Origin of the sequence: Klebsiella sp. MISC125, from assembly GCF_051131775.1 — a bacterium.
GTDB lineage: Bacteria > Pseudomonadota > Gammaproteobacteria > Enterobacterales > Enterobacteriaceae > Klebsiella.
Genome location: NZ_CP180448.1, coordinates 4,815,430 through 4,930,772, shown reverse-complemented (window position 1 = coordinate 4,930,772; position 115,343 = coordinate 4,815,430). Strand labels below are relative to the sequence as shown.

The 115,343-nt window shown below is 51.8% G+C and carries 101 protein-coding genes, 1 tRNA gene and 2 pseudogenes (1 of these 104 running past the window's edge); 55 read left to right on the top strand and 49 right to left on the bottom strand.

Features of this window, described 5'->3' with window-relative positions; all coding sequences use genetic code 11:
• Positions 1–216 precede the first annotated feature (216 nt).
• On the top strand, positions 217–426 hold the full coding sequence (locus ACMYSL_RS23140; RefSeq protein ID WP_434664222.1) for a hypothetical protein: 210 nt from the start codon (positions 217–219) through the stop codon (positions 424–426).
• Between the two features lie 42 nt (positions 427–468).
• Here ACMYSL_RS23140 and foxA read toward each other — a convergent pair whose 3' ends face one another.
• The 5 genes from foxA to uxuA form a co-directional block, all read right to left on the bottom strand.
• The gene (gene foxA / locus ACMYSL_RS23135; RefSeq protein WP_434660049.1) at positions 469–2,577 is read right to left on the bottom strand and encodes a ferrioxamine B receptor FoxA; all 2,109 of its coding nucleotides are present in this window, start codon (positions 2,575–2,577) and stop codon (positions 469–471) included.
• Between the two features lie 121 nt (positions 2,578–2,698).
• Positions 2,699–3,691 (bottom strand): helix-turn-helix transcriptional regulator, encoded by a 993-nt coding sequence (locus ACMYSL_RS23130; RefSeq protein ID WP_434660048.1) that lies wholly within the window; start codon positions 3,689–3,691, stop codon positions 2,699–2,701.
• 166 nt (positions 3,692–3,857) lie between these two features.
• Entirely contained in the window at positions 3,858–4,634 is a 777-nt protein-coding gene (gene uxuR / locus ACMYSL_RS23125) for a Uxu operon transcriptional regulator (RefSeq protein ID WP_181483446.1), read from the bottom strand.
• A gap of 134 nt (positions 4,635–4,768) precedes the next feature.
• Complete coding sequence (locus ACMYSL_RS23120; protein ID WP_434660047.1) at positions 4,769–6,244, bottom strand: fructuronate reductase; 1,476 nt, start codon at positions 6,242–6,244, stop codon at positions 4,769–4,771.
• Positions 6,245–6,319: 75 nt separating this feature from the next.
• Positions 6,320–7,504, bottom strand: coding sequence for a mannonate dehydratase (gene uxuA, locus ACMYSL_RS23115; RefSeq protein ID WP_434660046.1), 1,185 nt, complete (start codon positions 7,502–7,504; stop codon positions 6,320–6,322).
• Between the two features lie 527 nt (positions 7,505–8,031).
• On the opposite strand from uxuA, the gene ACMYSL_RS23110 reads away from it, so the two are divergent.
• Positions 8,032–8,964, top strand: a complete 933-nt coding sequence (locus ACMYSL_RS23110; protein WP_434660045.1) for an ROK family protein — start codon at positions 8,032–8,034, stop codon at positions 8,962–8,964.
• A gap of 100 nt (positions 8,965–9,064) precedes the next feature.
• A complete protein-coding gene (locus ACMYSL_RS23105; protein ID WP_112214025.1) occupies positions 9,065–10,039 on the top strand; it encodes a LacI family DNA-binding transcriptional regulator in 975 nt (324 codons plus the stop codon).
• A gap of 83 nt (positions 10,040–10,122) precedes the next feature.
• On the opposite strand, the gene ACMYSL_RS23100 is transcribed toward ACMYSL_RS23105, so the two are convergent.
• Positions 10,123–11,451, bottom strand: a complete 1,329-nt coding sequence (locus ACMYSL_RS23100; protein WP_434660044.1) for an aminotransferase class V-fold PLP-dependent enzyme — start codon at positions 11,449–11,451, stop codon at positions 10,123–10,125.
• Positions 11,452–11,479: 28 nt separating this feature from the next.
• Positions 11,480–13,054, bottom strand: a complete 1,575-nt coding sequence (locus ACMYSL_RS23095) for an aminoacyl-histidine dipeptidase (RefSeq protein WP_434660043.1) — start codon at positions 13,052–13,054, stop codon at positions 11,480–11,482.
• Between the two features lie 684 nt (positions 13,055–13,738).
• On the opposite strand from ACMYSL_RS23095, the gene ACMYSL_RS23090 reads away from it, so the two are divergent.
• The 3 genes and pseudogenes from ACMYSL_RS23090 to ACMYSL_RS23080 all read left to right on the top strand — a co-directional run bounded on the left by ACMYSL_RS23090 (position 13,739) and on the right by ACMYSL_RS23080 (position 16,204).
• Entirely contained in the window at positions 13,739–13,996 is a 258-nt protein-coding gene (locus ACMYSL_RS23090) for a YjhX family toxin (RefSeq protein ID WP_110273875.1), read from the top strand.
• 10 nt (positions 13,997–14,006) lie between these two features.
• Positions 14,007–14,551: pseudogene (locus ACMYSL_RS23085) on the top strand (GNAT family N-acetyltransferase); the annotation flags it as partial.
• A 24-nt stretch (positions 14,552–14,575) separates the two neighbouring features.
• Positions 14,576–16,204 carry a methyltransferase domain-containing protein gene (locus tag ACMYSL_RS23080; protein ID WP_434664220.1) on the top strand — a complete coding sequence of 543 codons (1,629 nt, stop codon included), beginning with the start codon at positions 14,576–14,578 and terminating at the stop codon, positions 16,202–16,204.
• Positions 16,205–16,494: 290 nt separating this feature from the next.
• Here ACMYSL_RS23080 and ACMYSL_RS23075 read toward each other — a convergent pair whose 3' ends face one another.
• Together ACMYSL_RS23075 and ACMYSL_RS23070 are read right to left on the bottom strand one after the other, a co-directional pair.
• Positions 16,495–17,172, bottom strand: a complete 678-nt coding sequence (locus ACMYSL_RS23075) for a helix-turn-helix transcriptional regulator (RefSeq protein ID WP_139541196.1) — start codon at positions 17,170–17,172, stop codon at positions 16,495–16,497.
• Positions 17,173–17,799: 627 nt separating this feature from the next.
• Complete coding sequence (locus ACMYSL_RS23070) at positions 17,800–18,567, bottom strand: winged helix-turn-helix domain-containing protein (protein WP_434660042.1); 768 nt, start codon at positions 18,565–18,567, stop codon at positions 17,800–17,802.
• Between the two features lie 371 nt (positions 18,568–18,938).
• Here ACMYSL_RS23070 and fimA point away from each other — a divergent pair, with 371 nt between their 5' ends.
• From fimA to ACMYSL_RS23030, 8 genes are all read left to right on the top strand, one after another.
• A complete protein-coding gene (gene fimA / locus ACMYSL_RS23065) occupies positions 18,939–19,487 on the top strand; it encodes a type 1 fimbrial major subunit FimA (protein ID WP_004099233.1) in 549 nt (182 codons plus the stop codon).
• 79 nt (positions 19,488–19,566) lie between these two features.
• A complete protein-coding gene (locus ACMYSL_RS23060) occupies positions 19,567–20,103 on the top strand; it encodes a fimbrial protein (protein ID WP_139541199.1) in 537 nt (178 codons plus the stop codon).
• A 100-nt stretch (positions 20,104–20,203) separates the two neighbouring features.
• Complete coding sequence (locus ACMYSL_RS23055; RefSeq protein WP_235891804.1) at positions 20,204–20,860, top strand: fimbria/pilus periplasmic chaperone; 657 nt, start codon at positions 20,204–20,206, stop codon at positions 20,858–20,860.
• Positions 20,861–20,948: 88 nt separating this feature from the next.
• Positions 20,949–23,576, top strand: coding sequence for a fimbrial biogenesis usher protein (locus tag ACMYSL_RS23050; RefSeq protein ID WP_182236554.1), 2,628 nt, complete (start codon positions 20,949–20,951; stop codon positions 23,574–23,576).
• A gap of 9 nt (positions 23,577–23,585) precedes the next feature.
• A complete protein-coding gene (locus tag ACMYSL_RS23045) occupies positions 23,586–24,128 on the top strand; it encodes a fimbrial protein (protein WP_371336521.1) in 543 nt (180 codons plus the stop codon).
• Positions 24,129–24,140: 12 nt separating this feature from the next.
• Positions 24,141–24,647 carry a fimbrial protein gene (locus ACMYSL_RS23040; RefSeq protein WP_139541202.1) on the top strand — a complete coding sequence of 169 codons (507 nt, stop codon included), beginning with the start codon at positions 24,141–24,143 and terminating at the stop codon, positions 24,645–24,647.
• Positions 24,648–24,672: 25 nt separating this feature from the next.
• Positions 24,673–25,608, top strand: coding sequence for a fimbrial protein (locus ACMYSL_RS23035; RefSeq protein ID WP_434664217.1), 936 nt, complete (start codon positions 24,673–24,675; stop codon positions 25,606–25,608).
• Positions 25,601–27,064: an EAL domain-containing protein gene (locus ACMYSL_RS23030; RefSeq protein WP_434660041.1), complete on the top strand. Its 1,464-nt coding sequence runs from the start codon at positions 25,601–25,603 to the stop codon at positions 27,062–27,064. Before ACMYSL_RS23035 ends, ACMYSL_RS23030 begins: the two co-directional genes overlap by 8 nt.
• A 320-nt stretch (positions 27,065–27,384) precedes the next feature.
• Here the strand turns inward: ACMYSL_RS23030 and ACMYSL_RS23025 are convergent, their stop codons facing one another.
• The 6 genes from ACMYSL_RS23025 to ACMYSL_RS23000 all read right to left on the bottom strand — a co-directional run bounded on the left by ACMYSL_RS23025 (position 27,385) and on the right by ACMYSL_RS23000 (position 34,336).
• Entirely contained in the window at positions 27,385–27,777 is a 393-nt protein-coding gene (locus tag ACMYSL_RS23025; RefSeq protein ID WP_434660040.1) for a DUF1090 domain-containing protein, read from the bottom strand.
• A 640-nt stretch (positions 27,778–28,417) separates the two neighbouring features.
• Positions 28,418–29,149 carry a fimbrial biogenesis chaperone gene (locus ACMYSL_RS23020; protein ID WP_434660039.1) on the bottom strand — a complete coding sequence of 244 codons (732 nt, stop codon included), beginning with the start codon at positions 29,147–29,149 and terminating at the stop codon, positions 28,418–28,420.
• Positions 29,149–30,495: a fimbrial protein gene (locus tag ACMYSL_RS23015; protein ID WP_139541208.1), complete on the bottom strand. Its 1,347-nt coding sequence runs from the start codon at positions 30,493–30,495 to the stop codon at positions 29,149–29,151. Before ACMYSL_RS23015 ends, ACMYSL_RS23020 begins: the two co-directional genes overlap by 1 nt.
• Positions 30,495–33,035 (bottom strand): fimbria/pilus outer membrane usher protein, encoded by a 2,541-nt coding sequence (locus ACMYSL_RS23010; protein ID WP_434660038.1) that lies wholly within the window; start codon positions 33,033–33,035, stop codon positions 30,495–30,497. The genes ACMYSL_RS23015 and ACMYSL_RS23010 overlap by 1 nt, the downstream gene beginning before the upstream one ends.
• Positions 33,036–33,045: 10 nt before the next feature.
• Positions 33,046–33,690, bottom strand: a complete 645-nt coding sequence (locus tag ACMYSL_RS23005) for a fimbrial biogenesis chaperone (RefSeq protein ID WP_180349661.1) — start codon at positions 33,688–33,690, stop codon at positions 33,046–33,048.
• A 109-nt stretch (positions 33,691–33,799) separates the two neighbouring features.
• Complete coding sequence (locus ACMYSL_RS23000; protein WP_182236565.1) at positions 33,800–34,336, bottom strand: fimbrial protein; 537 nt, start codon at positions 34,334–34,336, stop codon at positions 33,800–33,802.
• A 1,092-nt stretch (positions 34,337–35,428) separates the two neighbouring features.
• On the opposite strand from ACMYSL_RS23000, the gene ACMYSL_RS22995 reads away from it, so the two are divergent.
• Positions 35,429–36,820: an EAL domain-containing protein gene (locus tag ACMYSL_RS22995; protein ID WP_434660037.1), complete on the top strand. Its 1,392-nt coding sequence runs from the start codon at positions 35,429–35,431 to the stop codon at positions 36,818–36,820.
• 334 nt (positions 36,821–37,154) lie between these two features.
• Here the strand turns inward: ACMYSL_RS22995 and ACMYSL_RS22990 are convergent.
• The 3 genes from ACMYSL_RS22990 to proB form a co-directional block, all read right to left on the bottom strand.
• A tRNA-Thr gene (locus tag ACMYSL_RS22990) sits at positions 37,155–37,230 on the bottom strand.
• Between the two features lie 112 nt (positions 37,231–37,342).
• Positions 37,343–38,596 (bottom strand): glutamate-5-semialdehyde dehydrogenase, encoded by a 1,254-nt coding sequence (gene proA, locus ACMYSL_RS22985; protein WP_434660036.1) that lies wholly within the window; start codon positions 38,594–38,596, stop codon positions 37,343–37,345.
• Between the two features lie 10 nt (positions 38,597–38,606).
• Positions 38,607–39,710 carry a glutamate 5-kinase gene (gene proB, locus ACMYSL_RS22980; RefSeq protein ID WP_304256423.1) on the bottom strand — a complete coding sequence of 368 codons (1,104 nt, stop codon included), beginning with the start codon at positions 39,708–39,710 and terminating at the stop codon, positions 38,607–38,609.
• Between the two features lie 290 nt (positions 39,711–40,000).
• Here proB and phoE point away from each other — a divergent pair, with 290 nt between their 5' ends.
• Positions 40,001–41,056 carry a phosphoporin PhoE gene (gene phoE / locus ACMYSL_RS22975; protein WP_434660035.1) on the top strand — a complete coding sequence of 352 codons (1,056 nt, stop codon included), beginning with the start codon at positions 40,001–40,003 and terminating at the stop codon, positions 41,054–41,056.
• A gap of 62 nt (positions 41,057–41,118) precedes the next feature.
• Here phoE and ACMYSL_RS22970 read toward each other — a convergent pair whose 3' ends face one another.
• Complete coding sequence (locus ACMYSL_RS22970) at positions 41,119–41,679, bottom strand: C40 family peptidase (RefSeq protein ID WP_182236579.1); 561 nt, start codon at positions 41,677–41,679, stop codon at positions 41,119–41,121.
• Positions 41,680–42,878: 1,199 nt separating this feature from the next.
• On the opposite strand from ACMYSL_RS22970, the gene ACMYSL_RS22965 reads away from it, so the two are divergent.
• The 3 genes from ACMYSL_RS22965 to ACMYSL_RS22955 all read left to right on the top strand — a co-directional run bounded on the left by ACMYSL_RS22965 (position 42,879) and on the right by ACMYSL_RS22955 (position 45,300).
• Positions 42,879–43,313 (top strand): hypothetical protein, encoded by a 435-nt coding sequence (locus tag ACMYSL_RS22965; RefSeq protein WP_434660034.1) that lies wholly within the window; start codon positions 42,879–42,881, stop codon positions 43,311–43,313.
• Positions 43,314–43,673: 360 nt separating this feature from the next.
• On the top strand, positions 43,674–44,543 hold the full coding sequence (locus ACMYSL_RS22960) for a DMT family transporter (protein ID WP_182236581.1): 870 nt from the start codon (positions 43,674–43,676) through the stop codon (positions 44,541–44,543).
• 94 nt (positions 44,544–44,637) lie between these two features.
• Positions 44,638–45,300: an HAD family hydrolase gene (locus tag ACMYSL_RS22955; protein ID WP_434660033.1), complete on the top strand. Its 663-nt coding sequence runs from the start codon at positions 44,638–44,640 to the stop codon at positions 45,298–45,300.
• 97 nt (positions 45,301–45,397) lie between these two features.
• Here ACMYSL_RS22955 and phnE (ACMYSL_RS22950) read toward each other — a convergent pair whose 3' ends face one another.
• From phnE (ACMYSL_RS22950) to phnC, 4 genes are all read right to left on the bottom strand, one after another.
• Positions 45,398–46,279, bottom strand: a complete 882-nt coding sequence (gene phnE, locus ACMYSL_RS22950) for a phosphonate ABC transporter, permease protein PhnE (RefSeq protein ID WP_434660032.1) — start codon at positions 46,277–46,279, stop codon at positions 45,398–45,400.
• Complete coding sequence (gene phnE, locus ACMYSL_RS22945) at positions 46,276–47,148, bottom strand: phosphonate ABC transporter, permease protein PhnE (RefSeq protein WP_434660031.1); 873 nt, start codon at positions 47,146–47,148, stop codon at positions 46,276–46,278. Before phnE (ACMYSL_RS22945) ends, phnE (ACMYSL_RS22950) begins: the two co-directional genes overlap by 4 nt.
• Positions 47,149–47,216: 68 nt before the next feature.
• Complete coding sequence (phnD, locus tag ACMYSL_RS22940; RefSeq protein WP_182236589.1) at positions 47,217–48,158, bottom strand: phosphonate ABC transporter substrate-binding protein; 942 nt, start codon at positions 48,156–48,158, stop codon at positions 47,217–47,219.
• Positions 48,159–48,181: 23 nt separating this feature from the next.
• Positions 48,182–49,024 carry a phosphonate ABC transporter ATP-binding protein gene (phnC, locus tag ACMYSL_RS22935; RefSeq protein ID WP_434660030.1) on the bottom strand — a complete coding sequence of 281 codons (843 nt, stop codon included), beginning with the start codon at positions 49,022–49,024 and terminating at the stop codon, positions 48,182–48,184.
• A 1,049-nt stretch (positions 49,025–50,073) separates the two neighbouring features.
• On the opposite strand from phnC, the gene ecpR (ACMYSL_RS22930) reads away from it, so the two are divergent.
• The 13 genes from ecpR (ACMYSL_RS22930) (at position 50,074) to ecpA (ACMYSL_RS22870) (ending at position 65,394) form a co-directional block, all read left to right on the top strand.
• Positions 50,074–50,616: an ECP biosynthesis operon DNA-binding transcriptional regulator EcpR gene (gene ecpR, locus ACMYSL_RS22930; protein ID WP_181483427.1), complete on the top strand. Its 543-nt coding sequence runs from the start codon at positions 50,074–50,076 to the stop codon at positions 50,614–50,616.
• A gap of 160 nt (positions 50,617–50,776) precedes the next feature.
• Positions 50,777–51,364, top strand: a complete 588-nt coding sequence (gene ecpA, locus ACMYSL_RS22925) for a common pilus major fimbrillin subunit EcpA (protein WP_434660029.1) — start codon at positions 50,777–50,779, stop codon at positions 51,362–51,364.
• Positions 51,365–51,424: 60 nt separating this feature from the next.
• The gene (locus tag ACMYSL_RS22920) at positions 51,425–52,093 is read left to right on the top strand and encodes a hypothetical protein (RefSeq protein WP_434660028.1); all 669 of its coding nucleotides are present in this window, start codon (positions 51,425–51,427) and stop codon (positions 52,091–52,093) included.
• A 25-nt stretch (positions 52,094–52,118) separates the two neighbouring features.
• Positions 52,119–54,644 carry a CS1-pili formation C-terminal domain-containing protein gene (locus tag ACMYSL_RS22915; protein ID WP_434660027.1) on the top strand — a complete coding sequence of 842 codons (2,526 nt, stop codon included), beginning with the start codon at positions 52,119–52,121 and terminating at the stop codon, positions 54,642–54,644.
• 19 nt (positions 54,645–54,663) lie between these two features.
• On the top strand, positions 54,664–56,277 hold the full coding sequence (gene ecpD, locus ACMYSL_RS22910; RefSeq protein ID WP_434664215.1) for a fimbrial adhesin EcpD: 1,614 nt from the start codon (positions 54,664–54,666) through the stop codon (positions 56,275–56,277).
• On the top strand, positions 56,246–56,950 hold the full coding sequence (locus ACMYSL_RS22905; protein ID WP_434660026.1) for a fimbrial biogenesis chaperone: 705 nt from the start codon (positions 56,246–56,248) through the stop codon (positions 56,948–56,950). The genes ecpD (ACMYSL_RS22910) and ACMYSL_RS22905 overlap by 32 nt, the downstream gene beginning before the upstream one ends.
• A gap of 689 nt (positions 56,951–57,639) precedes the next feature.
• Positions 57,640–58,182: an ECP biosynthesis operon DNA-binding transcriptional regulator EcpR gene (gene ecpR / locus ACMYSL_RS22900; protein WP_434660025.1), complete on the top strand. Its 543-nt coding sequence runs from the start codon at positions 57,640–57,642 to the stop codon at positions 58,180–58,182.
• A gap of 105 nt (positions 58,183–58,287) precedes the next feature.
• Positions 58,288–58,890 carry a common pilus major fimbrillin subunit EcpA gene (gene ecpA / locus ACMYSL_RS22895; protein ID WP_434660024.1) on the top strand — a complete coding sequence of 201 codons (603 nt, stop codon included), beginning with the start codon at positions 58,288–58,290 and terminating at the stop codon, positions 58,888–58,890.
• 55 nt (positions 58,891–58,945) lie between these two features.
• Positions 58,946–59,614 carry a hypothetical protein gene (locus ACMYSL_RS22890; RefSeq protein ID WP_434660023.1) on the top strand — a complete coding sequence of 223 codons (669 nt, stop codon included), beginning with the start codon at positions 58,946–58,948 and terminating at the stop codon, positions 59,612–59,614.
• A 25-nt stretch (positions 59,615–59,639) separates the two neighbouring features.
• On the top strand, positions 59,640–62,165 hold the full coding sequence (locus tag ACMYSL_RS22885; RefSeq protein WP_434660022.1) for a CS1-pili formation C-terminal domain-containing protein: 2,526 nt from the start codon (positions 59,640–59,642) through the stop codon (positions 62,163–62,165).
• A gap of 16 nt (positions 62,166–62,181) precedes the next feature.
• The gene (gene ecpD, locus ACMYSL_RS22880) at positions 62,182–63,798 is read left to right on the top strand and encodes a fimbrial adhesin EcpD (RefSeq protein WP_434664212.1); all 1,617 of its coding nucleotides are present in this window, start codon (positions 62,182–62,184) and stop codon (positions 63,796–63,798) included.
• A complete protein-coding gene (locus ACMYSL_RS22875) occupies positions 63,767–64,471 on the top strand; it encodes a hypothetical protein (protein WP_434660021.1) in 705 nt (234 codons plus the stop codon). Before ecpD (ACMYSL_RS22880) ends, ACMYSL_RS22875 begins: the two co-directional genes overlap by 32 nt.
• 305 nt (positions 64,472–64,776) lie before the next feature.
• On the top strand, positions 64,777–65,394 hold the full coding sequence (gene ecpA / locus ACMYSL_RS22870; protein ID WP_434660020.1) for a common pilus major fimbrillin subunit EcpA: 618 nt from the start codon (positions 64,777–64,779) through the stop codon (positions 65,392–65,394).
• Between the two features lie 177 nt (positions 65,395–65,571).
• On the opposite strand, the gene ACMYSL_RS22865 is transcribed toward ecpA (ACMYSL_RS22870), so the two are convergent.
• The 4 genes from ACMYSL_RS22865 to ACMYSL_RS22850 are packed head-to-tail and all read right to left on the bottom strand — an operon-like array spanning position 65,572 to position 68,636.
• Positions 65,572–66,255, bottom strand: a complete 684-nt coding sequence (locus ACMYSL_RS22865) for an amino acid ABC transporter permease (RefSeq protein WP_434660019.1) — start codon at positions 66,253–66,255, stop codon at positions 65,572–65,574.
• Positions 66,245–66,997: an amino acid ABC transporter permease gene (locus ACMYSL_RS22860; protein WP_434660018.1), complete on the bottom strand. Its 753-nt coding sequence runs from the start codon at positions 66,995–66,997 to the stop codon at positions 66,245–66,247. The genes ACMYSL_RS22865 and ACMYSL_RS22860 overlap by 11 nt, the downstream gene beginning before the upstream one ends.
• Entirely contained in the window at positions 66,994–67,812 is an 819-nt protein-coding gene (locus ACMYSL_RS22855) for an amino acid ABC transporter ATP-binding protein (protein WP_434660017.1), read from the bottom strand. The genes ACMYSL_RS22860 and ACMYSL_RS22855 overlap by 4 nt, the downstream gene beginning before the upstream one ends.
• A 14-nt stretch (positions 67,813–67,826) precedes the next feature.
• Positions 67,827–68,636: an ABC transporter substrate-binding protein gene (locus ACMYSL_RS22850; RefSeq protein WP_434660016.1), complete on the bottom strand. Its 810-nt coding sequence runs from the start codon at positions 68,634–68,636 to the stop codon at positions 67,827–67,829.
• Between the two features lie 710 nt (positions 68,637–69,346).
• Here ACMYSL_RS22850 and ACMYSL_RS22845 point away from each other — a divergent pair.
• Complete coding sequence (locus tag ACMYSL_RS22845) at positions 69,347–69,523, top strand: hypothetical protein (RefSeq protein ID WP_110273846.1); 177 nt, start codon at positions 69,347–69,349, stop codon at positions 69,521–69,523.
• A 119-nt stretch (positions 69,524–69,642) separates the two neighbouring features.
• On the opposite strand, the gene ACMYSL_RS22840 is transcribed toward ACMYSL_RS22845, so the two are convergent.
• From ACMYSL_RS22840 to ACMYSL_RS22820, 5 genes are all read right to left on the bottom strand, one after another.
• Positions 69,643–70,338, bottom strand: coding sequence for an ABC transporter ATP-binding protein (locus ACMYSL_RS22840; protein WP_182236609.1), 696 nt, complete (start codon positions 70,336–70,338; stop codon positions 69,643–69,645).
• Entirely contained in the window at positions 70,331–71,113 is a 783-nt protein-coding gene (locus tag ACMYSL_RS22835) for an ABC transporter ATP-binding protein (protein WP_434660015.1), read from the bottom strand. The genes ACMYSL_RS22840 and ACMYSL_RS22835 overlap by 8 nt, the downstream gene beginning before the upstream one ends.
• Positions 71,100–72,149 carry a branched-chain amino acid ABC transporter permease gene (locus tag ACMYSL_RS22830; RefSeq protein ID WP_434660014.1) on the bottom strand — a complete coding sequence of 350 codons (1,050 nt, stop codon included), beginning with the start codon at positions 72,147–72,149 and terminating at the stop codon, positions 71,100–71,102. The genes ACMYSL_RS22835 and ACMYSL_RS22830 overlap by 14 nt, the downstream gene beginning before the upstream one ends.
• Positions 72,149–73,048 carry a branched-chain amino acid ABC transporter permease gene (locus ACMYSL_RS22825; protein ID WP_112214060.1) on the bottom strand — a complete coding sequence of 300 codons (900 nt, stop codon included), beginning with the start codon at positions 73,046–73,048 and terminating at the stop codon, positions 72,149–72,151. Before ACMYSL_RS22825 ends, ACMYSL_RS22830 begins: the two co-directional genes overlap by 1 nt.
• A 73-nt stretch (positions 73,049–73,121) precedes the next feature.
• Entirely contained in the window at positions 73,122–74,228 is a 1,107-nt protein-coding gene (locus ACMYSL_RS22820) for an ABC transporter substrate-binding protein (protein WP_287860292.1), read from the bottom strand.
• On the opposite strand from ACMYSL_RS22820, the pseudogene ACMYSL_RS22815 reads away from it, so the two are divergent.
• Positions 74,221–74,368, top strand: a pseudogene (locus tag ACMYSL_RS22815) (hypothetical protein). The gene ACMYSL_RS22820 and the pseudogene ACMYSL_RS22815 sit on opposite strands and share 8 nt — an antisense overlap.
• 260 nt (positions 74,369–74,628) lie before the next feature.
• Here ACMYSL_RS22815 and eutC read toward each other — a convergent pair.
• From eutC to ACMYSL_RS22795, 4 genes are all read right to left on the bottom strand, one after another.
• Complete coding sequence (gene eutC / locus ACMYSL_RS22810; protein WP_434660013.1) at positions 74,629–75,405, bottom strand: ethanolamine ammonia-lyase subunit EutC; 777 nt, start codon at positions 75,403–75,405, stop codon at positions 74,629–74,631.
• Complete coding sequence (locus ACMYSL_RS22805; protein ID WP_434660012.1) at positions 75,402–76,790, bottom strand: ethanolamine ammonia-lyase subunit EutB; 1,389 nt, start codon at positions 76,788–76,790, stop codon at positions 75,402–75,404. Before ACMYSL_RS22805 ends, eutC begins: the two co-directional genes overlap by 4 nt.
• Positions 76,791–76,801: 11 nt before the next feature.
• Positions 76,802–78,181, bottom strand: coding sequence for an ethanolamine permease (gene eat, locus ACMYSL_RS22800; RefSeq protein WP_434660011.1), 1,380 nt, complete (start codon positions 78,179–78,181; stop codon positions 76,802–76,804).
• 368 nt (positions 78,182–78,549) lie between these two features.
• On the bottom strand, positions 78,550–79,932 hold the full coding sequence (locus ACMYSL_RS22795) for a glycoside hydrolase family 28 protein (RefSeq protein WP_434660010.1): 1,383 nt from the start codon (positions 79,930–79,932) through the stop codon (positions 78,550–78,552).
• A 353-nt stretch (positions 79,933–80,285) separates the two neighbouring features.
• Here ACMYSL_RS22795 and mmuP point away from each other — a divergent pair, with 353 nt between their 5' ends.
• Together mmuP and mmuM are read left to right on the top strand one after the other, a co-directional pair.
• Positions 80,286–81,692 carry an S-methylmethionine permease gene (gene mmuP / locus ACMYSL_RS22790; protein ID WP_182236627.1) on the top strand — a complete coding sequence of 469 codons (1,407 nt, stop codon included), beginning with the start codon at positions 80,286–80,288 and terminating at the stop codon, positions 81,690–81,692.
• The gene (gene mmuM, locus ACMYSL_RS22785) at positions 81,679–82,611 is read left to right on the top strand and encodes a homocysteine S-methyltransferase (protein ID WP_434660009.1); all 933 of its coding nucleotides are present in this window, start codon (positions 81,679–81,681) and stop codon (positions 82,609–82,611) included. Before mmuP ends, mmuM begins: the two co-directional genes overlap by 14 nt.
• A gap of 89 nt (positions 82,612–82,700) precedes the next feature.
• Here the strand turns inward: mmuM and fbpC are convergent, their stop codons facing one another.
• The 6 genes from fbpC to ACMYSL_RS22755 all read right to left on the bottom strand — a co-directional run bounded on the left by fbpC (position 82,701) and on the right by ACMYSL_RS22755 (position 90,483).
• Positions 82,701–83,747: a ferric ABC transporter ATP-binding protein gene (gene fbpC, locus ACMYSL_RS22780; protein WP_434660008.1), complete on the bottom strand. Its 1,047-nt coding sequence runs from the start codon at positions 83,745–83,747 to the stop codon at positions 82,701–82,703.
• 11 nt (positions 83,748–83,758) lie between these two features.
• Complete coding sequence (locus tag ACMYSL_RS22775) at positions 83,759–85,837, bottom strand: ABC transporter permease (protein WP_434660007.1); 2,079 nt, start codon at positions 85,835–85,837, stop codon at positions 83,759–83,761.
• A 70-nt stretch (positions 85,838–85,907) separates the two neighbouring features.
• On the bottom strand, positions 85,908–86,939 hold the full coding sequence (locus ACMYSL_RS22770) for an ABC transporter substrate-binding protein (protein ID WP_434660006.1): 1,032 nt from the start codon (positions 86,937–86,939) through the stop codon (positions 85,908–85,910).
• Positions 86,939–88,228 (bottom strand): MFS transporter family glucose-6-phosphate receptor UhpC, encoded by a 1,290-nt coding sequence (uhpC, locus tag ACMYSL_RS22765; RefSeq protein WP_182236637.1) that lies wholly within the window; start codon positions 88,226–88,228, stop codon positions 86,939–86,941. The genes ACMYSL_RS22770 and uhpC overlap by 1 nt, the downstream gene beginning before the upstream one ends.
• A gap of 84 nt (positions 88,229–88,312) precedes the next feature.
• Positions 88,313–89,854: an MASE1 domain-containing sensor histidine kinase gene (locus ACMYSL_RS22760; protein ID WP_304256487.1), complete on the bottom strand. Its 1,542-nt coding sequence runs from the start codon at positions 89,852–89,854 to the stop codon at positions 88,313–88,315.
• Complete coding sequence (locus tag ACMYSL_RS22755) at positions 89,854–90,483, bottom strand: response regulator transcription factor (RefSeq protein WP_182236641.1); 630 nt, start codon at positions 90,481–90,483, stop codon at positions 89,854–89,856. Before ACMYSL_RS22755 ends, ACMYSL_RS22760 begins: the two co-directional genes overlap by 1 nt.
• A 378-nt stretch (positions 90,484–90,861) precedes the next feature.
• On the opposite strand from ACMYSL_RS22755, the gene tauA reads away from it, so the two are divergent.
• Genes tauA through tauD form a run of 4 tightly spaced genes read left to right on the top strand, consistent with a single transcriptional unit; the run spans position 90,862 to position 94,274 of the window.
• On the top strand, positions 90,862–91,824 hold the full coding sequence (gene tauA, locus ACMYSL_RS22750; RefSeq protein WP_434660005.1) for a taurine ABC transporter substrate-binding protein: 963 nt from the start codon (positions 90,862–90,864) through the stop codon (positions 91,822–91,824).
• Between the two features lie 10 nt (positions 91,825–91,834).
• A complete protein-coding gene (tauB, locus tag ACMYSL_RS22745) occupies positions 91,835–92,602 on the top strand; it encodes a taurine ABC transporter ATP-binding subunit (RefSeq protein WP_434664210.1) in 768 nt (255 codons plus the stop codon).
• Complete coding sequence (gene tauC / locus ACMYSL_RS22740) at positions 92,599–93,426, top strand: taurine ABC transporter permease TauC (protein ID WP_434660004.1); 828 nt, start codon at positions 92,599–92,601, stop codon at positions 93,424–93,426. Before tauB ends, tauC begins: the two co-directional genes overlap by 4 nt.
• Positions 93,423–94,274 (top strand): taurine dioxygenase, encoded by an 852-nt coding sequence (gene tauD / locus ACMYSL_RS22735; RefSeq protein WP_434660003.1) that lies wholly within the window; start codon positions 93,423–93,425, stop codon positions 94,272–94,274. Before tauC ends, tauD begins: the two co-directional genes overlap by 4 nt.
• A gap of 171 nt (positions 94,275–94,445) precedes the next feature.
• Here the strand turns inward: tauD and ACMYSL_RS22730 are convergent, their stop codons facing one another.
• On the bottom strand, positions 94,446–96,164 hold the full coding sequence (locus ACMYSL_RS22730) for a lysophospholipid acyltransferase family protein (RefSeq protein ID WP_434660002.1): 1,719 nt from the start codon (positions 96,162–96,164) through the stop codon (positions 94,446–94,448).
• Between the two features lie 259 nt (positions 96,165–96,423).
• Between ACMYSL_RS22730 and ACMYSL_RS22725 the strand changes: the two genes are divergently transcribed.
• Positions 96,424–96,915: an REP-associated tyrosine transposase gene (locus ACMYSL_RS22725; protein WP_434660001.1), complete on the top strand. Its 492-nt coding sequence runs from the start codon at positions 96,424–96,426 to the stop codon at positions 96,913–96,915.
• Between the two features lie 85 nt (positions 96,916–97,000).
• On the opposite strand, the gene hemB is transcribed toward ACMYSL_RS22725, so the two are convergent.
• Positions 97,001–97,975 (bottom strand): porphobilinogen synthase, encoded by a 975-nt coding sequence (gene hemB, locus ACMYSL_RS22720; protein ID WP_181483396.1) that lies wholly within the window; start codon positions 97,973–97,975, stop codon positions 97,001–97,003.
• Positions 97,976–98,081: 106 nt separating this feature from the next.
• Complete coding sequence (ampH, locus tag ACMYSL_RS22715) at positions 98,082–99,242, bottom strand: D-alanyl-D-alanine-carboxypeptidase/endopeptidase AmpH (protein ID WP_434660000.1); 1,161 nt, start codon at positions 99,240–99,242, stop codon at positions 98,082–98,084.
• Between the two features lie 222 nt (positions 99,243–99,464).
• Here ampH and ACMYSL_RS22710 point away from each other — a divergent pair, with 222 nt between their 5' ends.
• The 3 genes from ACMYSL_RS22710 to ACMYSL_RS22700 all read left to right on the top strand — a co-directional run bounded on the left by ACMYSL_RS22710 (position 99,465) and on the right by ACMYSL_RS22700 (position 102,442).
• Positions 99,465–99,977 (top strand): cysteine hydrolase family protein, encoded by a 513-nt coding sequence (locus tag ACMYSL_RS22710; protein WP_167492891.1) that lies wholly within the window; start codon positions 99,465–99,467, stop codon positions 99,975–99,977.
• A gap of 119 nt (positions 99,978–100,096) precedes the next feature.
• Positions 100,097–101,317 carry a peptide antibiotic transporter SbmA gene (sbmA, locus tag ACMYSL_RS22705; protein WP_181486482.1) on the top strand — a complete coding sequence of 407 codons (1,221 nt, stop codon included), beginning with the start codon at positions 100,097–100,099 and terminating at the stop codon, positions 101,315–101,317.
• 18 nt (positions 101,318–101,335) lie between these two features.
• On the top strand, positions 101,336–102,442 hold the full coding sequence (locus tag ACMYSL_RS22700) for a DUF1615 domain-containing protein (protein ID WP_434659999.1): 1,107 nt from the start codon (positions 101,336–101,338) through the stop codon (positions 102,440–102,442).
• Here ACMYSL_RS22700 and ACMYSL_RS22695 read toward each other — a convergent pair.
• Entirely contained in the window at positions 102,439–102,741 is a 303-nt protein-coding gene (locus tag ACMYSL_RS22695; RefSeq protein WP_112214084.1) for a DUF2755 family protein, read from the bottom strand. The two genes, ACMYSL_RS22700 and ACMYSL_RS22695, sit on opposite strands and share 4 nt — an antisense overlap.
• Positions 102,742–103,121: 380 nt before the next feature.
• Here ACMYSL_RS22695 and ACMYSL_RS22690 point away from each other — a divergent pair, with 380 nt between their 5' ends.
• Entirely contained in the window at positions 103,122–103,325 is a 204-nt protein-coding gene (locus ACMYSL_RS22690; protein WP_110273818.1) for a DUF2754 family protein, read from the top strand.
• 151 nt (positions 103,326–103,476) lie between these two features.
• Here the strand turns inward: ACMYSL_RS22690 and ddlA are convergent, their stop codons facing one another.
• Positions 103,477–104,574 (bottom strand): D-alanine--D-alanine ligase, encoded by a 1,098-nt coding sequence (gene ddlA, locus ACMYSL_RS22685; protein WP_434659998.1) that lies wholly within the window; start codon positions 104,572–104,574, stop codon positions 103,477–103,479.
• A gap of 99 nt (positions 104,575–104,673) precedes the next feature.
• Between ddlA and ACMYSL_RS22680 the strand changes: the two genes are divergently transcribed.
• From ACMYSL_RS22680 to psiF, 8 genes are all read left to right on the top strand, one after another.
• Positions 104,674–105,357 carry an extensin-like domain-containing protein gene (locus ACMYSL_RS22680; protein ID WP_434659997.1) on the top strand — a complete coding sequence of 228 codons (684 nt, stop codon included), beginning with the start codon at positions 104,674–104,676 and terminating at the stop codon, positions 105,355–105,357.
• 169 nt (positions 105,358–105,526) lie between these two features.
• Positions 105,527–106,726: a multidrug efflux MFS transporter gene (locus tag ACMYSL_RS22675; RefSeq protein ID WP_110273816.1), complete on the top strand. Its 1,200-nt coding sequence runs from the start codon at positions 105,527–105,529 to the stop codon at positions 106,724–106,726.
• Positions 106,727–106,903: 177 nt separating this feature from the next.
• Positions 106,904–107,668: a gluconate 5-dehydrogenase gene (gene idnO, locus ACMYSL_RS22670; protein ID WP_061155606.1), complete on the top strand. Its 765-nt coding sequence runs from the start codon at positions 106,904–106,906 to the stop codon at positions 107,666–107,668.
• 96 nt (positions 107,669–107,764) lie between these two features.
• On the top strand, positions 107,765–109,054 hold the full coding sequence (locus ACMYSL_RS22665; RefSeq protein WP_110273813.1) for an MFS transporter: 1,290 nt from the start codon (positions 107,765–107,767) through the stop codon (positions 109,052–109,054).
• Between the two features lie 66 nt (positions 109,055–109,120).
• Positions 109,121–110,113 carry a DNA-binding transcriptional regulator IdnR gene (idnR, locus tag ACMYSL_RS22660; RefSeq protein WP_061155604.1) on the top strand — a complete coding sequence of 331 codons (993 nt, stop codon included), beginning with the start codon at positions 109,121–109,123 and terminating at the stop codon, positions 110,111–110,113.
• 228 nt (positions 110,114–110,341) lie between these two features.
• Positions 110,342–110,602: an anti-adapter protein IraP gene (iraP, locus tag ACMYSL_RS22655; protein WP_181483389.1), complete on the top strand. Its 261-nt coding sequence runs from the start codon at positions 110,342–110,344 to the stop codon at positions 110,600–110,602.
• Positions 110,603–110,691: 89 nt separating this feature from the next.
• Positions 110,692–112,122 (top strand): alkaline phosphatase, encoded by a 1,431-nt coding sequence (gene phoA, locus ACMYSL_RS22650; protein WP_434659996.1) that lies wholly within the window; start codon positions 110,692–110,694, stop codon positions 112,120–112,122.
• Positions 112,123–112,213: 91 nt separating this feature from the next.
• Positions 112,214–112,534, top strand: a complete 321-nt coding sequence (gene psiF / locus ACMYSL_RS22645) for a phosphate starvation-inducible protein PsiF (RefSeq protein WP_110273810.1) — start codon at positions 112,214–112,216, stop codon at positions 112,532–112,534.
• Positions 112,535–112,580: 46 nt separating this feature from the next.
• Here psiF and proC read toward each other — a convergent pair whose 3' ends face one another.
• Positions 112,581–113,390 (bottom strand): pyrroline-5-carboxylate reductase, encoded by an 810-nt coding sequence (gene proC, locus ACMYSL_RS22640; protein WP_112214092.1) that lies wholly within the window; start codon positions 113,388–113,390, stop codon positions 112,581–112,583.
• A gap of 159 nt (positions 113,391–113,549) precedes the next feature.
• Between proC and ACMYSL_RS22635 the strand changes: the two genes are divergently transcribed.
• Positions 113,550–114,008, top strand: a complete 459-nt coding sequence (locus tag ACMYSL_RS22635; protein WP_110273808.1) for a YaiI/YqxD family protein — start codon at positions 113,550–113,552, stop codon at positions 114,006–114,008.
• Here the strand turns inward: ACMYSL_RS22635 and ACMYSL_RS22630 are convergent.
• Positions 114,005–114,703 (bottom strand): DUF2076 domain-containing protein, encoded by a 699-nt coding sequence (locus ACMYSL_RS22630; protein ID WP_182236661.1) that lies wholly within the window; start codon positions 114,701–114,703, stop codon positions 114,005–114,007. The genes ACMYSL_RS22635 and ACMYSL_RS22630 overlap by 4 nt on opposite strands.
• 335 nt (positions 114,704–115,038) lie before the next feature.
• Here ACMYSL_RS22630 and aroL point away from each other — a divergent pair, with 335 nt between their 5' ends.
• A protein-coding gene (gene aroL / locus ACMYSL_RS22625; protein ID WP_182236664.1) for a shikimate kinase AroL crosses the window boundary here: on the top strand, positions 115,039–115,343 show its 5' portion. It continues 223 nt past the right edge of the window; only the first 305 of its 528 coding nucleotides appear in the window; the start codon lies at positions 115,039–115,041; its stop codon lies off the right edge, out of view.

Genomic DNA, 115,343 nt, shown 5'->3' with positions numbered 1-115,343 from the left:
ATTTGGCTGCATCTATCCCTGTTTAGTGTAGACGAACGCGCTCAGGGAGCAGGGCACAGTACGGTTTGATACAGTAATAACCAGCAATAATTTACGGTTATTTGAACTGGTAGGACGTTATTGTGCAAAAAATGCTGTATTTTTTATGCTCAATTTGCAAGGAAGGAGTGCTCTATGTCACAGCAAGAACAATTTTGTCAGGCCTGCGGAATGCCGATGTCTGCCGAGGATGCGAAAGGTGCAAGTGATGATTATTGTGCCTGGTGTTGCGATAGCGAAGGGCAGCTTAAATCTTGGGAAGATGCTGTTTCCGGGCTGGCCGAGTTTCTTGATTCCTGGCAGAAGGTGGGGCCTGCGGAATCCCGCAAGCGGGCTATGCGCTATTTGACAGCAATGCCCGCATGGGCCCATAAAGCAGAAGATTAACCAGATGCCCGGCGAGAAAAACACCGGGCATTTTTCGCTGAATCAGAACTTCCAGGAGACGCTGCCGACGATGCTGCGCTCTGCGCCGAAGTAGCAGTAGGAGAGCGAGTTACAGGCCGCGATATAGCTCTTATCCGTCAGGTTATTGACGTTCAGCTGCGCGCTGAGGCCTTTAATCCCTACCTTCGACAGGTCATAACCAACCGTCATATCTACTAGAGTATAGGACGGCAGGGTATGCGTATTCAGGCGATCGCTGGTGATCCCATTAACATAGCGCACGCCGGAACCGAGCGTCAGGCCATCAAGCGGGCCGCTTTTCACATCGTAGCTCAGCCAGGCGCTGGCCTGGTTGCGCGGGGCGTAAACGGCGCGCTTGCCTTGCTCTTCCGGACTGCTTTTCTTATAACGGATGTCGGTGTAGGTATAGGCGGCCTGCAGACGGAAGCTGTCCGTTAGCTGGCTGATGGCTTCCAGCTCCACCCCTTTCGACTCAATTTCGCCAATCGAACGATACGGATCGGTCGGCTCTTCTTTGGTGGCGATATTGGTCTGGTTGATGCGGAATACCGAGGCGCTGAACTGGCTGTTCATCCCTTCCGGTTCATACTTCAGTCCGGCTTCCCACTGCTTGCCTTTCATCGGATCCAGTATGTTGCCGTTTTCATCGGCGAAGCTGGTCGGCGTAAAAGCGGTGGAGTAGCTGATGTACGGTGCAAAACCACTATCGAACAGATACATCAGCGCGGCGCGGCTACTGAAGTTGTTCTTATCCAGATCGCTACGAGAATTGTTGAGCTTGTCGATATTAGAAACGCTCACCTGATCGTAGCGCCCGCCGAGCGTGAAGCGCCAGCGGTCCCAGGACATCTGATCCTGCAAATAGTAACCGGTCTGGCGCAGCTTATGTTTTTCACGACTGTACATGGTGATGTAATCCGGCTTCGCGCCGTAGACCGGGTTAAAAGCGTTGATGGCCGGGAATGCACCGTAATAACCGGTGGTGTCGTTGCTACGATCCTGGTAGTCAATGCCCATCAGCAGGCGATGGTTCACCGCCCAGGTATCGACGCTGCCATCAAGCTGGTTATCCAGCGTAATAGCGTTCATCTTCTCGTCTGAGCCGGAATAACCTCGGTTCAGATCGGTTTCATTCAACCAGCCCGCAGCATAGACCTGATTTAGCTCGACTTTAGTATGCAGATAACGCAGCTTTTGCCGTACCGACCAGCCGCTATCAAACATATGCTCGAAGTTATAGCCGACCATATTTTCGCGGCGGTCATACTTGTCATAATCATCTTCACCTTCGAAGAAGGTGTTGGCGATTTTCTTGCCGTCATGCGGGACCACGGTGCCTTCATAGGGAAGGCCTGAGTGGCTGCCGCCCTCCGGGTCGCGATGCAGGTAGGCCATTAAATCAAGACGCGTCTGGTCGGTGATGCGCCAGGTCAGGCTGGGCATAATCGCGTAGCGTTGCTCTTTTAAGGTGTCAAACTGGGAGTCTGCATAGCGGGTCATCCCGCTTAACCGCGCCGCCACCCGGTCGTTATCGTCCAGCGCGCCAGTGACATCAAACGCTGCCCCGCGCTGATTGTTATTACCGCCGAACAGTTTGATTTCTCCGCCGGGATCGAATGAAGGTTTACGCGAGGTGAGGGCGACGATACCGCCAGGTGAGGAGCGACCATAAAGCACCGAGGCCGGGCCGCGCACCACTTCGATATTTTCCAGGAACCACGGATCGACCACCAGGGAGCTGTGCGAGTTGGTGTCGCCCATCATCTTCAGGCCATCGAGATAGACGTTATCCAGGCTGCCGTCAGAGAAGCCGCGCAGGACGATATAGTCAAAGCGGTTGGAAGCGCCAATCTGGTTGCTGTAAACCCCCGGGGTATAGCTCACGGCCTGACGTACGCTGATCGCTCCCTGCTCTTCAAACTGCTCGCGAGTGATGATGGAGACCGACTGCGGGGTCTCAATATCCGGGGTGGCAATTTTGGTCGCGCCGCTCTGCATCTGCGAAGTGACCACGATGGTTTCGTTTTTAGCGGTTTCCTGAGCCAGCAGCGGGAAGGCGACGCTGCCGGTCACCCATCCTACCAATAGCGCCAGGCGAGTTTTCGCAAACATGAACATCTCCAAAGACATTTCTAATTGTTAATAAGAATTATTACCTTTTTGATGCTTTATATAGCTATGCGGAATGCCAGGATGCGTATGCGCGCTGCCAAAGCGTCTAAGTATTCTTCGCGGAAATGTGAAAAATGCATTACCCCGTCTTTTGTACGTCACAGGGCGAGATGCCGTAGCGCCGACGAAAGGCGGTAGAGAAGTTGGTGGCGTGCTGATAACCCGACATCCATGCCGCCTGCTGCACGCTATATCCTTCAAGCAAATAGCCTCTTGCCCGCTCAAGGCGGCAGTCGCGCAGATAGTCGAAGACTGAACAGCCGTAGGCGTGACGAAACTTGCTGCGTAAGCTGCTGGAGCTCATCGCCGCCCGCTGGGCCAGCTCATTGAGGGTGTAGTCGTTCTCCGGAGATTGCTCCAGCAGGCGGCGAACTCTCTCCAGCCGCTGCTGCTCGCCACCTGCCGGGATGACATGTTTTGCGCTTTCATCCTGGCACACGCTCAGACCATGGCCGAACAGCTGTAAAATGAGCCCTTCCAGCATCAGCTGGCGGGAAACGCCCCCGAGCGTGCTCTGCTGCGCATATTGCAAGCCGCTCAGCAGAAAGCCCGGTATCTGCCAGATAAGCGTTGGCGTCTGGCATCTTTCCCATTCGCGCATCAATGAATCGAGCAGGCCATCGCGCCATGCGCCATCAGGATACAACCCCAGAGATAGCGTCCGTAGCCTGCTGTCGGCATCGTGGCGGGCGCTCATCGCCTGGTGTTCGCTAAGCCGCGAGGTGAACGCCATCCCGGAGCGTACGAGATGCTGTTCTCCGTTCAGGGTCAGGTCGACGCAGCCCTCCAGCACCACCAGCATATATAGCGGACTGCTATGGCGGGAGGTCGTCTCATAAGGTTGCAGCACATGAACATCAGAATGGGTAACGCACATTCCGCACGGCAGCGTCATCTCTTCCACTTCCCCTCGCAGCACGAGGCTGGCGTGCGGCGCCTGCGGTTTTTGCTGCTGCTGCGGGAAACGGTAGTCGATACCGTAACGTTCGCCAAAGTCCATAAACTCGCTGACGGAGAAGGTTTTTCTCAGCACCGGGCGGGCAGGTTCATTCTGCGGAGTCATATTGTTCATGCGGTTTTTGGCACTGAGGCAGGGTGTCATTGGGTGGAGCAACTTTATCACTGCGTGCGCAGTGCGACAATAATGATGAGAATCATTATCAATATTTGTTTTACGTATTGTCGTTACGGGAAGGGGGGACCGCACGGGGAGTCTACCCGCACGGTTTGATAAGGGGTCAGGCGTCGACGTTGTCCAGCGGCCAGGAGTCAAACAGGTAGCCGTCGAAGAAAATATCATCGACGTTGGAGAACTCCAGCAGGCGACGTTTGACGTTTTCCAGATGCTGCCACATGGCGAGCTTTGCCGCGCGGGCGTCTTTTTTGATTAATGCTGCAAGGATCCGTTTATGATCGACGAGCCACTCCTGACGATAGTGGGTGTCCCCGAGGTGGCGATGCAGCTGGATCCACATGGGATTGTTTTCCCGCCACTGCCATGACTGACGAAATAGCTCCACCAGCATACTGTTATGTGTGGCTTCGGCGATCGCCAAATGGAACTGCATATCGCCGCTTTCTGAACTCTCCGGCGCGCTGCTGGCCAACTCTTGCTCCTCCAGCTGTAAAGCCTGGCGCATTTTGCTGATATCTTCCCGAGTTGCCTGCAGGGCGGCAAATTCAGCGATATTGCTTTCCAGTAGCTGGCGCGCTTGCAGCAGTTCAAACGGACCGGCATCATCGCAATGGCTGGCGTCGGCGCTCTCAGCAACCCCTTCTTCGGCGCTATTGTCGAGCACGTAGATCCCGGCACCGCGGCGGACTTCTACCAGTCCTTTAATTTCCAGCATGATCAGCGCTTCACGCACCACCGTGCGGGTCACGTCTAACATCTCGGCGATCTCTCGCTCCGGCGGTAAACGATCTCCAGGGTTGTACGGCGTTTGTACGATCAGATCGCGAATCATCGCGCCGACTTCCTGATAGGGTCTGTGCTGAGAAGTTTGTGATTTCATGGTGTTATGCAGTGGCATGCGATGGTGTGGTGGCTGACTATAGCATTTGAGTGACGGGTTAGCATCTCTCACGCCTTAGATACGCAAAACAGGTCAACCAAATTTTCATTGAGTTGACCTGCGGTTTAGAGAGATTAGACGGCGGTTCTTAATGCCGCGACGCACTCACGCGCGCCCCATTTACACAGCTTGTGATAAGCCTGCGTAACGGCTTCGACGAAGTCACCGTTCTCCGGCAGATCCTGGGCAAAAATCCCGCTTAAGGCCAGCAGGGCGGTGACGCGCTCGGCGCCCTGGTAACGCGAGTTAATTTGCTGAATATCGGTCAGTAAAGGGTCCACTACATCGATAGGTTGCCCTTGCTCATCAACCCCCTGGGTGTAGCGCATCCAGCCCGCCACGCCGAGCGCAAGATGACGCCAGTCGCTACCGTTGCGCAAATGCAGGCGTACCGGATCCAGCAGGCGCTGCGGTAGCTTCTGGCTACCGTCCATCGCAATCTGCCAGGTACGGTGGCGCAGAGAAGGGTTACTGAACCGGGCGATCAGCAGCGTGGCATAAGCCTGTAGATCGGTGCCTTCCGGCATGGATAGCGTTGGGGCCTGTTCCTGCATCATCAGGGCAAAGGCTGCTTTTTGATACGCCGGGTTGCCCATGGTGTCGGCGATGGTTTCATAGCCGCCGAGATAGCCAAGATACGCAAGGAATGAGTGGCTACCGTTGAGCATCCGCAGCTTCATCATTTCAAACGGCACCACGTCTGCCACAAACTGCGCCCCAACAAGGTCCCACTCAGGGCGGCCGTTGACGAAGTTGTCTTCGATTACCCACTGGCGGAACGGTTCACAGGCAATAGTGCACGGATCGTAGACCCCAAGCTGGTCGGCAATCTCCTGCAACGTTTCAGGGGTTGCCGCGGGCACGATGCGGTCAACCATAGTGCATGGGAAGGTGGCATGAGCTGCAATCCACGCCGCCAGCTCTGGGTCTCTGGCCTGCGCCAGGCCCAGCACCGCGACTTTCGCCACATGGCCATTCTCCCGCACGTTGTCGCAGGACATCACCGTAAACGCCGCCAGCCCTTGTTCGCGACGCAGGCGCAGGGCTTCGACGATGTAGCCAATGGCGGATTTCGGTGTGGCCGGGTTGGCGAGGTCGTGCTGAATTAGCGGGTTGTTGAGATCCAGCTGACCGCTGGCGGCATCGGTGCAGTAACCTTTTTCTGTCACCGTTAGTGAGACGATCGCCGTTTGCGGGCGCGCCATCGCGTTCAGAATACCGTCGCAGCCGTCAATCTCCGGGTGCAGCGCTTCTTTCATCGAACCGATAATCTTTAGCTCAGTGCGCTCGGCGCCTTTTTCCGCCACGGTATACAGCAACTGTTGGTTTTTCAGATTCTCAATCAGCAGGCGGTCGTTGCCCGGCATCAGATTGACTTCGCAGATGCCCCAGTCGCTATCGCTGGTTTCCAGCAGATGGTGGGTGTAAAGCGCCTGATGTGCGCGGTGAAACGCGCCGCAGCCCAGATGAACGATACGGGATTGCAGGCGAGAACGATCCCACGCAGGGCGTGTAACCGGCAGGTTGCTGTCGGCAAGGGTTGCAGTCATAGCAAACTCCAGAGTGGGTCGCAAAACGCGACCGAAGGGGGAGAAGGGCGGGACGCTCGGCCCCGCCAGTCAGGATCAGCGGCTAAAGAAGGCGCGCTGAATTGCCAGCTCGACGCCGCGGACTTCAGCCAGCCCTTTCAGGCGACCAATCGCGGAGTAGCCAGGGTTGGTTTTCTTTTTCAGGTCGTCAAGCATCTGGTGGCCGTGGTCAGGGCGCATCGGGATGAGATCCTCTTTGCCTTCCGCTTTACGACGATGCTCTTCTTCAACGATGGCTTTCACCACTTCATACATGTCGACGTCGCCGTGCAGATGCGCCGCTTCATGGAAGGTTTTCGGGTTATCTTCGCGCAGGGTGGAGCGCAGATGGGTGAAGTAAATGCGCGGGCCGAACTGCTTAATCATATCAACCAGGTCGTTGTCGGCGCGCACGCCGTAGGAGCCGGTACACATGGTGAAGCCGTTCGCCATGCTGTTGACCGTATCGACCATCCACTGCATATCTTCTACGGTAGAGACGATGCGCGGCAGGCCGAGAATCGGGCGCGGCGGATCGTCCGGATGCACTGCCATGCGGACGCCAGCCTCTTCGGCAACGGGAATAATTGCCTTCAGGAAGACGGCAAAATTCTCGCGCAGCGCGGCTTTATCGATATCTTTATAGGTTGCAAGGTGCTGACGGAACTGGTCGAGGGTATAACCCTCTTCGGCACCCGGCAGGCCCGCGATGATATTTCGGATCAGGCGCGCTTTATCTTCATCGCTCATGGTGGCGAAGCGCTGGTTTGCCTGGGCGATTTCTTCGGCGGTGTAATCCGCTTGTGCGCCCGGACGCTTGAGGATATGCAGCTCGAAGGCGGCAAACTCAATTTGATCGAAACGCAGCGCTTTGGATCCATCCGGCAGGACGTATTCCAGGTCGGTACGGGTCCAGTCGAGAACCGGCATAAAGTTGTAGCACACGGTACGAATGCCGCACTGAGCCAGGTTGCGCAGGCTCTGCTGATAGTTGGCTATCCACTGTGCATAGTTGCCTGAGTGGGTTTTGATCTCTTCGTGAATTGGTACGCTTTCGACCACCGACCAGACCAGGCCTGCCTCTTCTACGATGGCTTTGCGCTTGAGGATCTCTTCAACCGACCACACTTCGCCGTTCGGAATATGGTGTAGAGCGGTGACAACGCCAGTCGCCCCCGCCTGACGGACGTCAGCTAAAGTGACCGGATCGTTAGGGCCATACCAGCGCCATGTCTGTTCCATGCTTAACCTCTTTCACGTTGTTGACCCGCTTCAGGCCACTGCTTTGGTTGGATTGTCGGTTCCCTGAAACCACATGAAAACCGGGGAGATCGGACGATATGGCGCATAAATTCCTCTAATTTGTCATACATGTCAACCGTAAAAGCAAAATTGGTTAACCAAATCACATAGGAGCAGGTTTTAAGGCGTGTTAACGGGAAGACAGGGCGGCGAGTGACAATTTTTCTTTGCGTAAATGTCTCTGACAGGGGTCAGGCGAGTGGTGATGGTTTACCAATTTAGTCACGTCTCAACCACATAATGGAGTTCGGTGGATACTGTTGGCCCAAGGGAAGTGTCACCGATAAAAGCAGCAAGTTGATATGTTTCTTTTTGTTTAGTAAACAATGTATTTTTATATTTTTGTTTATGTGATCTTTATCACTAATGCGTATTAACAAGCTTCAAATAACGGATTTTTCACATAGGATAATGGGCATTAATAATTGTTTAGTAAACGGCGAATGAACGCTTGCTGAGGTGATAGAATGTTAAGTATGGGACTGGATATTGGCGGGACGAAAACAGAAGCAGTTATCCTCGATGCTCAGGGTAATGTCTTGTTATCAAAGCGAAGAAGTACGGTGAAATCTGACTATCAGGGATTTCTGACATCGCTGGTTGATTTTATTCAGGACGTTAAGTCTTCTTTTTCTGTCCCGATCAGCGTCAGTTTATGCCTGCCGGGAACAGAAGATGTTGATACCCGGCTCATCAAAAACTCCAATATCGTGGTCCTTAACCAACGACCGCTGATTCAGGATCTGGAACAGGCGTTGGGTCATCCCGTCGCGTGGGACAATGACGCCAACTGCTTTACATTATCAGAGTCGACGGATGGTGCGGGCGCACAGGCGGGGATTGTGTTTGGCGCGATTCTGGGAACCGGCTGCGGCGGCGGGCTTTCAATGAATAAAATGCTCTGGCGAGGACGCAACGGTAACGCCGGAGAGTGGGGGCATAATCCGCTTCCTCACTATGATCCGCTGCGGGATGGTGCTGGCGTAAAATGCTATTGCGGGCAGCTAAACTGCACGGAGTCTTTTATTTCGGGATCGGGGCTGGCACGGCAATATAATCTGATTGACGGCAATACCCTGGATGCAAAAGCCATTTTTTCGCTTATTGATCAATGCGATCCTGATGCAACCGCTTTGTTCCGGCTATTTAAAGATCAGCTGGCGAGGGCGTTAGCATCGGTTATCAATATCTACGATCCTGATATTGTGGTGGTTGGTGGCGGGCTTTCGCGCATTCCGGAGATATTTACTGACCTGACTCAGGCTGTGGAAAAATATATTTTCAATACGCAATGCACCACGCCAATTGTCCCGGCGATGCATGGTGATAGCAGCGGCGTTCGCGGCGCGGCATGGCTGGGACGCGATGCGGCATTGAGGGCAAGCGTCAGTACAGAATAGTTTTCAATGATACGAGCTCTTGCTAACTCATTCATTCTCCTGAACAAAAATGCAACATGAAGTATGATAGCGGTAACCGTAAATAAGGGGTAGGTCAGGCATGTTGAAGACAGTCAGGGTGAGGGATATCGCGCAGAAAGCGGGTGTATCGGTAGGGGCGGTGTCGCGGGCGTTGAACCATCGGCCCGGGCTGAGCGAAGAAACCCGGCTGCGGGTGATGCAGATAGCGCAGGAGATGGGATATGACTTCTCCAGGCTTCGCGATGAGAAAATTAAAAAAATTCTCTTCATACTCCATCGCCAGCATAACACCGCCAGTGCGATGAACTTCTACTCGCCTGTCCTGTTGGCCGTTGAAGATGCCTGCCGGGAATGCAACATTGCGCTCAGCTTTTTGGCGATGGGGCCGACGGATAATGTGACCCAACAGGTACGGCAGCATTCCCCCGATGCTCTCCTGTGCGTTGGCTTTATAGAGCCGGAGCTGATGGCGGAATTAAGAAAATTACCGCAGCCGATGGTGTTGGTTGATCACGCGATCCCCGGCATGGTCAGTATCAATCCTGATAATTACCAGGGTGGGATAGTGCTGACGCAGCATCTGATTGAAAAGGGGTATCATCGCATCGCCTTTCTGGCCAGCAGCCTTGCACATTACAGTATTCGCCAGCGTGAGAAAGGATACCGACAGGCGCTGTTTGAGGCTGGCATGCTGATGTCTCCTCAATATGAAGTGACGGCACCCGCGCTGACGGAACTTACACCCTCTTTGGAATATGCGCTGGATGAACTGATGGCGCTACCCGAACCCCCTGATGCCCTGTTTTGTTACAACGATGCGGCGGCTATCGTGGCGATGAATTATTGCCATCAAAATGGGATAAGGGTGCCAGAGGATCTGGCTATCGTCGGCTTCGATGATATTGATTTGTCCAGCCACCTGACGCCCGCGCTGACCACGATAGCCATTGATAAAGAGTCATTAGGCAAGCGGGCCGTGGAAGAGCTTATTTGCCGCTCGAGTGCAGATAATATTTTACTGCCCGTGCAGCTCAGGCTGAGAAATAGCGCGTAAAGGCTAAATTTGTTCGTGGAGAGAATGTCTGTCCGATAGCCTTATTGGCTATCGGACGTTTATTAAACTAATAAACTAATCAACTATCCACGATCGTTTGGTTGAGTTGATATATCCGTATTTTGTACCGCATAGGATGTTTTATCGTTGAGAATAAGGTGTAGCGTTTCGATCAGCGCATCGACATCGGCGTCGGTGTTATATATTCCAAAGCTGATACGAACCATGCCTTCTGGCGGGAAGCATCCATCAACGGTATTTTCCCGCTCAGCCTCGTGCTCGGCCAGGCGGCGAACGTAAGGATGGGCGCAGAATGCCGCATGACGAACAGCAATCCCTCTGCGTTCGGCGAGTTTATTCGCGACGGTCTCATTAGTGATATCTTGCAGATTAAATACGATAATACCTACCCGGTCCGAAACCTGATCGTTGTCACCGTAAAGGATAACGCCCGGTATCGTTTTTAATCCCGCTAACGTTTTTTTAATCAACCGTTGCTCATGCTCTTTGATGGCGTTAAAGTCAGCTGTGCAAAGGATCTCGATTGCCTTAAGCATCCCGACGACTCCCAGATAATTAGGGGAGCCAGCTTCATAACGATCGGGTAAGTCGTTATAAATGACCTTATCATCCATTACCGTCTTAACCATACCGCCGCCATAGAATACGGGTAAGCGTTCGCTTAATGTTTCTTCTAAGCCGACAACCGCACCGCCGCCGTAGGGGGAATACATTTTATGGGCTGAAAAAACAAAGTAATCAATATGTTCTTCAGGAGTGTTCCCCAGCATGCTAAATGCACGATGTGCGACAATCTGGGCACCATCGACAATAATTTGAGCGCCATACTTATGCGCTATTTTGGCAATGCGGTGGACATCATTAACATAGCCGGTGACATTAGATGCGGCGGTGACGGAAACGTAGCGAACTTTTCCGTTTTGGTCGCTCAGTATTCGCTCCAGATCTTCAATAATAAGCCGACCATTACTGTCGACCTCCGCGTATAAAGTTGTCACGCGTTCACGCCAGGGCAAATCATTGGCATGATGCTCCATTCGGGTGGTCAGAACGATATCTTCCGGGCTCTCAATTAATGCCGAAGCCAGTTTGTTCATCCCATCTGTTGTGCTGTTAACATAAAAGACGGTATATCGATCGCTCTTTGCACCGACAAAATCCTTAACAATATCTCGTCCAGCACTATATATTTTGGAAGAGTGTTCAGATTTCTGCCCCTTTCCGCGCCCGATAGAACCATAGAACAGAAGCTGCCGGTTAATTTCTTCGGCGACTAGCTTAAACGCGGGTGTTGTTGCCGCATTATCTAAATTAATAGCGGGAACTTGTCTTTTATCATCAAGCTCAACCAGTGAATCCAGACCGATAATTTCCAGAACAGTATTCATCATCAAATATCCTTTTATATGATCGCTTTGGTTAGCGAATACACTGGCAAACATGTGTATGGGGATGTGCTCTGTCTTCAGCACAGAAATTATTCATTTCCCGGACAGGCGCAGCCTCGTCCATTTGATTCAATACCTGAAGTAACAGCTCCACGACTTTTTCAGTACTCTCAATATCCAGCCTTTCTTCTGGCGTATGCGCGCCAGTGATGGTTGGGCCGCAAGCTATCATTTCCATCCACGGGAATTTTTCGGTGAAATAACCACACTCCAGACCAGCATGAATAGACTCGAGCGTTGGCTCGGCTGAAAAAGCGGTTTGGTAAGCATGGACAAAACGGGCAATGATCTCTGACTCGCGTTTAGGTTCCCAATCCGGGTAGTCGCCTGTGGCGGTGAATTCAGCGCCGAGAAGGGTTGCGAGCTGCCGCATTTGTTCGAGTACATACAGCTTTTTCGTTCTGAAGAAGCTACGGATCAGCGAACAGAGGCGAATGCCGTCCGGCTTCAGGCTAACAATACCCAGGTTACAGGAGGTTTCCACCAGGCTTGGTTCATTGCAGTGCATGGCCTGAATATCATTGGGGATGATAAGGATGGCAGCAATAAATTTATTCAGCGATTGCTGTGACAACACTTGTGTATGCGATTCCGCCACTGTTTCCGCTGTTAGATTAATGGCGTTTTCAGTACCCGCATATTCATGCTGAAATATCGCCTCCTGACTCTTAATCAACGCTCTGACCGAGTCGGCATGCCGAGGCTCGACGCTGATAAGCGCGCAGGCTTCCCGGGTAATGACGTTGCGCTTATCGCCGCCTTCAAAGGCAATAAGGCTAAATGGATACACGTCCTGAACGGCGCGTAATGTCCGGGCCATTAGCTTGTGCGCATTGGCGTGTTTTCTATGGATTTCCACTCCCGAGTGCCCGCCAAGCAGGCCGGAAAGCGTGATTTTTATTTGTGCGGCATTTTCAGCGATAGGTTCGTACGTGGCGGGTAGCGCAAAGTTAGCATCAATACCGCCTGCGCAGCCGTAATACAGCGTACTTGCGTGTTCAGTATCAATGTTGATAAGGCGCTTTGCTGTTACCAGTTTGTCAGTTACCGCCATCGCTCCGGACATACCGTCTTCTTCATCAGATGTGAAGAGCGCTTCGATAGGGGGATGCGCAAGAACGTGGCTGTCTAAAATAGCCAGTATGCACGCGACGCCAATACCATCATCGGCACCGAGCGTGGTGCCTTTGGCGGTCATATATTTGCCGTCACTGATAATTTCGATGGGGTCGGTCAAAAAATTATGCTGCGACTCTTTGGTTTTCTGGCAAACCATATCAATATGCGCCTGCAAGATGACTGGGGCTACGGATTCATAGCCTGGCGTTGCGGGTTTGCAGATAACGACGTTATAGACGGATTGCCCCGTTTCAGAAGCTTCTGTGCGCCTGATTTCAAGATTTCGTTTTAGTGCAAAATCGACAATCCAGTCGGCGATGGCTTTTTCATTATGCGAACCCCGAGGGATTTTACTGATTTCTTTGAAATAATGAAAAACTTGTTCATTCGTTTCCTGTACCAGCTGTCGGGTGATTTCGATAGACATATTTCTTTTCCTTAATCGATATAATCTTGTAGGGTAGCTTGACTCAAAAAACATTCTGGGTTTCAGTTGTGCGATAAAATAAATAACATCAGTCATCGGTGATGATGTCATGTGTAATTGACTGGTATTGGTTTTGTTGATTTATTTCTTTTGGTTTGATGTGATAAATATAAAATAAATAATTTCCTGGGAGGGGAGGTAAACTGAGTTGTTCATAATATTATCCTTGCAGGAATATATGCAGTGCATTTGATCGTTTAACCTTTGAAACGATAATGGAACGATTTTCTAATTCATTTATTGACTTGCATCATGTTATTAACGTATTATTTACATATATACACAAGTGTTTATTATTTGTTTTATGAATGATTTTTTGTTAACAAATTCGCCCGGGCGGTGAAAGCCGATACCTGGAGAAAAGAGTTTTGTACTAACCATTTCCCCTTTTCAGATCACATTTTCCAGTTTTGATTATTCCCATCCATGCTCTCTCTGTTATCATTCACATTGAATATACCTTTCAACTCTCACCGAGGCTTTGATGCTGGAGAATGTAATCATTAGATAATCAGCTTCCCGACCTTCTCAGGCCGGACTGGTTATCGCTGCGCTTAAACTTTACGCGAACACTTTTGGGTGTTGGCTCGTTTTTACGCATGATGATTAACAGGTTTCTTCAGTATGAATCTATCCCGTCAGGAACAACGTACCTTACACGTTCTCGCTAAAGGTGGTCGGATCGCGCACGTTCGCGATACTTCAGGCCGCGTGACCTCTGTTGAATGCTACAGCCGCGAAGGGCTTCTGCTCACCGACTGTACGCTCGCCGTTTTCAAAAAACTCAAAACCAAAAAGCTGATTAAGTCCGTCAATGGGCAGCCCTACCGCATCAATACCACCGGACTGAACAACGTCCGCGCCCAGCTGGATAATCGCTAAGGAGCATCTGATGACAAACCACAACTTCACTTTTCATATCACTACCGAAGGTGACGCCGGTGATATTTGCGAGGTCGAAACCCGAGCGTTCGGCTTTAGCAAAGAGGCCGACTTAGTTGCCGATTTGCTCAACGATGAGAGCGCTTGCCCGAGGTTATCTCTGCTGGCCAGACATAATGGAAAAGCGGTTGGGCATATTTTGTTTACCCGGGCGACATTCAAAGGAGAGTCTGACTCCCCGGTGATGCATATCCTTGCTCCCCTGGCGGTAATACCAGAATACCAGGACATGGGGGTTGGCGGATGGCTTATCCAAAGCGGTATTGAGCATCTGAAGGCGATGGGGAGCCTGGCGGTATTCGTTCTGGGACATGCCACTTATTACCCGCGGCATGGCTTTGAACCTTGCGCCGGAGATAAAAGCTATCCGGCCCCTTATCCCATCCCGGAGGAACATAAAGCCTGCTGGATGCTGCAACTGCTTTCGGCCCAACCGCTGGAGAGAACGGGTCAGATACAGTGCGCTCGCGCGTTGATGAAACCCGAGCATTGGCGCGAGTAATCAAAAAGGAAATGATAATGACTATTGGCTCGATTATTACCGGTTCCGGACACGTGGCGTTGTTATCCGGGGAGCGCAAAATCCCCTGGGATGAACCGGCTTTTAGCCAGCGTATGCTGGAGAACCATCTTTCACAGGGCCACGACTGGGCCAGCCGCAGGCAGGTGGTTATTGAACAGCAGGTGGCGTGGATTGCCGGGCAGTTACCTGCAGGCGCTCGCATTCTGGATCTTGGCTGCGGGCCGGGTTTTTACACCCGTCTGCTGGCTGAACGCGGTTTTTGCTGTACGGGCGTGGATTTTTCTCCGGCCTCGATCGCCTGGGCCCGGCAGCAGGCGCAGACCGCCGAGCTGAATATTGATTATCAGCAGCAGGATGTACGCGCCTACGAGCCGGGAGAACAGTTTGATTTCATCATGATGACCTTTGGTGAACTGAACGTGTTCAGCGCGGCAGATGCCCGCTCGCTGATTAACCGCTGTGCGCAGTGGCTGACCCCGGGGGGAAAACTGCTTATTGAGGTTCATACTTTTGATGAAGTTAAACGTCAGGGAATGGCGGAACCCGGTTGGCAGCGCTGTCCGCAGGGGCTGTTTCTTGCCACGCCGCATCTGCTGCTGACGGAGCACGCCTGGGAGTCGGCAGCGCAAACCAGCTCAACGCTGTTTATGGCAATCGAAGAGAACGGCAACGTGACGCGCTTCGGCAGCCAAATGACGGCCTGGCAGGATGAAGAGTACCTCGACCTGCTGCGCACGGCAGGTTTTACCACGATTATCCGCCCGGATAGGGCGGAATGGCCGGTCAGCGAGACCTTTGAAGGCAAGCTATATGCGCTGCTGGCGGAAAAAAATGAACCCAATTCTCTTACTTCAAACTCAATGAAAGGAATTCCAACATTGGATATCCCACGTATTTTTACCATCAGTGAAAGTGCTCACCGCATCCATAATCCATTTACGCCGGAAAAATATGCCACGCTGGGCCGCGTGTTACGTATGAAGCCAGGGGCCCGGATACTCGACCTCGGCAGCGGTTCGGGAGAAATGCTCTGTACCTGGGCTCGCGACCACGGTATTAGCGGTATGGGTGTCGATATGAGCGCGCTATTTAGCCAGCAGGCCAAACAGCGGGCGCAAGAACTTGGCGTTGCCGACAGCGTTGATTTTATCCATCAGGATGCTGCCGGTTATGTCGCCGATGAAAAATGCGATATCGCAGCCTGCGTGGGCGCCACCTGGATTGGCGGCGGCGTGGCCGGAACTATTGAACTGTTGAGTAAAAGCCTCAACCCTGGCGGCATGCTGCTGATCGGCGAGCCGTACTGGCTTCAGGTTCCGGCAACGGAAGAGATTGCGCAAGCTTGTGGCGTCTCTTCGCTTTCGGACTTTCTCACTCTTCCCGAACTGGTTTCCTCTTTCGAAAAGCTTGGCTACGATCTTGTGGAGATGGTGCTGGCCGATCAAGAGGGCTGGGATCGCTACGAAGCGGCTAAGTGGCTCACCCTGCGCCGCTGGTTAGAGGAAAATCCGCACGATAACTTTGCGCCAGAAGCCCGGGCTGAGCTGACGATAGCGCCAAAACGCCATGTAACGTATACACGTGAATATTTTGGCTGGGGCGTGTTTGCACTGATCAAGCGTTAGGATGAAATACCCGGCATAGCGGAAGGCTATGCCGGGTTCAGAATATCTCAAATCCGTAGAAGGCGAGTAAAAGTTAATCGTCTTCTGATTCTGGTAGGTTAACCTATTCAGTTTTATGGGGCCATGTAGAACCCGGAATATGAGCCGTTTAAAAATATTCCAATGGAATTTTATTCAAGTAAATACAATGTGGTTATGATTTTCATCATATGGAATACAATGAGGCGCTTGATATATGGGCGATAAAGTACAGGCTTAAGCTTACATTCTCTATATAAATTTACTTGATATTAATTGATATTATTATATTTAGATCTATTTTCTAATATACACGATGGTATATATGAGTCCCAACCATTGCATTGTATAAATTTTTTAAGTTGTCTGGTGTTTAGACAATCGGTTTTTTCCAGACATCGTGATATTCTTTTTTCAATTGCCTTTAGTGACACATTTTCTATGCTGGCGATTTCTTTTTGCGTCTTATTACAACTGAGTAAAAATATAGTTCTCCATTCAACATCGCTAAATAATGATGTCGGTGAGGATGATGTAACCATCAACTCGTTGAGTGAAAATTCGTTGTTGCTAAACACATGTGAATGAACATCATTTATAAATGCCGGTGTTATTTGTAGTAAAACCAGATTTACTTTGTCTGTTTCCACTGATAATGGGTGGAAATGAAAAAGAGATATATTCCAGTTCCCCTCCACGACATAAGCTTCTGCTTTGACAATTCTTTTCTTTAGTTCAATAGCCTGAGATACCGAACTTAATAAATTGATGCCATTTGATTCATTAAGATATGAAAACATATCATGTTTGGTAATGTTTATATTCTCAATGTTAAAGAGTCCTTTAAAAGCTTCATTATAAGAACTTAATGTAGTCTTTCCACTTACATCAACAACTGCCCACGGATCGCTACTATTATTCAGCAAGTCAGATAATTTGAAACGATGCATAGTATAGCCTCATCAATCTGGATTTTGGTGAAGCAAACCTACAACGTTCAAATCATAAAATTAACACTTAACGCTAAATATATAAATTATACAGAATTAATGACTGATTATTATAAATAAAGTAGATTTAAATGTCGAAAAAACACTATGTGTTACAGCTTGGTACGTCATGATTTTAACCTACTACAAATAAACAGAGGCGAGAAGTTATTGATGAATAGCATCTGTTGTTTGTCGATTTGCTCAATTTTTATAAGAAAAACATTTCCGGGTGAAGATAAAAAAAGTGGTTGAAAATCTCCAGGGATGGCGTCCCTCGAGTTCATTGTTTTGATTAAGTTAAATCTAAATATAGAAGTGGCTTTATTATATCTGAATAAATAAATTTGAGATATGTCAAGAATTTTTGCTTTCGAGTGTATCTTTCCATTTATTGCAAAGGAGACTTCATCAGATGATACTGGAGAAACATGTATAAATAATTTGCCGATATAATCGTCATTGTATACGTTTAAAATACCACTACACTCAGGGATCTCTCTTTTGTGAAAATAAAGATAGGCCGATAAGATAAAAAATAAAGTTGCTAGTGATGTAAGTGCTACACTAATTTTATGATATTTAAGTCTAATTTTTTTGAACATAGAAATTATTGCAATTTGTTGTTGGTTGTTTAGTGTGGTTATTATTACAAATATAATAAAAAGATGTTCTGGTGCCCCATTGTACAACGGGGCTTAAAGCATAATTATCATAATAATAAATAATGTGTGGAGTAGTGCAAATTTTATGAAGGTTAATTTTGCTAATGCTTAAGAGGTATGATACATCAATATCATCCTCATCGACTTCATAGTATGAGCTAATAAATTCAATTTTGCAACTTCCAACTAATCCAATAGTGGTTGTATTGGTATTGTTAAGATAATAATTGTTCTTATAAAAATATACGGAGGATATGATTGAACATAGCAAAAGAAAACCAGAAGAAAACAAAAAAATTAATGATGTAGACGATTTTTTTTCTAATTTTATATCTGATGTAGCGCTATTTTTTAATGAATTTGCTTTATTTATTTCCGTTACATCAGCATTGAAGATAATGCCTTCTCTGACTTTAGTTTCAATGATGCTCTCAATACCATAGTTAAAGAAAGATTTCCTCAAAAATGAAATAACATTGTTTAAGTTATGCATCGACGGTGTCAACCCGTGTTTGCCCCAGACTTCATCCAGAATCAACTCCTTGGATACTAGAATATTTTTGTTTTCCACTAAAAAAAACAAAGTGCGATTTTGCACTGGTGAAAGGGACATTTTCTCAATTAAATCGTAAGCATGTTCCAATGAAGCATCTTCTGGATTGTAAATTAATGACGAGTTAATTATAAACACTTCGCTTCCTTATGACGACTATAAAGAAAGATGGCATGCTGTGAAAAATAAAATCAGATACCGATTTAACAATGCTGATTATCACATGTCCATACAGCACTTTCAATGTCTCAAAAATAATAAATTGTAAATTAACTCTATAAAGGCAGGTGTGGAAAAAGTAGGGTTTTACCCCATTTAAATAAAGGGGTTTTATGAACATAATTCTTAACGCTGGCCGTATGACTGGTGAGTATAGGGAGGAGTAGAATATCTATCAAGGTTATCACTCAAATTAATCTCGTTAATACCTTAGTTAGAAATAACGATCTACCGCTTTTTCAATCAATATCGAATTAACTATTCGTAAACAGAAAAACCAAGGAAATTTTATGAAATTCAAATCACTGGCATTAGTTATGACTTCTGCACTGGCTCTGACTTCTGCTGCAGCATTCGCGGCGACCACCACCGTGAACGGCGGCACAGTACACTTCAAAGGTGAACTGGTTAACGCCGCCTGCGCGGTTGATGCGGGTTCTGTGGATCAGACTGTTCAACTGGGTCAGTACCGTACTGCCAAACTTGCTGCTGCCGGTGACGTTAGCCAGAACGTCGGCTTCAACATCCAGCTGAATGACTGTGACACTACCGTAGCGACAACTGCAAAAGTGGCATTTGCTGGTGTAGCGGCTAACGCAGCTAACCCAACCGTGCTTTCTGTTGCTTCTTCTGCAGCAGGCGGCGCCACTAACGTGGGTATCCAGATCCTGGACTCCAAAAGCGTACCGCTGGGTCTTGATGGCGCAACCTTCAGCACCGCTGTGACTCTGAAAGACGGTGTGAATATTCTGCCGTTCCAGGCGCGTTACTACGCTCTGGGTGCAACCACTGCGGGTGTCGCTAACGCCGATGCCACTTTTGCTGTTCAGTACGAATAATTACCACACCACGGTAATGACAGGATGTCATACAGGGCCACGGAAGGCCTGTCCTTAAACGGAATGACAGGGTGAGATAATGCGTTCGCTGATAGTGAGTCTGCTGTTTCTTCTGCCTCCGGCGCTGGAAGCCGGCGAACACTGGGAGACCATGCTACCCGGAGGAGCCATGAGATTTCAGGGGGAGCTGCTCGCGGAAGCCTGCAGCGTGGAAATTTCTGACCGTTCCCTCACCGTGAATATGGGGCAAATCCGGACAAATATGCTGCATGCTCCGGGTGAAGATACCGACCCGGTTGAGTTTGATATTCATCTTCGGGACTGTAACCGGAACGTCAGCCAGTATGTCGGGGTGGCTTTCAACGGTGTTGCTGACGGTAAAAACCCTGATGTTATTTCGGTCGGTGAAGGTCCTGGCATTGCACAGGATATTGGTGTGGCTATTTTTGATGCCTCCAATACGCTTATTCCGCTCAACAGCCCGCCAAGGCGTGTTGCGTCTGTTGTGAACGGAGAAACCATATTGCATTTTGTCGCGAAGTATCGGGCAACAGGACATCATGTTATGGGAGGAAAAGCGGATGCACAGGCGTGGTTTTCTCTGACATACGAATAACAAAAATAGCATGTACTGCAAGTTTATATATTTTTAGCCATAAAGAGGGTCTGAGGTGAAGAAGAAAACTGGAATATCCCGCAGGTTGCTGGCTGGAGTGATGCTGCTGACTTGTGCAGGCCTCTCATTGCAAGCAGAAGCGGCTGTGGCACTTGGCGCCACCAGAGTCATATATCCTGCAGGTCAGAAACAGGTTCAGCTCGCAGTAACAAATAACGATGAAAAGAGCACATTCCTGATTCAGTCCTGGGTGGAAAATTCAGCGGGGCAGAAAGATGGCCGTTTTGTTATTACGCCACCTCTGTTTTCAATGCAGGGGAAAAAAGAAAATACTCTTCGGATTATCGATGCGACAAGTAATCAGCTTCCACGCGACAGGGAAAGTTTATTCTGGCTGAGTGTGAAAGCTATCCCGGCAATGGATAAATCAAAGACGAATGATAATGTCCTGCAGTTGGCTATTATCAGTCGGATCAAACTTTATTACCGCCCCTCCGGTCTTTCAGTCGCGCCAGAAAAAGTGGCGGAGTCCCTGCGCTTCAGACGCCAGGCAGGAAAGTTGACCATCAGTAACCCCACGCCTTATTACGCCACAGTGACGGAATTGAATGCCGGTACGCGCAAACTGAATAATGCACTGGTTCCACCTCTGAGCGAGGCTTCAGTGGATCTGCCTGCGGATGCCGGCAGTCAGATTACTTACAGGACGATTAATGACTACGGTGCGCTCACGCCCAAAATGACTGCCCAGAACTAGTAAGGGCACAAGTCTGTTCTGCATCACGGATTAACTACGGATCCTCTGTCAGCTGATTACCGGCGAATATATTCGAGCCGGAGGGAATATGTCACATCTGATATCTGAAAAAGGGTTAAAAACCCCGGGAAAAAGGACGCTCTCCGGATATAAATCTGGCTGCTGTTTTACCTTTATTCCACTTGCCTTACTGATTGCGGCAAATATTCCGTCAGCCCGGGGCGAGCTTTATTTTAATCCCCGGTTTCTGGCTGATGACCCGGCCGCAGTGGCGGATCTTTCAGCTTTTGAAAAAGGTCAGGAGGCTCCTGCAGGAACCTACCGGGTAGATATCTATCTCAATGATGGCTACATGACTACGCGTGATATCCGGTTTATGGCCAGTGAGAAGGACCACAGTTTGTCTCCCTGCCTGACCCGGGGGCAACTTAGTGGAATGGGGGTCAACACCCTGTCCATTCCCGGCATGTCTGTGCTGGCAGCAGATGCCTGTACTCCGCTTTCCACTTTGATACCAGATGCTACCGTTCGCTTTGATGTTGGACTGCAGCGCCTGTATATGACCATTCCGCAGGTATACATGGATAGCCGGGCTCGCGGCTATATATCACCTGAATTATGGGATCCGGGCATTAATGCCGGGATACTGAATTATAGCCTGACGGGAAATAATGCTCGCAGCAAAAACGGCGTCACCAGTAATTATACTTATCTGAATCTGCAGAGCGGTCTGAATTTTGGAGCCTGGCGCCTGCGAGATAACACCACATGGAGCTATAGTTCTGGCACGGTTCATGAGAATCGTTGGGAGCATGTTAATACTTATGCTGAGCGTGACATCGTGGCGTTACGTTCACGCCTTACGCTCGGCGACCGGTATACTGACGGCGATATCTTTGACAGCATAAACTTCCGCGGCGCACGGGTTGCCTCGGACGATAATATGTTGCCGGACAGCCAGAAAGGTTTTGCCCCTGTTATCCGGGGTATCGCCCGCGGCACGGCGTCAGTGTCAATTAAACAGAACGGGTATGAAATTTACCGGAGTACCGTTCCACCCGGTCCCTTTGTGATTAATGACCTGTATGCGAATGGCAGCAGCGGTGACCTGCAGGTCACCGTGAAAGAAGCGGACGGCACCACACAAGTTTTCAGTGTGCCTTACTCTTCAGTGCCATTGCTCCAGCGTGAAGGCCATACCCGCTATGCGCTGACCGCAGGGGATTATCGCTCCGGTAACCGACTGCAGGAGCATCCGGGTTTTTTCCAGGGAACCGCAATGCGGGGTCTGGCAGGCGGATGGACCGTGTATGGCGGAACGCAACTGGCTGCCCGCTACCGGGCATTTAACGTCGGTGTCGGGAAAAATATGGGGGTGCTGGGGGCGGTGTCGCTTGACATCACTCAGGCAAATTCGCAGCTTCCTGATGATACTGACCACCAGGGACAATCTCTGCGTTTTTTGTATAACAAGTCGCTGAATGAACTGGGCACAAATATTCAACTGGTGGGGTACCGGTATTCCACGGAAGGATTTTTTACCCTTGCAGACACGGCATACAAACGGATGTCCGGCTATAACGTTGTCACGCAGGATGGGATTATTCAGGTCAAACCCAAATTTACTGACTACTACAACCTGTCCTATAACAAGCGAGGGAAAGTCCAGCTCAGCGTGACCCAGCAGTTGGGAAGACAGTCCACTCTTTATATTAACGGTAGTCATCAGACGTACTGGGATACGAATAAATCAGACCAGCAATTACAGATTGGCCTGAATACTGTGGTGCAGGATATCACTTGGGGGCTCAGCTACAGCCTGAATAAAAATGCCTGGCAGGATAACAATGACCAGATGCTGGCGCTGAATGTCAATATTCCTTTCAGTCATTGGATGCGTTCCGATAGTCAGTCAGTCTGGCGACACGCCAGCGCCAGTTATAACGCGTCACATGACCTGCGCGGACGGGCAACCAATACAGCCGGACTCTACGGTACGTTACTGGAAGATAACAACCTGAGCTACAGCGTTCAGACCGGCTATGCCGGGGGCGGCCAGGGGACATCCGCGGCAACCGGGTATGCCGCGCTGAACTATCGCGGTGCCTATGGCAATACAAATGTGGGCTATAGCCATACCGATGGTTATCGCCAGCTTTATTACGGCCTCAGCGGTGGTGTCCTGGCTCATGCTAACGGGCTCACGCTCAGCCAGCCAATGAACGATACCGTTGTTCTGGTCAAAGCACCGGGCGCCGGTAATGTGAACATTCAGAACCAGACCGGGGTAAAAACGGACTGGCGTGGTTATGCCGTACTGCCCTATGCCTCAGATTACCGCGAAAACCGTGTTGCACTGGATACCAACACGCTCGCCGATAATGTTGATTTAGATGAAGCCGTGGTGAGCGTTGTTCCGACGCACGGGGCGGTTGTACGCGCCAGTTTTGAGCCCAGAGTGGGGCTGAAGGTACTGATGACTCTGTTGTTTAAAGGTAAACCGGTCCCCTTTGGTGCGGTTGTGACATCCGAAAAAAATAACAGCGGAAGTATCGTTGCTGATGGTGGTCAGGTTTATCTCACCGGTTTACCGCTTACCGGCCGACTCCTGGCAAGCTGGGGGGATACACCGGATGCACAGTGTCGCGTGGACTATACATTGCCTGAGGAAAGCCGGAACAAGGCGCTCAGTGAATATCGTGCGGAATGCCGCTGAGGAGATAATATGGCTGGTAAATTTAACCGGTTGTCTGCCGTTGTGCTGATATTAATGACGATGATCCCGGGCACTCTTCTGGCGGCAGACAGCACTATAACTATCAAGGGTAATATAAAAGATAATACCTGTGCTGTTGCTCCTTCATCCCAGTATATAACTGTTGACTTAATGAATAATGCGGTAAAGCAACTTTATGCTGTTGGAAAAGTTACTACACCGGAAATTCCTTTCAGTATTGAACTGGCTCCATGTGGCGCATCCGTTATTGCCGTTAAGGTCGGTTTTGTTGGAATAGCTAATGCATATAATTCCAGCTTGCTGGCGATAGATGCCGGAGGCACGGCGGCTTCAGGTGTTGGAATTCAAATCCTGGACAGTGATAAAAATCAGATTGCAATAAATGCGGAGAGCAGCGCCCTAAGCTGGACCCCGCTAACGGCAAGTACATCGAATACGCTTAATTTTTATGCGCGATTAAAGGCGTCAAATATGCCTGTCGTTGCAGGATTAACGAACAGTACAGCAACATTTACTCTGGAGTACCAGTAAACTGAGGTAATTATGCAGAGTGTGAAAATATACAATAATCTTTTAGTTGCATTTCTTTTTACATTCGTTAGCCCTGTATTTTCTGCTGATGTAACTATTACGGTCAACGGTAGCGTCGTGGCTAAACCCTGCACGGTGTCAACATCGGATGTCACTGTCTATTTAGGGGACTTGTATACGTTTAATTTATTATCAGCAGGTTCGTCTTCAGCGTGGCATGAAGTTTCACTTAACCTGACAAATTGCCCTGTTGGAACATCCGCAGTAACCGCAACTTTTTCAGGTAATGCTGATGCTACGGGATATTATAAAAATTTGGGGACCGCGACCAATATCCAGCTACAGCTGCAAGATTCTTCAGGTAATGATTTGAATAATGGTACGAAAACACAAGTGTCAGTTGATGATTCAACTTTATCTGCCAGCTTTCCTCTGCAGGTGAGGGCTCTATCCGTGAATGGTGGAGCTACGCAGGGAAGTATTGAATCTGTAATCAGTGTGACTTATACATATCAGTGAGGGGAAAATGCATTTAATATATTTCATGAGAGTCTTTATTATTGCATCAGTAGCCCAGCTGACATGGATTAATTATGCCAGCGCATTTACCTGTTATGATGCTACAGGAAATACACTTAACAGTGGTGCAGTGACGGCTACAGCGAATGTGTATGTAAACCTTCAGCCGAGTGTAGCGGTAGGGCAAAACTTGGTTGTCGACCTTTCGTCTTCTATTTTTTGTCGTAATGATAATCCGAATACACGAAATGATAATGTCAGCATGCTGAAGGGATCGGCATATGGTGGAGTATTAACAAACTTTACCGGTACCATGAGATATTATGGTTCGAGCTATCCTTTTCCTCTAAATTCAGCTACCGGTACACATAATTTTACATCGGGAAGTTATACTCCGTGGAACACTCAGCTTTACTTGACACCTCTGACCTCAGCCGCCTCGGCTGCTGGAGGGATAGCGATCGAAAGCGGGACGATGTTTGCCTCTCTTGTCATGTATCAAGTAGGCTCTGATAAAACCAATGGTGGCAATGTCAGAACAGCAACTTTTACCTGGAATCTGTACGCCAATAACAGCGTTGTAGTTCCAACGGGCGGCTGCGATGTATCAGCACGCAACGTTGCAGTGACTCTCCCTGAGTATCCTGGAAGTGCGGTTGCTGTACCTCTGACAGTTCACTGTGGTTCTAACCAGAGTCTTTCTTTTTATCTATCTGGCAATACCGCAACCAGCAACGATATATTTCTCAATACCTATTCTGGAACCAGTACTGCTTCTGGGGTTGGTATACAATTGCTACGCAATGGAAGCGCCATACCAGCAAACCAAAACATCTCTTTGGGGACTGTTGGCACCTCATCGGTAAGTTTGGGACTGACGGCAAATTATGCTCGTACATCTGGTCAGGTTACAGCCGGTGGTGTTCAGTCAATTATTGGCGTAAATTTTGTTTATGATTAAGCAAACAAAAGTAGAATATTCGGTTGCTTATATTGTTTCCCCTTGCGCTATGGCGGCGGCTGGCCTGAAGGAATTGATAAATAATCAAGGGGTTGCGACTAAAATTATATTACTTAACGATGCGAGTATTGATACTACCCATTCTGAGGATGATGATGTAATTGATACTTCTGGTTTGTATGTATTTTATATACCTAAGGAATCTTTTTATTTCCTTTTGATGTTGATCTACATAGCTGAGAGAATAAAAAAAGTTCATCCAGATACTGATTTCGTTTTCATTAGTGGTGTGTCGTGTTCCTGGCTTCATCAAAATATACTGCAAATGGCTGGTGGGGAAAAATTTGTTTTTAGTGCGAAGATTATCTCCTCAAAATTGAGTGTAAAACGTCTGGAACAATATTTTACTCGAGTGAGAGAGAACCTACCTTTCACCTCAAGAGAACGTTTCACTGTTAACAAAAGAGGAATGAGTAATGAAGGACTAACCCCACGCGAAACTGAAGTCCTTCTTGACCTGTTCAGCGGTACTGATACCGCGCTTGTTGAAAGAAACAGAAATGTAGCATCTAAAACTTTATACAATCAGAGAAAATCAGGGCTTAGGAAAATGGTCGAGAATTCTGCTGAACTTGCCGGGAAACTTCCGGGGGCATCAAAAAGATGGAAGGCAAGATTGGCTCAAACGGAAATGTCTTCTTATGAAAAAGACTTCGTAACCGGTATTGAGATGCAGGAGGTTTATCAGGTTTATCAACCAATTATAAATACCTTACGGGAAATTTGTGGCTTCGAAATACTCACTCGCTGGCGTCAAAAAGGATATGTAATCCCCCCGAATGAATTTATTCCAGATCTTAAGTCTGAAAGCGTCCTGTTGCTACTTACTGCTATGAGCCTCAAAAATGCCATCGATGGAATAAACAGGTATGAGGGAAAGTATTTTTTCTCTATTAATATACATCCAGATTTAATTGATTGCCCAGGTCTGGTTAAAATGTGTATAGAAGCTTGTCGTCAGCTAAAAGATACTCGATGGAAAAGTCAGCTTGTACTTGAGTTTTCTGAAAAATCAGATTTTTATATATCACGTGATGTAGTGAATAATCTTAATATACTAAGTGGAATGGGCATGATTCTTTTTTTAGATGACTGTTTTTCCGAAGGGAGTGTTTTTTTTCCTGTCAGAAAATTCTCTTTTAAAGGGTATAAACTGGATAAAAGTATCATTGATGATGTTTTAACGAGTAAAGATGATATAGCATTAATTACATCTCTATCAGGATATTGCTCGATGACAGGAAGGCAATGCATTGCTGAAGGTGTGGAAGATGTTTTTACTTTCGAAAAGTTGAAGCGGCTTGGTGTCGAACTTTTTCAGGGGTATTTCTTTCATCAGCCAGCGAGCGAAGAGGAATTGGCTGCTCTTGTATTGAAATCTAACCAGTTTAAATAATATTATAATGGACAGAATTCATTTATAATAAATGTTGACATAATTTAAAATGATAAAATTAACGGACTACTCAGGTAAAGTTGTGATAGTCAGAATAACTGAAATAAGAATGGTTCACAGCCATGGCGACAAATCACTTGTTTTTATAAAAGATATTCATGAACCTATAAAAGTTAATCATAGACTTGAAGAGATTGAAGGATTGATTCAGACGCAGAATGCAATAATGAATCTGGATGATAAATTCTGAAAATTAGTGCCAGATAACTGGCACTAATTTTTTGTATAGCGAATGGAGGCGTTATTTCTAGAATCTATACTTATTTATTCAGTTCGCTTTGTGCTTCAAGAAGCTCACTTTTAGCCTCTTGAAGTTTTTTCTCTTTTTTATTTATCCTATCAGCGTTACCAGTTTCTTTAGCTTGATTAAGTTCAGTCATTCTTTCGGTAACTTTTTGTTCTTTTTCAGAAATTTTGTTTTTTCTTTCTTGGGTTAGTTTTTCATCAGTGCAGTTTTGACGTAATTCGCTCAATGCTTTTTCCAGACCTGATATCCGGTGATTATTGCCATGTTTAGTTGCATAGTCAATTTGCTGCTGAATTTGTTGTTCTTTAGCTGCACAACCTTTTAACTCATTGGCCGCGTATGCGCCGAAAGATGAAAAAGCGCTGATGATTGTTAAGTAGGTAAGTACTGTTTTTATCTTTTTCATGATATGTCCTTAATTTAATTGATGAACACTGAAGTCTTTTTCAGAGATTATATTTAAATATAAATCCCCACCTATTTCAATGCGTTGATTAGTCGTTTTGTTAAAATAGGATGAATCTGATGGGGCTGTTTTATGACTTTTAAAAATTGAATGCTGCTGATAATCAATACCACTTAAGTAGTGCATGGAGGGTTTTATATGTACAGACACTCAACGACCATCATGTTATAATTGTGACTCTTCGTAAAGGATTACAATATGCAAGCTTTGCTTTCATCATGTGCACTAGTCGCGATATCTTTTTCGGTGCTTCTGTTTTTTTATGCATTCTGGATTTTTCTTACAGAAGAGGATGTTCCTTTTGTAAATATCCTCGTTGCTCTCGCCCTAATCATTATCGCTTTTTATTGTCTTGTCTGGTATACGCTTATCACACTTAAAAGTGATGGTATTGATTTTTCGATTTTTTAGAATTCTTCTTAGTTCGTAATTACTCAATGTAAAAATATTAATCACATTGTAATACAACCTTGAATAAACACTCATAAACAAGAACTTTAATTACAATGCGATTTATGTTGAAGCTATAGGGGAGTCATTAAGAATTATCAGCAACGCTAAATAGATGTAAATGGGCTCATTATGTAGTTGGTAGTGTTTTTTTTATTTCTTCAATTTCGCCCTTATCATTAATAAGTTTAAATATTATAGAACCAGAGGTTTTGATCGGCTCAACTGAAATAGGTATAAGTGAAAAGAAACTCTCTGAAAACGGTTTTATCATCAGGTCCAGATCGGCCGATGCTTTATAATATTTTCCTTGGATGTTGACTATAATATCATTATAGGATAAGACGTAACCGCTGTTATTACGGCAAGTCAGGGATGAATGATTATCCTGCTTAAGTGAGCATGATACTGAATTTCCTGCATCATTAACGTTACCAGTAAGATTTTTGGGGCGATAAATAAGCTTTAGTTGAGTTTTCATTGACATTAGTAAGTATTTATCTATCCCAGGTGCCTCTTTGATGGCTGGAACTTCATAAATATTTATCCAATAGAGGCTTTCTCTATCTGTTGGTAATTTTTGGCCATTAAAAATAACTCTAACTGATTTTATTTCATTAGGGCGTAAATTAAATATTGGAGGGATCAGAACAAATGGTGATGAAGTGCTCTGCTTGAAATTGTTAACCTCGCCTAAATCCACCCACGTCTGGACAAATGTGGGATACGGATTAACATTCATGATATTAACGCTTTGTGTGACTTCACCTTCATGATAAATCACTCTGGTTTTTTCAATCAGCATTCCAGCATAGCTAATTGGCGTAAGCAGCATAAGTATTATTAATATTGTTTTACCCATCACTGAACCCTCACCCATACGTAAGCTTTAGCGCTTACTTTTCCCGCTGTTACCGTTTGGCCGGGTATTTTCTTTAATGTAGCAGTGAATACAGAATTATAACTGGTGTACCCTGACGCCGCACTACCAATAGATGATGCACCGTTTAAAACAGAATACCAACCCACATCATTACCGCTTGGACAACCGAGTGAAGTACACACTCCCCATCCTAAGAAATTCATCGCTGTGCCGGTTGAAGTATTGCTTAAAGCAATACCCACGCCGGTTGCAATTGTGGAGTTGGTACCATAGCCGTCTGAAAGCAGATAACTGACACCGCCTGATGCATTTACCAGTCCAAGTTCCTTTGCCGTTAAATAACTTTCATAGGGCACTTGCAATCCTAATGCAGTGCTACCGGAGGAAATTCCGGAGACCGCGGCATTATCACACTCAATAGACACAGTGAAATTTGACTGTGATGTTCCGCCGTTATTAAGTGATTGGATGCTAATTGTAGGCAGCAGTACTAAAGGAGTTACGTTGCGGGCCACACAGGTAGATGTATGGGTCAGCGTTGATATAGGTGACGTTCCCATTCCCATTGCGATCCAACGTCCTGTCCCCCATGTGGCGTAGTTATCTGCAGAATCGGAACCGATAGGATCGGTAGTAATACCCGGGCCTTTGAAAGTGACATAGCCATTTGGTTGTATGCAGGTGTAGCTGGAGGTGCCCGTTGGCGACGCCATTCCTGAATAAGGGGAGCTGGCAACATAACCACCGCAGTAGTTGCTTTTTCCTTGTCCTGGCAGTGTGCTTATTCTGATAAGGTCTGCTCGAATAGCGCTAAAATCTTTAACACGAATTTGTATTTTGTTACCCACTGTAGCGTAGCTGGTAATAGGATATTGTTGCCAGTAGCGAGTAAATGGAAGCCCGGAATTAATATGTGTTAACTTTATACCTACGTAGGGGAAATAGGTGGCAAAATAGTTCTGATGGGAATCATCTTTACCCAGGTCGAAGTATCCTCCGACACGATCGTCACCGTTTGTTGCAAAAACTTCATAGATATTTCCCACGTCAGTTGCGTCGCATTCATATAAAACAAGATCTCCGGCTCCACTGCTGCTATACCTGACAGCCGTATTAATACTGAATACTGTACTTGCTAATGGTGTGCCAACCGGTTGAAGGTAACTGCTGGTAATGTTGACATTGCCCAGCCCAATCCCTACACCACAACTATCGCAACCAGCATCAATAGACGACTTTCGCGTGCAGGTTGCATGAGCCTGATTGAATGAAACTAACCCGAGCAGCACCAATAAGGTCAATATAAATGATTTTGAACTAATCATTATTTACATTCTCCCTGTGTTTTTATTATTGGATCATCTTTTTGTGTATCTGAAATACGGTAATGTAAATTGCAGGATGAGTTATTTCCCCATTTCACGCTTAAATTATCTTCAAGTTTATCATTACGTACCCATGCTTGATTATTTTGTCCGACTGTCCCGACAGGATTGTCTTTGTTATTATAAACAGTGGCGCCTAACGGCAGTGGTTTATTGTAGTTGATATTTATTAACATCGGATAACCATGCAAGACACTGAACTTGACTCTAACCATGGCACCGACCATTGGTGCGATACGTTGGCTTCCTGAAACGATCTCTGCATTTTTATTGATTTCAGATGAATCAAGAGCAACGTTATTATACTGATAAGGGGCAACAGAGGGACTCAGTGCAAAGCCAAATCTGTCGACGGTCGTATTCTGGCTACCAACAACCTTCGCACCCTGAGCACCTTTTGCTTCAATTAAAGCAAATGTCTCTCCCAGGTAGGGGCCAAGAGTTGCTCCATCTTTGTGAAGAACGATTGCACCTTGCAGTCCTGCTGAGCCTTGAGAATAACTTTTCGCGTGAGAAAGCGTTCCCTGAACCGAACCGAAGGAGGTTGAGGTTTGCAATGTTCCTCCCAAGGATTGATTATTAGCATAATCATGCGCGTAGGTCAGACCATAATTAATCGGTTGGCTAGTGTCCATTAAACCTGACAATGTGGATTGTAATGTGGATCCTACTCCGTTTTGTTGGGTGTAAGTGCTACTAAGAGTATTTTGTTGATTACGTCCAAGAGGGATAGAAACAGAAACTGAACTCAACGTTTGCTGAGTGGATGAATAATAGTTATTGATATAGTTATCGTAGCCAATGCCACCATCAATGTAATTATTTCGAGCTTCGCTGTAGCGGGTTCGTGCAATAGAAGCATTGAAAGAAATACCATTGGCGAATTGTTTGTTGTATCCAAACTGGTATTGTCTGTCATTGCTTCGGCCATCCCGATACGCTTGTGTCGATCCTGATACCCATAGACTTCCCAATATATCCATATCCTGAGTTACGGAGATTTCAAATCGGGAAGATTGGTTTAAAGTTGTTGATGTCCAGTTGAGATTATTCTCGGTCCAGGCTTTACGCAGGCCTAAAACATCGGACAGATCTCGATAGCCTGCTGTTGAGTAGCGGTAACCGGCAATAGCAATTGTTGTATTGGTTGGCACAATCCGTTTGCTGTAACTTGCATGGAACATCCAGCCTGTTTGATCGCCATCTGGCAAGTTTGCTTGCGAAAAGGTGGTATCAAGCCCGAATGCACCTAATTCAGAGGAGTACACGCCTCCCATCACCCCGGAGAGATAACCTTCAGCGATACGACTACCAAAATTCGTCGTAATATTGTTGCTAAGACCGTACTGTACGGTTAATTCAGCAAATGGATCACTATCGCCAACGTAGCGAGAATGACCGGCGATGGCGGAATATTTATACATTCCTTCTCGCACAGATTCTGGTCCTGCTGCATAGGGGACCGTAAATACATTCACTGAACCATCAGCTTCTTTTATCGTGACGGATAGATCGCCTGAGTATGACAAGGGATAAAGATCGTTAATCTCGAAGTTACCAGGTGGTACGGTGCTTTCATAGATTATAGCCTTCCCCTGACTAATAGTGACTTTGGCATTACTTTTGGCAACTCCCCTGATAATCGGTGCATAGCCTTGTTGTGACTGTGGCAGCATGCGGTCATCGGAGGATAGAGATATTCCCCTAAAGGCAAAGCCTGAGAAAAAACTACCGCTGGTGTAGTTATCACCGACAATCAAATTACTTTTTATTGGTAAAATTGCCCGCTGCAGATATGCGCGGTTTGTTGACCACTGCGTTGTACCAGGATCGCTGTGTGACCATGTTCCTTGTTGATGTAGCTGCCATCTACCAAAGTTTATAGCGTTATTTAAGCCTACCCAAGTAGATTTGTAACTACCAGAACCCGCTCCAGTGAAACGAGAATAATATTGATTGATGCTGTAGTTAGATAGCAGCATAGTTTCACCGTCATCTAAATCACCAGGTGAAACGTAGCCCTTGGGCTCTTTTGCCAGATCAATTTCTGGCAGACCGATCTCGACCAACATTTTTCGCATATCAGTGTTGATAGATACGTTGGGAACAATGTCAGGTAAAAAGCTACATTCACCGAGTTCTTGTTTTATCTTGTTTTTCAATGGAATGAGCTGTATCTGTTTTCTTGAAAAACAGGGTTGCGTTGAACCATTGTGTATCTTAAAAACAATATTATCATGAAATAAAAAAAGACCATTTAGCTGCACATCTACCGAATAATTACCGGGTTTGATTTTATCAGTAGATACGTAGTTGATAACGTCATCAACAGGCAGGCCACTTCCTTTCAGAAGGGTCGTATCGAATACATAGCCACTGCTATTATCATTAGAATTTGCCATACTTGAATCAGCATAGGCAAAGATTGGCAATGTTAAAAATACCAATATTGATGCTTTTTTACCCGGCATGTATTTCATAAATAAATTATTATTCTTTAAGTTTATGTTTTTGAACAACGCCGTAGTCATTGATATAACTAACGCTGATGCTTTTCTGTACCTGGGTGTTATTACAGTTAGTCGGCAACGAAAATGTTGAGTTTGGTGCAATCATTTGCATCGGTATCTCTTTATTTGCCGAGCCAAAGGTTGTAGTTAGCGAGATACTATTTAAATAATATGGAGACTGGTTGCTAATAATCAGACTACATCCGCGAGAGTCGTTCGTGATTTTATAATTAATAAAATCGAACATCTGCTCATAGGAGATTGGCAAGTTGTCGGGACGCAAGAAAATCTTGACAACACTGTTAACAATAAGTACCAGTTTATTCTTGTTACGTTCATCTTCAAGTATAGAAGGCACTTGGGTAAAATGCAGGTAGAAAATTTGTTCTTTCGACAGTTTCTTCTGTGCGTTTGTGTAGATAAGACTAATAATTTGATCTTGATGAGAGTTTATTTTGAATACTGCCGGAGAAATAGCAAAAGGACTCTCTCCAGCTTCTGATGCCGTAGTATTTTCGGCCGCGGATACCCACGTCTGAACAATATATGGAAAGCTATCGTTGTTGGTAAAGGTTACCGGTTTTTGAGATTTTGATGCATCATAGATGACACGGTTTCCTTGCATGACAACACTTGCTTCAACTGAGAAGCAAAAGGTACATATGAATGGAAGCAGGTATTTTATCATCATAGTCTTCTTTAAAGGCACACGTTATGTGTGCCTTTTTTATTTATTATTGGTATGAAATGGAGTACTGCGCAGATGCAACAACTTTACCAGCAGTAACACCCGTTGATTCGGCGTAGTATCTGGCCGTCAGTTCCTGAGAACCCGTCGTACTACTTTCCGCTTTGGTAAACTCAGTTGTCGTTACCGTAGAACCGTTGACAAATGAAAGCGGGGTGGAACCATCACTATCGACAATTTGGATGGATACATTGTTTGCGGCAGGTGAAGTTGCTGTGTTACCTAAATTTCCAGCTGCTGTCACGTTATTGCCAGCAAAGACGGTTTTGATGGTGGCCGCACTTGAGGCACAACCCGTCACGTTCACCGTAAATTTTGTATCACCAGCTGTTTTTGCCGCAGTGTCAAGATCTGCGGTTGATACCGTTGGTAACAACACGATAGGTGCCGTTGAGTTGCCATTTATATTAACCGTACAGGTCTGCGCATTAACTTCGCCCTGAAACTGAACGGTGTTATTGGATGCAGCTAAAGCTGATGTGGTTAATATCGCTAGTGGGATAGCTAACAGTTTGACTTTCATAGAATTTCCTTTTGTTTTCCTGACAGGTGTACTTCGCAGTTATTTACAGTGCGAGCATTATTAAAAAGTGAGTGAAATAATATTGAGTGAGTGCGGTTAGTCTATGGAAAACCTGAATAACATATGATATTTGGTCCTTCTATAGCCTGCGGTACTGATATTTAAATTATTAAAATCATCATGGTGATTAAAGCCTTTTAAATCAATTGCTTACAATGATATTTATGACGATGAATCTACATGAAAAATTGGCTTTTTCCTTATGAATTGAAAGGCTAAAAATTAAGCTCTATAAATAATGCGGTCCATTATATGTTGCAAAATTGGTTACTTTAATTTTTTTGATGTTTTTTTTATAAAATCAGATTCTTCCCAAAAGAATCAACAAAACACTCTTCTTTGGGAAGAATCCTAAAAAACGTGAATGTCACTATAAAGTTTGTTATTTTTATTTTGTTGCACATAATGGTCAGAGGTTGTGCGATTGAGTGCAAATAACTAACAATGTTGTGATTCTTGTATTCTCCTTGTTTTCCTCTTGTTTTTGTCGGTCAGGAATGTAATGAAAATTACACTCATTCGTGACGCGATGAATATCCTTGTATTCCAGAGAGGTAATCCCCACCTAGGCAGGGATGGATCTTTTTTTGCATTTTGATGGCTGGCATGGATTTCTATAATTAATGTAAAGGAGGGTTTATTATCTTTTTTGTAAGTAAATAAAATGAAATAAAATGTTAATTTTTTTTATTTTTAGTGACATCGAAATCATCATTAATTTAGAATTTTTGATGAATCTAATCCCGATGGGAATATTATCTGTAAATTAATTTTTCGTAATGTCTCACTTGTATTTTCCTTGGGGGAAGTCAATGGAATATTATGTTTTTATTTTTGTCATGATATTTTCATTTAAATGTACCGATTCAGTTACAAAATATTTATTTTGATATGACTAATTTTTATAGGAATGTTTTTTATAAAGCAAATTATGAGGCAAGGATGTGTGCTAAAGATATAAAATATGTCCGGAATAGACATTTTGATTATATTTTATCCCCTTGTGTAATGACTACCTGCGGGTTGCTTGGTATGCTTGATAATCCGAGGGATGTTACTATATTAGATGTAGAAAACCAGAATGATACACAATTATTAGAAATTGAAAAGCATGAGCGCATAGTCGTATTTATTCCTGATGAACCCTATTTGATGCTATCAACTTTAAAGTATTTAGTGTCTCTAATGAATAACTCCAGGTATATGTTTTGGGTTCTGATTCTTAGCCGGATTCCATCATTCTGGATTTGGAATGTGATCAAATCGCAAGTGGTGAAAAGTAAAATATCACATTCTTCTATCCATATTGCACCATCGGATCTCTCATGTGAAAAGCTCTCTGAGCTTTTACTGCCAGAAAGGACTCTGTGTCCACTCATACAAGATGTGGCCGTTTTCGAAGACATTTTTCTTGGAAAAGATGAGGGGATATTAAATCAAAGTAAGAAAGATGGATTATCTAAAAAAGAGTTACAAGTTATGTCTAGTGCTTTTAATGGTGATAGCATTACCTCACAGGCTGATCTGCTTGGAGTAAGTAAAAAAACAGTCTATAACCAGAGATTATCTGGGATAAAGAAAATGGTGGGGATAGTCCCCTTTCTGTTTTGGAGTTTTCGTGAAAAAGCTGAGATGCAGATTGAGAGGATAAATATGTTGAACGCACTGACGCCATTTGAGCGAGAGTTTGCGCATGCATTATATTGTAATGAGTTATTTGTTGTTTTACAGCCTGTAACTAAGGGGACTGATGAATTAGAGGGGTTTGAGCTCCTGATAAGATGGTATAGTAACGGTCAGGTTCTGATGCCAGCCAATTTTCTCCCCAAATTGCACTCTACTTATGTCTGGATAATACTTACAGCTTTTTTAATACAAAAAACGGTGAGCTACATTAACTTTTATGAAGGAAAATATTTTTTCTCCATTAATGTTGCATCCAGTACCATTGATAATGAGGGGCTCGTGCGCATGCTGGAAAAGGCAAAAAAGAAGTTGCTCTCTCCGGACTGGGCAGCAAAGTTCGTATTGGAAATTAACGAGAAGAACGATTTATACCAAAATGAACAAGCTATTAAAAACCTGTCTTATTTACAACAACTAGGATTTTGCATTGTCCTTGATGATTGTTTTTCAAGTAATAGCGTTATTTTTCCGATACGGAAATTTCAATTTAATGGCTACAAACTGGATATGAGTGTTGTTGATGCTTTGAATCAGGATGTGGAAGCTCTTGCCTTAGTGAAAAGTCTTTCATACTACTGCAAATTGACTAACCGGTATTGTGTTGCAGAAGGAGTTGACGAGACGGAGAAGATTACAATTCTGAGTGATGCCGGTATATCCTACTATCAGGGTAATCTGATATCTGAACCTATTACTGAAAACTACTTATCGGAATTCATTAGCAAATTTAATATATAAACATCATGTTTTTTATTACCGCACAAAGGGTCCATGCAACTGCAAGGATCCTTTGTCTTCTGAATTATGTCGCCCGCATGCAAGTTGTTTTAGCGACAATATCGATGCTATTAGTATTAAGTTTTCTCAAGCCCGTTTGCTATATGTACGGGTAACCGAATCTGTGTGGTTAAGAGCAAGTTCTGCGACATACCATGATGAATAAATATCAGAAGTAACTAACGGAGATTTTATAAAAAAATGTACTAATGAGAAATGATTTAACCAATTCTTATAGATAAGCGGAAAGCAGAGTTTTAGCCTAACTTATTGATTTTTAATTATTTTAAATGTGTGGTGCCGATAATAGGAGTCGAACCTACGACCTTCGCATTACGAATGCGCTGCTCTACCAACTGAGCTATATCGGCCCTGCAAGAGGTGCTTACGAGCGTAAACACGGGTTAGAAGGTTAAAACTAAGTGGGTGATGCGTCAATGCCCTTGCGAATCAAACGGCTACTTTTGCATCACCCTTTCAGCTTTAAGCACGAATGGTATCGTCGCCGAAACCAATCCACTTATAGGTCGTCAGCGCTTCCAGGCCCATCGGACCGCGTGCGTGCAGCTTCTGCGTGCTGACCGCCACTTCCGCACCGAGGCCAAACTGGCCGCCATCGGTAAAGCGGGTAGAGGCGTTGACGTACACCGCAGAGGAGTCCACTTCGTTGATAAAACGGTTCGCATTGCCCAGCGTGCGCGTCAGGATGGCGTCCGAATGCTGGGTGCCGTGCTCGCGAATATGGGCCACGGCCTCGTCCTGGCCGACAACCACCTTCACGTTCAGATCCAGCGACAGGTATTCGTTGTCATACTGCTCTGCTTTCACCGGAACTACGCTTGCCGGACCGTTTTGCAGCGCGGGCAGGGAGGTCGCATCGGCGTGCAGGCTGACGCCGCTTTCCGCCATTTGCTTGCTCAGCGCGGGCAGGAAGCGCTCGGCGATATCCTGATGAACCAGCAGCGTTTCGACGGAGTTACAGGCGCTCGGGCGCTGAACCTTAGCGTTGACGATAACTTTCAGCGCCTCGGCAACGTCGGCAGAGTGGTCGATATAGATATGGCACACGCCAATTCCGCCAGTGATCACCGGGATCGTCGACTGCTCGCGGCACAGCTTATGCAGACCTGCGCCGCCGCGAGGGATCAGCATATCGATATACTTATCCATCTTCAGCATCTCGCCGACCAGCGCGCGATCCGGGCTCTCAATCGCCTGGACAGTGGCTGCCGGTAAGCCGCACTCTTGCAGCGCCTGCTGAATTACCTTCACCGTGGCGGCGTTGGTGCGCCAGGTCTCTTTGCCGCCGCGCAGGATTGCCGCGTTACCGGTTTTCAGGCATAAAGAGGCGACATCGACGGTGACGTTTGGACGCGCTTCGTAAATCACGCCGACCACGCCTAGCGGCACGCGGCGGCGCTCAATGCGCAGGCCGCTGTCGAGCAGGCCGCCATCGATCACCTGGCCGACCGGATCGGCCAGATTGCAAACCTGGCGGACGTCGTTGGCAATCCCGATCAGGCGCGCCGGGTTAAGCGCCAGGCGATCAAGCAGCGCCTCGCTTAAACCGTTGGCGCGTGCTTCCGCGAGATCCTCAGCGTTAGCACGCAGAATCTCTTCAGTCTGCGCTTCAAGATAGTCGGCAATCTTTTCCAGCACCTGGTTCTTTTCGCGGCTGGAAAGCTGCGCGAGTTTGTATGAGGCCGCTTTGGCAGCAATGCCCATTTGTTCCAGCATTTTCAGCTCCTTAACGGATAATCATGTCGTCACGGTGGACGGCGACCGGGCCATATTCATAGCCCAGAATGGCATCAATTTGCTGCGAGTGGTGCCCGGCGATACGGCGCAGGGCATCGCTGTTATAGCGGCTGACGCCGTGGGCGATATCGCGGCCTTCGAGGTTGCGAATACGGATAACTTCGCCGCGCGAGAAGTTGCCGGTGATGGTTTTAATCCCTTTCGGCAGCAGAGAACTGCCGCGTTCGAGAATTGCCTGGGTCGCCCCGGCGTCAACGGTAATTTCACCCGCCGGTGGCGCACCGAAAATCCAGCGCTTGCGGTTTTCCAGCGGCGACTCCTGCGCGTGGAAGCGGGTTCCTACAGAGACGCCTTCCATCACATCGGCAATGACGCCCGGACGACTACCGGCAGCAATAATGGTGTCGATACCCGCGCGGCAAGCGACGTCGGCGGCCTGCAATTTGGTGCCCATCCCGCCGGTACCTAAGCCAGAAACGCTATCGCCCGCGACGGCGCGCAGGGCGTCATCAATACCGTAAACGTCTTTAATCAGCTCGGCCTGCGGGTTGTTACGCGGGTCGGCGGTAAACAGGCCCTGCTGATCGGTCAGCAGCAGCAGTTTGTCAGCGCCCGCGAGAATAGCCGCCAGCGCCGAAAGATTATCGTTATCGCCGACTTTAATTTCAGCGGTTGCCACGGCGTCATTTTCATTAATGACCGGGACGATGTTGTTATCCAGCAGCGCGCGCAGGGTATCGCGGGCGTTAAGGAAACGCTCGCGGTCTTCCATATCGGCGCGGGTCAACAGCATCTGACCAATGTGAATGCCGTAAATAGAAAACAGCTGTTCCCATAGTTGGATAAGACGGCTTTGACCGACTGCCGCCAGCAGCTGTTTGGAGGCGATGGTCGCGGGCAGTTCCGGGTAGCCGAGGTGCTCACGTCCAGCGGCGATTGCCCCGGAGGTCACTATCACAATTCGATGGCCCATCGCGTGTAGCTGTGCGCACTGGCGCACTAATTCAACGATATGGGCGCGGTTCAGGCGGCGGGATCCGCCCGTTAAAACACTGGTGCCCAGTTTTACCACCAGCGTCTGGCTATCACTCATGATTCTCTGCCGTTCAAAAAGGAGTTTCGATATCGAATTGATGTTGTAACAGGAGTCAGCCCGCTTGCCAACACCTGGCGTCATGGACAAACCACTTCATTGCGCGGATCGGGCATTCTGGCGGGGAAACGTGACACATTCATGACGGAAATAATTAAATACCCTTTTTTATAAAAAGTTCCACATTGTCATAAATTTTTAATATTAGAGCGTTAAAAAACCTGCAGTTTTTGACAGGGCTTCCGCCCGGAATTGATTAGCGCGTATAAATAAATCACCAGGACTGAATAATGAAAAAGAGCTCACTGGCATTAATGATGATGGGTCTTATTGCTTCTTCGGCGACGCAGGCAGCAGAAGTTTATAATAAAAACGGTAATAAACTGGACGTCTACGGCAAAGTCAAAGCGATGCACTATCTGAGCGACTATGACAGCAAAGATGGCGACCAGACCTATGTTCGTTTCGGTATCAAAGGCGAAACGCAGATTAATGACGAACTGACTGGCTACGGTCGTTGGGAATCTGAATTCTCTGGCAACAAAACCGAAAGCGACTCTTCGCAGAAAACGCGTCTGGCGTTCGCTGGCGTGAAATTAAAGACTTACGGTTCATTCGACTATGGTCGTAACCTCGGCGCGCTGTACGACGTTGAAGCCTGGACCGATATGTTCCCGGAATTCGGTGGCGACTCTTCTGCGCAGACCGATAACTTTATGACCAAGCGCTCCAGCGGTCTGGCAACCTACCGTAATACTGACTTCTTCGGCGTGGTGGATGGCCTGGACCTGACCCTGCAATATCAGGGTAAAAACGAAGGCGATCGCGATGCCAAAAAACAGAATGGCGATGGTTTCGGTACCGCGTTAAGCTATGACTTCGGTGGCAGTGATTTCGCCGCCAGCGCTGCTTACACCAGCTCCGACCGTACTGATGACCAGAACCTGCTGGCTCGCGGCGTCGGTAAAAAAGCAGAAGCCTGGGCTGCCGGCCTGAAATATGACGCCAACAATATCTACCTGGCGACTATGTATTCAGAAACCCGCAAAATGACCCCGATCAGCGGTGGTTTTGCGACCAAAGCACAGAACTTTGAAGTGGTCGCGCAATACCAGTTCGACTTCGGCCTGCGTCCGTCCCTGGGCTACGTGCTGTCAAAAGGTAAGGATATCGAAGGCGTGGGTAGCGAAGACCTGGTCAACTATATTGACGTCGGCATGACCTATTACTTCAACAAAAACATGAACGCCTTTGTTGATTACAAAATCAACCAGCTGAAAAGCGATAACAAACTCGGCATCAATGATGACGATATCGTCGCTGTCGGTATGACCTACCAGTTCTAATAAATTCACTGGTAAGAGATAACAAAGCCGCCATGGTGACAGGGCGGCTTTATTATTGGTGATTAACGATTTTTGGCCAGATGCAAATTATCGTTATTCATCGTTATCTGGGCGTTATATTCCTTCGGCAGGCGGCGCGCCTGGTAGAATACCGATTGCCAGTATGGATTATCCAGTGAAGAACGCATGACGCCCTGGCTGGTAGAGGCATGAAGGAAATTACGGTCGGTATCATAGAAGCCGACGTGCATTCCGCCTTTAATACGGAAGAACACTAAATCCCCTGGACGCAGCTGCCGCGGGCTCACGCGCTCACCCATATGCAGAAGTTCGCGGGTGGTAATGCGCTCCATCGGCAGGTTGAAGCGGTCTTTTAGCGTGCGCCAGACGAACCCGGAGCAGTCGACGCCGCTTTGCTCCGTACCGCCCCACTCGTAGGGGGTTCCCTCCCAGGTATGCATCTGATCGTGCAGCGCGGCGATCACTGGAATCAGGTCATCAGAACCTTCGTCGATAGTCGAATTGCTATGATGAACGGTTTTGGAGGGTTTAGTTGAGGATGAACATCCTGCCAAAATCAAAAAGGGAACTAATAATAGCGCGTAGGAGAGTTTAGGCTTCATGTCATTATTTTCGTTACTGGGGAACGGGCCGTGGTCTTTTATAGCCGATTCGTTACAGCCTCAAAATGACTAAACGCAAAATTTACGAAACCTTACGTAAATGGAATGGGCTGGATCACGAACTTAAATTTCACGAGCGCTATTTGCGTTAAAAAAGAGTTATCACTCATTAATAAATAAATTCAGTTTGAAATAATATTTCACAATTAACCGTTGTGACATGCTTATGTGGTGTTCTGGGCAAGGTGGTAGATCCTCACGTTTCCGGCTTTGTATAGCCAGGCTGTCTCCCAGTGTTTTTGTGTAATTTAAAGTGAGAGTCTATGCATCCGGATTCTCGCCTAATGCAATGGCAGCGAGGTGTGTGTCACGCTTTATAGCAGCAGAATAGACTGATATGTCGCAGATGATCTTAAGAACCAGTGCCCCGGTATATGGTGCTGTTAGGTATTGATAACGGCCTCAAACTGGTGGTAACCGTAAAAACGACCATTGCGCCGGTGACCATCAAAACGATACCGCGTGTCGTGGTCCGAAGCTATCCCATGTACGCTCCGGTTTCAGTGCGCTGTCCGTGTCCAAACTGGCTGCAACAATAACGCCTGCTGGGATAAACTCTAAGTGCTGTGAATGTATTGAAGAACTAACGACCAACCAATCCAGTTATCTGTTGGCGTGGAGTGCAGTGTGCACTGACGCAAACTCTGGCAGGTGCTGGGATATGAGAAACTCAGCCAGCGAAGCGCTCAGCTTGATACTCGCTATCCTGAAACTGACCTGCATTAGTAACAACAGGTGCAGCCAACCACGCGTACGCCTGCGCAATTCCAGGTGGAGAATATGTTGAGCTGATTGAACTGGGCGTTGGGGTCGTCATAAGAGAGCACCGTACAACTTATAAAACATATTCTGGTAGAATGTTGGAGTAACCAGAAAAGCAGGCATAAGAAGGGTATTGTACTGATTGAGTCTTTTTCTTTAATATAGTGTTCTATTTTTTATGTCGCCATCTGATATTATATTTTATTGAAGGTTGCTGTCTTGTTTTTGTAGGGTGTTTTTTTGCTTTGTATATACAGCGCTCTTATCATTTAAATATATGGCGTTGAAAGCTGGATAATTATCATTGAATCTTGTATAAGGTTGTAAATGGATGCGCTGAATGTGATTTCTAAAGGAATCAGAAAAAGGGATTTATAATGAAAATAATACTTCTGGTCATTTTTGCATTGTTACAAACCTCCTGCTCGATTCGAATTGGAGACTCGAAGGTTTTAAAGGGCGGTGTTATTGAGTATATGGAAAAATATTATGACACAGCTTCCCGGATGCCTATGGTCGGTGGGGTGATGTACATAAATATGAAACCATCGTTATATCTGATGGTCGAAAGATTCTGTGATTCTAAAGGAAATGTAATGTTAGATAATTGGTGTGTCGATACAAAAGGCTATCCTCTTTTTAGAGTCTCATATGACGCTGTTGGAACCGTGCCTGTCGCAGTCAATGGATCAATGTTAATGATGAATGGTGGTAGCGGATGGTTAAGTATAATAGAACGAAGCAGCACCCAAACCGATCGGGAATGGCTCGATGTTGCTAAAGATACATATCATTTTCAATCCCAAAAATAGTAAAAATCCAAAAATCATCGTTTATTAATTGTTTATAGCGCTATCTATGTTAAATAAACGACGAAGGCGAGAAGGGAATGAGTTAACGCGTTGCCTTGTAAACGTTTCGTTAACCATGCTAATGTTTATGCATTCTCATTAACAGGGGCTTCCCGTGACGCACAAGGCAATCTCAGGACATCATGTTTCCTGCGCTGGTTTACCGGCGGGTCGAATTGCGTCTTCACGTCGTCGCCTGTTTGCCTGCACCTGTCCTCCACCTCCTGAAGTTGTTGTAACCGGAGTCTGATCTCCGAACTTTAGGGCATTTTTTGATAACGAATGCCGATCAAAACAGATTCAGGAATCTGGAGCATATTCATGCATTCTCGATACTCTTTGCTCGCTTCTCAGGCGACAACGGCGACCTTTGTCCTGCTGTGGGGCAGCGCCGCGATTTTTACCCGCTGGGGGCTGGACAACGCTTCGCCGATGGCGCTGCTGGTTTTTCGTTTTCTGCTCGCTCTTGTGGCGCTGCTACCGCTGGCTATTATGCGCAAGCGCTGGCTGCCGGCGCGCGGTACGCGTATACAAGTGGCGACCACTGGCCTGATGCTGATTGGCGGTTACTCCGTCTGCTACTTTGAAGCGATGGCCAACGGCGTGACGCCGGGGCTTATCGCCACCATTATGGGCATCCAGCCGATTCTTACTCTTTGCGTGGTTGAACGACGCCTGCAGGGCACCCGACTGTTGGGCTTGCTGATGGCGCTGGCCGGATTGGTTTTGCTGGTATGGCGCAGCTTATCGGCTTCGCAGATGGCGGTAAGCGGTATTTTATTTGCGCTCGCCGCACTGCTGCTAATGACCTTTGGCGCCATTTTGCAAAAACGTAGCCGCCAGGCGCCGGTTGACGTTCTGCCGTTACAATATACGGTGAGCTTACTGCTCTGCTTATTGATGACGCCAGTGAGTGGGTTTTATATCAACTTCAGCGCGGGCTTTATTATCCCGGTGCTGTTCCTTGGGTTGATGATTTCAGTGGTGGCTCAACTGCTGCTTTATCGGCTACTGAGCGCCGGTAATATCGTTAACGTCACCAGCCTGTTTTATCTGGTGCCGGTGATTACCGCGCTGCTTGATTATCTGCTGCTGGGCAATCGTCTGCCCTGGGCGGCGATGATTGGCATGGTGGCGATACTTGGCGGGATTATGCTGGTGTTTCGCGCACCGAAACTGAACGCTGCGTAACGAATAACCCGGGTGCGTTGCCCGGGTCATTCTCCTGTCATTTTATTTACGCATGCTCTCGCGAGACTCTGTTGCTGATTAGGGAAAACAAACGATGAGCAAAACGCTGACGATTTTCGATCTGGATAACACGTTAATTAAGGGTGATAGCAGCACGGTGTGGAGCCGATTCATGGTGCGCGAAGGCTGGGTGAACGATCCTGGCTATCTGGCGCGTGAAGCGATGCTGATGGACGACTACGATCGTGGTGAAATGAACATTGCCGATTACGTCGCCCTGATTCAGGCACCGCTGATTGGAGTACCAAAGCAGGAAGTGGACAGTCTGCTGGTACGCTGCGTACGTGAAGAGATAATGCCGCGCGTTTACCCGCAGGCGTGGGATCTGATTCGTACTCTACAAGCTCGGGGTGAGCAGATGCTGGTTATCTCGGCGTCGGTTAGCCTGCTGGTGCAGGCAGTAGCAGCGGAGCTGGGTATCGAACAGGCGTTAGGGATTGATGTGGAGATGGCCGACGGCGGCTATACCGGGGTGATTGCCGGTACGCCGAGCTATCAGCAGGGGAAAGTGGTGCGTCTGGCGCTGTGGCGACAGGCGCATCCTGAATACTCGGGTGAAGTGACGTTCTATACCGATTCGATTAACGACCTGCCGCTGTGCCTGCACGCCGACCGTGTGCGATTGGTCAATCCATGCCCGCAACTGGTCGCGGTGAATGCAGAGCATCAGTGGCCAGTGCTGGAGTGGCGGCTTTGAGTTTTCCCCGGGTCGCGGCGTAAACGCCTTACCCGGGCTACTTTTCGTGCCGTTTGGGGCGCATTGCGCCGCCTCCGGGAACGTCGCGATATCAGAACTAATCGGCTTTAAACAGCGGCACTACATTGCCGCCGATATAACGGCGGCGCAGCCACGCGGAAAGCGTATCCATCGCCATGACGACAATGACCAGCAGCAGGGTAATAAACATCACCACGTCCCAGTTCCACAGGCGCATGTTTTCCGCATAAATCAGACCGATCCCCCCTGCGCCAACAAAACCCAGCACCGCTGCTGAACGGGTGTTGGACTCAATCTGATACAGACTCAGCGCCAGAAACGTCGGGAAAGACTGGGTGAAAATGCTAAAGCGGTGCTTCTGCAAACCGTTGGCACCCACTGCCGTCAGCCCGCGCCCCGGTGAGCGGTCAACCGCCTCGTGCCCTTCGGCGTACAGGCGACCCAGCAGCCCGGTATCCTGCATGATGATCGCCAATACCCCGGCCAGCGGCCCAAGCCCGACGGCGCGCACGAAAATCAGACCCCAGATCGCCATATCGATTCCGCGCAGGACATCAAACAACCGGCGCATTAGCAGGGCGATGGTTGCTGGAATAAAGCCGCGCATAATATTGCGCGCCGCGAGAAATGAAAGCAGCAGGGCGATAACCGTCGCGGTAATGGTCCCGGCAAAAACGATCGCCAGGGTAATACCGATTTGGGTGAAATAATAGCCGAATGGCCAGTTGAAGAAGTCGCGCCAGACAAACATCCGCAGCAGATAACGGCCGATTTGCTGCAGCCCGGTGGTGAGCTGCTCGCCGCTGATGCCGAACTGCATAAAGAACCAAACATAATAAAGCACGCTGGCCAGAGCCAGCAGGCCGACGTAGCGCAAATAGCGCCCCTGAGCCTTGTACAAACGTTGATGCTGACGACGGCTGGCGGCGATATCCGGTTGGTTTTGCCACTGACTCATTTTTTTCCCTCCAGAACCCACTGCCGCAGGCGGCCGGACAGCATATCCAGCAGCGACACGACAATAATGATCAGCAGCAGCGTGATGCTGACCTGATCGTAACGATCCAGCTTGATATTGGTCATCAACTCCTGGCCGATGCCGCCAGCGCCCACCAGTCCAAGGATGGTTGAAGAGCGGAAGTTAATCTCCAGGCGCATAAAGCCGTAGGAGAGAAAAATTGGTTTCACCTGCGGCCACAGGGCAAAGCGAATGCGTTGCAACCGCGAAGCGCCACAGGCGGCCAGCCCGCGCACCGGTTTATCCTGCGCGCTCTCTACCGCTTCATAAAACAGTTTGGTCAGGCTGCCGATGGTGTGCAGCATTAATGCCAGAAAGCCGGGGATCGCGCCGATACCGAAGGCCATAACGAAAATCACTGCCCACGCCAGCTCCGGCATGGTGCGCAGAAAAGCCACCAGCACGCGAACGGCAAAGCGCAGCGGGGCAGGGGACCAGGCGTTATTGGCGGCAATAAACGCCAGCAGGGTGGCGATAACTACCGCAACCAGCGTGGACGCCAGAGCCAGCTGTAGCGTTTCCCAGATAAGCGGCAACTGAATGGGCAGGCGATAGCCCCAGTACGCCAGCGAGCCTTTGGTATGCGAATCGGCAAACAGATCGGCGATATGCAGAGTCGGCAAGGTCTCAAACATGTAATCGAGAAAGTTGGGCAGCGAATGCCAGATGGTGAAGAGATTAAACTCGGCCATGCTACCGGCGGCGAAATAGAGAACCAATAGCAGCAGCGACCAGCTAAAAGTGTCACGCTTTTGCCGTGCGCGGACCTGCTGGTAATAGCGTTCAAATTCGGTATGGGTGTTATTCATGCGTCGCTGTGTCTTCAACGAGTCGCCGCCGCCCGCTAAATGTGCCGGGCTGCGGCGTCAGGGCGGGATTAACGCGCGCTAACCAGCTCGCGTTTCATATCGATGATCTGCTGGAAATCAGCCACGCTACCGGGGCCAATATGCTGGGTACCGCCCATCGCTTTAATAAAGCAGGCGTGATCGTCGGTATCCAGCTTTTTAATCGCAGTGACGACTTTGGCCTTGAAGTCAGCAGGCAGAGCGTTACTCACCAGGATTGGGCCATTCGGGATCAGCGGCGATTGCCAGATAATACGGATTTGTTTCATCAGGTCCGGGTGATCCATGCGAATCAGGCGATTGAAAGCACCGACGCTGTAGCCGCTGTTGTAATCGCCCACCATGGAGGTCCAGGTCACCGCCCCGGCAAACTGACCATTCAGCACGCCAAGAATGTCTTGCTCGTGGCCGCCGGAGAAGGTCACGCTGGAGAAGAAGTTGTTATATTTATTATCCGATGTACCACCGAACTGCTGTTTAAAGGCGTGGTTCGGAATTAAAAAGCCGGAAGTGGAATCCGGATCGGCAAAACCAAACGCTTTACCTTTCAGGTCTTCTAACTTTTTATATGGGCTATCGGCTTTAACTACCACCACCGAGTGGTAGCCGCGGGATTGATCTTTATCATCAACGGCGATACCGACAATATCAACGGCCTTCGGGTTGTTAATATAAACAGAGGCGTAAGATGACGGCGACATACTTAATACCACGTCAACTTTGCCGCCCAGTAACCCCTGAATCACGCCAGAATAGTCGGAGGAGTTGCGTAATTTGGTATCCACGTTCAGCTCTTTATCGAGGAACTGTTTAACGCACTGGTTATCACCAATTTGCTGCGTTGCGTTCTGACCGCCAAGGATGCCCAGATTTAATTCCTTCGGTTGCTCAGCAGCATTTGCCTGCCACGCCATCATAATGCCTGCAACCGCTGCGGATAAACGAACTGCGCCAGTGATGTACTTTTTCATTATTTTGCCCGTGTGAGTGAAATTTAATGCAATTGGCTAATTTCATCGCCGTACAGCCGATGCAGAATATCCTGATTCAGCCGAGTGGGATGGTCGTCAAAAATAATCTTGCCTTTGGCTACGCCGATAACTCGGGTGCAATATTCATGCACCAGTTCCACCGAGTGCAGGTTTACCATTACGCTGATGCCCTGTTCGCTAATTTCGCGCAGAACATTCATGATCCGCTGCGTATTTTTCGGGTCGAGAGAGGCGACCGGTTCATCAGCCAGTAAAATACCCGGGTTTTGCATTAACGCCCGGCAAATTGCCACGCGCTGCATTTGACCGCCGGAGAGATTTTCCGCCCTCTGTAGCGCATGTGGCAGCATATTCATCCATTCGAGTAGAGAGATAGCGCGGGCGCGGTCAGCATCAGGAAAGACTTTGAATAACGATTTCAGGGTTGAGGTTTGGCTCAGGCGTCCCAGCAGCACGTTGGTTAACACATCGAGACGGGGAACCAGGCAGAAATCCTGAAAGATCATCCCGCACTGGCTGCGCCAGGCATTTAACGCGCGGCCTGTCAGCTTTGATACATCCTGTGGCGTCCCTACTTCTGGATAGCTCAGGATCTCGCCGCCGCTGGTGCTATGGGTACCATTCAGGACATGTAATAGGGTGGATTTGCCTGCACCGGATCGGCCAATCACGCCAACTAGCTCGCCCGCATGGAGATCGAAACTGATGCTATCCAGTACGGTTTGCTGCGCGCTGTAGGATTTGCTCAGGTTGCGTACGCTTAAGACCGTCCGCTGTCGGGCGGTATGGGGTTGCGTAAACTGCTGATAGTCGGTTTCTGCAACCGCAGCGAGAGTGCTGTTCATAAGTGCGTCCAGATTCGTCATTAAACTGGGCACTATTAATGGTGTTTTTTATGACTGCCAGATGACAGTAAAGCGAACAAATAGTGAACGGATGTAAAAGACAAACGCCTTTATGAGTAAAAAAGTGCGGGAGGGATCACGTTTTTTCATCTACTTCCGGGAGGCGCGAGCTGTTCTGCTACCTTTATTACGCTATTTGTTGAGAAAAATACCGATACATTTTTCCTCTGATGGAGACTGGGAATTTTGTGCGACATTACTCACAAACTGCAAACTCAGGTTTATACCCGTCATACTTCAAGTTGCATGTGCGTTGGCTTTCCTCGCTCGCCCCAGTCACTTACTTCAGTAAGCTCCTGGGGACTTACTGCGTCGCCGCCTTCCTGCAACTCGAATTATTTAGGGTATATCGGGTAAACGATTCCAGATGTCCGTACGATCTTGTGCTCTAAGTCGGTTTAATCGAATAGATAATGTTTTAGCGATTGATTACGATTTGCATCACTAATTTTTTAGTCTGCCTTTATGCCTTTTGTGCGGTATATAAAACTGATAATAAGCATTATTAATGAAATTATTACCTATAATTTTGTTGTATTTTAGGTTTATATTCTTAATTTATGTGTTTGTTCGGTTTTTTAGCTTTTTATATAATCATGAACTTAAGAATAGTCTTAAGTTTATATAGATAAGATCCTAGGTCAGGTAATAATTGATTAAGAATTTACGCATAAGTCATCAATAACCACATGAAAATAAATGGTTTTTGTGTTTAACTCAATATTCTTATTTTTATTCTCAAGGCCTAAATTGACCTGGTCGGCAATTAGCATTCACCACACTTATTGACACTCATCGAGAAAAATCCTAAATTTGTAACCACTAGAAACAAGCAATTTCTTTAGTGTTATTTTTCTCAAGTAATGCTATTTGGATTTTATATTGGATATCAATTAAAGAGGGATTTGCTGACTTAGACTTTGCAGGCCTGGGCTATCAGCAGTGTGTGATACGTTCGAGATTTCCAGGACTATGGGGTTTAACTTTATATGGATCATAAATGTTCTTTAGATAAGTGCATCTGGCCTGCGCATGATAATTATTTTATGACGGGTCTGGTTGAGCTTATTTTAGATATCGATAAGCTAATTTATCTGCCACTTGCGAAAGTGTGTCAGGAGTTTGTTTTTATCAATCTTAGCGCCAGTTCTCTGAACTATTTTATCCGCCGTGATAGCGAGTGGCTGGCAGAAATGAAAGGAAAGCAGATCGTGCTTATCGCCGCGAGGCGATCAGAAGCGCTGGCCAATTACTGGTATTACAATGGATCAATTCGCGGTGTAGTTTATGTTGATTTGACCAAGGATATTCGCCAGGAGCTGGCTTACGTTATTAATGGACGTTTTCTGCGTAAAGATATAAAGAAAGAAAAAATTACCGATAGAGAAATGCAAATAATTCGCATGACGGCTCAGGGAATGCATCCGAAATCTATCGCCAAAGTTGAAAATTGTAGTGTGAAAACAGTTTATACCCATCGACGTAATGCCGAGGCGAAACTGTATTCAAAAATTTATAAGTTAGCGCTCTAATTAGTAGTGAACATTGTTTTTAAAAATTGTGCACCAGGTCGTTATACCCAAAATAATTAACGTCACAAGTAATATTGATGTGACTTGAGCTATGGCGGGAAATGAAATGCACACAGACGTGGGACATCAAGTCCCTAAATAAACTCAGGATGAAAATGCTATGAAAAAAAAGGTTCTTGCAATTGCTCTGGTAACCGCGTTTGCCGGTATGGGTGTCGCTCAGGCTGCTGACGTTACTGCTCAGGCAGTCGCTACCTGGTCTGCAACCGCCAAGAAAGATACTACCAGCAAGCTGGTGGTGACTCCGCTGGGCAGCCTGGCTTTCCAGTATGCCGAAGGGATTAAAGGCTTTAATACCCAGAAAGGCCTGTTTGATGTTGCTATCGAAGGTGATACCACCGCAACTTCTTTCAAGCTGACTTCTCGTCTGATCACCAACACTCTGACTCAGCTGGATACCTCAGGTTCCACCCTGAACGTAGGCGTTGATTATAACGGTGCTGCGGTAGAGAAAAACGGCGACACCACCATGATCGACACCGCTGCTGGCACACTGGGTGGCAACCTCAGCGCGCTGTCTAACGGTTACAAAACTGCTGGCCGTACCACTGCGCAGGACGGTTTCACCTTCTCCATCATCAGCGGCACCACTGATGGTACTGCGGACGTGACTGACTACAGCACGCTGCCGGAAGGTATCTGGAGCGGCGACGTCAGCGTTCAGTTCGACGCAACCTGGACCAGCTGATCCTCTCGACGTACCAGGCAGGGAGATTTCTCCCTGCCTTATTTCACGGACTGAATTCATATGAAAAATCACATTCTGGCCATCGGCCTGTTGCTCTGCGGAATGACGCCAGCTCTGGCGCTGGATGTGGGCGATATCTCTTCATTTATGAACAGCGACAGCAGCACGCTGAGTAAAGAGATCAAAAATACGACCGACAGCGGTCGCTTAATTAACATCCATATGGAACGCCTCACCTCACCGCTGGACGGCGGCAAAGTGATTCCGATGGATAAGCAGGACGAGATTTTACTGACGCCCGCCAGCCTGCTGCTACCGGCGAAGGCCAGCGACGTTATTCGCTTTTTCTATAAAGGCCCGGCGGACGATAAAGAGCGTTATTACCGCATCGTCTGGTTCGATCAGGCATTAAGCGACGCTCAGCGAAATGGATCCACCCGCAGCGCGGTGGCGACGGCCTCAGCCCGGATTGGCACCATCCTGGTGGTCGCGCCGAGAAAAGCGAATTTTCGCTACCAGTACGCAGATGGAAAGATGGTGAATACCGGCAACGCTACGCTGCGCATTCTCGCCTACGGCCCGTGCCTGAAAGCCGCCGATGGTAAAGAGTGCAAAGAAAACTACTTCCTGATGCCGGGAAAAGAGCGCCGATTTACGCGCGTCAATGTCGCTGACAAAAAAGGACGGGTCGCGCTCTGGCAGGGCGAGCAGTTTGTTCCCGTGAAATAGACATCTGTGCTGACGGACTAAGACTATGCCTCTACGACGGATCACCCCAGGACTGAAGACACTTCTCGCCTCCGGCATGGTCATTTTGTCCGTTCCGCTCAGCGTGAGTGCCGCGACTGATAAAGTACAGCAAATCGGCGGCGTGATTATCCCCCAGGCCTTCAGTCAGGCGCTTCAGGATGGAATGAGCATCCCGCTGTATATTCATCTCGAAGGCAGCACCGGTACCCAGGACGATCAAAGAATTGGTAACGCCTTTATCTGGTTGGATAATGGTGTTCTGCGCGTGCGGCAAATTCAGCTGGAAGAAAGCGACAGCAACGCTACCGTGAGTGAACAAACCCGAAAGCAGCTGACTTCGCTGGCCAATGAAGCCTTCAGCAAAGACCTTAAAATCAATCTGACCGATGACGCGCAGCTGGAACTTAGTCTGCGCCAGCTGCTGCTACAGCTGGTGGTGAAAAAAGAGGCATTGGGTACCGTGCTGCGTTCTCGTAGTGAGGATATTGGTCAGTCCAGCGTTAACACCGTCAGCAGCACCCTGAACTATAACCTCGGCGTTTATAACAACCAGATGCGCAATGGCGGCAACAACACCTCCAGCTATCTGTCGCTGAATAACGTCACCGCGCTGCGCGAACATCACGTTGTGCTGGACGGCTCGCTGTACGGCATTGGCTCCGGCAACCAGGATAGCGAAGTGTATAAAGCGATGTACGAACGGGATTTTGCCGGTCATCGCTTTGCGGGCGGGATGCTGGATACCTGGAACCTGCAATCACTCGGCCCAATGACCGCGATTTCAGCAGGGAAGATCTACGGGGCTTCCTGGGGTAACCAGGCCAGTTCGACGGTGTTTGATAACACCCAGTCGGCCACCCCAGTGGTTGCCTTTTTACCCGCCGCAGGGGAAGTTCATCTTACCCGCGAGGGACGGCTGGTGAGCGTGCAGAACTTTGCCATGGGTAACCACGAGGTGGATACGCGCGGCCTGCCATACGGGATTTATGATGTTGAAGTTGAAGTGATTGTGAATGGGCGGGTAGTCAGCAAACGCACCCAGAGAGTGAATAAGCTGTTCAGCCGCGGGCGAGGAGCAGGAGCGCCGCTGGCATGGCAGTTCTGGGGCGGAAGCTTCCATATGGACCGCTGGTCCGAAAGCGGCAAAAAGACGCTCCCGGCCAAAGACAGCTGGCTGGCAGGGGCTTCGGCCTCCGGTTCGATCAGTACCTTCAGCTGGGCGGCGACCGGCTACGGCTATGATAACAATGCGGTTGCTGAAACTCGTCTGACGCTGCCGCTCACTGAATCTATCAATGTGAACCTGCAAAATATGCTGGCCAGCGATAATTCATGGAGCAGCATCGGCAGCATCAGCGCCACGCTGCCCGGCGGGTTCAGTTCGATTTGGGTCAACCAGGAGAAAACTCAAATCGGCGATAAGCTGCGGCGCAGTAATGCCGATAACCGGGCAATTGGCGGTACGCTGAACCTGAATTCACTCTGGTCAAAACTGGGAACGTTTAGCATCAGCTATAACGACGATCGTCGCTATAACAGCCATTACTACACCGCAGATTACTACCAGACGCTGTATACCGGATCGTGGGGATCGATGGGGCTGCGCGCGGGGATCCAGCGTTTTAATAATGGTGACAGCAGCGCGAATACCGGGAAATACATTGCGCTCGACTTCTCGCTGCCGCTGGGCAACTGGTTCAGCGCCGGGATGACGCACCAGAACGGCTACACTATGGCTAACCTGTCGGCGCGTAAACAGTTTGATGAAGGCAGCATTCGTACCATTGGCGCGAATATCTCGCGGGCGATTTCCGGCGATACCGGCGATGACAAAACCCTCAGCGGTGGCGCCTATGCTCAGTTTGATACCCGTTATTCCACCGGCACGCTAAACGTGAACAGCGGCGCGGACGGCTATATAAACACTAACCTGACCGCCAACGGTAGCGTCGGCTGGCAGGGGAAAAATATCGCCGCCAGCGGGCGCACTGATGGCAACGCCGGAGTGATTTTCAATACCGGTCTTGAGGATGACGGCAAGCTGAGCGCGAAGGTCAACGGGCGGATCGTGCAGCTTTCCGGCAAGCGTAACTACCTGCCGCTGTCGCCGTACAGCCGTTATGAAATTGAGCTGCAAAACAGCAAAAATTCGCTTGATAGCTACGACATCGTCACCGGGCGTAAGAGCCAATTAACCCTTTATCCGGGGAACGTGGCGGTCATTGAGCCAGAAGTGAAGCAGATGGTGACCGTTTCCGGACGTATTCGCGCCGAAGACGGCACGCTGCTGGCCAATGCGCGCATTAATAACCATATCGGTCGAACCCGTACCGATGAGAAGGGTGAATTTGTGATGGACGTTGATAAAAAATATCCGACCATTGATTTCAGTTACGGCAAAAACCAGAGCTGTGAAGTGGCGCTGGAGCTGAGCCAGGCGCGCGGTGCGGTGTGGGTAGGTGATGTGGTCTGTAGCGGCCTTGCGACCTATGCCAGCGTGCAGCCGACAGGAGAAGGTAATGAAAGCTAAGTGGCTGGCATATTTAGTGATGTTAACGGCGGCGCTGTGCGTAGCGCGGGTTAATGCTGCGATAAATAAAACCGTCTGGCCCGATGCGGCGGCCATGCAGTTTGTGTTTGTGGAAAACAACTCGGATGATAACTTCTTTGTTACCCCAGGCGCAGGCTTAGACCCGCGCATGACCGGGGCCAACCGCTGGACCGGACTGAAATATAACGGCTCGGGCACTATCTATCAGCAGAGTCTGGGCTATATCGACAACGGTTATAACACCGGGCTGTACGCAAACTGGCTGTTCGATATGTGGTTTGAAAACTCCCCGGCTTCCCATCCGCTGAGCGGCCTGCGCTGTATCAACTGGTATGCAGGTTGCGATATGGCGACCAGCCTGATCCTGCCGCAAACTTCCGATGCCAGTGGTTTCTATGGCGCGACGGTGACGCCTGGCGGGCAAAAGTGGATGCATGGCATGATGTCCGACTCTTTCTACCAGTATCTGCAGCAGATGTCGGTGGGCAGCAGTTTCTCTATGACCATTAACTCCTGTATGACCTCCGTCAGCTATAACGCCAGCAACGGCGAACGCTGTAAAGATCAGGCTTCAGGTTACTGGTATGTGCGTAATGTCACTCATACCAAGGCCGCAAGCCTAAAGCTAATTAACACCCATGCGCTGGCGGAAGTGTTTATCAATAGCGATGGCGTGCCAACGCTGGGGGAGGGGAATGCCGATTGCCGGACGCAAACGATCGGTACCCGTTCCGGCTTGAGCTGCAAGATGGTGAACTACAATTTGCAAACTAACGGCCTGAGCAACGTCTCCATCCACGTATTCCCGGCGATCAGCAACTCGTCGCTGTCTTCAGCGGTAGGCAGCTATGATATGCAGTTTAGTCTCAACGGTAATTCGTGGAAACCCGTTAGCGGTACGGCACAGTATTACACGTTCAATGAGATGAAAGCCTCTGATTCAATTTATGTCTTCTTCTCCAGTAATTTTTTTAAGCAGATGGTGGCACTGGGAATAAGCGATGTTAATACCAAAGACTTGTTTAACTTCCGCTTTCAGAACACCACTTCACCGGAATCGGGTTGGTATGAATTTTCGACCTCCAATACGCTGATTATTAAACCGCGTGACTTCAGTATCAGTATTATTTCCGATGAATATACTTCTGCTCCAACTCGTGAAGGATATGTTGGCAGCGGCGAACCGTCGCTGGACTTCGGCTATATTGTCACGACCAGCGGTAAAACTGCCGCCGATGAAGTGCTCATTAAAGTGACCGGTCCGGCACAGGTTATTGGCGGGCGTTCATACTGTATTTTTAGTTCCCCGGATGGGACGTCGAAAGTGCCGTTCCCGGCGACGCTGGCATTTCTTACCCAGGCAGGAACCACCAAAACTTATGATGCCGGGTGCGATGATACCTGGCGCGATATGACCGACGCACTCTGGTTAACCACCCCATGGACCGATATTTCCGGCGATACGGGACAGATGGATAAAGCGACGGTGAAGTTTTCGATTCCGATGAATAACGATATATCACTGCGCACGGTAGAGAATAACGGCTGGTTTGGTGAAGTGAGTGCTTCAGGAGAGATTCATGTCCAGGCGACGTGGCGTAACATTAATTAATTGGCTGCCAACAGCCTTCTGCCTGCTGGCGCTGTGGGCATCCTCAGCGGCGCAGGCTATCTCCGTCGGCAATTTAACCTTTTCGCTGGCGGCAGACGCAGAATTTGCCGCTAAGCGGGTGATAAATAATAACAAAAGTGCGCGTTTGTACCGCGTGTCAATCGTGGCGATTGACCGTCCTGGCGGTAAAGAAGTGCGTTCACGCCCAGCAGACGGCGAACTGCTGTTTGCTCCACGTCAGCTGACGCTGCAGGCAGGCGAGAGCGAATATTTTAAGTTTTACTACCACGGCCCGAAAGACAATCGCGAACGCTATTACCGGGTTTCATTTCGTGAAATTCCTCCCCGTAATTATGTGATGCGCAATCCCGGCGGTACCGAGGTCAGCATGGAACCGGTGGTGGTGATAGATACCATCCTGGTGGTGCGACCGCGGCAGGTGCAGTTTAAATGGGCTTTTGACCGTACGGCGGGTACCGTCAGCAATACCGGCAACACCTGGTTTAAACTGCTGATCAAGCCCGGATGCGACACGACGGAAGAGGAGGGAGATGCATGGTACTTACGGCCCGGCGACGTTGTCCGCCAGGCTACGCTGCGCCAACCAGGGAACCACTACATCATCTATAACGATAAATTTATTAAAATGACTGACGATTGCCCGGTGAAATAGCCGGGCACACTCCGGTAAACGTGAGTTAACTCATAACTTCAAGTGATCTGTCTTCGCTGCGTGATGTTCCTTTGTTTGTTTTTTCATGAAGTCATCATCCTCAAATTCCACCTTTTATGAATGTTATGAAATGACATTTTTGTATCTAGAATATATATAATATTCCAACATTGAATGATTCATGCTGACTTTTATTTTCTTTTGTATTATTTGTATTTTATATTTGTTTTGTTATTCCTAAAGGAATTCCGAATGAATTTCGGGAAAATTCCTGGTTAGAGTGAATTGAGAATTTTTTTCATTTGACAGATTTTGTTTATCTTATTGATATTCATTGTTTTTTTGTCCTTTATTTTATTTTTTAAGATTAAGTATTTCTAACTTTTTTTGTTATTTTATTTTAGTTGTTCTAATGTTTTGTATGTGAATTTAGATTTTCCCCTTCCTTCATATTGACTCATGTTAATTAAACACATAAATTCTTAAGCGCAGAAGGAATATTTCATTTTTTATTCTGCGTATATATATTAATTATTCATTACATCTATGTTTTATTTTGATTTATGTGCACTGTGGGTTATTTTTTCTGTGTATATTTGGCTGTTTTTTCAGGAGTGAGGGAAACCACTCCCTGCCCCATTTTAGCATTAGGGAAATCGGTAGAATCATGGAGGAGGAACGCGTGATATATGGATTATCAATTTGATTTAAGGTCATGTATCTGGCCGAAGGACGATCGCTACTTTGCTGATGGATTATCCGAGATTATTTTTGAAATCAGAGAATTAGTTTACCCGTCCCTGGAAGCTATACGGGATGATTTTATATTTATTAATATAAGCCCCAAATTTATGTGCCACTTTATCAGCCATGAACGTCAATGGTTGAGAAAAACAGAGAAAAAACAGGTGGTGTTAATTGCCGCCGCCAGGTTGGAGGCGCTGGCTAATTACTGGTATTTCAATAGCCAGGCCAGGGGCGTGGTTTATGCGGGATCGCTACGAAATATTCGCTATGAATTAGCTCGGGTAATAAATGGCCGCTTTCTACGCACAGATATTAAAAAAGGAAAAATGACCAAAAAAGAGATGCAGATTATTGGTCTTCTTGCGCAGGGGATGCAGCCAAAATCAATTGCCAGAATAGAAAATTGTAGTGTGAAGACGGTATATACCCATCAGCGCAATGCTGAGGGGAAGCTGTATTCCAAGATAAATCGAATAGCCATTTAACGTTTTTCAGTTGATTCGACCGTTGTTATTGAATTCGCGCATTAATGATTAATGCGCATGGATGTGGGGCATTGTGCCCTTAATTTTTACTCAGGATGAAATGTTATGAATAAAAAGATTATTGCCGTTGCTCTGGTTGCCGCGTTCTCTGGTATGGGCGTTGCACACGCAGTTGATACGACTGCACAGGCCGTTGCGACCTGGTCCGCCACGGCGAAAAAAGACACTACCAGCAAGCTGGTTGTCACCCCGCTGGGCAGTCTGTCATTCAACTATGCTGAAGGCATCAAGGGCTTTAACACCCAGAAAGGCCTGTTTGATGTCACTGTCGCGGGTGACACCAGTGCTACTGGTTTTAAACTGACTTCTCGTCTGGTGAGTAACACCCTGACTCAGCTGGATACTTCTGGCTCAACTCTTGACGTAGGTGTGGCTTATAACGGCGTTGCCGTTGAGAAAAATGCCGATACCAAAATGATCGATACTGCTGCGGGTATTCTGGGCGGCAACCTTAGCGCCTTGTCTACTGGCTATAACCAGACTACCCGTACCAGCGCTCAGGATAATTTCACTTTCTCCATCATCAAAGGTACCACTGATGGTTCAGCGGTTGTGACTGACTACAGCACGCTGCCGGAAGGTATCTGGAGCGGTGACGTCAGCGTACAGTTCGACGCAACATGGACTGCAGCGACTCCAGTAATTTAATTTTTCGGTCATACCGGGCGGGGGGGCCCCCGCCTTTTTCACGGATGGAATTCTGATGAAAAATCGCATTCTGGCCTTCGGCCTGTTTCTCTGCGCAATTCCACCGGCCCTGGCGCTTGACGTCGGTGATATCTCCTCATTTATCAATAGTGAAGCCAGCGTGCTGAGCAAAGAAATTAAAAATACCACCGACAGCGGGCGGCTGATCAATATTCACATTGAACGTCTGACGACACCGCTGGAAGGGGGAAAAGTTATTCCGATGGAGAGTAAAGAGGAGCTGTTATTGACGCCCGCCAGCCTGCTGCTGCCTGCCCAGTCCAGTGAATCGATTCGTTTTTTCTATAAAGGTCCGGCGGATGAAAAAGAGCGTTATTACCGTATTGTCTGGTTCGATCAGGCCTTAAGCGACGCACAGCGTAATGGCGGTTCCCGCACCGCGGTGGCCACCGCTTCAGCCCGTATCGGTACCATTCTGGTTGTGGCACCGCGCAAGGTGAATTTCCGCTATCAGTACAACGATGGAAAGCTGGTGAATACCGGTAACGCCACGCTACGAATTCTGGCCTACGGCCCGTGCTTGAAGGTTGCGGACGGTAAAGAGTGCAAAGAGACCTACTTTCTGATGCCGGGGGATAATCGTCGTTTTACTCGCGTAAATGTCGCGGATAAAAAAGGGCGGGTAGCGCTTTGGCAGGGTGAGCAGTTTGTGCCTGTGAAATAATAGCTTATACAAACGGGATAAGGATATGCCCTCATTTTGGAACGCCTCTGGCCTGCGAACGATCCTTGCCTCCGGTTTTGTTATTTTTTCTGTTCCTTCCTGCGTTGACGCGGCCTCCGTACCGGTACGCCAGATTGGCGGCGTGATTATTCCCCAGGCCTTTGGTCTGGCGCTGCGTGACGGAATGAGTATCCCGCTGTTCACCCATCTCGAAGGTAGCTCTGGCACCCAGGATGACCAGCGGCTCGGCAGTGCCTTTATCTGGATGGATGGTGGGGCACTGCGGATCCGCCAGATCCAACTGGAAGAAAAAGAAGAGAACGCGACGCTCAATGCGGCGACCCGGCAGTTACTCACTGAGATAGCTGATGCTCCCTTTAGCGACGATCTGCGTATTCCCCTGACGCCGGATGCCCGGCTACAGTTCGATCTGCGCCGCCTGCTGTTACAACTGGTGGTGAAAAAAGAAGCTCTGGGCACCGTACTGCGTTCGCGCAGCGAAGATATCGGTCAGTCCAGCGTCAATAAAATCAGCAGTACCCTGAACTACAACCTCGGGGTGTATAACAACCAGATGCACAACGGCGGCGATAGCACTTCCAGCTACCTGTCGCTGAACAGCGTAAGCGCCTTACGCGAACACCATATCGCGCTTGATGGATCGGTTTACGGTGTCGGTACCAGCAACCAAAACAATCAACTGTATAAAGCGATGTATGAACGGGATTTTTCCGGTCACCGCTTTGCCGCCGGAATGCTGGATACCTGGAACCTGCAATCGCTGGGGCCAATGACCGCCGTTTCGGCAGGGAAAATTTACGGTGCCTCGTGGGGGAATCAGGCCAGTTCGACGGTATTTGATAACACTCAGTCGGCGACGCCGGTCGTGGCTTTCTTATCTGCGGCGGGGGAAGTACACCTGTCGCGTGATGGGCGGCTGCTGAGCGTACAGAACTTCGCCATGGGTAACCATGAAGTGGATACGCGCGGGCTACCGTACGGGATTTACGATATTGAAGTGGAAGTGATCGTCAACGGTCGCTCGGTCAGTAAACGCACTCAGCGAGTCAACAAACTGTTCAGCCGGGGACGCGGAGCCGGTGCGCCGCTGGCCTGGCAGTTCTGGGGCGGCAGCTTCCATATGGACCGCTGGTCGCAGGACGGCAGAAAAACGCAGCCCGCGAAAGATAGCTGGCTGGCGGGGGGGTCGGCATCGGGGTCGTTGCATACCCTCACCTGGTCGGCATCGGGCTACGGCTATGACACCAGCGCCGTGGGTGAAGCGCGGTTTAGCCTGCCGCTGACCAGCATGATTAACATCAACATGCAGAACATGGTGGCCAGCGACAGCTCCTGGAGCAGCATCGGTAGCATCAGCGCTACGCTTCCCGGCGGCTTCAGCTCGGTCTGGGTGAACCAGGAAAAAACATCGATTGGCGACACGCTACGGCGCAGCAATGCCGATAACCGTGCTATCGGCGGATCGCTAAACCTGGGGTCTCTGTGGTCAAAGCTGGGAACCTTCAGTATGAGCTACAACGATGACCGCCAAAACAGCAGTCACTACTATACGGCGGATTATTACCAGACGCTTTATAGCGGCTCTTTTGGTTCGCTGGGACTGCGTGCGGGCATCCAGCGTTTTAATAATTCAGGTTATAACAACAATACTGGCAAATATATCGCGCTCGACCTTTCCTTACCGCTTGGCAACTGGTTGAGCGGCGGGATGTCGCATCAGAACGGCTACTCGACGGCCAACCTGTCCGCGCGTAAGCGGTTCAATGAAGGTGCGATCCGCACCATCGGGGCCAACGTCTCGCGGGCAATTTCCGGCGATACCGGCGATGACAAAACTCTCAGCGGCGGGGCCTATGCGCAGTTTGAGACGCGTTATGCCAACGGTACGCTGAATGTGAACAGCGGCGCGGACGGCTATGTGAACACCAACCTGAACGCCAGCGGCAGCGTGGGTTGGCAAGGGAAAAACATTGCCGCCAGCGGCATGAGTGAAGGCAATGCGGGGCTGATTTTGAACACCGGCCTGGAGGATGACGCTCAGCTAAGCGCGAAGGTCAACGGACGTATTTTCCAGATCTCCGGCAAGCGCAACTATCTGCCGCTATCGCCGTACAACCGTTATGAAGTGGAACTCCAAAACAGCAAAAACTCCCTCGACAGCTACGACATCGTGAGCGGGCGTAAAAGCCGCCTGACGCTCTATCCGGGCAATGTGGCGGTGCTTGATCCGGAAGTGAAGCAGATGGTGACCGTTTCCGGACGTATTCGCGCAGAAGACGGCACGCTGCTGGCCAATGCCCGCATTAATAATCATATCGGGCGAACTCTTACCGATGACAACGGTGAGTTTGTGATGGACGTTGATAAAAAATATCCGACCATTGATTTCAGTTACGGCAAAAACCAGAGCTGTGAAGTGGCGCTGGAGTTAAGCCAGGCGCGAGGTGCGGTGTGGGTAGGTGATGTGGTCTGTAGCGGCCTTGCGACCTATGCCAGCGTGCAACTGACAGGAGAAGGTAATGAAGGCTAATTGGTTGGTATATTTAATGATGTTAACGGCGACGCTGTGCGCGGCGCGGGTTAACGCTGCAGTAACAAAAACCGTCAGATCCGACGCAGCGACTATGCAGTTTGTCTTTGTGGAAAATAACTCGGACGATAACTATTTCGTCACGCCCGGCGGTGGGCTGGATCCGCGAATGACCGGGGCGAACCGCTGGACCGGACTGAAATATAACGGTTCGGGCACCATTTATCAGCAGAGTCTGGGCTACATTGACAATGGCTATAACACCGGATTGCACGCCAACTGGTACTTCGATATGTGGCTGGAAAATTCGCCAGCCGTTAATCCACTGCTTGGCTTGCGATGCATCAACTGGTATTCCGGTTGCGATATGGCAACCAGCCTGATCCTGCCGCAAACTACCGATGCCAGCGGCTTTTATGGCGTGAAGGTGACCAGCGGTGGGCAAAAATGGATGCACGGCATGATGTCCGACTCTTTTTATCAGGCTTTGCAACAGACCCCGGTCGGTGGGAACTTGACGATGACGATGAATTCTTGCACGACTTCAGTTAGTTATGATGCTAATAGCGGAGGTCGGTGCAAGGATCAGGTTTCAGGAACCTGGTATGTGCGTAAAGTAAGCCACACTAAAGGTGGGCATCTGAAGCTGGTAAATACCAATGCACTTGCTGAAGTCTTTATTAACAGTGATGGGATACCGACTATGGGTGAAGGCAATGCCGATTGTCGGACGCAGACTATCGGAACCCGTTCCGGGTTGAGCTGCAAAATTGTGAACTACATTTTGCAGCACAATGGCCTCAGCAATACCTCTATCCATATCTTTCCGGCTATCAGCAACTCGTCGCTGGCTTCTGCGGTGGGTAACTATGATATGCAGTTTAGTCTAAATGGTAGTTCGTGGAAGCCGGTTAGCGGCACCACTTATTACTATAATTTCAATGATATGAAATCATCTGATTCAGTGTACGTTTTTTTCTCCAGTAATTTTTTTAAAAAGATGGTGCAACTGGGGATGAGCGATATTAATACCAAGGATTTGTTTAACTTTCGTTTTCAGAACACCATCTCACCGGAGTCTGGCTGGTATGAATTTTCCGCCTCCAACACGATCATCATTAAACCTCGTGATTTTGGCGTCAGCATTATTTCAGATGAGTACACCACCGCGCCGACGCGTGAAGGGAATGTGGGAAGATACGAACCGTCGCTGGACTTCGGCTATATTGTCACGACCAGCGGTAAAACTGCCGCCGACGAAGTACAGATTAAAGTGAAGGGACCGACGCAGGTTATCGGTGGGCGCTCTTACTGTGTTTTTAGTTCATCAGACGGCATGACCAAAGTACCTTTTCCGGCGACGCTGGTGTTTACCACTCAGACCGGGACAACCAAAACTTACGATGCCGGTTGTGATGATACCTGGCGTGATATGACCGATGCATTATGGTTAACCACCCCGTGGAACGATATTTCCGGCGACGTGGGGGAGATGGATAAAACGACGGTGAAGTTTTCCATTCCAATGAATAACGATATATCGCTGCGCACGGTGGATAATGACGGCTGGTTTGGTGAAGTGAGTGCTTCAGGAGAAATCCATGTTCAGGCGACGTGGCGTAACACTAACTAATTTGCTGCGGATGCTGCTCTGCCTGCTGGTGCTGGGTTTCGTGAGCGCGGCGCAAGCTATCTCCGTCGGTAATCTCACCTTTTCGCTGGCGGCTGAAGATAATTTCGCATCTAAACGGGTTATTAATAACAATAAAAGCGCGCGCCTTTACCGGGTCTCGATCGTCGGCATCGATCGTCCCAGCGGCAAAGAGGTACGTTCCCGCCCGGCTGACGGCGAACTGCTGTTTGCCCCGCGTCAGTTAACCTTGCACTCTGGAGAGAGTGAATATTTTAAATTTTACTACCACGGTCCGAAAGACAATCGCGAGCGTTATTACCGGGTTTCATTTCGTGAAATTTCGACCCGAAATTACGTGATACGCAATAAAAGTGGGACAGCGGTGAGTATGGATCCGGTGGTGGTGATGGACACCATCCTGGTGGTGCGCCCGCGCCAGGTACAGTTTAAATGGGAGTTTGACCGGGCCGCGGGAACAGTCAGCAATACCGGCAATACCTGGTTTAAGCTGCTGATCAAGCCCGGCTGCGATTCGACAGAAGAAGAGGGCGATGCCTGGTATTTACGGCCTGGCGATATCGTTCGCCAGGCGACGCTTCGCCAGCCGGGGAATCACTACATCGTCTATAACGAGAAATTTATTAAAATGACCGATGATTGCAAGGTGAAGTAATTTTCTAGCACCGTAAATATGTGAGCAGATATAAAAGCAGGATAACTATACCCGTCATACTTCAAGTTGCATGTGCGTTGGCTACGTGCGTTCACCCGAATCACTTACTTGAGTAAGCTCATCGGGACTCTCTTACTTGCCGCCTGCCTGCAACTCGAATTATTTAGGGTATAAAAAAGAGGTGCTGCTTAGGTGGAGCTGTATTCATTGTTGATTTAACCATTTTTATTGAATTCGCGTATTAATGATTAATACGTATGGAGATGGGGTGCTATGCCCTTAATTTTTACTCAGGATGAAATGTAATGAATAAAAAGATGATTGCTGTTGCCCTGGCTGCAACGTTCTCTGGTATCGGCGTTGCGCACGCCGTTGATACCACGGCGCAGGCAGTGGCGACCTGGCCTGCTACGGCGAAAAAAGACACCACCAGCAGGCTGATTGTCACGCCGCTGGGCAGCCTGACCTTCAACTATGCGGAAGGTATCAAGGGTTTTAACACCCAGAAAGGCCTGTTTGATGTCACTATCGCAGGGGAAAGCGGTGCTACTGACTTTAAACTGACATCCCGTCTGGTGGCTAACACCCTAACCCAACTGGACACTTCTGGCTCAACTCTGGATGTTGGCGTGGCATATAACGGCGTTGCCGTTGAGAAAACTACCGACACCAAAATGATTGATACGGCGGTTGGCATTCTGGGCGGCAATCTTAGTGCGCTTTCAGGCGGTTACAACCAGTCTGGCCGCACCAGCGCCCAGGATTTTTTCACTTTCTCCATCATCAAAGGTACCACTGACGGTACAACGGAAGTCGCTGACTACAGTATGTTGCCGGACGGTATCTGGAGTGGCGACGTCAGCGTACAGTTTGATGCTACCTGGACGAATGAATTCACCCTTCCTCCGGGCCGCGTTGTGTAATTAGCCGATTTTTTTGTTGTATCAGAGCGGGGGGATTTTCCTCCGCTTTTTTCACCGACGAAATTCTGATGAAAAGTCTTATTCCGACCACCGATCCGTTTCTCTGCGCAATTCACGCTGAAGTCCACGTTAAAGCGACGTGGCGCGATATCAACTAACCGCGCCATGTCGAATGATTTACCCGGCAGCTCTAGAATACCGACGATTCGCCAGCAGGCTCAGGCCGCAGCACAGTAAATAATAAACCGCGCCGGTAAAGACAAAAATCGCCAGCGGGTAAATCTGCACCCGGTTATTCACCTGTCCAGCGACGGTGGTCAGTTCCGGTACGTTGACGATAAAGGCCAGCGAAGTGTCTTTAAGCAGGCCGATAAATATCCCGACCAGCGACGGCTGAACGTTGCGTAAAGCCTGCGGCAGCAGAATCAGGCGCAGCGTCTGTCCGGGAGCAAACCCCTGCGTTAGCGCGGCTTCATACTGCCCATTGGGCAGCGATTGTAGACCCGCCAGCACCGAGTGCATCACCGAGGCGGCGGTAAACCACGCCAGCGCTACCGTGACGGTCACCGCCCCCGGCAGATCGCTGCCGGTAAGCATTGGCAGCAGATACCACAGCCAGAAAATCACGAAAATCAGCGGGATGCCGCGAATAATCTCCGCCCACAGAAATAATAACCGGCGCACGATCCCGTCATAACGCCAGGCGATACCCGCCAACAGCACCCCGCCGGGCAGCGCCAACACGGCGGCGCCGGTAGCCATCAGTAGCGTCAGCACCACGCCGCCGGGAATACCGTCCGCCAGTCGTCCCCACAGCAGATAGTCGAGGTTATCGACAATCACCGCCAGATTAGCGTTCATACCCGGCTCTCCTTTGCTGATGTTTTCCCGGACCGAAACGCGTCAGCGCCACGCCCATGACCACGCCAAGCGCCAGATACAGCACGGTGCCGACGGCAAAGGCCTCCAGCGCATGCGCGTTGTAACTCTCAATTTGCCGCACCTGATAGGTGAGTTCGGCAAAGCCGATGCCGCTCGCCAGCGAAGAAAGCTTCATCAGGTTCAAATACTGGCCGATAATTGGCTGCCAGGCGTTCGCCAGCCCCTGCGGCAGCAGAATGTGGCGCAGCTCCTGCCAGGGCGTTAACCCCTGCGACAGCGCCGCTTCCCGCTGGCCGTGGCTAACGGCGCGCAGCCCGGAGGCGATCTCCTCAATCAGAAATGCCGAGGTAAAGACCCCAAGCCCCCACATCGAGCAGAGAAACTCCGGCGTCAGCCACCAGACGTTGCCCGGCAGAATCGACCAGCTATGTTCGTCGTTGATAAAATCCCGCGCCCCCAGCGGCAGCAGATTCCAGGCGGCGAAATACCAGAACAGCAGTTGGACCAGCAGCGGAGTATTGCGAAACAGCGAAACCCACGCCGCCACTAGCCAGCGTCCGGGCCGACCGCCGCCGAGGCGCAGCGCCAGTAACAGGATGGCCAGTGCGGTCGCCAGAATCATCCCGGCGACGCTAACCCAGACGGTGGTGAGAAAACCGGAGATTATCCACTGCAGCGGCTGCCCACTCAGGACGCCATGCCAGTCGAGATGTAGGATCACGCCTCACTCTCCTGGTGCAGCGGGTCGAGCACCTTTTGCAGAAAACGGCGGGTGCGGGCGTGCTGCGGTCGGGCGAAGAACTCGGCTGGCGGCGCGACTTCGAGAATATCGCCGCCGTCGATAAACACCACCCGGTCAGCAATCTCACGGGCAAACTGCATCTCGTGCGTCACCACTACCATGGTGATCCCGCTGTGGGCGAGGGTTTTCATCACCTGCAAGACTTCGCCGATCATCTCCGGGTCCAGCGCTGATGTCGGTTCATCGAACAGGATGATTTGCGGCGAAGAGGCGAGGGCGCGGGCGATGGCCACCCGCTGCTGCTGGCCGCCGGAGAGCTGGGCGGGCATCTGCTGGGCTTTATCTTCCAGACCAACCTGCCTGAGCAGCGCCAGCGAGCGTTCGCGGGCGGCGCTTTTGCCCCAGCCGTGAACGCGTTCCAGTGCGAGGCTGATATTCTCCTGTGCCGTCAGATGGGCGTAGAGATTAAACTGCTGAAAGACAAAACCGACCCGGCTGCGCAGCTGGCGCAGGGCGCTGCCGGTGAGCTGACGCGTGGGTTTGCCGTCGATCAGGATCTCGCCGCCGCTGAGGGATTCCAGCTGGTTGATCAGGCGGATCAGGGTTGATTTGCCCGATCCCGAAGGGCCGAGGATCGCCACCACTTCGCCGGGTTCGACCTGCAAATTAACGCCGTTCAGTACCCGATGATCGCCGTAGCTTTTGGCGACATCGCGAAATTCAATACTGGCGCGCTTTAGGTGCGAAAAATCCGCGGACGATGCCGCGGAGCGTGAAAATAGAGCCGATAACATAATGTATTTTCTGCTTATTTAGCTTCGATAGTAAAGGCGCGCGGCTGCGGGGTTTTGGTGCTCGGGCCAAACCAGACGTCGTAAATTTTGGCCGCTTCGCCGGATTTCTCCAGGTTTACCAGCTCGTCGTTCACCGCTTTCAGCAGAGCCGGTTCGCCTTTCTTCACACCGACGCCAATCTCTTCTTTGCTCAGCAGGTCAGGAATGATTTTGAAGTTCGCCTTGTCCGGCGCTTCCGCCAGCAGCCCGGCGAGAATGGTGCTGTCCTGAGTGATCGCCTGCACGTTACCGTTGCGCAGGGCGGTCAGCGCCAGCGGAATATCGTCATAAGAGAGCACGCGAGATTGCGGGAAACGCTGATGCAGCGCCTGCTCGCCGGTGGTGCCTTTTACCGCGCCGATACGTGCTTTGCTGTAATCATCAAGTTTATCCGCTGATTTGGCCGGGACGAGGAACTGCTGGCCGGTCACGAAGTATGGCGTTGAGAAATCAATCACCTGCGCGCGTTCCGGGGTGATAGTGATATCGGCGACGATCAGATCGGCTTTACCGGATTGCAGCAGCGGAATGCGGTTAGCCGGGTTAGTAGCGACCAGCTCCAGCTTCACGCCAAGCGATTTTGCCAGCGCTTCGGCGAAGTCCACGTCGTAGCCGACGATTTTATGCGTTTTCGGGTCTACCGAGCCGAAAGGCGGGTTGGCGTCGAAGGTGGCGACTTTGATCACTCCGGCGGCTTTGATATCGGCTAATTGATCGGCCTGAGCCTGCGCGGCGAGCACCAGAATGCCCAGCGCCAGCGCGATTTTTGTTTTTGCAATGCGCATAATTTATCCCCTGAATCCCTGTTTTGTTTTGTGTTAATCACGCTCCCACAAATTGACCGTCTGCGGCAAAGAAGAAAAAGTTCTTATCTATAACGAAAAAGAACTTAACAAAATTGTGGATATTGTTTATCCGGCTCTGTGCTACCAAACTGGGGACAAGTAGCCCGGACAGGTGCGCAGCACCGCCTCCGGGAGATATTCTGTCAGCTATTGGTATCTTTCTGAAACCATAAGACTTGCAGCGATGCCCTGGAACCCGCTGAAATCGGCGAACCGGAGGTCGGAAGACAAGGACTGGCCGCCATGGATGGCGGCCAGAGGCGAAGCGAGACAGGACGTCGAGTTGAGCCGACCGCAGGCTGAGGACCGGGAGGTGAGCGCAGTGCGCAGCACCGATTTCTTTGCGGGACCGCGGGGATTGTAAAGGGGGAGGCGGTTTTCTCCCCCTTTACCCGTTCACGGGTAACGGTGAGGCATTATCTGCTGACTGAGGGTGAACGGAACCCTTGCGCATAGTCCCGGAGGCGGTGCTTGACGCGCCTGTCCGGGCTACCAAACTGGGGACAAGTAGCCCGCACCGCCTCCGGGAAGATCCTCTCACCCCTAATATGCATCCCGCAGAATTACAAATCAGGAATTGATATTTCCCGCCCGCCGTCAACTGTGGTTGAAATAGACGCAAGCAAAACGCTTCCCGACGGAGGAGAAAAATGAAAGTGGCACTATGGCAACGCATCACGGGCTGGCTGGCATCTTTATCTAACGGTGAAGCCGGGCAGCAGGATACCCAACGCATGATGGAGGCGATATTACCGGTCGCCAGTCTCTACGGAATTGACCTCGGTAACGTGGAAACAAGGTGGTTTCGCCATGATAAAACATACTGAGCGGCGCAGGACGCGTGAAGCCTACTGGAATGAGGTGTGCTTTGTGTAGCGAGAGGCTGTTTGCGGTTGCGGCGACGCAGGAAGCGATGCCGCAGCCATGAACAGCTTTGTTTTTCGTATTAACCGCCGAGATACATCCGCTTAATTTCCGGATTCGCCAGCACCTCCGGGGCCGGGCCGGAGAGCATAATCTTCCCATTCTCCAGCACATAGGCGCGATCGGCGATAGTCAACGCCGCCGTGGCGTTCTGCTCTACCAGCAGCACGGTAATATTCTCCTCCCGCAACTGCTTAATCGTCGCGAACAGCTCACCGACAATTTTCGGCGCCAGCCCGAGGCTTGGCTCATCAAGCATCAGTAAAACCGGTTCGCTCATTAACGCTCTGGCGATAGCCAGCATCTGCTGCTCGCCGCCGCTCATGGTGCCCGCCATCTGATTACGCCGCTCTTTGAGCCGGGGAAACAGGCTGTACATCCGATCGCGCAGCCGGGTAAATCCGGCGAGATTGTTGTAAGCCCCCATGCGCAGATTTTCTTCGATAGTCAGGTTAGTAAAGATGCGCCGCCCTTCGGGGACCAGCGCCAGCCCCCGACGCACAATCTGGTGCGTCTGGCTGCGGGAAATATCCTCGTTGAGAAACTTCACCCGCCCTGTGGAACGCACCAGATTGACGATACCGTTGAGGGTTGAGGTTTTGCCCGCGCCGTTGCTGCCAATTAAGGTCACGATCTCCCGGTCGTTGATATCAATATCAACGCCTTTCAGTCCCTGAATCACACCGTAAAACACTTTTAACTCGCGCGCGCTAAGCATAACGGACGTCCCCCAGGTAAGCGGAAATCACCGCCGGATCCTCAATGGCTTCGGACATCAGGCCGCTGAACAGCGGTTTGCCGTACTCCAGCACCATCACCCGCTCGCACAGCTTGTTGACGAACGGCATGTCGTGCTCAATCAACAGCACGCTGAGCTGGTAGTCGTCACGCATACGGAAGATCAGATCCGCCAGATCTTCCGTCTCTTTCGGGTTCATCCCGGCGGCGGGTTCGTCGAGCAGCAATAATTTAGGCGACGTCGCCAGCGCACGGGCGATCTCGACCTTACGCTGGTTGCCGTAGCTGAGGTTAGTGGCCTGCATATCGGCGAAATGGGCGATGCCGATATCGTCCAGAATCGCCATCGCCCTGGCCTTCGCCGCTCGTTCAGCGGGGAAATAGCGGCCGATATGCAGCGCCGCTTCCAGCAGTGAATAGCGGCTGGCGCTATCAAGGCCGACCATCACGTTTTCTAATACTGTCATCGAGTTAAACAGGCGGATATTCTGAAAGGTGCGGGCGATCCCAGCGTTGACCACCCGGTTCGGCTTCAACCCTTTCAACGATTTTCCCGCCAGGGTCACGCTGCCGCTGGTCGGTTTATAGTTGGCGGTAATAACGTTGAACATGGTGGTTTTACCCGCGCCGTTGGGGCCAATCAGGCCAAAAATTTCCGCCTCGTCGACGTGGAAACTGACGTTGTCGATGGCCCGCAGCCCACCGAACTGCATGGTGACGTCCTGTACCTGCAAAATGACCTTATTTTGCGCCATAGCCACGGCCCCTTTTACCCACTTGCCAAATCTCTTTTTTGCCCAGCAAACCTTCGCGGGCGAACAGCATGATGATCAGCAGCAGCAGCGAGAACACTACCATTCGCAGTCCCGGATACGCCCCGAGATCGTGACCGAAGAACTGGAGCGGCTGGTCGAGAAAGCGCAGCCACTCGCCGCTGCCGACCACCAGCACGGTACCGAGCAGCGCGCCGGTGGTGCTGCCCAGGCCGCCGAGCACGATAATAATCAGCAGCTGGAAGGTGAGCATAAAGTCGAACAGGTTCGGCGATATGGTGGTCAGCAGCGATGCCAGCAGGCCGCCGCCGATCCCTTCAAAGAATGCGCTGGTGGCGAAAGCACAGGTTTTAATCCGAAACGTGTTTACCCCCATGGCGATGGCGGCGTCTTCATCGTCGCGCACGGCTTTCATCATTCGCCCGTATTTCGACCACACCAGCTGCAAAATCATCCCGGTCGCCAGCAGGGCGAACAGTCCGCACCAGAACAGCAGATGCGGTTGCTGGGGGATGTCGTTGAGGCCAATCGCGCCGTTGGTGATCTGCGGATTGTTAATGGCGAGGATTTTAATAATAAAGCCGAAGCCGAGAGTGACGATCGCCAGGTAGTCGCCGCGTACGCGGAATACCGGCAAGGCAAGGCACACCGCCAGCGCCGCCGCGCACATGCCGCTGATAAGCAACGCGGGCAGGAAACTGGCGTGCAGCACGAGGATCCACGGGCTGGGGGCGGCCATCTCAAACATATCCAGCTTGCTGTCGTTAGAGAGAATCAATAAAGCGGTGACGTAAGCGCCGACCGCCACAAAGCCGTTGGGCTCCAGCGACAGCTGGCCGGTGACGCCGTTAATCAGGTTGTAGCTGACCGCGAGGATCATAAAGACAAAAATGGTGCTGATGACGCGAATAATATAGTCGTTGAAGACCACGTTAATCCCGGCCAGCAGCGCAATGCAGATAACAATAATGACCAGGTTGCGCAGCTGCGCTCCGGCGGTCGTTGTCGCGTTGAGCATCAGAAACGGCTCCTTTCCAGACGTTCATCGCCCATAATGCCAACCGGGCGGAATAAGAGGACCAGAATCAAGAACATAAAGGCGAAGGCGTCTTTGTAGCCGCCCAGTTCGGGGAATAGCGCAACCGCGACCACTTCGGTAAAACCGAGAATAAAACCGCCTAATACCGCGCCGGTGACGCTGCCTATCCCGCCAAGCACCGCGGCGGCGAAGGCTTTCAGGCCAATCAGCACGCCCATCAGCGGGTCGATGGTCGGATAGCTAATCGAGTAGAACACTCCGCCCAGCGCCGCGAGGCTGCTGCCGAGAGCGAACACCAGCGAGATAATACGGTTGGCGTCGATGCCCATCAGACGCACGGTATTGACGTCGAAAGCCACCGCGCGGATCGCCATCCCGTAGCGAGTGCGGTACAGCAGCCAGAGGATCGCCAGCAGCAGCAGAACGGTAATCAGCGGTACGATCCACGCCACGTTGGTGATAATGACGTCGCCAAAGGCGCGGGTGTTGTTGAAGAATTCGGGCGCGGCGAAGAAGCGCGAGCTGCCGCCAAACAGCACGTTGAACAGGTTTTCGAGGAAGAAGCTGACGCCGATGGCGGTGATCAGCATCGAGATTTTTGATGCCTGGCGCAGCGGGCGGTAGGCCACCCGGTCGATAAGCATTCCGAACAGGCCGCACAGCGCGAGGGTCAGGAAAACGGCTACCCCGAAGGGTAGCCCAATAGAAGAAAATAAAAACAGGGTGGTAAACGCCCCGACCATCATCACGTCCGCATGGGCGAAGTTGATCAGGCGCAGCACCCCATAAACCATCGTATAGCCGATGGCAATCAGGGCGTACATGCCCCCGAGGCTCATTCCATTGACTACTTGCTGGAGAAAAATGGCACCATCCATCTGATATCTCTCTTATCTACCCTAAATAATTCGAGTTACAACCAACGCACATGCAACTTGAAGTATGACGGGATTAAGGATTGACCACGGTACGGAACGCCAGCTTGCCATCTTTCACTTCGTTGATGACCGCGCTGCGGATAGCGTCGCCGTTTTGCAACGTCAGAGTGCCGGTCACGCCCTGGAAGTCCTTGGTGGCGCGAATTTTTTCGTTAACACAAACCCGGTCGTGCGGGTCGCTGCACTGGTTCATGGCGTTGATAATGACGTTATACGCATCCGCCGCCATTGCGCCCCAGGTATGGGTCGGCTGCTGATATTTCGCTTCCCAGGCTTTGATAAACACCTCGCCCGCTGGCGTTTGCTCTTTGGCGTTCGGCGAGTAGTAATCGGTGGTCATATAGCCGTTAACCGCATCTTTGCCGACGTCAAAAAAGACCTGGTCCGCCGCCAGACCGTCGCCGCCGACCACCGGTTTGCTCAGCCCCAACTGTTTCGCCTGCACGGCGATAAGCGCCCCTTCGGTGTAGTAAATCGGCATATAAATCATGTCGACGTTCTTCGCCTTCACGCTGGCCAACTGGGCTTTAAAGTCTTTGCTGCCGCCGGGGGCCTGAACTTCGATAGGGATGGTGCCGCCGTTTTTCAGGAACTGAGTGCGGAAGGCCTTTGCCAGGCCGACGGAGTAGTCGTTGCTGCTGTCGAAGACGATGGCGGCGGTTTTGGCTTTCAGGTCGCGGGAGGCGAGGTTTGCGCCAACCACGCCCTGGAAGCTGTCGGAGAAGCAGACCCGGCTAACGTAAGGGTGGTTGCGGGTGACGCGGTCGTTGGTGGCGGTCGAGGAGACCAGCGGCGTTTTGCTGTCGTCGGCGATTTTGGTCATCGCCAGGGTATTGGAGGAGGTGACTTCGCCGATCACCGCGTCGACTTTATCGCTGGAAACCAGGCGCTGCATAGCGTTAGCGGCTTCGACCTTGTCGCTCTTATCGTCAATCACAATAAGCTTAACGGTATCGCCATTTTTTAATGTCGGGGTAATGCTCTGAATAATATCCAGCCCTTTTTGTGATGGCTGCCCGTAGCCGCTCAGCGCGCCGCTCAGCGGTAATACAACGCCGATTTTAATTTCAGCCGCCTGCACGCTATTTGCACCGACCAATGCGGCAACCAGCGTGGCCATTAAAGACGCTTTTCCGGAAAACTTTTTCATTGCTACCTCACCGTCGGTCAATCGATTATTTATGCTTAACCATCAATGACTGCATAACATTGAGAAATAACCCACCACATGAGTTGGCGAATTATTGGCTGTTGTTTTGAATAGATAACGAGATATATTTAATGCGCAGAATTACCTTACAACGTCCGTTTCATTTTTACTCATGCAATATTCTTATTACCTGTAGGAAAAGGCATAAGGCTGATGGAAACTCTGTTTTTGGTACGGTGAACGCAATTTTCCGGGTGGCGGCTGACGGCTTACCCGGCCTGGAAAACCCGTAATTGCAGCGCGCACCTGAATATAATATTCAGGTGCCCCAATTAATATTAAAAAGCTATCCCGTTACTCGCGTTAATGATTATTCCAGATGGCTCAAAGGTTTTATTTTTCCATGCAGCGCCGGATTATCGCTTTCATCTTTCAGGCGCACCCCGGTTAGCCGTCGTAAAAAGGCCTGCTCCAGCAGCCAGGCCAGCTTAAATGCGGCGGCATCATAGCTCAGCCCCTCCGGGCGAATATTGGAAATACAGTTGCGCTCCGACTCCAGCCGCTGACGATGTGGCTGCCAGGTCAAATAAACGCCAAGGCTATCCGGCGAAGAGAGCCCCGGCCGTTCGCCAATCAGAATCGCTACCGCTCTGGCCTTCAGCGTTTCGCCAATATCATCGCCCAGCGCGACCCGCGACTGGTGCGCGAGCACCACCGGAGCAAGGCTCAACCCAAGCGTTTCCAGATAGGGAAGAAGGGCACGGATCAGCGGCAGCGCCTGACGCTGCACGGCGTATGACGACAGCCCATCTCCAACCACGATTAGCAGGTCGGCGGGACGCACGCCGCTGGCGGCCAGATCGGCGCGGCTCGTATCGTTCAGGCGTCGTCCCAGATCCGGGCGATTCAGATAAACATGCCGATCGCTGGCGGCGCTGTGGACGGTCAGCGAAGAGAGGCCTAAATCCGCCAGCGACTGTTCTAACTGCTCGCTGGCGAAGGGCTGGTGGATGGCGTCGCGCGCCCTGGCGTGAGCGAGGCCGAAATTGAGCACTTCTCGGGTCGGCAGGCTCGCGCCGCTACGGCCCAGCGCAATCCGCGCATCGGTAAATTCACGCAGCGGGTTCCAGGCGTCGGGAGGATTCATACCGGTGCTCCTTGCGGCAGGACGGAAAGTAGCGGATGGCGGGCATCGGTCAGACGCAGCGCGCCGTGGCGGTCAATAATCTGCATCTTCGCCAGCCAGTCGGCAAACTCCGGCGCATGTTTTAAACCCAGCAGGCGGCGGGCGTAGAGGGCATCGTGAAACGAGGTGCTTTGATAGTTGAGCATAATATCGTCAGCCCCCGGTACGCCGATCAGGAAGGTCAGTCCGGCGGTGCACAGCAGCGTCAGCAGGGTATCCATGTCGTCCTGATCCGCTTCGGCATGGTTGGTGTAGCAGACGTCGCAGCCGATAGGCAGCCCCATTAGCTTGCCGCAGAAATGATCTTCCAGCCCGGCGCGGATAATCTGCTTGCCATCGTAGAGATATTCCGGGCCGATAAAGCCTACCACCGTATTGACCAGCAGCGGCTCAAAATGGCGGGCGACGGCATAGGCTCGGGCTTCGCAGGTCTGCTGATCAACGCCGTGATGGGCATTGGCGGAAAGACAGCTGCCCTGACCGGTTTCAAAATACATCACGTTGTTGCCGAGCGTGCCGCGATTCAGGCTGAGCGCCGCTTCCCGGGCCTCCTGCAGCAGCGCCAGATTAATGCCGAAACCGCTATTGGCGGCCTCGGTCCCGGCCACCGACTGAAACACCAGATCCACCGGCGCGCCGCGCTCAATCAGCTGTAATGTATTGGTGACGTGGGTCAAAATGCACGACTGGGTGGGAATAGCGAAGCGCTGAATAATATCGTCGAGCATATGGTTAAGCTGCGCCAGTACCGGCAGGCTGTCGCTGGCCGGGTTAATGCCGATCACTGCATCTCCCGCGCCGTACAGCAGGCCGTCGAGCATACTGGCGGCGATCCCTTTCATATCATCGGTGGGGTGATTCGGCTGCAGGCGCACGCTGAGATGCCCCGGCAGGCCAATAGTGTTGCGAAAACGCGTGACGACCCGGCATTTGCTGGCGGCGAGGATCAGATCCTGGTTACGCATCAGCTTGCTGACCGCCGCCGCCATCTCCGGGGTTATCGCCCTTGCGACCTGGCGTAGTGCCGCCTCGTCGGTGGCATCATCGAGCAGCCAGTCGCGAAAATCGCCGACCGTCAGATGGCGAATCGCCGTGAAGCCCTGGCTGTCGTGGGTATCGAGTATCAGCCGGGTCACTTCATCCTGCTCGTAGGGAATCAGCGGATTAGCGAGAATTTCCGTCAATGGCACCTCCGCCAGCGCCATTTTTGCCGCCATCCGCTCTTCGGCAGACTCGGCGATAACCCCCGCCAGCGCGTCGCCGGAACGTGCCGGGGAGGCTTTCGCCATCAGTGTCTTCAGACTATCAAAGCGCCATACCTGGCCCGATAGCGTGGTTTTATACATGTGTCGACTCCTCAGGATACCGTGCGCAGCTGCGGATCTACCGCCGCACGCTCGCGGGCACCTGCGGTCTTGCGAAACCACAGATAGCCGCCGAGCATCATGGCGGCGAAAATCAGCGCCAGCAGCGGGTTGTACCAGACCATCGCCACCAGGCAGAGTACCGCCATCGCCAGGGCAAAGGCCGGTGCCCAGGGATAGAGCGGCGCGCGGAACGGGCGAATCAGCTTCGGCTCGCTGCGGCGCAGTTTAAACAGCGCCGCCATCGAGGTGATATACATAACAATAGCGCCAAATACCGACATCGTGACGATACAGGCGGTCAGCGGCATCCCGCTAATGGTGATCAGCGAATCAGAGAAGATGGCGGCGATACCGACCACGCCCCCTGCGAGGATCGCCAGATGCGGCGTGCGGGTACGGCGGTTCAGCGTTGCCAGGCTGGCGGGAAGATAGCCTGCGCGCGCCAGGGAGTAAATCTGCCGTGAGTAGCCCATAATAATCCCGTGGAACGACGCCACCAGGCCGAACAGCCCCAGCCACACCAGCATATGCAGCCAGCCGCTGCTGTTGCCAACCACCATTTTCATCGCCTGCGGCAGCGGGTCGTTGATATTGGACAGCGTCCGCCAGTCGCCGACGCCCCCGGCAAAGACCATCACGCCAATTGCCAGTACGGTCAGGGTCAGAATGCCGCCGCCCAGCGCTCGGGGAATGGTGCGCTGCGGGTCTTTAGCCTCTTCGGCGGCCATCGATGCGCCTTCAATCGCCAGAAAGAACCAGATAGCAAATGGGATCGCGGCAAACATGCCCGGCAGCGCCAGGCCGCTGAAGCTCTCCGCGCCCGCCCAGCCGTTAGCCGTAAAGTGACTCCAGGAGAAGCCCGGGGCAACCACGCCCATAAACACCAGCAGCTCGAAGATGGCCAGCAGGGTGACCACCAGCTCAAAGGTGGCGGCGATCCCGACGCCGAGAATATTCAGCGTCATAAATATGAGGTAAGCGCCGCAGGCCACCCATTTTGGGTCCAGCGCCGGAAACTGTACGTTAAGGTAGGCGCCGATAGCCATGGCAATGGCGGGCGGGGCAAAGACAAACTCAATCAGGGTCGCGAAGCCGGCAATAAAGCCGCCGGTCGGGCCAAAAGCGCGGTAGGCGTAGGCAAAAGGCCCGCCTGCATGCGGAATAGCGGTGGTCAGTTCGGTAAAGCTAAAAATAAAGGCGCAATACATGGCGGCAATCGCCAGCGCGACAATCATAAAGCCCAGCGTCCCGGCCTGGGACCAGCCGTAGCTCCAGCCGAAATACTCCCCGGAAATAACCAGCCCCACGGCAATCCCCCATAAGCGGAAACTGCCGAGCGTTCTTTTTAGCGTTGTGGTTTGCTCTGTCATTTTCGTTGCCTCGCCAGATAATGTTATCCAGATGACTGCAAAGAGAGTGCCAGGTCATACCACTTATAAACGCTGTGGTTTAAGAACCTATCCCATTAGGGCTATCTTATTTGCCAGTTTGGCCCTGGGCAGTGCTCAGACAAAACTCACCGAGTTTTGAACGCCCTTCAGGGCGGCCCGAAGGGTGAGCGGAGCGAATCATCCTCACGTACTACGTGTACGCTCCGGTTCTTGCGCGCTGTCCGTGTCCAAACTGCCTGCAACGATTACGCCTACTGGGATAGGCTCTAAGCCAGTGACGATCAAAAAAAGGGCAGACCACACCCGGCGGAAGAGTCGCCGTGGTGCAGCTGCCCGCAAATGTAGCGTTACTGGTGAACGATGGCCCCCGCGTCTTTTTGAATCGCCGGGCCTTCTTTCACCTGCAGATTAAGCCCTTTGGTCTCCAGCTCGGCATTACGAATGCGCAGGCCGTGGGCGGCTTCGATATTGACGTTGGTAAAATGGAAACCGCTCAGCGGCGCTTCCGGAGTGCCGATAATGTAGGCTGCCGCTTTGCTGGCACCAGTCGAAGTTAAGTTCTCAACGGTGATATTGCTGAAGTGCGGGGTTTTGTATTTTTCGAACGGCTGTTTCGGATCGCTGTCCGGCGGATAGATCTGTTCGCCGAGGGTAAATCCGCCCGCCTGTAGCAGCTTATCGACTTCGGCCTGCACAATCGGCGCGGCTTTGTAATAGGCAGAGAAGACCAGCGGGACTTCGACGTTATGCATTTTGGTATTACGGTAAACGATGTTTTTCACCTCGCCGCCCTTACCACGCGGGCTTTTAATGCGGATACCGTACATCGAACCTTCAAAGGTATTATTTTCCACCAGCACGTTGTTCACGCCACCCGCGCTCTCGCTGCCGATGGAGATCCCTCGCCCCTGCTTCAGGGTGTTATTGGCGATATAGATATTATCCACCACGCCGTCCGGGAAGCGCGGGTCGGCTTTCTCGGCCTTAATGGCGATATGGTCGTCGTTGCAGTCGATATAGTTATTGGTAATGCGGATATTCTGGCTATCGATAGGGTCGATGGCGTCGGTATTCGGCGCATGCCACGGCGAGAGTATGCGCGTGCCGTTGATATCGACATCGTGCGCGTAGCGGGTGACCACATGGAAGCTGGGGGAATGGGTGAGGGTCACGCCGTCAATCAGCACGTTGCTGGAACGGGTGATATAAATCAGCCGTGGCCGATCGGTGCCGCCTTTTTTGCCTGTCGCGCGGATATTCTCACGCCAGCGCTCCCACCACACCGCGCCCTGACCATCGATGGTACCCTCGCCGACGATAGCCACGTTTTGCGCATCAGCAATGCTGATAAACGGCAACCAGCCATTTTCCGCTTCGGCGTATTTAGTTTTGTCATCGCCACGGTAAGCGGCCACTTCGGTAGAAGCGACTAAAGTCGCGTCTTTCTCCAGCTTGAGCTGAATATTGCTCTTCAGGAACAGCGGGTTGGTCAGAAAGTTACCTTTCGGCACCAGTACCGTCCCGCCTCCGGCGGCGGCGCAGTCATCAATTGCCTTTTGAATCGCGTCGGTATTGAGCGCGATTTGCAGTCGATGGCCCTCAGCGCCGTACTGAGTAATGTTGCAGACTTTATCGGGAAACTTAACCGAGGTGGCGGCCTGCGCGGCATGCAGTGGCAAAATGCCGACAGCTACAGCGGCGGCCCACAGAGGTAATGTGCGGGTTGACATAGAATTATCCTTTTATGGTTTGTTGTTTTGTAAAATTAGCACCATTGTTTTGATTTTGTGGGTGCGGCGATCACGGTTTGCAATTTGTCGGTATTCTGCCCATACACGGCATTGATGATTTGGGCGGATGCATATATCCGTCATACTTCAAGTTGCTTGTGCGTTGGCTGCACTCGCTCACCCCAGTCGCTTACTCCAGTAAGCTCCTGGGGACTCGCTCTCTTGCCGCCTTCCTGCAACTCGAATTATTTTGGTTATAGATGATCAGACTGGTAGCTTTGCAATTTTACGGTGGGCACGGTATAACGAACCTTCATTTGGATGTTTAGATGTCCATACGCTTAGAAGGTAATATGCAAACAACACAACAACAAGGTGGGCAACTTAAGCGCACCATGAAAACTCGTCACCTGATTATGCTGTCGCTGGGTGGCGTTATTGGCACAGGGCTATTTTTCAATACCGGCTATATCATCTCCACCACCGGGGCGGCGGGGACGCTGCTGGCCTACCTGATTGGCGCGCTGGTCGTGTGGCTGGTGATGCAGTGTCTGGGCGAGCTATCCGTAGCGATGCCGGAAACCGGCGCATTTCACGTCTATGCCGCGCGTTATCTCGGCCCGGCAACGGGATATACCGTGGCGTGGCTGTACTGGCTAACGTGGACGGTGGCGCTGGGTTCCAGCTTTACCGCCGCCGGATTCTGTATGCAGTACTGGTTCCCGCAGGTGCCGGTATGGGTGTGGTGCGTGGTGTTCTGCGTGGTGATTTTCGCCCTCAACGTGATTTCTACCCGCTTCTTTGCCGAAGGTGAATTCTGGTTCTCACTGGTGAAAGTGGTCACTATCATCGCTTTTATTATCCTCGGCGGCGCGGCGATCTTCGGCTTTATTCCCATGCAGGATGGTTCCCCCGCGCCAGGGCTTTCGAACATCACCGCCGAGGGCTGGTTCCCGCACGGCGGCCTGCCGATCCTGATGACCATGGTGGCGGTGAATTTTGCCTTCTCCGGCACCGAGCTTATCGGTATTGCGGCGGGTGAGACTGAAAATCCGCATAAAGTCATTCCGGTGGCTATTCGCACCACTATCGCCCGACTGATTATCTTTTTTATCGGCACCGTGTTTGTACTGGCGGCGCTGATCCCGATGCAGCAGGCGGGGGTGGAGAAAAGCCCGTTTGTGCTGGTGTTTGAAAAAGTCGGCATTCCGTATGCGGCGGATATCTTTAATTTCGTGATCCTGACGGCGATTCTGTCGGCGGCCAACTCCGGGCTTTACGCCTCCGGGCGGATGCTGTGGTCGCTCTCCAATGAAAAAACGCTACCGGCCTGTTTTACGAAATTGACCAAAAACGGCGTACCGTTGACGGCGATTTCGGTGAGTATGCTCGGCGGCGTGCTGGCGCTGTTCTCCAGCGTAATTGCACCGGACACGGTGTTTGTCGCGCTGTCGGCGATCTCCGGTTTTGCGGTGGTGGCGGTATGGCTGAGCATCTGCGCCTCGCATTTTATGTTCCGCCGTCGCCACATTCAGCAGGGGAAGGCGCTCAGCGAGCTGCACTATCGCGCGCCGTGGTATCCGCTGGTGCCGGTGCTGGGATTTGTTCTGTGTCTGGTGGCCTGCGTGGGGCTGGCGTTTGACCCGAGTCAGAGGATTGCGCTGTGGTGCGGGATCCCGTTCGTGGCACTGTGTTATGGTGCGTATTATCTGACTCGTTCACGGAAACTCACCCAGGAGCCTCAACATGTCGCAGAATAATCCGTTAACCGCCATCCTTGACGTACAGCCCTTTGTCCTGCTGGACGGCGCAATGGCGACGGAGCTGGAAGCGCGCGGCTGTAACCTTGCCGATAGCCTGTGGTCGGCTAAAGTGCTGGTCGACAATCCGGACCTTATTCGCGAAGTCCACCTCGACTATTTCCGCGCCGGCGCGCAGGTGGCGATCACCGCCAGCTACCAGGCCACTCCGGCGGGGTTTGCCGCCCGTGGGCTGGACGAAGCTCAGTCGAAAGCGCTGATTGGCAAAAGCGTAGAGCTGGCCCGCAAAGCGCGTGAAGCGTATCTTGCCGAAAACCCGCTGGCGGGCACGCTGCTGGTAGCCGGGTCTGTTGGGCCGTACGGCGCATTTCTGGCGGATGGTTCGGAGTATCGCGGCGATTACGTCCGCGGCTACGAAGCATTTCAGGCGTTCCACCGTCCGCGCGTAGAAGCGCTGCTCGACGCCGGGGCCGATCTGCTGGCCTGTGAAACCATGCCGAATTTTGCCGAGATTAAGGCGCTGGCTGAACTGCTAACCGCCTATCCGCGCGCGCGGGCATGGTTCTCGTTTACCCTGCGCGATGCGCAGCATCTCAGCGATGGCACGCCGCTGCGGGAAGTGGTTGCCGTGCTGGCAGACTACCCGCAGGTGGTGGCGCTGGGAATTAACTGTATCGCCCTGGAAAATACTACTGCCGCGCTGGAGCATCTGCATAGCCTGACGGCGCTGCCGCTGGTGGTTTATCCGAATTCAGGCGAACACTATGACCCGGTAACCAAAACCTGGCACCATCACGGCGAAGCGTGCGCTACGCTGGCGGGATATTTACCCCAGTGGCTGGCGGCGGGCGCGAAGCTGATTGGCGGCTGCTGCCGCACGACGCCGAAGGATATTGCTGAACTGAACGCGCAGCGCTGAGAATAATGCCGGGTGGCGGCTCCGCCTTACCCGGCCTACAAATTGCACAAACCGTAGGCCGGGTAAGCGTAAGCGCCACCCGGCATCAATCACCCCGCATCCGCTAAAACAAACATCCCGTACGGGTGGATTTCGAGGTAATACTGCTCACCAGCGTTTGGCTGTAAGCGCGTAGCGTTGACCTGCAATAATATCTCCTGCCCGTTCCACTCCACCGTTACCTCATACTGTGGTCCCATATAGGCCACATGGCGGATTACGCAGCGCTGGCTCTCTTCGCCGCGATCGCTGAGCGTGATCGCCTCCGGACGCACGCCGACGGTGCCTTCGCCCTGGACGGCGAAATGCAGCGGTCTTGGCAGCTGATAACCATAAATATCGACAAAATCCTCGCTGAAGGCGGCCGGGAACAGGTTGGCATCGCCCATAAAGCTCGCCATAAAGCGCGACGCGGGCTGACGGTAAAGATCCTGCGGCGATCCGATCTGCATGATATGCCCCTTGTTCATCACCAGCACGGTATCGGAAACCGCAAAGGCTTCGCTCTGATCGTGGGTGACGTACAGCGAGGTGATATCAAACTGCTTTTGCAGTTCGCGGATCTTATCGCGCATGCTGCGACGCAGGTTGGCGTCGAGGTTACTTAGCGGCTCATCAAACAGCAGCACCTTCGGCTTGAGGATCAAAGCGCGCGCCAGCGCCACGCGCTGCTGCTGGCCGCCGGAGATCTGATCGACATAGCGGTCCTCGAATCCTTCCAGATCCACCATCGCCAGCGCTTCTTTCACCCGCGTCTTCACGTCGCTGCGCGACACGCCAAGCATCTTCAGGCCGTAGCCGACGTTATCCCCCAGCGACATATGCGGGAACAGGGCGTAAGACTGAAACACCATGCAGATATCGCGTTGCTGAATAGAGCGATGAGTGACGTCTTCGCCATCAATGAAAATCTGTCCTTCGCTCGGTTTTTCCAGCCCGGCCACCAGGCGCAGAATGGTCGTCTTGCCGCAACCGGAAGGGCCGAGCAGGGTTACCATTTGCCCCTGCGGGATAGTGAGATTGATATTATCGATAACCGTATTGCTGCCGAATCGCTTGGTGACGTTGCGCAGCTCAACAAAATTTTTCTGACTCATAGTGCGCTCCATTACGCCTGGTTTTTGGCTTTTGAACGGGAGATACGAGCTTCCCCGATCAGCCAGTCAAAGATGAAAATAATCGCCAGCATCACTACGATCAGAATCGAGCCGTAGGCGATCGCCACGCCGTATTCACCGTCTTCCACGCGGTTCAGAATGTAAGCCGTCGCCACGCGGGTATCCGGTGTGACAAGGAACACAATGGCGCTGACGGTGGTAATGGCGCGCACAAAGCTGTAGATCATCGCCGAGAGGATCGCCGGACGCAGCAGCGGCAGCAGAATATGCGTAATGGTGCGCAGAGAACCGGCGCGCAGGCTAAGCGACGCTTCGTCCAGTGACTTGTCGATCTGCCCCAGACCGGCGATCCCGGCGCGAATGCCCACCGGTACGTTACGCATCACCATCGAGATAATCACAATCGCCGCCGTACCGGTGAGGTACACCGGCGCGCTGTTAAAGGCGAGAATATAGGAAACGCCCGCTACGGTGCCCGGTACCGCGAAGCACAGCATGGTGGTGAACTCGATGGTCTTTTTGCCTTTAAACTGCTGGCGCACCACGATCCACGCGATCAGTAACCCGAAGGCGGCGGTGATCGGCGCGGCAATCCCGGCGTACAGCAGGGTGTCGAGCAGCGAAGGCCATGCCCCGTCGCTCATTCCCTGGCCGAACAGCTTGATAAAGTTATCCAGCGTCAGGGTGTAATCCACGCCCCAGTTGACGGTGAAGCTGCCGTAGAAAATGCTGCCGTAGAGCAGGGCGTTAAAGGCGATCCACACCGCCAGAATGGCGATCACGCTCCATACCAGGGTCACCGGCAGTGGTTGTACGTCGCCACGGTAGGACTTACCGGAAACGGTGACGTAAGAGCGCTTGCCGATCCACATATACTGAATGCAGAACACCAGCAGCGAGAACAGCAGCAGGAATGCGCCAAGCGTGCTCGCCGCCTGATAATCGAGCTGCGAACCGGTGATGTAGAAGTAGATCTGCGTCGCCAGCACGTCAAAGTTGCCGCCGAGCACCAGCGGGTTACTGAAGTCGGCCAGCGACTGGACGATGACGATTAAAAAGGCGTTCGCCAGCGCCGGTTTCAGCAGCGGAACGAAGACGCCGTTAAAGGTCTGCCAGCGGCTGGCGCGCAGGGTGTACGACGCCTCCTCCAGTGACGGATGAATGGTCTTAATCGCCCCATCGAGGATCATAAACGCCATCGGGGTGAACGCCAGTACCTGCGCCAGCCAGATGCCGGTAAACCCGTACAGCCAGTTGGTGTTGGTCAGCCCGAACCAGTCGACCATCAATTCGGTAATGTAGCCGGAACGCCCCATCATCAGCGTCACGCCCAGACCGACGACAAACGGCGGGGTCACAATCGGCAGAATGGAGAAGATGCGGCCAATAATCGCGCTGCGTTTGGCGATGCGGGTGGTGTAGATCGCCAGTACCAGACCAAAGAAGGTGCAGCCAACGCCCACCGCCATCGACAGGGCGATGGAGTTGAGGATCACCTGCACGATATGCGCCTGCGACAGCACGGCCATAAACGCCAGCGGAGCAAACTCGCCCGCGTCGTTAGTGAACATCGGGATGAAAATAGCGATGCTCGGCCAGACGATAAACACGCCAATCAACGCCACGATGGTGACCAGCGAACCAATCACAAAGCGGTCGCCGCCCAGCCATTCCAGGCGGGTCAGCGCCAGGGTCATTATCGCGCCCAGCGCCACAAACAGCACGATGGTGGCGTAGCCTAACCCGCGGCCTTCCACGGTGGCGCTGATGACGATAAACGCCATACAGCAGAACGCCCAGCCAGCGTCGAGATAATGACGGCTGCGCTGCTCGCGCCTGGCTTCCTGCCATGGACGAATCAGCAGCAGGCTCGGCAGCAAATACCATAACCAGCTGATGTTGAACTGTGACCAGCCGTAGGCCGCGAGAATTTCATCGCTCGTGGACTCCAGCAGACCGTAATCCAGGCTCCAGCTCGGCAGCAGGGCGAACGCCAGCCAGCCGAACAAAACCCAAAGGAATATCGCATCCCGTTTTTTCACGGGATGGAGTGCAAGTGTGTGTGACATAAGTTTTCCGGTGTTGTGTGTAGGCCCGGTAAGCGTGAGCGCCACCGGGCATTAACCGCAAAATGTGGGCTTATTTACCCATCTTCACTTCGCTAACCCACTTATTGATAAGCTGCTTACGGACTTCGGTAGAACCGTATTTATCCATGTCGTAGTTAATAAGCTTCAGGTCGTCGAGCTTCAGCGAGTTTGGTGAGGTTTCGGCGGTGGTGTTGGTCAGGATCTGATAAGACTTACCTTTTTTCCACGCCAGCTCCTGGGCCTCTTTTGACAGCGCCCAGTCGACAAACAGTTTGGCGTTGTCGAGGTGGCGTGCGCCCTTCAGGATGCTGATGCCGCCAATTTCATAGCCGGTACCTTCGCACGGAGAGATCAGCTCCAGCGGCGCGCCCTGTTCTTTTTCCAGCGAATAGTCGTGCAGGAAACCGATACCAATGGCCGTTTCGCCACGGGCGGCGTTACGCGCCGGGGCAATACCGGATTTGGTGTACTGGGAGACGTTAGCGTTGAGCTGCTTCAGGTAATCAAAGGCCTGATCGTCCCCCCACAGCTGGGCGAAGGTTGCCAGCGCGGTGTAGGCGGTACCGGAGCTTTGCGGGTCGGCAATCTGGATTTCGCCTTTATATTCCGGTTTGGTCAGGTCCTTCCAGCATTTGGGCACCGGCAGATTTTTCTCTTTCAGGCGCTGGGTGTTCACGCCAAAGCCGAGAATGCCGACGTAGACCGCCGAAGTGTAGTTGCCTTTCAGCTTCGCCGGATCGCGGAACTGCTCCATCACCTGCTCAAGATTGGGGGACTTATAGGGTTGCAGCAGGCCCATTTCACCGGCCTGGGACTGCGGGTCGAGGGTACCGCCGTACCAGACGTCCGCCTGCGGGTTTTTCTTCTCGGCATCGACCTTCGCCAGCGTGCTGCCGGAACCGTTGCGAATAAACGAGGTTTTCACATCATATTTTTCGCCGAAGGCTTTGGTTTCGGCTTCACACATTTCGTTGGTGGCGCTGCAGTAGACCACCAGACGACCTTTGGCGTGCGCCGCGCCGCTTAACGTCGCCAGCGCAATGCCGGAAGCAATCAGAGTAGTGACCAGAGTTTTTTTCATTATTTTATCCTTTGAGCAGGAGAGGTAGTAATGCTCGCCATCAGCAGCGGCATCAGCAATAAACCCATCAGGACTGCGGCGACCGAGAGCAAACTAAACATGCCCGACCAGCCGTAGCGTTCAATGACCAGCGACAGAGGCCAGCCCGCCAGCGCTGCCCCCAGATAGGCGAACAGGCCGAGAAAACCGGTGATTGAACCCGCCGCCGCTTTGTGTCCGCACTCCACCGCCGCGAGGCCAATCAGCATTTGCGGGCCAAAAACGAAGAAGCCCACCGTAAAGAAACAGACCGCCAGCAGCGCGTAGTGATGCACCGGAGCGAGCCAGAGCGCGGCGACGGAAACCATCAGCCCCAGCGTGAACAGCAAAATCATCGGTGCCCGCTGGCCGCTGAACAGCAGATCCGAACCCCAACCGGCGAACAGCGCGCCGAGCAGGCCGCCCGCTTCAAATAGCATCACCGTGGCGTTGGCGCTGAGCAGATTTACGCCGTGGCTCTCCGTCAGCCAGATGTTGCCCCAGTCGTTAAGCGCGATGCGGATCAGATAGACCAGCACGTAAGAGATGGCCAGCAGCCAGATCATCGGGTTCTTCAGCATCGTGGTGCGTAGCATCTGCCAGAGCCCCATCGGTGGGCTTTGCTGCTCCTGACGCAGTTCCAGCGGGTCGTTACGCCAGGTTCCCACCGACGGCAATCCCTCTTCCTGGGGCGTTCCTTTCAGCTGTAGCGTTAACCAGATGCCTAATGCCATGCTGATAATCCCCGGTGCCAGCATCGCCGCCTGCCAGCCCCACCAGTGGGCGGCAAAGGCGCTAATCAGCGGGATAATCGCTCCGCCGATATTGATAGACATATTCCAGCAGCCCCACCAGAAGCCGCGTTCGTTGCGCGAATACCAGTGAGTCAGCAGCCGGGCGCAGGGTGGCCATCCCCAGCCCTGAAAAAATCCGTTCAGCGCCCAGACCGCCAGCAGCAGCGTCAGCGACTCGCCAAAGGCGAACACCACGTTCAACAGACCGGTGGCGAACAGGCCAACGCCCATAAACCAGCGCTGTCCGTGGCTGTCGTGCCACAGTCCGGCGGTAAACTTCGACAGGCCGTAGGTGAGATAAAACAGCGATCCCAGCAGGCCGATATCGCCTTTATCCAGACCAAGATCCGTTTGCAGCGCTGGCAGCACGTAGTTAACGCTTTTGCGCGTCAGATAAAACGCGGCATACCCGATGATCATGCACATCAGCAGTTGTGGACGTAGCGTCCGGTATTGTTGATTGATGTCGGTACGCATAGCCGTCTCCGTTTTGCTGACTATAAGAAAGTGAAATTGAAAGGGGATGAGAGAAAGTCCGCAGTGACTAAGACTTTTTCCTGGTTAGCAGGTTGTTTGTTGCAAATTTGTGGGCAAGTTAACAATTACTCGCGTGCCGTGCCGTGATTCCAGCGTTAGCTCGCCGCCCAGGGCGCTGACGCGTTCGCGCATCCCCTGAATACCAAATCCGGCAATTTTGTCGGCGCTGATACCGACGCCGTTATCCCTGACTTCCAGGCGCAACGACTTTCCCTGCTCAAGCAAGGTAATGGCAACCTCGCTGGCCTCGGCGTGCTTGCAGACGTTATTGAGCAGCTCCTGCAGCAGTCGATAGAGGGTAAAGCGTACCGTTTCGCTCTCCGGGGTGGCGCTAAGCTGATAGTCAAAGCGGCAGCAGATGCCGCGCTCGGCAAAGGCAAATTCGTTGAGCAGGTGGTGCAGCGCCTCTTTAAACGACAGTTCGTCAAGGGCGGGTGGGCGCAGCTGGCGCAGTAGCTGGCGGGTGGAGTGGTGGATACGCCGGGCGAGATCGTTAATCTGGCTAGCGGCGGCCTGGGTTTGCGCCGGATCGCGCGCCCGTTTCACCAGCTGTGACTGAATTTGAATAGCGGTGATGTTCTGGCCTATTTCGTCGTGCAGCTCGCGCGCCAGATTTTTGCGCGTGTCCTCTTCGGTATGGATCAGCTTTTCGGTCAGCGCGCGTCGTGCCGCCAGCTCCGCTTCCAGCCGCTGGCGGTAGTGGTGCAGGTTTTGCGCCAGATGCTGCTGGCGGCTGATGGCAATCCCCAGACCGATGCCGAGCAGCGCCTGGGTTGCCAGAAAGATCTCCAGTTCAACCAGATTGTTGAATCCCACACCAACCTGGCGGGCAATGGTGATCATCATGCTGCCCAGCAGGCCGGAGAGCACGCCGCCCTGCCAGCCAAACTTCCACGCCATCACTACGTTTGGCAGAAAGACGACGATCAGCAGCAGGCGTTCAATTTCCGGCGACAACACCATCTGGGTGCCGATACCGATGATAAAAAACAGGCTGCACCAGATAATTAGCGAGGTGCGCAGCGGCGGATTGGTCGTATCCAGACCCAGCAGATGATAGCGGTGCTGCTGGCGCAGGAATTCAAAAATCAGATAGACAAACGGTGTCAGCAGCACGCCGCCGGTAAACGAGGCCAGGCCAAGCATCATTGCCGGGCTTTTCACAAACGGCGAGAGCAGCGCGGTGTTGAGTAATGCGCTTACGCTGACCGTGGCCAGCAGCAGCGTCAGCCGCTGCCAGTAAAGAGGAAAACGGTGCCAGAACTGTTGCGCCAGACCGGCGGGGAGCAGGCTAATCAGCGGCGCGGCCAGCAAGGTGTAGCCGTTCAGCAACTGTTCGCTGTGCAGCCAGAACAGCATCAGCATGGGGGGGAGCACCAGCGCGGGCCAGTAGCGGCGGGAAAGCAGGATCAGCAGCGCCAGATAGACGCCGTGTGGCAGAAACAGCGCCGCCTGCTGGCCGTTATGGGTCAGGTAAAAACCGAGCGTCCACAGCATCAGCCAGCCGCTACCCCAGGCCAGTACAATGAACAGCGAAATGACCCGGTGGCGAAGGCCGCGCGACATTAATGCCCTGCCAGCAGTTGGTGGTCGAGAGCGAAGTGCACCAGCTCAATCGTGCTCTGGCATTGCAGCTTGCCCAACACGTTGGCGCGATGGACGTGCACCGTCTTGTGGCTGAGGTCGAGCTTAAAGGCTATTTCCTTGACGCTGTCGCCTTTGACCAGTAAATCAAACACTTCGCGTTCACGTGGGGTGAGCACTTCCAGCACCTGCGCCGGTTTTGCGCCGCCGCGCAGCGCCCGTAGCGCATCGGCGCACAGGTAATGACCGCCCATCCCGACGGAACGTACCGCCTGCACCAGCTCTTCCGGGCCGCAGCGTTTAGTGAGATAACCGCTGGCCCCGGCATCGAGCGCGCTCTGCACAAAGGTGGGCGCGTCATAAATGCTCAGAATAATGGCGCGAAACTGCGGCTTCTGTGCGCGCAGGCGCTTTAGCAGGCTCAGGCCGTTTTCATCCGGCATGGCGATATCCATAACCGCCACATTGACGTCATCGCGCAATAGCGTTGGCCACGCCTGTGCCGCGCTGCTGAACTGGCCAACAACGTTGAGGTCTTCTTCGAGGCTGAGCAACTGTGCAAAACCGGAACGCACCACCACATGGTCATCGACCAGCACCACTCGAATCATGTTTCTACTCTCTTCGCGGATCATGGCCCTATGATGCCTGCCGCCGCTGCGCTGGCAATCGTCGGGGTGTGGATATGTAACGAATGTAACGAAATTGCAATAAAAGCGCGGTGGCGGTTTTTGTGAAGATTAACTAACCATTGCCGCTTTTTTTCTAAAAACACTTTGTTCTTAGCAAGAATTTTTAATTACTTCATCAAACGCATCGCGCCGGAAATACTGCATCTATACACATTCATACCCCTAAATAATTCGAGTAGCAGGAAGGCGGCAAACTTGGGCATTCCTGGAGCATAGATAACTATGTGACAGGGAGGAACAAGTGCAGACAACGCACATGCTACTCGAAGTATGACGGGGATAAGGGAAGCAGACACTATGGCACTATCATCGCGTATTACTCTTATTGCCGCCCTGGCTCTCGCGGCATTCCAGGCGCAGGCGGTTAACGTCACCGTGGCGTATCAGACCTCCGCTGAGCCGGCGAAAGTCGCCCAGGCGGACAACACCTTTGCCAAAGAGAGCGGGGCCACCGTCGACTGGCGCAAGTTTGACAGCGGCGCGAGCATCGTGCGGGCGCTGGCTTCCGGTGACGTACAAATCGGCAACCTCGGCTCCAGCCCGCTGGCGGTCGCCGCCACCCAACAGGTGCCGATTGAGGTGTTCCTGCTGGCTTCAAAGCTCGGTAACTCCGAAGCGCTGGTGGTGAAGAAGAACATCACCAAACCAGAGGACCTGATCGGCAAACGCATCGCCGTGCCGTTTATCTCCACGACGCACTATAGCCTGCTGTCGGCGCTGAAGCACTGGGGTATCAAGCCGGGCCAGGTGCAGATCCTCAACCTGCAACCCCCAGCGATTATTGCCGCCTGGCAGCGCGGCGATATTGACGGTGCCTACGTCTGGGCTCCGGCGGTTAACGCGCTGGAGAAAGACGGCACGGTCCTGACCGATTCGTCGCAGGTGGGTGAGTGGGGTGCGCCGACGCTGGACGTTTGGGTGGTACGTAAAGATTTTGCCGAAAAGCATCCTGAGATTGTGAAAGCCTTCGCCAAAAGCGCCATCGACGCCCAGCAGCCCTACATCGCCAACCCTGACGAGTGGCTGAAGCAACCGGAAAATATCAGCAAGCTGGCGCGCTTAAGCGGCGTACCGGAAGCCGACGTGCCAGGGCTGGTGAAAGGCAATACCTACCTGACCGCCGCCCAGCAGGCGCAGGAGCTGAACGGGCCGGTCAATAAAGCCATTATCGATACCGCGAAGTTCCTGAAAGAGCAGGGCAAAGTGCCCGCCGCCGGGAGCGACTACAGCCAGTACGTTACCGACCGTTTTGTGAAATAAGGAGGTCATGATGCTGCACATCTCGCATCTTTCCGCCGACTACGGCGGCAAACCGGCGCTGGCGGATATCAACCTGACGCTGGACAGCGGTGAACTGCTGGTAGTACTCGGGCCCTCCGGCTGCGGTAAAACTACGCTGCTGAACCTGATTGCCGGATTCGTGCCTTATCAGCACGGCAGCATCACTCTTGAAGGGCAGCGGGTTGAAAGGCCGGGGGCCGATCGCGGCGTGGTATTTCAGCACGAAGGGCTGCTGCCGTGGCGCAACGTGCAGGATAACGTCGCGCTCGGGCTGCAGCTAGCGGGCGTCGACAAAACGCAGCGCCGGGCAACCGCCGCGCAGATGCTGAAAAAAGTGGGCCTTGAAGGGGCGGAAAAGCGCTTTATCTGGCAACTCTCCGGCGGTCAGCGGCAGCGGGTAGGGATTGCCCGCGCGCTGGCGGCCAACCCGCAGCTGCTGCTCCTTGATGAACCGTTTGGCGCTCTGGATGCTTTCACCCGTGAGCAAATGCAAGCCCTGCTGCTCAATCTGTGGCATGAGAGCGGCAAGAAGGTGCTGCTGATTACCCACGATATCGAAGAGGCGGTGTTTATGGCCACCGAGCTGGTGCTGCTCTCGCCGGGGCCAGGGCGCGTTCTTGAACGTCTGCCGCTCGATTTTGGCCGCCGCTTTGTTGCCGGGGAATCCTGCCGCAGTATCAAATCGGACCCGAAATTTATCGAACAGCGTGAATACGTCCTCAGCCGGGTATTTGAGCAACGGGAGGCTTTCTCATGAGTATCGTCATTAACGACAAACCGCGTCAGCGGGCGCTGAAGTGGCGCTGGCCGTTCTCGCGCCAGTTCACCCTGAGCGTGGCAACCCTGGCGGTGCTGCTGGTTATCTGGTGGGCCGTCGCCGCCCTACAGCTGATTAGCCCGCTGTTTCTGCCGTCGCCGGGGCAGGTATTGCAGAAACTGATTACCATCGCCGGGCCGCAGGGCTTTATGGATGCCACTCTCTGGCAGCATCTGGCGGCGAGCCTGACGCGTATCGTGATCGCGCTGCTGGCGGCGGTGCTGCTCGGCGTACCGGTAGGGATCGCCATGGGGCTGAGCCCTACGGTGCGCGGGATCCTCGACCCGCTGATCGAGCTTTACCGCCCGGTGCCGCCGCTGGCTTATTTACCGCTGATGGTTATCTGGTTTGGCATCGGCGAGACCTCAAAGATCCTGCTGATCTACCTGGCGATATTCGCGCCGGTGGCGATGTCGGCGCTGGCGGGCGTCAAGAGCGCCCAGCAGGTACGCATTCGCGCCGCGCAATCTTTAGGCGCCAGCAAAGCGCAGGTGCTGTGGCTGGTGATCCTGCCCGGCGCGCTGCCGGAAATTCTTACCGGCCTGCGCATCGGGCTTGGCGTCGGCTGGTCAACGCTGGTGGCCGCAGAGCTGATTGCCGCTACCCGCGGCTTAGGTTTTATGGTGCAGTCCGCCGGTGAATTCCTCGCCACCGATGTGGTACTGGCCGGGATCGCGGTGATTGCGATCATCGCCTTTTTACTGGAACTGGGATTGCGCGCGCTGCAGCGTCGCCTGACCCCCTGGCATGGAGAAGTACAATGAGTGAACGTTTAAGCATTACCCCGCTGGGGCCATACATTGGCGCACAGGTTTCCGGCGTCGACATGACCCGCCCGCTGAGCGACAACCAGTTTGAGCAGCTGTATCACGCGGTGCTGCGCCATCAGGTGGTGTTCCTGCGCGAGCAGAATATTACCCCTGAGCAGCAGCGCAATCTCGCCCTGCGCTTTGGCGACCTGCATATTCATCCGGTCTACCCGCACGCACCCGGCGTTGATGAAATTATCGTTCTCGATACTCACGACGATAATCCGCCGGATAACGATAACTGGCACACTGATGTTACCTTTATTGAAACGCCGCCCGCCGGGGCGATTCTGGCGGCAAAAGAGCTGCCGTCTACCGGCGGCGATACCCTGTGGACCAGCGGCATTGCCGCGTACGAGGCGCTCTCTGAGCCATTTCGTCAGCTGCTGAGCGGCCTGCGCGCGGAGCATGATTTCCGTAAATCGTTCCAGGAGTATAAATATCGCAAAACCGAAGAGGAGCATCAGCGCTGGCTGGAGGCGGTGGCGAAAAATCCGCCGCTGCTGCATCCGGTGGTGCGAACCCATCCGGTAACCGGGAAACAGGCGCTGTTTGTGAATGAAGGGTTTACGACCCGCATCGTTGACGTGACGGAGAAAGAGAGCGAGGCGCTGTTGAGCTTCCTGTTTGCCCACGTCACCAAACCGGACTTCCAGGTGCGCTGGCGCTGGCAGCCGAACGATGTGGCGATTTGGGATAACCGCGTAACCCAGCATTACGCTAACGCCGATTACCTGCCGCAGCGGCGAATTATGCACCGGGCGACGATCCTCGGGGACAAGCCGTATTACCGGGCGGGGTAATTCCTGTAGCCTGGCTAAGGCATCCGCCGCGAGCCGTAGAGAAAATCGGAAGCTGCATTGCGCGCGGCTTCCCGGAGGCGATGCTGCGCATCTGTCCGGGCTACCGGCCCGCAGAAAGCTGTAAACCCGTAGCCCGGACAGGCGCAGCGCGCCGCCTCCGGGAAAAGGTTTTTATGCCGATTTTTGCGCATCCAGATGCACGCCAATATAGCGCTGATATCGATTCGCCTTCAGATAGGTCAAATCTACCAGCACCAGACCATCCACGCAGTTATTGAAATCCGGGTCGCTGCCGAAATCGATAAACTGTACGCCGCCCGGCTCGCAGACTTCCGAGTACTGCTTATACAGCGGCGGGATCGCGCAGCCGAGATTGCCGAGCAGGGACTTCAGTCGGGCCAGGTCGTCGTTATAATCCTCACCGGCAAACTGTGCCAGCACATCGGGCAGTGAGGCGGGGTAGGGGCGACGAGACTCCGCCAGCGGATGAGTTGCCGGGAACCACAGGCGGTAAAACGCCACCAGCAGATCCCGCGCGGCAGGCGGCAAGCCGCCAGAAATCGACACCGGACCGAACAGATAGCGATAGTGCGGATAGCGCGCCAGATACGCGCCGATGCCGGACCACAAATAGTCCAGGCCACGACGACCCCAGTAGCGCGGCTGGATAAAGCTGCGCCCCAGCTCAATGCCGTGCTGAAGAATATCGTCCATGCGTTCGTCGTAATGGAACAGGCTGGAGCTGTAAATCCCTTCCAGCCCGCGTTTTTCCAGCTGCATGGCGGTCGGCATAAAGCGGTATGCACCGACGATCTCAAGGTCTTCTTCATCCCACAAAATCAGGTGCAGATAGTCATCGTCGTAACCGTCTACGTCGCGACGTTTACCGCTACCTTCACCGACCGCGCGAAAGGCAATTTCCCGCAGACGCCCCAGCTCGCGCAGCACCGGCGCGTCTTCCTGACCGTGGCGCTGCCAGAGATAAATGATTTTGCCATCCGCCGTGCGTCCCAGCGTTTCGGCCTTATTTAGTTCACGCTTGAGCAGGGCCCGGGCTTCGGGACGAGCGATAGTGCTTTCGGTTTTAAAGATCCCCGGCAGCCCTTTTCCGAGTTGTTCCAGATGACGATAGCAGCGTTCGGTGAGCTCGCGAGAAGAGGCCTGCGGGTCGAACCAGGCTGACCAGGCAATCTGTTGCCCAATATTGACCGGTAGGCTGCTGTTGCGGCGGCGGAACATTTGCTGCATCAACAGGAGCAGCGGGAGATTTGCCGACACCAGAGTGCTGGCGTAAAACAGCGCGCTGTTGTGCGCGCGTATCCACGCCGGAAGCAGCGGGGCGTGATATTTGGCGGCCAGCTTGATAAATCCTGAGTGCCATTTTTTATCGCGGATGCCGCGACGGGTCAGGCGTGAAACTTCGCCTGCCGGGAAGAAAATCAGCACGCCGCCGTTTTGCAACTGCTGGTCCATTTGCTGTAGCGCCGCTTTGGCGGTGCGGCCATTAATGTTATCGACTGGAATAAACAGCGAACTCATCGGTTCAAGATGGTTAAGCATGCGGTTGGTAACCACTTTGACATCGCTACGTACCCGGGAGACGGCGTAGAGCAGCGCCAGGCCGTCGAGCGTGCCGGTGGGGTGGTTGGCGATAATGACCAGCGGGCCATGTTCGGGGATTTTTTCGAGATCGTGCGCCGGGATAGCGCAGCGGATATTGAGATGTTCGAGCACCTGTTCGACCGTATCCAGTCCTTTCAGGTGGTGGTGACGTGCGGCAAACTGTTGAAACTCTTCCTCATGCAGGAGCTTTTTCAGCACCTTTTTCTGCCAGAGAGCTGGCCTCGCCTGAGGCCACAGGTCATCGAGTACATTGTCGAGACTAAACATGGTGGCACCTCCTCCGTCCTGCCCAGACAGTAGAAGGCGCAGATGTCGCTCAGATTACAGTTGGGTGAAGATTTTGGGGGGGGCGAGCTGCGGGGGCCGGAGCAGGTAGCCCGGACAGGCGCGCAGCGCCGCCTCCGGGAAGGCTATATGTGAAAAAGTTGCGAGCGCTTTTCCAGATTGATGTCCAGTTAATTGCCTTCTAACCTCGCCCTCTTTTATCCTGGTGGAACAGGCAAAAAATCTTTGGCAGGGGCATCCGATGGTCGATTATCGTCGTCATTACATTAATGGAGGGACTTGGTTTTTCACCGTCAATTTACGCGACAGAGAGAGTCGGTTTCTGGTTCATCGTATTGATGCATTACGCCAGGCGGTGGCAATATTCCGCAAACAGAAACCTTTTCATATTGATGCCTGGGTTGTGCTCCCCGAACACCTTCATTGCGTCTGGACCCTACCTGGCAACGACAGCGATTTTCCATCGCGCTGGCGATCAATTAAAAAGCATTTTTCAGGTTTAACAGGCGCGCAAAGCGTGTGGCAACCAAGGTATTGGGAACACGCCATTCGTAACCAAGAGGACTATCGTAGCCATGTTGATTACATTTATATCAATCCGGTTAAGCACGGGTGGGTAAGGCAGGTACGGGATTGGCCCTATTCAACCTTTCATCGCGATGTAAGTCTTAGTTTGTATCCTGTTGATTGGGGTGGGGAGGTGAAGGAATTATTATGCGGCGAGCGTCGTTAAGGTGACTTTCCCGGAGGCGGCGCGTTGCGCCTGTCCGGGCTACCAACCCACAGATAGCTGTGAGCGCGTAGCCCGGGGACCTGAATTAACGCAGGATTTTCTTTTCGGCCAGATCGAGGGCGAAGTAGCTGAAGATCAGATCCGCACCGGCACGTTTGATGGCGCCGAGGCTTTCCAGTACCACTTTCTCTTCGTCGATAGCACCGGCCTGGGCGGCGAATTTAATCATCGCGTATTCGCCGCTTACCTGATAGGCACCTAATGGCAGGTTGGTGCGCTCGCGCAGGTCGCGCAGGATATCGAGGTATGGGCCGGCCGGTTTGACCATCAGGCAGTCGGCGCCCTGGGCTTCGTCAAGCAGCGACTCGCGAATCGCTTCACGGCGGTTCATCGGGCTCATCTGATAGGTTTTACGGTCGCCTTTTAGCGCGGTACCCGCGGCTTCACGGAACGGGCCGTAGAATGATGAGGCGAACTTGGTGGAGTAGGACATAATCGCCGTATTGGTGAATCCGGCGGCGTCCAGCGCCTGGCGAATTGCCTGCACCTGACCGTCCATCGCGGCGGAAGGGGCGATAAAATCCGCGCCTGCGGCAGCGGCTACCACCGCCTGCTTACCGAGGTTGATAAGGGTCAAATCGTTATCGACACCGTGATCGCACAGTACGCCGCAGTGACCGTGCGAGGTGTACTCGCAAAAGCAGGTATCGGACATCACGATCATCTCCGGCACCGCTTGTTTGCAGATGCGGGACATGCGCGCCACCAGGCCGTTTTCGTTCCAGGCATCGCTGCCGGTGGCGTCGGTGTGGTGGGAAATCCCGAAGGTCATCACTGAACGGATACCGGCGTTGGCAATACGCTCAATCTCGCGAGCCAGATGCTTTTCCGGTATGCGCATCACGCCCGGCATGGCTTCGATGGCTTTGTAATCGTCGATTTCTTCTTCAACAAAGATCGGCAACACCAGGTCGTTCAAACTCAGTGTTGTCTCTTCAAACATGGCACGTAGCGAAGCGGACTTGCGCAGGCGGCGTGGGCGAGTGATTAAATCTGTCATGGTTTGCCTGATTTTGTGAAATGAAAAAAGATAGTCTACCTGAATTGGCGGCGGGATGTTTTGCCAAAACGATCCTGATGAATCGCAGGCAAAACACCCCTAAAGGCTATTGACTGGCTGTCTCAATGGTGGGGCGGACGCCGCTTAATTCGCTGACCAGATCGTTGATGCCGTCGCTCATATTGTTAAAGCGCGTCAACGGCGAGCGGGTGACCACCACAAACGCGCCAACGTTAGCTTGCGGATTCATCGCCATATAGGTGATAAAACCGCCGCCGCCGCCGGTCTTCTGGATAATACCCGGCTGACCGTTTTTCGGCTTCATATAGACCCAGCCAAGGCCCAACGCATCGGCTTTACCCGGCACGTCCATACCGATCACCTTCGTTAACTGGCTGCGCTGATAAATCAGCGTTTGCATACGATCCGCCTGCTGACCCCGAGTGTGGAAGTCAGAAGAGAGGAACTGCTGCATCCAGCGCATCATGTCGCCCGGCGTGGAGTAGACGCCGCCGCTGCCGATAGCGGCCAGGGTGTTGTTGCACGGGCTGGCCCCTTTCTCAGGGATCATCAGACGCTGACACTGGTCCGGAGAAGGCGTAAAGGTGGTGTCTTTCATCCCCAGCGGACGGGTAATTTGCTCTTCAAACAGCTGCGGATAAGGCTTGCCCGAGGCGGTAGATAGCGCATCGGCCAGCAAATCGAACGCCAGATTAGAATAGGCTGCTTGCGAACCCGGTGCGGTTTTTAACGTCGCCGTGGATAGCCAGTTCCAGCGCTGCTGACGCGTCGGCCAGACGAATACCGGACGATGCGCCGCGCCGCCGGGCTGTTCACGCGGCAGAGCGCTGGTGTGCGTCGCCAGATTCACCAGCGTGATGGGCTTACCTTGATAAGTGGGAACTCGAGCTCCCGGCGGGGCGTATTTGCTCAGCGGATCGTTGAGCTTCACCACTCCCTGGTCGAGCAGCTTCACCAGCATCTCGCTGGTCATCAGCTTACTCAGTGACGCGATACGAATCACCGAATCGAGCTGGGGGTGCTCATTACTGCCGGGACGCGTCACGCCGAAGCTGCGAAACACGCGCTGATTACCGTCAATGACCACCATCGCCATACCGGTCGCGCCGCTGCCGTAGAAGATATGATTAGCGTAACGGTCGACAACATCAGAGGCGAATTCCGGGTCGACGCTCGGTTGTGCGGCCTGGACCGATGTCCACGACGCCGCGCACAGCGCAGCAAAAATGAGCAGACTACGTTTCAACGGGGGCATCCATCATTGTGAAGAAAAATATAGAGCGTATTTATACTACGAAGCGACGCCGAGCAAAGCGGGAATAACGCGAATCTGTGCGGAAAAACGTAACGCGGCGTAAAAAATCCTTTTTTATGCTTTTGGATAGCCGCTTTTACCTGCGGGCGCGTATGATTACCGTTTGGCTAATGATTGGTAGCGAGAGTGACAATGGCGGCTCAACGGGTGGTAATGGTAGTGGATATGCAAAACGGCGTTTTCGCAACGCCGCGTATTGAGCGCGAACGCTGCGTCGCGCAGATAAACCGCCTGGTGCGGGCGGCGGATACCGTTATCTTCATTCAGCACAGTGAAGAGGGCGGTCTGGAAGAGGGAAGCGAAGGTTTTGATTTGCTACCTGAACTTGAGCAACCCGCTGGCGCGCTGTACGTCACCAAGACCGCTTGCGATGCCTTTTACCACACCCGGCTGGAAGAGGTGCTGCACGAGCATGATATCAAGCAGTTTGTAATTTGCGGCTGCGCCACAGATTATTGCGTCGATACCACCATCAAAAACGGCGCCAGCCGCGGCTATGCCATTACCGTCGCCGAAGATGCTCACACCACCGCCAACCGCCCGGCGGCGCAGGCCACCACGCTGATTGCCCACTACAACGAGGTGTGGCGTACCTTGACGGTACCTGGCAATCCTTTACACGTGAAACTCACAGAAACAATTCTTCGCGAATGGCAGGCGAACTAAGCCGCTGACATTCGGTCTCATAACCCGCCCACTTTTTTGCTCCGCTGCGACACCTTTGCGGCGGGCGTTTTCGTGGTACACAGCATAATAAAACGATAAGAAGTTAGCAGGAGAGCATGATGTTTAAATCTTTTTTCCCCAAACCGGGGCCGTTTTTTATTTCTGCCTTTATCTGGTCGCTGCTGGCAGTGATCTTTTGGCAGGCGGGCGGCGGCGACTGGCTGCTGCGAATCACTGGCGCATCGCAGGATGTCGCGATCAGCGCAGCGCGCTTCTGGTCGCTTAATTACCTGGTGTTCTACGCCTTCTACGCGCTGTGCGTCGGGGTTTTCGCCCTGTTCTGGTTCATTTACAGCCCACATCGCTGGCAATATTGGTCGATTCTCGGCACCTCGCTGATTATTTTCGTCACCTGGTTCCTCGTTGAAGTCGGGGTGGCGATCAACGCCTGGTACGCGCCGTTCTACGATTTGATTCAGAGCGCGCTGGCGACGCCGCATAAGGTCAGCATTAACCAGTTTTATCAGGAAATTGGCATATTCCTCGGTATCGCGATTATCGCGGTGCTTATCGGTGTGATGAACAACTTCTTCGTCAGCCACTACGTCTTCCGCTGGCGTACCGCCATGAACGAGCATTATATGGCGCACTGGCAACATTTGCGTCATATAGAAGGCGCCGCGCAGCGTGTGCAGGAAGACACTATGCGCTTTGCTTCAACGTTAGAAAGCATGGGAGTCAGCTTCCTTAACGCGGTGATGACGCTTATCGCCTTCCTGCCGGTGCTGGTGACGCTCTCCGCGCACGTGCCGGACTTGCCGATTGTTGGTCATCTGCCGTACGGCCTGGTGATTGCCGCGATTGTGTGGTCGTTAATGGGAACTGGCCTGCTGGCGGTGGTGGGGATTAAGCTGCCGGGGCTGGAGTTTAAAAACCAGCGCGTTGAAGCGGCCTACCGTAAAGAGCTGGTTTATGGCGAGGATGATGCCAACCGCGCGACGCCGCCGACCGTTCGTGAGCTGTTCAGCGCCGTACGCCGCAACTATTTCCGTCTCTATTTCCACTACATGTATTTCAATATCGCTCGTATTCTTTACCTGCAAGTGGATAACGTTTTCGGTTTGTTCCTGCTGTTTCCGTCGATTGTTGCCGGTACGATTACGCTGGGCCTGATGACGCAGATAACCAACGTCTTCAGCCAGGTTCGCGGTTCATTCCAGTACTTGATTAGCTCCTGGACGACGCTGGTGGAGCTGATGTCCATCTACAAACGTCTGCGCAGCTTTGAGCGCGAGCTGGATGGCAAAGAGCTGCAGGAAGTGACCACAACATTAAGTTAACGATCGCAAGGAAGGAATATGGCAGCAGCCTCATCTCGTTTTGTTTCACTCTCCCTGACGCTACTGGCAGGTATGGTGCTTAGCGCCTGTTCCAGTAAACCGGAACCGGTGCTGAAAGAGGGGGAAAAGCCGATTGATGTTGCCGCCGTGGTACGGCAAAAAATGCCTTCCAGCGTGAAAGACCGTGAAGCCTGGGCGCAGGCCATCGCCAAAACGTTTGAAAGCCAGAAGCTGGCGCCGACGGAAGAGAATGTCTGTTCGGTGCTGGCGGTAGCGCAGCAGGAGTCCAACTATCAGGCGGATCCTGCGGTGCCTGGGCTGAGCAAAATTGCCTGGCAGGAGATAGATCGCCGGGCGGAGAAAATGCATATTCCAGTGTTTCTGGTCCACACCGCGTTGAAAATCAATTCGCCTAACGGCAAAAGCTATAGCGAACGCCTGGATAACGTCAAAACGGAAAAGCAGCTGAGCGCGATTTTCGATGATTTTATCGGCATGGTGCCAATGGGACAGAAGCTGTTTGGCTCGCTGAATCCGGTGCATACCGGCGGTCCGATGCAGGTCAGCATCGCCTTCGCCCAGCAGCATACCGACGGCTATCCGTGGAAAATGGACGGAACCGTGCGTCAGGAAGTGTTCAGCCTGCGCGGCGGCCTGTGGTTTGGCACCTATCATCTGCTGAACTATCCAGCAAACTATAGCGTGCCGCTGTATCGTTTTGCCGATTTTAACGCCGGATGGTACGCCAGCCGTAACGCCGCTTTCCAGAATGCGGTGGCTAAGGCGACGGGTGTGAAGTTGGCGCTGGATGGCGATTTGATTCGCTACGATAGCGACGAAGCCGGAACCACCGAGCTGGCGGTGCGCCGTTTATCCTCACAGCTGGCGATGAGCGATGACGATATCCATCGTCAACTGAAGAAGGGCGATACGCTGGCGTTTGAGGGGAGCGATCTCTACAAGAAGGTGTTTCGTATTGCCGATAAGAAAGCCGGTAAAGCGCTGCCGCGAGAAGTATTGCCGGGGATCCAGCTTGAGAGTCCGAAAATCACCCGTAATCTGACTACCGCCTGGTTTGCCAAACGGGTGGATGATCGACGGGCCAACTGTATGGCGCGCCGCTAGTGCTGGCTGCGCCAGCGAGAAGCTATCCCCAATATTCCAATCAATATACAGCCCAATAGAAAAGGGACCAGGCCAAACAGGGTCCCGACCACCAGGCCTATTTCGACCCTGGGGCGGCTGCTGTCCTGCATTTGAATTAAATGCTCAAAAACGCCGGGAGTGTGTATCAGCATGCTCAGCATCTGCGCGCCGGCCCAGAAGCAAAACAGCACAAACAGGGCGTAAGCGATGTTGCTGCTGGTTATAGACCTCCTCTTTTTGCTGCCGTTGGTGGTCTTTGCAAAGGTGAACTCTGCCATATTTACCTCCGTACTTCGCTTTCCTGCCGATTTTTCAGCGATCTACATATACACAAAATCATTCAAGATGCATCGAGGCGGCAAGTCTGAGAATCCCCAGGAGCTTACTCAAGTAAGTGACTGGGGTGAGAAGACGTAGCCAACAAAGAGGCAGTTTGAAGGATGATGTGTATAGAGGCTATTCTGGCAATGAGGATCGGATTTCAGTATCAGATTGCTGGTAATTTCCGTCCAGGAATGTTCCTGATTTCACCGGTTTGCGAGTTTGCTACAAATTTGTGAAATTTAGACCAATATCGCAATGTGCGACAATTCTCAACTCGGCTACAGACCGGCGGTGGCGGCTATGCGAAGATGCTTTTTTTGTTGTCGGAGTCATCATGAAGCTCACTGAAAAAATTCGCCGCGACTGGCACTATTACGCGGTTGCGCTGGGGTTAATTTTTATTATGAATGGCGTGGTTGGGCTGCTGGGCTTTGAAACCGAGGGCTGGCGTTCATACGCCGTTGGGCTGGTGACGTGGGTGATTAGCTTCTGGATTGCCGGGTTTATTATTCGCCGTCGTCCGGTCGAGGAAGCGTGAACCGGGGCGATAAACCGAAGCTGCGTTGCGCGTTGTTTCCCGGAGGCGGTGCTGGTGTACCTGTCCGGGCTACCGGCCCGCAGTCGATGGTGAACCCGTAGGCCGGGCAAGGCGCTAGCCGCCGCCCGGCAAAGTTAACCGCTATCCCGGATTAATTCATTGATGTTTTCAGCGCGCGATCGGCGGCGTGACGCTCAAGCGCCAGCTCAATCAGGCGGCTAATCAGGCTGGTGTAATCCAGACCGCTGGCCTGCCACAGTTTCGGATACATGCTGATATTGGTGAAGCCCGGCAGCGTGTTGATTTCGTTAATCACCACCTCGTTATCGGCGGTCAGGAAAACATCAACACGCGCCATGCCGCTGCATCCCAGCGTCTGGTAAGCACGAACGGCTATCTCGCGAATTTTATCGTTCACGTCGCTGTCGATAGCCGCTGGAACCACCACCTTCGCGCCCTGATCGTCAATGTATTTGGTGTCGTAGGCGTAGAATTCGCTATTGAGGACGATTTCGCCGCAGGTGCTGGCCTGCGGGCTATCGTTACCCAGCACCGCGCACTCTATTTCACGCCCTTTAATTCCCTGCTCAACCACCACTTTATGGTCAAATTCAAAGGCCAGCGCCACGGCCTGCTGGTACTGCTCTTCGCTATTTACCTTACTGACGCCTACTGAGGAACCCTGGTTCGCCGGTTTAACGAACAGCGGTAGGCCGAGTTGCGCCTGCACGTCGGCGAAGCTCAGCTGATTGCGGTTGGCGCGGGTGAGGGTGATAAACGGTGCAATCGACAGACCGGCATCGCGCAGCAGACGCTTGGTGACATCTTTGTCCATGCAGGCGGCGGAGCCGAGGACGTCGGAGCCGACGAAAGGCAAATTCGCCATCCGCAGCATGCCTTGCAGGGAGCCATCTTCCCCGAGGGTACCGTGGACAATCGGGAAGATCACATCGATGGCCGCCAGCGGCTGGCCGCTATCGGCATTAATCAGCTGCTGGGCATCACGGCCCGGGATTTGCGCCAGCGTAACATCGGATGGACGCAGGGCAATGTGGGCAGGGTCCTGCGGATTGAGCAGATAGTTGCTGGCATCGTTGATATGCCAAATTCCCTGCTTATCAATCCCTAACAGAACCACGTCGAAGCGCGTTTTATCAATCGCATCCACGATATTTTTCGCTGACTGTAACGACACTTCATGCTCTGCCGATTTACCGCCAAAAACGATCCCAACCCTCATCTTAGCCATTTCAACTTCCATCCTGATTACATCAAAGCGCATAACATAGCATGTGAAAGAGCCGCCTGGCTGCCATAATATTTACCTTGTAAAGCATTGGGAGGTAGCGTGAAAGGAAAAGGTCTTATCGCTCTGTTAGCGCTGCTGTCAGCCGGGTATTACGGATATCGTTATCTTCCACCGCAGTATAATCCGCTGGTGCTGTTGCGCCTGGAAGACCCGCCCGGGTTAATCAGTCACTACAAGCTGCGTCGATTGACGCCCGAGCAGTGTTCTGGCCTGCTAGAGGAGGCTAATCGTAGGCAGATCATTACCAGCCAACCGGTCGCCGATAGCGGGGGAGAGTGTCCTTTGCAAAACGTGGTGCGGGTACGCGATTTTGGTGCAATAAAGCTGAGCAGTAGCTTCCTTGCAAGCTGTCCGCTGGCGCTGAGCAGCGCGCTGTATATGGAACAGCAGGCAAAACCGCTGACTCGTCAGCTACTGGCGAGCGAACTGCGCCAGGTCGAGCATTTTGGCAGTTTTGCCTGCCGCAATATTTATCATCGCCAGAACGCGCGGCGCAGCGAACATGCCACCGCGGAGGCGCTGGATATTAGCGGTTTTCGCTTAGCCGATGGGCGACGGATAAGCGTGCTGAAAGGATGGCCCGATGCGCAGTATCATCCCTGGCTGCAAGCGCTGCTGACCAACGGATGCAGTTATTTTGGTAACGCGTTAGGGCCGGACTATAACGCGGCTCATGCTAATCATTTTCACCTCGGGATGCGCGGCCAGCGTTTCTGTTTCTGAGCATATCGCGCTGCATACAAGGTCTTTCACCATGAAATTGTTTGCCTGAGCGTAATCAGATGCCATAAAACACCAAACTCCGCGCCAGCGCACCTCTGGTACTACCTCGCAGGAGGGAAATTGCTAAGCTAGTTAATAATTTCCAAAAAATTAATGAATACGCGTAGTTATGGAATCCTGGAAGGTTAATCTCATCTCCGTCTGGTTTGGCTGTTTTTTTACCGGACTGGCTATCAGCCAAATTCTCCCCTTTTTACCGCTGTACGTGTCCCAGCTTGGCGTCACCTCGCACGAAGCCTTATCCATGTGGTCTGGTTTGACCTTCAGCGTCACTTTCCTGGTGTCGGCGATTGTTTCGCCGATGTGGGGGAGCCTGGCTGACCGCAAAGGGCGTAAGCTGATGCTGCTGCGCGCCTCGCTCGGTATGGCCATCGCTATTTTATTACAGGCGTTTGCCACTAACGTCTGGCAGCTGTTTATCCTGCGCGCGGTGATGGGGCTGACTTCTGGTTATATTCCCAACGCCATGGCGCTGGTCGCTTCTCAGGTCCCGCGCGAGCGCAGCGGTTGGGCGCTGAGTACGCTTTCGACGGCGCAAATCAGCGGGGTTATCGGTGGGCCGCTGCTCGGTGGGTTTCTTGCTGACCACGTAGGTCTGCGGGCGGTATTTATCATCACCGCCGCGCTGCTGACGGTGAGCTTCCTGGTCACGTTGTTCCTGATTAAAGAGGGCGCTCGTCCGCAGGTTAGCAAAGCACAAAGGCTCAGCGGTAAAGCGGTGTTTGCCTCGCTGCCCTATCCGGGGCTGGTGATTAGCCTGTTCTTCACTACCCTGGTGATTCAGCTGTGCAATGGCTCAATCGGCCCGATTCTTGCCCTGTTTATCAAGTCGATGGCACCGGATAGCAATAATATCGCCTTCCTGGCTGGGATGATCGCCGCCGTACCGGGCGTCTCCGCGCTTATTTCCGCCCCGAAGTTGGGCAAACTTGGCGACCGGATTGGTACCTCGCGGATCCTGCTGGCGACGCTGTGCTGCGCGGTGGTGATGTTCTTTGCCATGTCGTTCGTCACGACGCCATTCCAGCTCGGCGTTCTGCGTTTTCTGCTCGGTTTTGCCGATGGGGCGATGTTGCCTGCGGTACAAACTCTGTTGCTGAAGTACTGTAGCGATAGCGTCACTGGGCGTATTTTTGGTTATAACCAGTCGTTTATGTATCTCGGTAACGTTGTCGGCCCGCTGATTGGCGCATCGGTATCGGCGATGGCGGGTTTCCGTTGGGTATTTATCGCTACGGCGATTATTGTGCTGATCAATATCTGGCAGCTGGCTATCATGCTGCGTCGTAGTCGCCGTACCGCCGCCTGACCCCTTTCTTTCTCTTCGACCGGCATTGACGTCACTACGTCAATGCCGGTTTTTGATCTTCCTCATCTATAAATGCATCACCGATCACAAAACGATCATTTTCACCTCTTACCCCCTTCTATTTGTAACTGTTACGCGTATACAGTTACGCGTAACAGTTATGGAAAAAGAGGTTTTATGAGAAATTTATTCGATTTATCAGGGAAACGTGCGCTCATCACCGGTTCTGCTCAGGGGATTGGCAATCTGCTGGCCGGTGGCCTTGCAGAGTATGGCGCAGAGATAATCATTAACGACCGTACTCAGGAACGAGCTGACCAGGCGGCGCAGGCGTTGGTGGCTCAGGGCCACCGCGCAGTAGGTTATGCGTTTGACGTGACTCAGGCGGCGGAGGTTGAGCAGGCCATTGCCCGTATCGAAGAGGAATTCGGTGCAATTGATATTCTAATTAATAACGCCGGGATCCAGCGCCGCTACCCTTTCACTGAATTCCCCGAAGAGGAGTGGGATCGGGTTATTGAAGTTAACCAGAAAGGCGTTTTCCTTGTCTCGCAACAGGTGGCGAAATATATGATGACGCGCCGTGCGGGAAAAATAATTAATATTTGTTCAATGCAAAGTGAATTAGGTCGCAAAACCATTACTCCGTATGCCGCATCGAAAGGGGCAGTTAAAATGCTGACTCGCGGAATGTGCGTGGAGCTGGCGGAATATAATATCCAGGTCAACGGGATTGCACCGGGTTATTTTGCCACCGAGATGACGACCGCGCTGGTGAATGACGAGGCGTTTTCCGCCTGGCTATATCAGCGCACCCCGGCAGCGCGCTGGGGAAAACCGGAAGAGTTGATTGGCGCGGCGGTGTATCTGGCTTCGCCAGCGGCAAACTTCGTTAACGGTCATTTGTTGTTTGTGGACGGCGGGATGCTTGCTGCCGTTTAAATAACTTTGCGTCTTTCGGGAAACTGGCACGCTCGCGATACCTGAAAGACGATATATTAAACCCGTGTGATGATATTCATTATCTGAGGATTGCTTATGCAAATGCTCGCGAAATTACCAGCGCGTCGCTGGTGGTATTTAATGCCGATTATTTTTATTACCTATAGTCTGGCGTACCTTGACCGCGCGAATTATGGCTTTGCCGCTGCGGCGGGAATTGAAAGTGATTTAGGCATTACTAAAGGCACCGCGTCGCTGATAGGCGCACTCTTTTTTCTCGGCTATTTCTTTTTCCAGGTGCCCGGTGCGATATATGCGGTAAAACGCAGCGTGCGCAAAATGATTTTCTTTAGCCTTATTTTATGGGGCTTCTGCGCGGCGGCGACCGGGTTCGTCAGTAATATTCCGATGCTGATGGTGATTCGCTTTACTCTTGGCGTGGTTGAGGCGGCGGTGATGCCTGCGATGCTGATTTACATCAGCAACTGGTTTACCAAAACCGAGCGTTCGCGCGCCAATACCTTCTTGATCCTCGGAAACCCGGTGACCGTGCTGTGGATGTCTATCGTATCCGGCTACCTGATTCAGTCCTGGGGCTGGCGTGAAATGTTCATCATCGAAGGTATTCCGGCGGTGTTGTGGGCAGTATGCTGGTGGATCCTGGTCCGCGATAAACCCTCTGAGGTCTCCTGGCTGAATGAGCAGGAAAAAGAGACCCTGCAGAAGGCGATGGATAGCGAACAGAGCAATATCAAGCCGGTACGTAACTATGGCGAAGCGCTGCGCTCGCGCAACGTGATTATGCTGTGCGCCGTTCATGCGTTGTGGAGCATTGGCGTATACGGTTTCATGATGTGGATGCCGTCGATTCTGAAAAACGCTGCGCAGATGGATATTGTGGCGGTAGGTTGGCTGGCGGCGGTGCCATATCTGGCGGCGATCTGTCTGATGCTGACGGTTTCCTGGCTGTCAGATAAGTTCCAGAATCGTAAGCTGTTTATTTGGCCGTTGCTGCTGATTGCCGCTATCGCCTTCTTTGGTTCCTGGATGGTGGGTGACCAGGCGTTCTGGTTCTCCTATGCGCTGCTGGTGATCGCTGCAGCCTGTATGTATGCGCCTTACGGTCCTTTCTTCGCGCTGATCCCGGAACTGCTGCCGCGTAACGTCTCCGGCGTGTCGATGGGCTTGATTAACAGCTTCGGCGCTCTCGGTGCTTTCCTCGGCGCGTGGCTGGTAGGTTATTTGAATGGGATTATGGGCGGACCTGGCGTTTCTTACACCTTTATGGCGATCGCGCTGTTGGCTTCGGTGGTGCTGATGTACAACGTGCGTGCCAATAACGAACCTTCCTCGTCATCGGTCACGGCAAAAAAGGTCGCGGGTTAACATAAACCGTAGCTGCTGTGGTAAGGTTCTCTGCGAGTACATAAGTCGTTTGTCGCAGAGAACCCGATGAAAAACAACCGGATGACATTGCAGGATATCGCCAACCTGGCAGGGCTAAATAAAATGACGGTGAGCCGTTATTTGCGTGACCCCGGCCAGGTTTCTCAGCGCAGCCGTGAGCTGATTTCAAAGGTCATGGAAGAGAATAACTATATCCCTAATCGGGCGCCGGAAATTCTGCTCAACGCGCGCAGCAAAACGATAGGCGTGCTGATCCCCTCTTTTCGCAATCAGATTTTCGCCGATGTGTTGGCCGGTATTGAATCGGTAACCTCCGCGCACCAGTACCAGACCCTGATCGCCAACTACGAATATGACCCGCAGCGCGAAGAGCGCGAAGTGCTCAATTTGCTCTCCTATAATATTGATGGCCTGATCCTGACCGGCAAGCAGCATAGCGATCGCATGATTCAATATGTACGCGCCAGCGGTATTCCGGTTGCGGAACTGATGGACTTCGGCGGACAGCAGCTTGATATTCAGGTGGGGTTTGATAACGAAAAGGCGGCGTGGGATATGACTAACGCCTTTCTCGAAAGCGGCAAACGGTCAATTGCCTTTTTTGGTTCAATGGACGACCCTCGCGATCTTAGTCGTTTTCGCGGCACCGAGCTGGCGCTGGAGGTTCATGGCCTGAAGGCGTATCACATGGCTCCGCGCACCATCTCCTCGGTCGCCCTTGGCCGGCAGATGTTCCTGCAAACGCAGCAGTCGCGCCCGGATATCGACGCCATTTTTTGTACCAATGACGATCTGGCGGTGGGGGTATTGCTGGAATGTCAGTCACAGGGCAAAGCGGTGCCGAAAGAGATAGCCATAGCCGGTTTTCATGGGCTGGAAATTGGCCGCGCACGCTTGCAGAAAATAGCCAGCGTCATTACCCCACGTTATGACATCGGTAAAACAGCAAGTGAAATACTGATTGCCCGATTGGCAGGTAAAGACGCGCCGGACAGCGTTAATCTGGCCTACCAGATATATTATGGTGATACGTTATAGTTATCGATGGAATAGCAATATTCCATTTTATTCTTATGTTGATGAATTTGGTTATGAGGCTTATTAATTGCTATTGAGTATATTCCATGGTCTGAATAAGCAATGAGCAAAACGTTTCGCTTAATATGGGATGGAAAGAGATGTTATTTTTAAAATAATACTGGTGTACGATGGCTGATGTATGACATAAATAGCAGCCTACGGACCTCACATTAAGGATAACGCATTGTGAAGAATCTCATTGCTGAGCTACTGGTGAAACTGGCACAGAAGGAAGAGGAAGCAAAGGAATTAACGGCCCAGGTTGAGGCGCTGGAAGTGGTCGTCACCGCGCTGTTGCGCCATATGGCGCAGGATGCCCAGCAGGCATTAATCAACGATATTGAGCAGGCAATCGAGCAGGCAAGCCCTGGCCCGCTGGTCGATGATCGTGACACCCAGCTATTGCAGCAATATATAAAGAAGCTGTTACAGCATCCTCGTAGTTAGTCTCTGTGACAAGATATGGATGCTGTCATTTTACTGTCACATCGCTTTTATACAGTCTCCCTCGTTTTGTTTTTTAAAGTATTTTTTACATGGAGACGATAAAAGTGAAATTAAGCGCCCTGTTTATTGCCCTGATACCTCTGCTGGGCTCCCCGATTATTCATGCTGAAACGACACCCGCACCGGTTCTGGAAAATCGTGCCGCTCAGGGCGATATCACCACGCCGGGCGGAGCGCGTCGTTTAAGCGGCGATCAAACCGAGGCGCTGCGTGCTTCGTTAATCAACAAGCCGGCCAAAAATATTATTTTGCTGATTGGCGACGGGATGGGTGATTCTGAAATTACCGCTGCGCGAAATTATGCTGAAGGGGCGGGCGGTTTCTTTAAAGGTATTGACGCGCTGCCGCTGACCGGCCAGTACACTCATTATTCTCTGGATAAGAAAACCGGCAAGCCGGATTATGTTACCGACTCCGCCGCTTCCGCAACGGCCTGGACCACCGGTGTCAAAAGCTACAACGGCGCGCTGGGTGTGGATATCCATGAAAAAGATCATCAGACCATCCTTGAGCTGGCAAAAGCGGCGGGCTTAGCGACCGGTAACGTCTCAACGGCGGAGCTACAGGATGCGACCCCGGCAGCGCTGGTGGCCCACGTCACTTCGCGTAAATGCTATGGCCCAAGCGTGACCAGCGAAAAATGCGCCAGCAACGCGCTGGAAAAGGGCGGTAAAGGTTCTATTACCGAACAACTGCTGAATGCCCGCGCCGACGTGACGCTGGGCGGCGGGGCGAAAACCTTCGCTGAGAGCGCGACTGCCGGTGAGTGGCAGGGTAAAACGCTGCACGATCAGGCAATCGCTCGTGGCTACCAGATTGTCACCGATGCCAGCTCTTTGAGCGCCATCAACCAGGCGAACCAGGACAAGCCGCTATTGGGGCTCTTCTCTCAGGGCAATATGCCGGTACGCTGGGAGGGGCCGAAAGCCTCTTATCATGGCAATATCGACAAAGCCGCGGTGACCTGTACTCCGAACCCGAAACGTGATGCCTCGGTGCCGACGCTGGCGCAGATGACGGAAAAAGCTATCGACCTGCTGAGCAGCAATGAAAAAGGCTTCTTCCTGCAGGTGGAAGGCGCGTCTATCGATAAACAGGACCACGCGGCGAATCCGTGCGGTCAGATTGGTGAAACCGTCGATCTGGACGAAGCGGTGCGGAAGGCGCTGGAATTCGCCAAAAAAGAGGGTAATACCCTGGTCATCGTTACCGCCGACCACGCACACTCCAGCCAGATTATTCCGGCAGACACCAAAGCTCCGGGTCTGACGCAGGCGCTGAACACCAAAGACGGTTCGGTGATGGTGATGAGCTACGGCAACTCTGAAGAAGAGTCGATGGAGCATACCGGCACTCAACTGCGTATTGCCGCCTACGGCCCGCACGCGGCCAACGTGGTCGGCTTAACCGACCAGACTGACCTGTTCTACACCATGAAGGCTGCACTTAATCTGAAATAAACCGCCGCCGGTAGCGAATTTACGTTACCGGCTGGTTTTTTCTCCATCAGCGACCAGACTTACAGAGATCCACTCAGAGAAGGATGGTGTGATGAAAATAACATTACTTGTGACCCTACTTTTTGGCCTGGTATTTATGACGGCGGTGAGTGCCGCGGAAAAAGAGTTGACCCCACAGCAGCAGAAGATGAGCGTCTGTAATAAAGAGGCGTCATCGAAGTCGTTGAAAGGGGATGAGCGTAAGACGTTTATGAGTAACTGCCTGAAGAAAGATGCCACCACGCAGGACGGCAAGGGGCTAACGCCTCAGCAGCAAAAAATGCGTGAGTGCAACGCTCAGGCGACCCAACAGTCTCTGAAAGGGGACGATCGCAGCAAATTTATGAGCGCCTGCCTGAAAAAACAGGTGTAAGAAATAAGCGGGTGAGGGAAACCTCACCCGCAATTCGGCATTTAAATCAGGAGCGGCTTAGCTTTTCTGATTTCTCCATGCATTTGACCATTGCTTCGATAACGGCGGAGCGGAAGCCTTTCTCTTCCAGCACGCGCACGGCTTCGATTGTGGTGCCGCCAGGCGAGCAAACCATATCCTTCAGCGTACCCGGATGCTCCCCACTTTCGAGCACCATTTTGGCGGAACCCATCACCGCCTGTGCCGCAAATTTGTAAGCCTGAGCGCGCGGCATTCCACCGAGCACCGCAGCATCGGCCATCGCTTCGATAAACATAAAGACGTAGGCTGGGGCGGAGCCGCTGACGCCAACTACCGGGTGAATCATCTGCTCGGCGATCAGCTCTGCCTGGCCAAAACAGCGGAAGATAGTCAGGATTTCGGCTGTTTCTTCGGGGCTGACCAACGCGTTTGGAGTGACCGAAGTCATGCCTGCATTGACCAGAGACGGCGTGTTGGGCATGGCGCGAACTATTTTGCGGTCATGGCCCAGCGCGCGTGCCAGCTGGTCTAGCGTTACGCCCGCGGCAATGGAAACGACCAGCGAGTCTTTATTCAGGCTGGAGGCCACGTCGCTGAGCACTTTGACCATCACTCCCGGCTTTACGGCGCCGAAAACGATATCCGCCACCTGGGCGACTTCCTGCGCGCTTTGTGCTGCATTAATGCCGTACTGGTCGTGCAGGGCCGCGACTTTGTCCGGCGACGGGGTGTAGACCCAGATTTGCCCCGGCTGAACCTGTCCGCTGGCGATCAGGCCGCCCAGGATGGCCTTGCCCATATTGCCGCAACCGATAAAGCCGATTTTCTTCTCCATCACCAATCCCCTTTGTTTTGTCGTTAGCTCTCTAGCTTATCATCAAAAAGCCCTCCGGGGACTTCGCCGTTTACGGCGGGGAGCCGTCAACTTGTCGCTTTCACGAAAGGCAAAAGCAGGTAACAATACGGTTTCTCTTTTTCGTCGACAGGAGCCGCAATGGCTATTTGGGTTGATGCGGACGCGTGTCCGAATGTGATTAAAGATATTTTGTTCCGTGCCGCCGAGCGCGCGCAAATCTCAATGACGCTGGTGGCTAATCAGCCGCTGCGCGTTCCACCGTCGCGTTTCATCCGCACCCTGCGCGTGGCCCAGGGTTTTGACGTAGCGGATAACGAAATCGTGCGCTTATGCGAGCCGGGAGATCTGGTTATTACGGCAGATATCCCGCTGGCAGCTGAAGTTCTGGAAAAGGGCGGTGCGGCGCTGAATCCGCGCGGTGAGCGTTATAGCGAGGCAACTATTCGCGAGCGTCTGACGATGCGCGACTTTATGGAAACGATGCGGGCCAGCGGCGTGCAGACCGGCGGCCCGGATAGCTTATCCCAGCGCGACCGACAACAGTTTGCCGCCGCGCTGGAGAAGTGGCTGTTAGAGGTCAAACGACAGCAGAATTAAACCCAGCTATCGTCGTCGCTGCCGAAATCGCTATCGTCGCCAAAACCGGCGTCGAAATCGGAATTATAAGCACTGTTATCGGCAAGGAACTGTCCATCATCCTGGCGGAAGGTATCGTCTGCCGCGCTGGTGTCCTGTGCCTGGCTAAGGTCCGGCTGCGGTTTGTCTTCAATAATATTGACGATCTCCTGTGGGTGCGAACCGCTGAACATATTCGTCAGCATATTCCCGAGCACCACACCGCCAGCAACGCCGGCCGCCGTTTGCAGCGCGCCTGCCATAAATCCCCCGCCGCTGCGTGCTGCCGCCTGCGGAGCATAGTTTTGCGCCTGCTGGGCGTACTGCGGCTGCGCGTTAGCCTGCGGCCGGCCGTATTGCTCTGCGCCAGGAATCGGGTCGGAGCCGCGAGACTGGCCGCCACCAAACAGTCCAGAGAGAAATCCGCCGCTGCTTGGTTTCGCCGCCTGAAGCTGCGTCACCTGACTTTCCAGCGCCTGAATGCGGTCGTTGAGCTGTTTGATAGCCGCCTCCTGAATCAGGATAGTTTGCGCCATATAGTAGGGGGCGGAAGGCTGCTCGCTGACGTGCTGGGCAATCCGCTCTTCAGCGCTGGCATCGCGGGATGCGCTGCGGGTCTCGGCCTCTTTCAGCCGGGAAAACAGTCCATCAATAAGGCGTTGCTCTTCAGATTGCATAATACATTCCTCAGTCATACTAATTAATGAGCGTCAGAGTCTCCCTGAACGACCCATGTTGTAAATATGTTGCCGCGTAAAGCTATGCAGAAATGTGTTACTGTTTACGCCAGACTGCGAACAAAAAATAACTTTTGCGGGAAAGTAAAGCTGGCATAACACCAAATGCAATGATAAGTTTACATGTAAAGTCCTTTCAAATACTAAGGTGAAAGGGTTCGTAGATGGTGTGTAACGTTTATTTTACGGATGTCATTGAGTGAGTTTGCGGTACCATTGTTTCTCTTTTCGCTTTCTTTATATCCGCAAAACGCGGAACCAAGGGGTCTTCGGTAATGGCACAGCTAATTTTTCTTGTCGGGCCTCGCGGCTGCGGTAAAACAACCATCGGTCACGCGCTGGCGCAAGTTCGCAGTTTCCAGTTCGCTGACACGGACCATGAGCTGCAGGAACATGAGCAGCGCACGGTCGCGGCTATCGTCGAGCAGGAAGGCTGGGAACGTTTTCGCGCGCTGGAAACTCAGGCTCTGGAAAGAGTCGCGCAGCCGGCGACGATTATCGCCACCGGTGGCGGCATTATTCTTAGTGAATACAATCGTCAGTTTATGCGCGAGAACGGCGTAGTGATTTATCTGGAAGC

Excerpts from the sequence above, each read along its gene's own strand:
- ACMYSL_RS23140 (WP_434664222.1), top strand. The coding sequence starts at position 217 with ATGTCTGCCGAGGATGCGAAAGGTGCAAGTGATGATTATTGTGCCTGG.
- foxA (WP_434660049.1), bottom strand. The coding sequence starts at position 2,577 with ATGTCTTTGGAGATGTTCATGTTTGCGAAAACTCGCCTGGCGCTATTG.
- ACMYSL_RS23130 (WP_434660048.1), bottom strand. The coding sequence starts at position 3,691 with ATGAACAATATGACTCCGCAGAATGAACCTGCCCGCCCGGTGCTGAGA.
- uxuR (WP_181483446.1), bottom strand. The coding sequence starts at position 4,634 with ATGAAATCACAAACTTCTCAGCACAGACCCTATCAGGAAGTCGGCGCG.
- ACMYSL_RS23120 (WP_434660047.1), bottom strand. The coding sequence starts at position 6,244 with ATGACTGCAACCCTTGCCGACAGCAACCTGCCGGTTACACGCCCTGCG.
- uxuA (WP_434660046.1), bottom strand. The coding sequence starts at position 7,504 with ATGGAACAGACATGGCGCTGGTATGGCCCTAACGATCCGGTCACTTTA.
- ACMYSL_RS23110 (WP_434660045.1), top strand. The coding sequence starts at position 8,032 with ATGTTAAGTATGGGACTGGATATTGGCGGGACGAAAACAGAAGCAGTT.
- ACMYSL_RS23105 (WP_112214025.1), top strand. The coding sequence starts at position 9,065 with ATGTTGAAGACAGTCAGGGTGAGGGATATCGCGCAGAAAGCGGGTGTA.
- ACMYSL_RS23100 (WP_434660044.1), bottom strand. The coding sequence starts at position 11,451 with ATGATGAATACTGTTCTGGAAATTATCGGTCTGGATTCACTGGTTGAG.
- ACMYSL_RS23095 (WP_434660043.1), bottom strand. The coding sequence starts at position 13,054 with ATGTCTATCGAAATCACCCGACAGCTGGTACAGGAAACGAATGAACAA.
- ACMYSL_RS23090 (WP_110273875.1), top strand. The coding sequence starts at position 13,739 with ATGAATCTATCCCGTCAGGAACAACGTACCTTACACGTTCTCGCTAAA.
- ACMYSL_RS23080 (WP_434664220.1), top strand. The coding sequence starts at position 14,576 with ATGACTATTGGCTCGATTATTACCGGTTCCGGACACGTGGCGTTGTTA.
- ACMYSL_RS23075 (WP_139541196.1), bottom strand. The coding sequence starts at position 17,172 with ATGCATCGTTTCAAATTATCTGACTTGCTGAATAATAGTAGCGATCCG.
- fimA (WP_004099233.1), top strand. The coding sequence starts at position 18,939 with ATGAAATTCAAATCACTGGCATTAGTTATGACTTCTGCACTGGCTCTG.
- ACMYSL_RS23060 (WP_139541199.1), top strand. The coding sequence starts at position 19,567 with ATGCGTTCGCTGATAGTGAGTCTGCTGTTTCTTCTGCCTCCGGCGCTG.
- ACMYSL_RS23055 (WP_235891804.1), top strand. The coding sequence starts at position 20,204 with ATGCTGCTGACTTGTGCAGGCCTCTCATTGCAAGCAGAAGCGGCTGTG.
- ACMYSL_RS23050 (WP_182236554.1), top strand. The coding sequence starts at position 20,949 with ATGTCACATCTGATATCTGAAAAAGGGTTAAAAACCCCGGGAAAAAGG.
- ACMYSL_RS23045 (WP_371336521.1), top strand. The coding sequence starts at position 23,586 with ATGGCTGGTAAATTTAACCGGTTGTCTGCCGTTGTGCTGATATTAATG.
- ACMYSL_RS23040 (WP_139541202.1), top strand. The coding sequence starts at position 24,141 with ATGCAGAGTGTGAAAATATACAATAATCTTTTAGTTGCATTTCTTTTT.
- ACMYSL_RS23035 (WP_434664217.1), top strand. The coding sequence starts at position 24,673 with ATGAGAGTCTTTATTATTGCATCAGTAGCCCAGCTGACATGGATTAAT.
- ACMYSL_RS23030 (WP_434660041.1), top strand. The coding sequence starts at position 25,601 with ATGATTAAGCAAACAAAAGTAGAATATTCGGTTGCTTATATTGTTTCC.
- ACMYSL_RS23025 (WP_434660040.1), bottom strand. The coding sequence starts at position 27,777 with ATGAAAAAGATAAAAACAGTACTTACCTACTTAACAATCATCAGCGCT.
- ACMYSL_RS23020 (WP_434660039.1), bottom strand. The coding sequence starts at position 29,149 with ATGGGTAAAACAATATTAATAATACTTATGCTGCTTACGCCAATTAGC.
- ACMYSL_RS23015 (WP_139541208.1), bottom strand. The coding sequence starts at position 30,495 with ATGATTAGTTCAAAATCATTTATATTGACCTTATTGGTGCTGCTCGGG.
- ACMYSL_RS23010 (WP_434660038.1), bottom strand. The coding sequence starts at position 33,035 with ATGAAATACATGCCGGGTAAAAAAGCATCAATATTGGTATTTTTAACA.
- ACMYSL_RS23005 (WP_180349661.1), bottom strand. The coding sequence starts at position 33,690 with ATGCAAGGAAACCGTGTCATCTATGATGCATCAAAATCTCAAAAACCG.
- ACMYSL_RS23000 (WP_182236565.1), bottom strand. The coding sequence starts at position 34,336 with ATGAAAGTCAAACTGTTAGCTATCCCACTAGCGATATTAACCACATCA.
- ACMYSL_RS22995 (WP_434660037.1), top strand. The coding sequence starts at position 35,429 with ATGCTTGATAATCCGAGGGATGTTACTATATTAGATGTAGAAAACCAG.
- proA (WP_434660036.1), bottom strand. The coding sequence starts at position 38,596 with ATGCTGGAACAAATGGGCATTGCTGCCAAAGCGGCCTCATACAAACTC.
- proB (WP_304256423.1), bottom strand. The coding sequence starts at position 39,710 with ATGAGTGATAGCCAGACGCTGGTGGTAAAACTGGGCACCAGTGTTTTA.
- phoE (WP_434660035.1), top strand. The coding sequence starts at position 40,001 with ATGAAAAAGAGCTCACTGGCATTAATGATGATGGGTCTTATTGCTTCT.
- ACMYSL_RS22970 (WP_182236579.1), bottom strand. The coding sequence starts at position 41,679 with ATGAAGCCTAAACTCTCCTACGCGCTATTATTAGTTCCCTTTTTGATT.
- ACMYSL_RS22965 (WP_434660034.1), top strand. The coding sequence starts at position 42,879 with ATGAAAATAATACTTCTGGTCATTTTTGCATTGTTACAAACCTCCTGC.
- ACMYSL_RS22960 (WP_182236581.1), top strand. The coding sequence starts at position 43,674 with ATGCATTCTCGATACTCTTTGCTCGCTTCTCAGGCGACAACGGCGACC.
- ACMYSL_RS22955 (WP_434660033.1), top strand. The coding sequence starts at position 44,638 with ATGAGCAAAACGCTGACGATTTTCGATCTGGATAACACGTTAATTAAG.
- phnE (WP_434660032.1), bottom strand. The coding sequence starts at position 46,279 with ATGAGTCAGTGGCAAAACCAACCGGATATCGCCGCCAGCCGTCGTCAG.
- phnE (WP_434660031.1), bottom strand. The coding sequence starts at position 47,148 with ATGAATAACACCCATACCGAATTTGAACGCTATTACCAGCAGGTCCGC.
- phnD (WP_182236589.1), bottom strand. The coding sequence starts at position 48,158 with ATGAAAAAGTACATCACTGGCGCAGTTCGTTTATCCGCAGCGGTTGCA.
- phnC (WP_434660030.1), bottom strand. The coding sequence starts at position 49,024 with ATGAACAGCACTCTCGCTGCGGTTGCAGAAACCGACTATCAGCAGTTT.
- ecpR (WP_181483427.1), top strand. The coding sequence starts at position 50,074 with ATGGATCATAAATGTTCTTTAGATAAGTGCATCTGGCCTGCGCATGAT.
- ecpA (WP_434660029.1), top strand. The coding sequence starts at position 50,777 with ATGAAAAAAAAGGTTCTTGCAATTGCTCTGGTAACCGCGTTTGCCGGT.
- ACMYSL_RS22920 (WP_434660028.1), top strand. The coding sequence starts at position 51,425 with ATGAAAAATCACATTCTGGCCATCGGCCTGTTGCTCTGCGGAATGACG.
- ACMYSL_RS22915 (WP_434660027.1), top strand. The coding sequence starts at position 52,119 with ATGCCTCTACGACGGATCACCCCAGGACTGAAGACACTTCTCGCCTCC.
- ecpD (WP_434664215.1), top strand. The coding sequence starts at position 54,664 with ATGTTAACGGCGGCGCTGTGCGTAGCGCGGGTTAATGCTGCGATAAAT.
- ACMYSL_RS22905 (WP_434660026.1), top strand. The coding sequence starts at position 56,246 with ATGTCCAGGCGACGTGGCGTAACATTAATTAATTGGCTGCCAACAGCC.
- ecpR (WP_434660025.1), top strand. The coding sequence starts at position 57,640 with ATGGATTATCAATTTGATTTAAGGTCATGTATCTGGCCGAAGGACGAT.
- ecpA (WP_434660024.1), top strand. The coding sequence starts at position 58,288 with ATGAATAAAAAGATTATTGCCGTTGCTCTGGTTGCCGCGTTCTCTGGT.
- ACMYSL_RS22890 (WP_434660023.1), top strand. The coding sequence starts at position 58,946 with ATGAAAAATCGCATTCTGGCCTTCGGCCTGTTTCTCTGCGCAATTCCA.
- ACMYSL_RS22885 (WP_434660022.1), top strand. The coding sequence starts at position 59,640 with ATGCCCTCATTTTGGAACGCCTCTGGCCTGCGAACGATCCTTGCCTCC.
- ecpD (WP_434664212.1), top strand. The coding sequence starts at position 62,182 with ATGATGTTAACGGCGACGCTGTGCGCGGCGCGGGTTAACGCTGCAGTA.
- ACMYSL_RS22875 (WP_434660021.1), top strand. The coding sequence starts at position 63,767 with ATGTTCAGGCGACGTGGCGTAACACTAACTAATTTGCTGCGGATGCTG.
- ecpA (WP_434660020.1), top strand. The coding sequence starts at position 64,777 with ATGAATAAAAAGATGATTGCTGTTGCCCTGGCTGCAACGTTCTCTGGT.
- ACMYSL_RS22865 (WP_434660019.1), bottom strand. The coding sequence starts at position 66,255 with ATGAACGCTAATCTGGCGGTGATTGTCGATAACCTCGACTATCTGCTG.
- ACMYSL_RS22855 (WP_434660017.1), bottom strand. The coding sequence starts at position 67,812 with ATGTTATCGGCTCTATTTTCACGCTCCGCGGCATCGTCCGCGGATTTT.
- ACMYSL_RS22850 (WP_434660016.1), bottom strand. The coding sequence starts at position 68,636 with ATGCGCATTGCAAAAACAAAAATCGCGCTGGCGCTGGGCATTCTGGTG.
- ACMYSL_RS22845 (WP_110273846.1), top strand. The coding sequence starts at position 69,347 with ATGAAAGTGGCACTATGGCAACGCATCACGGGCTGGCTGGCATCTTTA.
- ACMYSL_RS22840 (WP_182236609.1), bottom strand. The coding sequence starts at position 70,338 with ATGCTTAGCGCGCGCGAGTTAAAAGTGTTTTACGGTGTGATTCAGGGA.
- ACMYSL_RS22835 (WP_434660015.1), bottom strand. The coding sequence starts at position 71,113 with ATGGCGCAAAATAAGGTCATTTTGCAGGTACAGGACGTCACCATGCAG.
- ACMYSL_RS22830 (WP_434660014.1), bottom strand. The coding sequence starts at position 72,149 with ATGCTCAACGCGACAACGACCGCCGGAGCGCAGCTGCGCAACCTGGTC.
- ACMYSL_RS22825 (WP_112214060.1), bottom strand. The coding sequence starts at position 73,048 with ATGGATGGTGCCATTTTTCTCCAGCAAGTAGTCAATGGAATGAGCCTC.
- ACMYSL_RS22820 (WP_287860292.1), bottom strand. The coding sequence starts at position 74,228 with ATGGCCACGCTGGTTGCCGCATTGGTCGGTGCAAATAGCGTGCAGGCG.
- eutC (WP_434660013.1), bottom strand. The coding sequence starts at position 75,405 with ATGAATCCTCCCGACGCCTGGAACCCGCTGCGTGAATTTACCGATGCG.
- ACMYSL_RS22805 (WP_434660012.1), bottom strand. The coding sequence starts at position 76,790 with ATGTATAAAACCACGCTATCGGGCCAGGTATGGCGCTTTGATAGTCTG.
- eat (WP_434660011.1), bottom strand. The coding sequence starts at position 78,181 with ATGACAGAGCAAACCACAACGCTAAAAAGAACGCTCGGCAGTTTCCGC.
- ACMYSL_RS22795 (WP_434660010.1), bottom strand. The coding sequence starts at position 79,932 with ATGTCAACCCGCACATTACCTCTGTGGGCCGCCGCTGTAGCTGTCGGC.
- mmuP (WP_182236627.1), top strand. The coding sequence starts at position 80,286 with ATGCAAACAACACAACAACAAGGTGGGCAACTTAAGCGCACCATGAAA.
- mmuM (WP_434660009.1), top strand. The coding sequence starts at position 81,679 with ATGTCGCAGAATAATCCGTTAACCGCCATCCTTGACGTACAGCCCTTT.
- fbpC (WP_434660008.1), bottom strand. The coding sequence starts at position 83,747 with ATGAGTCAGAAAAATTTTGTTGAGCTGCGCAACGTCACCAAGCGATTC.
- ACMYSL_RS22775 (WP_434660007.1), bottom strand. The coding sequence starts at position 85,837 with ATGTCACACACACTTGCACTCCATCCCGTGAAAAAACGGGATGCGATA.
- ACMYSL_RS22770 (WP_434660006.1), bottom strand. The coding sequence starts at position 86,939 with ATGAAAAAAACTCTGGTCACTACTCTGATTGCTTCCGGCATTGCGCTG.
- uhpC (WP_182236637.1), bottom strand. The coding sequence starts at position 88,228 with ATGCGTACCGACATCAATCAACAATACCGGACGCTACGTCCACAACTG.
- ACMYSL_RS22760 (WP_304256487.1), bottom strand. The coding sequence starts at position 89,854 with ATGTCGCGCGGCCTTCGCCACCGGGTCATTTCGCTGTTCATTGTACTG.
- ACMYSL_RS22755 (WP_182236641.1), bottom strand. The coding sequence starts at position 90,483 with ATGATTCGAGTGGTGCTGGTCGATGACCATGTGGTGGTGCGTTCCGGT.
- tauA (WP_434660005.1), top strand. The coding sequence starts at position 90,862 with ATGGCACTATCATCGCGTATTACTCTTATTGCCGCCCTGGCTCTCGCG.
- tauB (WP_434664210.1), top strand. The coding sequence starts at position 91,835 with ATGCTGCACATCTCGCATCTTTCCGCCGACTACGGCGGCAAACCGGCG.
- tauC (WP_434660004.1), top strand. The coding sequence starts at position 92,599 with ATGAGTATCGTCATTAACGACAAACCGCGTCAGCGGGCGCTGAAGTGG.
- tauD (WP_434660003.1), top strand. The coding sequence starts at position 93,423 with ATGAGTGAACGTTTAAGCATTACCCCGCTGGGGCCATACATTGGCGCA.
- ACMYSL_RS22730 (WP_434660002.1), bottom strand. The coding sequence starts at position 96,164 with ATGTTTAGTCTCGACAATGTACTCGATGACCTGTGGCCTCAGGCGAGG.
- ACMYSL_RS22725 (WP_434660001.1), top strand. The coding sequence starts at position 96,424 with ATGGTCGATTATCGTCGTCATTACATTAATGGAGGGACTTGGTTTTTC.
- hemB (WP_181483396.1), bottom strand. The coding sequence starts at position 97,975 with ATGACAGATTTAATCACTCGCCCACGCCGCCTGCGCAAGTCCGCTTCG.
- ACMYSL_RS22710 (WP_167492891.1), top strand. The coding sequence starts at position 99,465 with ATGGTAGTGGATATGCAAAACGGCGTTTTCGCAACGCCGCGTATTGAG.
- sbmA (WP_181486482.1), top strand. The coding sequence starts at position 100,097 with ATGTTTAAATCTTTTTTCCCCAAACCGGGGCCGTTTTTTATTTCTGCC.
- ACMYSL_RS22700 (WP_434659999.1), top strand. The coding sequence starts at position 101,336 with ATGGCAGCAGCCTCATCTCGTTTTGTTTCACTCTCCCTGACGCTACTG.
- ACMYSL_RS22695 (WP_112214084.1), bottom strand. The coding sequence starts at position 102,741 with ATGGCAGAGTTCACCTTTGCAAAGACCACCAACGGCAGCAAAAAGAGG.
- ACMYSL_RS22690 (WP_110273818.1), top strand. The coding sequence starts at position 103,122 with ATGAAGCTCACTGAAAAAATTCGCCGCGACTGGCACTATTACGCGGTT.
- ddlA (WP_434659998.1), bottom strand. The coding sequence starts at position 104,574 with ATGGCTAAGATGAGGGTTGGGATCGTTTTTGGCGGTAAATCGGCAGAG.
- ACMYSL_RS22675 (WP_110273816.1), top strand. The coding sequence starts at position 105,527 with ATGGAATCCTGGAAGGTTAATCTCATCTCCGTCTGGTTTGGCTGTTTT.
- idnO (WP_061155606.1), top strand. The coding sequence starts at position 106,904 with ATGAGAAATTTATTCGATTTATCAGGGAAACGTGCGCTCATCACCGGT.
- ACMYSL_RS22665 (WP_110273813.1), top strand. The coding sequence starts at position 107,765 with ATGCAAATGCTCGCGAAATTACCAGCGCGTCGCTGGTGGTATTTAATG.
- idnR (WP_061155604.1), top strand. The coding sequence starts at position 109,121 with ATGAAAAACAACCGGATGACATTGCAGGATATCGCCAACCTGGCAGGG.
- phoA (WP_434659996.1), top strand. The coding sequence starts at position 110,692 with ATGGAGACGATAAAAGTGAAATTAAGCGCCCTGTTTATTGCCCTGATA.
- psiF (WP_110273810.1), top strand. The coding sequence starts at position 112,214 with ATGAAAATAACATTACTTGTGACCCTACTTTTTGGCCTGGTATTTATG.
- proC (WP_112214092.1), bottom strand. The coding sequence starts at position 113,390 with ATGGAGAAGAAAATCGGCTTTATCGGTTGCGGCAATATGGGCAAGGCC.
- ACMYSL_RS22635 (WP_110273808.1), top strand. The coding sequence starts at position 113,550 with ATGGCTATTTGGGTTGATGCGGACGCGTGTCCGAATGTGATTAAAGAT.
- ACMYSL_RS22630 (WP_182236661.1), bottom strand. The coding sequence starts at position 114,703 with ATGCAATCTGAAGAGCAACGCCTTATTGATGGACTGTTTTCCCGGCTG.